This window comes from Roseateles sp., from assembly GCF_019237615.1.
Classification (GTDB): domain Bacteria; phylum Pseudomonadota; class Gammaproteobacteria; order Burkholderiales; family Burkholderiaceae_C; genus Pelomonas.
On the sequence record NZ_JAFAGT010000092.1, the window covers coordinates 1 to 87,590 of the forward strand.

Annotated in this window: 80 protein-coding genes and 2 pseudogenes; 39 read left to right on the forward strand and 43 right to left on the reverse strand. The window is 69.9% G+C overall.

What is annotated here, in order from left to right; all coding sequences use genetic code 11:
• Positions 1–388: 388 nt before the first annotated feature.
• Complete coding sequence (locus JOY88_RS19020; RefSeq protein ID WP_293504210.1) at positions 389–820, reverse strand: type II toxin-antitoxin system VapC family toxin; 432 nt, start codon at positions 818–820, stop codon at positions 389–391.
• Positions 807–1,043 (reverse strand): FitA-like ribbon-helix-helix domain-containing protein, encoded by a 237-nt coding sequence (locus JOY88_RS19025; protein ID WP_293504211.1) that lies wholly within the window; start codon positions 1,041–1,043, stop codon positions 807–809. The genes JOY88_RS19020 and JOY88_RS19025 overlap by 14 nt, the downstream gene beginning before the upstream one ends.
• A 195-nt stretch (positions 1,044–1,238) precedes the next feature.
• Here JOY88_RS19025 and JOY88_RS19030 point away from each other — a divergent pair, with 195 nt between their 5' ends.
• Positions 1,239–1,865: a type IV toxin-antitoxin system AbiEi family antitoxin gene (locus JOY88_RS19030; protein WP_293504212.1), complete on the forward strand. Its 627-nt coding sequence runs from the start codon at positions 1,239–1,241 to the stop codon at positions 1,863–1,865.
• Between the two features lie 378 nt (positions 1,866–2,243).
• Here JOY88_RS19030 and JOY88_RS19035 read toward each other — a convergent pair whose 3' ends face one another.
• The 4 genes from JOY88_RS19035 to JOY88_RS19050 form a co-directional block, all read right to left on the reverse strand.
• A complete protein-coding gene (locus JOY88_RS19035) occupies positions 2,244–3,182 on the reverse strand; it encodes a hypothetical protein (RefSeq protein ID WP_293504213.1) in 939 nt (312 codons plus the stop codon).
• 73 nt (positions 3,183–3,255) lie between these two features.
• Positions 3,256–6,165 (reverse strand): phage tail tape measure protein, encoded by a 2,910-nt coding sequence (locus JOY88_RS19040; protein WP_293504214.1) that lies wholly within the window; start codon positions 6,163–6,165, stop codon positions 3,256–3,258.
• Positions 6,166–6,177: 12 nt separating this feature from the next.
• A complete protein-coding gene (locus JOY88_RS19045; protein WP_293504215.1) occupies positions 6,178–8,262 on the reverse strand; it encodes an LGFP repeat-containing protein in 2,085 nt (694 codons plus the stop codon).
• 697 nt (positions 8,263–8,959) lie between these two features.
• A complete protein-coding gene (locus JOY88_RS19050; protein WP_293504216.1) occupies positions 8,960–9,541 on the reverse strand; it encodes a carboxymuconolactone decarboxylase family protein in 582 nt (193 codons plus the stop codon).
• Between the two features lie 533 nt (positions 9,542–10,074).
• Here JOY88_RS19050 and JOY88_RS19055 point away from each other — a divergent pair.
• From JOY88_RS19055 to JOY88_RS19075, 5 genes are read left to right on the forward strand one after another with little or no spacing between them, the layout of a single operon-like run.
• Positions 10,075–11,313 carry a SpoIIE family protein phosphatase gene (locus JOY88_RS19055; protein WP_293504217.1) on the forward strand — a complete coding sequence of 413 codons (1,239 nt, stop codon included), beginning with the start codon at positions 10,075–10,077 and terminating at the stop codon, positions 11,311–11,313.
• A 5-nt stretch (positions 11,314–11,318) separates the two neighbouring features.
• Positions 11,319–11,888 carry a SiaB family protein kinase gene (locus JOY88_RS19060; protein ID WP_293504218.1) on the forward strand — a complete coding sequence of 190 codons (570 nt, stop codon included), beginning with the start codon at positions 11,319–11,321 and terminating at the stop codon, positions 11,886–11,888.
• A 25-nt stretch (positions 11,889–11,913) separates the two neighbouring features.
• Positions 11,914–12,303 carry a DUF1987 domain-containing protein gene (locus JOY88_RS19065; protein WP_293504219.1) on the forward strand — a complete coding sequence of 130 codons (390 nt, stop codon included), beginning with the start codon at positions 11,914–11,916 and terminating at the stop codon, positions 12,301–12,303.
• On the forward strand, positions 12,296–13,033 hold the full coding sequence (locus JOY88_RS19070) for a GGDEF domain-containing protein (protein WP_293504220.1): 738 nt from the start codon (positions 12,296–12,298) through the stop codon (positions 13,031–13,033). Before JOY88_RS19065 ends, JOY88_RS19070 begins: the two co-directional genes overlap by 8 nt.
• Positions 13,034–13,089: 56 nt before the next feature.
• Complete coding sequence (locus tag JOY88_RS19075; protein WP_293504221.1) at positions 13,090–14,724, forward strand: bifunctional diguanylate cyclase/phosphodiesterase; 1,635 nt, start codon at positions 13,090–13,092, stop codon at positions 14,722–14,724.
• Between the two features lie 49 nt (positions 14,725–14,773).
• Here the strand turns inward: JOY88_RS19075 and JOY88_RS19080 are convergent, their stop codons facing one another.
• From JOY88_RS19080 to rsgA, 4 genes are all read right to left on the reverse strand, one after another.
• Positions 14,774–15,310 carry a hypothetical protein gene (locus JOY88_RS19080; RefSeq protein WP_293504222.1) on the reverse strand — a complete coding sequence of 179 codons (537 nt, stop codon included), beginning with the start codon at positions 15,308–15,310 and terminating at the stop codon, positions 14,774–14,776.
• A 12-nt stretch (positions 15,311–15,322) separates the two neighbouring features.
• Complete coding sequence (locus JOY88_RS19085; RefSeq protein ID WP_293504223.1) at positions 15,323–15,859, reverse strand: hypothetical protein; 537 nt, start codon at positions 15,857–15,859, stop codon at positions 15,323–15,325.
• Between the two features lie 11 nt (positions 15,860–15,870).
• On the reverse strand, positions 15,871–16,821 hold the full coding sequence (locus tag JOY88_RS19090; RefSeq protein WP_293504224.1) for a YjiK family protein: 951 nt from the start codon (positions 16,819–16,821) through the stop codon (positions 15,871–15,873).
• A gap of 147 nt (positions 16,822–16,968) precedes the next feature.
• Positions 16,969–18,033, reverse strand: a complete 1,065-nt coding sequence (gene rsgA, locus JOY88_RS19095; RefSeq protein ID WP_293504225.1) for a ribosome small subunit-dependent GTPase A — start codon at positions 18,031–18,033, stop codon at positions 16,969–16,971.
• Between the two features lie 679 nt (positions 18,034–18,712).
• Between rsgA and JOY88_RS19100 the strand changes: the two genes are divergently transcribed.
• Positions 18,713–19,108, forward strand: coding sequence for an ArsR/SmtB family transcription factor (locus JOY88_RS19100; protein WP_367269823.1), 396 nt, complete (start codon positions 18,713–18,715; stop codon positions 19,106–19,108).
• On the forward strand, positions 19,101–19,625 hold the full coding sequence (locus JOY88_RS19105; RefSeq protein WP_293504226.1) for an SRPBCC family protein: 525 nt from the start codon (positions 19,101–19,103) through the stop codon (positions 19,623–19,625). The genes JOY88_RS19100 and JOY88_RS19105 overlap by 8 nt, the downstream gene beginning before the upstream one ends.
• Before the next feature lie 87 nt (positions 19,626–19,712).
• Here JOY88_RS19105 and JOY88_RS19110 read toward each other — a convergent pair whose 3' ends face one another.
• Positions 19,713–20,255, reverse strand: coding sequence for a DUF924 family protein (locus JOY88_RS19110; protein WP_293504227.1), 543 nt, complete (start codon positions 20,253–20,255; stop codon positions 19,713–19,715).
• A gap of 150 nt (positions 20,256–20,405) precedes the next feature.
• Positions 20,406–21,275 (reverse strand): lipase family protein, encoded by an 870-nt coding sequence (locus JOY88_RS19115; protein WP_293504228.1) that lies wholly within the window; start codon positions 21,273–21,275, stop codon positions 20,406–20,408.
• A 185-nt stretch (positions 21,276–21,460) separates the two neighbouring features.
• On the opposite strand from JOY88_RS19115, the gene JOY88_RS19120 reads away from it, so the two are divergent.
• The 9 genes from JOY88_RS19120 (at position 21,461) to JOY88_RS19160 (ending at position 27,131) form a co-directional block, all read left to right on the forward strand.
• Positions 21,461–21,706 carry a heavy-metal-associated domain-containing protein gene (locus JOY88_RS19120; RefSeq protein WP_293504229.1) on the forward strand — a complete coding sequence of 82 codons (246 nt, stop codon included), beginning with the start codon at positions 21,461–21,463 and terminating at the stop codon, positions 21,704–21,706.
• A 2-nt stretch (positions 21,707–21,708) separates the two neighbouring features.
• Positions 21,709–22,125: a hypothetical protein gene (locus JOY88_RS19125; protein WP_293504230.1), complete on the forward strand. Its 417-nt coding sequence runs from the start codon at positions 21,709–21,711 to the stop codon at positions 22,123–22,125.
• Positions 22,126–22,237: 112 nt separating this feature from the next.
• Positions 22,238–22,558 (forward strand): hypothetical protein, encoded by a 321-nt coding sequence (locus tag JOY88_RS19130; RefSeq protein ID WP_293504231.1) that lies wholly within the window; start codon positions 22,238–22,240, stop codon positions 22,556–22,558.
• A gap of 9 nt (positions 22,559–22,567) precedes the next feature.
• Complete coding sequence (locus tag JOY88_RS19135) at positions 22,568–23,977, forward strand: TolC family protein (RefSeq protein WP_293504232.1); 1,410 nt, start codon at positions 22,568–22,570, stop codon at positions 23,975–23,977.
• 14 nt (positions 23,978–23,991) lie between these two features.
• Positions 23,992–25,401: a copper oxidase gene (locus JOY88_RS19140; protein WP_293504233.1), complete on the forward strand. Its 1,410-nt coding sequence runs from the start codon at positions 23,992–23,994 to the stop codon at positions 25,399–25,401.
• 21 nt (positions 25,402–25,422) lie between these two features.
• Entirely contained in the window at positions 25,423–25,917 is a 495-nt protein-coding gene (locus JOY88_RS19145; protein WP_293504234.1) for a cupredoxin domain-containing protein, read from the forward strand.
• Complete coding sequence (locus tag JOY88_RS19150) at positions 25,898–26,392, forward strand: DUF411 domain-containing protein (protein WP_293504235.1); 495 nt, start codon at positions 25,898–25,900, stop codon at positions 26,390–26,392. The genes JOY88_RS19145 and JOY88_RS19150 overlap by 20 nt, the downstream gene beginning before the upstream one ends.
• A gap of 11 nt (positions 26,393–26,403) precedes the next feature.
• A complete protein-coding gene (locus tag JOY88_RS19155) occupies positions 26,404–26,748 on the forward strand; it encodes a copper-binding protein (RefSeq protein WP_293504236.1) in 345 nt (114 codons plus the stop codon).
• A gap of 134 nt (positions 26,749–26,882) precedes the next feature.
• On the forward strand, positions 26,883–27,131 hold the full coding sequence (locus JOY88_RS19160) for a DUF2789 domain-containing protein (RefSeq protein ID WP_293504237.1): 249 nt from the start codon (positions 26,883–26,885) through the stop codon (positions 27,129–27,131).
• On the opposite strand, the gene JOY88_RS19165 is transcribed toward JOY88_RS19160, so the two are convergent.
• Positions 27,116–28,555: an aldehyde dehydrogenase family protein gene (locus tag JOY88_RS19165; protein WP_293504238.1), complete on the reverse strand. Its 1,440-nt coding sequence runs from the start codon at positions 28,553–28,555 to the stop codon at positions 27,116–27,118. The genes JOY88_RS19160 and JOY88_RS19165 overlap by 16 nt on opposite strands.
• 195 nt (positions 28,556–28,750) lie before the next feature.
• Here JOY88_RS19165 and JOY88_RS19170 point away from each other — a divergent pair, with 195 nt between their 5' ends.
• Positions 28,751–30,043 carry a GDSL-type esterase/lipase family protein gene (locus JOY88_RS19170; RefSeq protein WP_293504239.1) on the forward strand — a complete coding sequence of 431 codons (1,293 nt, stop codon included), beginning with the start codon at positions 28,751–28,753 and terminating at the stop codon, positions 30,041–30,043.
• Here JOY88_RS19170 and JOY88_RS19175 read toward each other — a convergent pair.
• The 3 genes from JOY88_RS19175 to JOY88_RS19185 are packed head-to-tail and all read right to left on the reverse strand — an operon-like array spanning position 30,030 to position 33,897.
• Positions 30,030–30,740, reverse strand: a complete 711-nt coding sequence (locus JOY88_RS19175; protein ID WP_293504240.1) for a ribonuclease activity regulator RraA — start codon at positions 30,738–30,740, stop codon at positions 30,030–30,032. The genes JOY88_RS19170 and JOY88_RS19175 overlap by 14 nt on opposite strands.
• A 5-nt stretch (positions 30,741–30,745) precedes the next feature.
• Positions 30,746–32,476, reverse strand: coding sequence for an L-arabinonate dehydratase (gene araD, locus JOY88_RS19180; RefSeq protein ID WP_293504241.1), 1,731 nt, complete (start codon positions 32,474–32,476; stop codon positions 30,746–30,748).
• A complete protein-coding gene (locus tag JOY88_RS19185) occupies positions 32,473–33,897 on the reverse strand; it encodes an aldehyde dehydrogenase (NADP(+)) (protein WP_524539237.1) in 1,425 nt (474 codons plus the stop codon). Before JOY88_RS19185 ends, araD begins: the two co-directional genes overlap by 4 nt.
• 490 nt (positions 33,898–34,387) lie before the next feature.
• Here JOY88_RS19185 and JOY88_RS19190 point away from each other — a divergent pair, with 490 nt between their 5' ends.
• Positions 34,388–34,705, forward strand: a complete 318-nt coding sequence (locus JOY88_RS19190) for a DUF4982 domain-containing protein (protein WP_293504242.1) — start codon at positions 34,388–34,390, stop codon at positions 34,703–34,705.
• The gene (locus tag JOY88_RS19195) at positions 34,684–35,112 is read left to right on the forward strand and encodes an Ig-like domain-containing protein (protein ID WP_524539239.1); all 429 of its coding nucleotides are present in this window, start codon (positions 34,684–34,686) and stop codon (positions 35,110–35,112) included. Before JOY88_RS19190 ends, JOY88_RS19195 begins: the two co-directional genes overlap by 22 nt.
• Here the strand turns inward: JOY88_RS19195 and JOY88_RS19200 are convergent.
• Positions 35,109–36,119 carry an aldose epimerase family protein gene (locus JOY88_RS19200; RefSeq protein WP_293504244.1) on the reverse strand — a complete coding sequence of 337 codons (1,011 nt, stop codon included), beginning with the start codon at positions 36,117–36,119 and terminating at the stop codon, positions 35,109–35,111. The two genes, JOY88_RS19195 and JOY88_RS19200, sit on opposite strands and share 4 nt — an antisense overlap.
• Complete coding sequence (locus JOY88_RS19205) at positions 36,116–37,723, reverse strand: glycoside hydrolase family 43 protein (protein WP_293504245.1); 1,608 nt, start codon at positions 37,721–37,723, stop codon at positions 36,116–36,118. The genes JOY88_RS19200 and JOY88_RS19205 overlap by 4 nt, the downstream gene beginning before the upstream one ends.
• Positions 37,724–37,965: 242 nt before the next feature.
• Here JOY88_RS19205 and JOY88_RS19210 point away from each other — a divergent pair, with 242 nt between their 5' ends.
• Genes JOY88_RS19210 through JOY88_RS19220 form a run of 3 tightly spaced genes read left to right on the forward strand, consistent with a single transcriptional unit; the run spans position 37,966 to position 44,072 of the window.
• On the forward strand, positions 37,966–41,709 hold the full coding sequence (locus JOY88_RS19210; protein ID WP_293504246.1) for a glycosyl hydrolase family 8: 3,744 nt from the start codon (positions 37,966–37,968) through the stop codon (positions 41,707–41,709).
• A gap of 52 nt (positions 41,710–41,761) precedes the next feature.
• Entirely contained in the window at positions 41,762–43,417 is a 1,656-nt protein-coding gene (locus tag JOY88_RS19215; RefSeq protein ID WP_293504247.1) for an ExeA family protein, read from the forward strand.
• A gap of 16 nt (positions 43,418–43,433) precedes the next feature.
• Complete coding sequence (locus JOY88_RS19220; RefSeq protein ID WP_293504248.1) at positions 43,434–44,072, forward strand: general secretion pathway protein GspB; 639 nt, start codon at positions 43,434–43,436, stop codon at positions 44,070–44,072.
• Positions 44,073–44,099: 27 nt separating this feature from the next.
• Here the strand turns inward: JOY88_RS19220 and JOY88_RS19225 are convergent, their stop codons facing one another.
• The 7 genes from JOY88_RS19225 to JOY88_RS19255 all read right to left on the reverse strand — a co-directional run bounded on the left by JOY88_RS19225 (position 44,100) and on the right by JOY88_RS19255 (position 52,671).
• Positions 44,100–44,705: an NUDIX hydrolase gene (locus JOY88_RS19225; protein ID WP_293504249.1), complete on the reverse strand. Its 606-nt coding sequence runs from the start codon at positions 44,703–44,705 to the stop codon at positions 44,100–44,102.
• 27 nt (positions 44,706–44,732) lie between these two features.
• Positions 44,733–46,196: a xylulokinase gene (xylB, locus tag JOY88_RS19230; RefSeq protein WP_293504250.1), complete on the reverse strand. Its 1,464-nt coding sequence runs from the start codon at positions 46,194–46,196 to the stop codon at positions 44,733–44,735.
• 140 nt (positions 46,197–46,336) lie between these two features.
• A complete protein-coding gene (xylA, locus tag JOY88_RS19235) occupies positions 46,337–47,653 on the reverse strand; it encodes a xylose isomerase (RefSeq protein ID WP_293504251.1) in 1,317 nt (438 codons plus the stop codon).
• Between the two features lie 38 nt (positions 47,654–47,691).
• Positions 47,692–49,248, reverse strand: coding sequence for an MFS transporter (locus tag JOY88_RS19240; RefSeq protein ID WP_293504252.1), 1,557 nt, complete (start codon positions 49,246–49,248; stop codon positions 47,692–47,694).
• A gap of 36 nt (positions 49,249–49,284) precedes the next feature.
• Positions 49,285–50,919, reverse strand: coding sequence for a glycoside hydrolase family 43 protein (locus JOY88_RS19245; protein ID WP_293504253.1), 1,635 nt, complete (start codon positions 50,917–50,919; stop codon positions 49,285–49,287).
• 17 nt (positions 50,920–50,936) lie between these two features.
• Positions 50,937–51,149 carry a hypothetical protein gene (locus JOY88_RS19250; RefSeq protein WP_293504254.1) on the reverse strand — a complete coding sequence of 71 codons (213 nt, stop codon included), beginning with the start codon at positions 51,147–51,149 and terminating at the stop codon, positions 50,937–50,939.
• Position 51,150: 1 nt separating this feature from the next.
• On the reverse strand, positions 51,151–52,671 hold the full coding sequence (locus JOY88_RS19255) for an MFS transporter (RefSeq protein WP_293504255.1): 1,521 nt from the start codon (positions 52,669–52,671) through the stop codon (positions 51,151–51,153).
• A gap of 229 nt (positions 52,672–52,900) precedes the next feature.
• Between JOY88_RS19255 and JOY88_RS19260 the strand changes: the two genes are divergently transcribed.
• The 4 genes from JOY88_RS19260 to JOY88_RS19275 are packed head-to-tail and all read left to right on the forward strand — an operon-like array spanning position 52,901 to position 57,985.
• Positions 52,901–55,030, forward strand: coding sequence for an alpha-glucuronidase family glycosyl hydrolase (locus JOY88_RS19260; RefSeq protein WP_293504256.1), 2,130 nt, complete (start codon positions 52,901–52,903; stop codon positions 55,028–55,030).
• A 54-nt stretch (positions 55,031–55,084) separates the two neighbouring features.
• A complete protein-coding gene (locus JOY88_RS19265; RefSeq protein ID WP_293504257.1) occupies positions 55,085–56,173 on the forward strand; it encodes a LacI family DNA-binding transcriptional regulator in 1,089 nt (362 codons plus the stop codon).
• A 25-nt stretch (positions 56,174–56,198) separates the two neighbouring features.
• Positions 56,199–57,026 carry an NAD-dependent epimerase/dehydratase family protein gene (locus JOY88_RS19270; RefSeq protein ID WP_293504258.1) on the forward strand — a complete coding sequence of 276 codons (828 nt, stop codon included), beginning with the start codon at positions 56,199–56,201 and terminating at the stop codon, positions 57,024–57,026.
• Entirely contained in the window at positions 57,023–57,985 is a 963-nt protein-coding gene (locus JOY88_RS19275) for an SMP-30/gluconolactonase/LRE family protein (protein ID WP_293504259.1), read from the forward strand. The genes JOY88_RS19270 and JOY88_RS19275 overlap by 4 nt, the downstream gene beginning before the upstream one ends.
• Positions 57,986–57,999: 14 nt before the next feature.
• Here the strand turns inward: JOY88_RS19275 and JOY88_RS19280 are convergent, their stop codons facing one another.
• Both JOY88_RS19280 and JOY88_RS19285 read right to left on the reverse strand, forming a co-directional pair.
• Positions 58,000–58,374, reverse strand: coding sequence for a GFA family protein (locus JOY88_RS19280; protein ID WP_293504260.1), 375 nt, complete (start codon positions 58,372–58,374; stop codon positions 58,000–58,002).
• A 90-nt stretch (positions 58,375–58,464) separates the two neighbouring features.
• On the reverse strand, positions 58,465–58,800 hold the full coding sequence (locus tag JOY88_RS19285; RefSeq protein WP_293504261.1) for a hypothetical protein: 336 nt from the start codon (positions 58,798–58,800) through the stop codon (positions 58,465–58,467).
• A 58-nt stretch (positions 58,801–58,858) separates the two neighbouring features.
• On the opposite strand from JOY88_RS19285, the gene JOY88_RS19290 reads away from it, so the two are divergent.
• Entirely contained in the window at positions 58,859–59,113 is a 255-nt protein-coding gene (locus JOY88_RS19290; protein WP_293504262.1) for a hypothetical protein, read from the forward strand.
• Positions 59,114–59,200: 87 nt separating this feature from the next.
• Here the strand turns inward: JOY88_RS19290 and JOY88_RS23135 are convergent.
• Positions 59,201–59,692: pseudogene (locus JOY88_RS23135) on the reverse strand (DUF4440 domain-containing protein); the annotation flags it as partial.
• Positions 59,693–60,200: 508 nt separating this feature from the next.
• Here JOY88_RS23135 and JOY88_RS19295 point away from each other — a divergent pair.
• Positions 60,201–63,350 (forward strand): TonB-dependent receptor, encoded by a 3,150-nt coding sequence (locus JOY88_RS19295; RefSeq protein WP_293504263.1) that lies wholly within the window; start codon positions 60,201–60,203, stop codon positions 63,348–63,350.
• Positions 63,351–63,436: 86 nt separating this feature from the next.
• Here JOY88_RS19295 and JOY88_RS19300 read toward each other — a convergent pair whose 3' ends face one another.
• Complete coding sequence (locus tag JOY88_RS19300) at positions 63,437–64,678, reverse strand: MFS transporter (protein ID WP_293504264.1); 1,242 nt, start codon at positions 64,676–64,678, stop codon at positions 63,437–63,439.
• Between the two features lie 153 nt (positions 64,679–64,831).
• Here JOY88_RS19300 and JOY88_RS19305 point away from each other — a divergent pair, with 153 nt between their 5' ends.
• Positions 64,832–65,305: a hypothetical protein gene (locus JOY88_RS19305; RefSeq protein ID WP_293504265.1), complete on the forward strand. Its 474-nt coding sequence runs from the start codon at positions 64,832–64,834 to the stop codon at positions 65,303–65,305.
• A gap of 16 nt (positions 65,306–65,321) precedes the next feature.
• Here the strand turns inward: JOY88_RS19305 and JOY88_RS19310 are convergent, their stop codons facing one another.
• Both JOY88_RS19310 and JOY88_RS19315 read right to left on the reverse strand, forming a co-directional pair.
• Positions 65,322–65,483: a DUF1328 family protein gene (locus JOY88_RS19310; protein WP_293504266.1), complete on the reverse strand. Its 162-nt coding sequence runs from the start codon at positions 65,481–65,483 to the stop codon at positions 65,322–65,324.
• A gap of 33 nt (positions 65,484–65,516) precedes the next feature.
• Positions 65,517–67,442 (reverse strand): AsmA family protein, encoded by a 1,926-nt coding sequence (locus JOY88_RS19315; protein ID WP_293504267.1) that lies wholly within the window; start codon positions 67,440–67,442, stop codon positions 65,517–65,519.
• A gap of 157 nt (positions 67,443–67,599) precedes the next feature.
• Between JOY88_RS19315 and JOY88_RS19320 the strand changes: the two genes are divergently transcribed.
• Genes JOY88_RS19320 through JOY88_RS19335 form a run of 4 tightly spaced genes read left to right on the forward strand, consistent with a single transcriptional unit; the run spans position 67,600 to position 71,654 of the window.
• Positions 67,600–68,637, forward strand: a complete 1,038-nt coding sequence (locus JOY88_RS19320; RefSeq protein ID WP_293504268.1) for a branched-chain amino acid ABC transporter permease — start codon at positions 67,600–67,602, stop codon at positions 68,635–68,637.
• 1 nt (position 68,638) lies between these two features.
• Positions 68,639–70,414, forward strand: a complete 1,776-nt coding sequence (locus tag JOY88_RS19325; protein ID WP_293504269.1) for a branched-chain amino acid ABC transporter ATP-binding protein/permease — start codon at positions 68,639–68,641, stop codon at positions 70,412–70,414.
• Complete coding sequence (locus tag JOY88_RS19330; RefSeq protein WP_293504270.1) at positions 70,411–71,142, forward strand: ABC transporter ATP-binding protein; 732 nt, start codon at positions 70,411–70,413, stop codon at positions 71,140–71,142. Before JOY88_RS19325 ends, JOY88_RS19330 begins: the two co-directional genes overlap by 4 nt.
• Before the next feature lie 2 nt (positions 71,143–71,144).
• Complete coding sequence (locus JOY88_RS19335) at positions 71,145–71,654, forward strand: O-acetyl-ADP-ribose deacetylase (protein WP_293504271.1); 510 nt, start codon at positions 71,145–71,147, stop codon at positions 71,652–71,654.
• 13 nt (positions 71,655–71,667) lie between these two features.
• Here JOY88_RS19335 and JOY88_RS19340 read toward each other — a convergent pair whose 3' ends face one another.
• Genes JOY88_RS19340 through JOY88_RS19350 form a run of 3 tightly spaced genes read right to left on the reverse strand, consistent with a single transcriptional unit; the run spans position 71,668 to position 73,823 of the window.
• A complete protein-coding gene (locus JOY88_RS19340) occupies positions 71,668–72,279 on the reverse strand; it encodes a DUF938 domain-containing protein (RefSeq protein ID WP_293504272.1) in 612 nt (203 codons plus the stop codon).
• Entirely contained in the window at positions 72,276–73,145 is an 870-nt protein-coding gene (locus JOY88_RS19345; RefSeq protein WP_293504273.1) for a pirin family protein, read from the reverse strand. Before JOY88_RS19345 ends, JOY88_RS19340 begins: the two co-directional genes overlap by 4 nt.
• Positions 73,146–73,154: 9 nt before the next feature.
• On the reverse strand, positions 73,155–73,823 hold the full coding sequence (locus tag JOY88_RS19350; RefSeq protein ID WP_524539238.1) for an FMN-dependent NADH-azoreductase: 669 nt from the start codon (positions 73,821–73,823) through the stop codon (positions 73,155–73,157).
• Positions 73,824–73,882: 59 nt separating this feature from the next.
• Between JOY88_RS19350 and JOY88_RS19355 the strand changes: the two genes are divergently transcribed.
• On the forward strand, positions 73,883–74,797 hold the full coding sequence (locus JOY88_RS19355) for a LysR family transcriptional regulator (RefSeq protein WP_293504275.1): 915 nt from the start codon (positions 73,883–73,885) through the stop codon (positions 74,795–74,797).
• Between the two features lie 15 nt (positions 74,798–74,812).
• Here the strand turns inward: JOY88_RS19355 and JOY88_RS19360 are convergent, their stop codons facing one another.
• Both JOY88_RS19360 and JOY88_RS19365 read right to left on the reverse strand, forming a co-directional pair.
• Positions 74,813–75,532 (reverse strand): energy transducer TonB, encoded by a 720-nt coding sequence (locus JOY88_RS19360; protein WP_293504276.1) that lies wholly within the window; start codon positions 75,530–75,532, stop codon positions 74,813–74,815.
• Between the two features lie 139 nt (positions 75,533–75,671).
• Positions 75,672–76,079, reverse strand: coding sequence for a MerR family transcriptional regulator (locus tag JOY88_RS19365; protein WP_293504277.1), 408 nt, complete (start codon positions 76,077–76,079; stop codon positions 75,672–75,674).
• 50 nt (positions 76,080–76,129) lie between these two features.
• Here JOY88_RS19365 and JOY88_RS19370 point away from each other — a divergent pair, with 50 nt between their 5' ends.
• On the forward strand, positions 76,130–77,188 hold the full coding sequence (locus tag JOY88_RS19370; RefSeq protein WP_293504278.1) for an MBL fold metallo-hydrolase: 1,059 nt from the start codon (positions 76,130–76,132) through the stop codon (positions 77,186–77,188).
• A gap of 193 nt (positions 77,189–77,381) precedes the next feature.
• On the opposite strand, the gene JOY88_RS19375 is transcribed toward JOY88_RS19370, so the two are convergent.
• From JOY88_RS19375 to JOY88_RS19405, 7 genes are read right to left on the reverse strand one after another with little or no spacing between them, the layout of a single operon-like run.
• The gene (locus JOY88_RS19375) at positions 77,382–78,191 is read right to left on the reverse strand and encodes a M48 family metallopeptidase (RefSeq protein WP_293504279.1); all 810 of its coding nucleotides are present in this window, start codon (positions 78,189–78,191) and stop codon (positions 77,382–77,384) included.
• A 5-nt stretch (positions 78,192–78,196) separates the two neighbouring features.
• The gene (locus tag JOY88_RS19380; RefSeq protein WP_293504280.1) at positions 78,197–78,991 is read right to left on the reverse strand and encodes a lysophospholipid acyltransferase family protein; all 795 of its coding nucleotides are present in this window, start codon (positions 78,989–78,991) and stop codon (positions 78,197–78,199) included.
• The gene (gene gmhB / locus JOY88_RS19385; RefSeq protein WP_293504281.1) at positions 78,991–79,635 is read right to left on the reverse strand and encodes a D-glycero-beta-D-manno-heptose 1,7-bisphosphate 7-phosphatase; all 645 of its coding nucleotides are present in this window, start codon (positions 79,633–79,635) and stop codon (positions 78,991–78,993) included. Before gmhB ends, JOY88_RS19380 begins: the two co-directional genes overlap by 1 nt.
• Before the next feature lie 7 nt (positions 79,636–79,642).
• Positions 79,643–81,775, reverse strand: a complete 2,133-nt coding sequence (gene glyS, locus JOY88_RS19390) for a glycine--tRNA ligase subunit beta (protein WP_293504282.1) — start codon at positions 81,773–81,775, stop codon at positions 79,643–79,645.
• Positions 81,775–82,704 carry a glycine--tRNA ligase subunit alpha gene (gene glyQ, locus JOY88_RS19395; RefSeq protein WP_293504283.1) on the reverse strand — a complete coding sequence of 310 codons (930 nt, stop codon included), beginning with the start codon at positions 82,702–82,704 and terminating at the stop codon, positions 81,775–81,777. Before glyQ ends, glyS begins: the two co-directional genes overlap by 1 nt.
• A gap of 29 nt (positions 82,705–82,733) precedes the next feature.
• Positions 82,734–84,176 carry an apolipoprotein N-acyltransferase gene (gene lnt / locus JOY88_RS19400; RefSeq protein WP_293504284.1) on the reverse strand — a complete coding sequence of 481 codons (1,443 nt, stop codon included), beginning with the start codon at positions 84,174–84,176 and terminating at the stop codon, positions 82,734–82,736.
• The gene (locus tag JOY88_RS19405; RefSeq protein ID WP_293504285.1) at positions 84,173–85,054 is read right to left on the reverse strand and encodes a CorC family transporter; all 882 of its coding nucleotides are present in this window, start codon (positions 85,052–85,054) and stop codon (positions 84,173–84,175) included. The genes lnt and JOY88_RS19405 overlap by 4 nt, the downstream gene beginning before the upstream one ends.
• A gap of 115 nt (positions 85,055–85,169) precedes the next feature.
• On the opposite strand from JOY88_RS19405, the gene JOY88_RS19410 reads away from it, so the two are divergent.
• The 3 genes and pseudogenes from JOY88_RS19410 to JOY88_RS19420 all read left to right on the forward strand — a co-directional run.
• Positions 85,170–86,225 (forward strand): CobW family GTP-binding protein, encoded by a 1,056-nt coding sequence (locus tag JOY88_RS19410; protein ID WP_293504286.1) that lies wholly within the window; start codon positions 85,170–85,172, stop codon positions 86,223–86,225.
• Between the two features lie 154 nt (positions 86,226–86,379).
• Positions 86,380–87,027, forward strand: coding sequence for an RNA polymerase-binding protein DksA (dksA, locus tag JOY88_RS19415; RefSeq protein WP_293504287.1), 648 nt, complete (start codon positions 86,380–86,382; stop codon positions 87,025–87,027).
• A gap of 165 nt (positions 87,028–87,192) precedes the next feature.
• Positions 87,193–87,590, forward strand: a pseudogene (locus tag JOY88_RS19420) (hypothetical protein); the annotation flags it as partial.

Genomic DNA, 87,590 nt, shown 5'->3' on the forward strand with positions numbered 1-87,590 from the left:
GTCAGGCTCCACGCGGGACTGGTCCCCCATCGGGTCCGTCACGCTCAACCCGGAACGCGACTCGGTCGTCACCGCGGCCTCGCGCTCCCGAAATACTCAGCCATTGGCTGCGTGAACGAGGCGACAAGTAGCTTGACGCGCGCCGGACCCTTGGTGTGGGCATCGCCTCTCCCGGCCAAAAAGCCGGGCAGCCTATGCCTCGTTGGGTCACTCAGGACACCCTCGCGGTGTCCGCCATCAGTTTGGAATGCCGTCCGCCATCAGCGTGGAACGGTGTCCGGGATCGCGCGGAATACGCAAGCGGTAAACGCGTGAACGGCCGCTGGCCGTTCGACAACATTCGATACAGATTGGCATTCTGTCCCGTGGTTTTCGAGATCAACAGCGCTCAAGAGGGTGCTTGATCGCGAAATGGGTTCAACAGCTTGACGCCGCTGGCTCGGAAGTGCCGAACGTTTCGCGTAACCACTGTCAAGTCGTGCACGAGCGCAATGGCGGCGATCTGCTTGTCGAGTTCGTGCTCCGGATGCGGTACGCGCAAACGCCCCCACACCTGAGCCGCGTCTGCGTCGAAGGCGAGGATCTGATCCTCGTATTCGCTGAGGACGGTATGCATCCAGTGCTCAAGCAGCACCGCTTGCGGCTCATCACCGCGATGGCGGATAAGCTCAATGCCTCTGCGCAGTTCGCCGACGGTGACGACCGACAAGTACAACGCCTCATCCTGAGTGGCCGCTGTGCGAAAGAAGGCCAAGACGCCCTGATCAGCGCGTTCGCGTTTGCGCGCCTCGCTGATCACGCTCGTGTCAATCAAATACATCCGGGGTCTCCCCAGATGTGTCAATACGCTCGAAATCGCTGTCTTGACCGACGTCGGGAATAGCCGCCAGCACTGCAGCAAAGGGACGCTTCCGAGGCCGTCGCAGTGCTGCTGCCAAGATCTCGCGATGTTCCGCCTCGGCACTGCGGCCATGGGCGACAGCCCGCTCCTTGAGCGCTGTGACAAGCGCTTCGTCGATTCCACGCACTAGGAGGTTCGCCATATCCGTCGGCCTTTGGTTGATATCAATGATATCGTTTTATGGGCGCATTGAGAGATGCCGTCACCCTGGGGTGACCTCGGAGCCCTTTCAATCGCCGATCGCCAGACGACAGGCGTGCGGGAGTGCGTCATCGCTTCGTGCTCATTCGACAGGCTGGCGCTGCTGCGTTCGGCGGAATGCGGCAGCCGTTGTTGAATGTCAGCATCTGGCCGACTGGCGCCGTCCGCTGGGACGCTAGCCTATCCGAAGCTGGCCGACCTGGCTCAGGCGTCGTTCGTCAGCCTCGGGCACGTCAGCAATGTCCGAAACAGCCCGCTTGATCGGGGGCGGGCGGAGGTGTCCGATCACGGACTGATCCTGTCGAACCCGGACGGTCTTCTGGACGCCTGGCGCGAGGAGTACGTGCCGCTGGCGGGCGAGCGCCGCGCCGTCTACACCACGCTGCACGACAGCGCCTTCGAGGCAGCATTGCGTGACGTTGGCACCGCCCTGACATCGGATGGCCTGGCAATCCTTTGCTCGTTCTCTGCGGCCAACTGGCTGGCACCTTATGCGCGCACCGGTACCCACCATTTCTACGCGGATCAGGCGGGTGTCGACCGGATGCGCAGGCTTCTGAAGCTCACAACACCAACGCACGGCGAGAACGTCGTGGTCATTGAGCCCGACGACATCGCGCTCTTCCAGGACGCCATCGAACCGACGAATGGCATCCACTGCACGAGCCCCGTGCAAACCTATCTCGACCTGTATGTCTCCGGAGAGCGAGGGTGCGAGGCCGCGGACCACCTTCGGCAAGAGAGGCTGCAGTGGCAGAAATGACGCCAAATGAATCGCAGCAGGATGCGTTCGGCCAGGTCGACGCCTGGTTGCGTGCGCTGGGGCTGCGAGCCTAGGAGGGGGGAGAGCCCACTACGATGCTCCCGATTCTGCTGAGGCCTTGGTGACCATCGTGCAGATCGACCATGGAATGCTGCGGCGCGTGGCCGGATCCGAGCGCACCCCGTCTGTCTGGCCTCGACGGTCCTTGTTCATGGGTGACTTCGCGGAAAGCGCCTCTGGTTCAAACTCCGCCGGTCCTTGCTCGGGTGCGTTGGGGCAACGAAATCAACAACCTGCGAGACCGATCTCCGACGGCCCGCATCTGTTGAAGTCACCATCCCCGGATCGCATTGGTGGAGGACCTCCCCTCGGCTCGCGTCACGCCGTGGTGCCGGCCGGGACAAGCACCGCATCAGGCGGGGGGGCGAAGACGCCGAGTCCGCGGGCGAGGGCATGCGGCGCAGCCATTGCGCTCAGGCCGGGGTCGCCGATCACCATATAGCCCGCCCCGTGCAGCAAGACCATCGTCGCGCGGACTGCTTCGAGCAGGCAAGGAAGCGCCCGGTGGCCTTGCGCCAGCGCCTCGATCAGTGCCTGCGCGAGCCGGCGGTTGTCGGCGTGCAGCGGTTTGCCCAGCGGTGCCAGTACGGCGCCGGCCACCCCTGCGGCGACCAGCGCATCAGCCATGCCATCGGGGCCCGCGCCGCCGCAGCCGAGCGAGAAGAAGAGCGCTGTGGTTTCGTCCGGCGGCCAGGGTTCGGCCCGGCCGGCAAAGTCGCCGCTGCCAAGCCCGCCATAGGCGAGCCATCCGCTGCGGTCGCCGTGGCCAAGGTAGAGCGCCGCCGCTGCGCCCAGTCGCAGCGCGTTCAACAGCGCCGGCTTGCGGATGCGCTCGGCGCTCCAGCGCAGCGTTCTGCACGCGCCGGCCTGGGCCGCGCAGGCTTCGATGGTGTCGAGCGCTGCCTGGTAACGCGACTCGCGCGGGCCGAGCAGGACGAGCGGGGCCGGGGGGGCGGCGGTGCGTCGCAGCAGGGCGACCGCACGCCCGGCATAGGTGACGAGCGCGGCCGCGTCCATGCGCAACCAGCCGGACAGGGCGGCCCGCCCGCCCATGCCCAGGGTGTCCGCAAAGCGTGCACGCAGGCTGGGCAGGGCCGGGTCTTCAAGCACCAGCAGCAGCGGAGCGTCGTCGCCACCGGCGTTTCTCGGCAGTCCGGGCCGCGCACGGAGCAGCCGGTCGACCAGTCGGCCCAGGTCTTCGTCGGGCGCGACCCCATGGACATGGACCAAGGCACCGCGCTGCCGCCACTCGTCCATGAGCGGGGCCAGCGCGTCGATCAGGGCCGCCGGCCCGGCGACCCACCGATGCCGCGCCTCGCGTGAGCCAGTCTCAGCTGAAGACGGCATTCGCGTAGGGCTGCCAGGCGGCGGGATCGTGGTTGGCCGCGTCCCCCTTGCGGGCGTGGAAGTGCATGATGATCTGCGCCTGCTGCTCCGGGTTGAAGCTCGAGAGCTGGCCTCCGCCTGCGGCGAGTGCCGCCTCCGCCCCGGTGCCCCACAGCTTGCCGTCGGCGTCGTCGTGGTAGCCGTAGTTGTAGCCCGCGCCTATGAGTTGCGCCTCCAGAGCCTCAACCATGTAGACGGGCCCTTGTTGCAGCCCCTGCCACACGTGCATCAGTTCGTGGATGACCTTGTGGATGGTGACATCGGCCCAGGACGCGAAGTTCAGCAGGTACATGGTGGTGAAGGCCCTGGTGCCGTTGAGCTCCTCCACCAGGTCCACCGGCAGCGACTTGACCGCCAGCTTGACCTTGTCGAGATTGATCGAGTTGCCGAACACGCCCTGGGCCTCGGCGCGCTCGAGCGCGGTCAGGGAGCGGTAGCTGCCAGGGAACCATTCCAGAACAATCGCCACCAGCAGCGCGATCTGGCTGAGCGGCAGCTCGATGGCCGCTCTGAGGATCTCGACGGCGCTCTTGCCGATGTCGCGCAGCGCCTCCAATGCACGGCGGGCCGTGTCTTCGGCGGGCTGCAGCAGCGCGACCTGCACCAGCTCGGTCAGCGTCTGGCCCAGTTCGGACAGCGCCTGCATCAGGTCCCGCAGCGCGTTGCCGGGGTGCACCGCCATGTCGGCCACCAGCGTGGCGAGCGTGACGCCGAAGGCCAGCAACTCGCTCGCCACGCTCTTGATGACCTGCACGCCGCGGTTCGCCATCCAGGCCACGAAATCGGCCACCGCGGCGCCCGCGTTCAGCATGCCGTTGACGATGGCATGCCACTTGTCGACCGCGGTGTGACCCACCCAGAGCAGGATCGCATCGACCGAGCTCCCGGCCTTGACCAGCACTTCGCCCACAATGGCGAGCGCCTTGTCGCCGGCGCGGACCGCCCAGTCGATGACGCGGCTCACCACCATGCCGGCGTCCTCGATGGCGGTCACCACCGTACGCAGCATCGCGTCGGAGCGCGACTGCGCAAAGGCGAGAAGCTCGTCGACGGCGCGGCCGAGCAGCTGCATGCTTTCAACCAGCGCGCGCCAGGCCAGCGCCGACACGTCAGCCGCCTGCGCGAGGATCCAGTCGACCACGGCGCCGACGGGGCCGAGGTTCTGCAGCAGCGCGTGCAGCACCCGGCGCAGGATCGTGAAGCCCTGCTGAAGCGCCGTTCCGAGCAGCGTCGCGACGGCGACGCCAGCGTCGAGCGCTGCCTTGACGACACGGCGCGCGAGGTCGAAGCCCGCGGCCATCGTGGCGCGAAGCAATTCGGCGGCGCTCTTGCCGAGCGCGAAGAGGGCTTTCACGGTGGCCGTCAGCATCGTCCCCGCCAGCGTGCCCAGGCCGCGCAGGATCTGCACCAGCGACTGGCCGAGCGCGATGGCCGCCTCCACCAGCTTGCGAACGAGGTCGACGCTGTCGCGTGCGATGGCGGCGATCAAGTCGCCCAGCGTGCGGCCGATGTCCATCAGGCCGCGCACGACCTCGCGCACGGCGGCGATCGCGGACGATGCGACGAAGGCCGCGAGCTCCACCAGCGCGCCGCCGATGCGGCCGATCGCGGCCACCGTGCGTCGGATGAACTGCAGCCCCTGGTTGGCCACGTCCTGCACGATGCTGGTGATGCTTCGCCCCAGGTCGCGCAGCGAGCGCACCACGGTGTCAAGGAGCTGGTCGGGGTGCAACACCGCCGCGGCCATGATCTGGCCGACCGCGAAGCCGATCGCGACAAGGGCGCGCACGGTCGCCGCGAGCAGCGCCGCACCGAACTGGAAGGCGGCACCGGCGATCTCGGCCAGGCTCTTGCCGATGCTGGTCATGGTCTGCACGAACTTCTGCAACACGTTGTAGGCGGCACTCGCGAGCTGGGCGAACACGTCGGCCAGCGTGCGACCGATCGCGGCCAGGGCCTGCAGCACGTTGCCGATCTGCTCCAGCGTGAAGCTGGCGATGGAGGCGAAGACGGTGGCGAGCGCCTTGCCTGCATCGATGATGCCCTGCATGATCTTCCGGAGGGCGTCGAAGCCCGCTTGAAGGGCGTTGCCGACGATCGAGGCCAGCGTGTGGCCGGCGGCGAGCAGACCGTTGACGAGGTCGCGCACCTTGTCGGCCGCCCAGCTTGCGATCTGCTTCAGGCCCTCGACGATGCCGCCCGCCACCGACGTCACGGCATCGGCCACGGCCTTGGCCGCGTCCACGATGCCCTTGCCGATGTCCTCGATGAGGTCGAGGAGGCCATCGTGCGGTGCATCGGGATCGGGCACCACGATGTTCTTCTCACGGACCATCTTGCCGGCCATGGCGAACCACTCCATCACCACGCCCATCGCCTGCGGGTCGAGTCGGTCGGCGGGCATGAGGAAGGCCTGCATGACAGCGCGTCCGTGGGCCGCCGGCACCAGGCCGACGCCGTGCATGATGGTCATCGAAGCACCCGCGGACTTCTGTGCCGCGATGATGGCGAGGCGGTCCGCGGGAGCCGCCAGCGCGATGCCTTCGTAGAACTGCCCGACCTGGTCGTTGCTCTGCAGCGTGTCGACGAAAGCCACCGCGAAGGCGGCCGCCTGCGCCGGGCCCAGTTTGCCGATCTCGGCATAGTGGCCGGCGAAGTCGCGCACCGCGATGGGCTGCGTGGCGAGCTGCCGCGCGATGGCTGCGCGGTCGCCCGATGCCAGGGTCGACGACAGCGTCGCGGCGTTCGAGACGGCGGCCGGCGTGGCCGGAGTCGTGCGCACCGGGGGGGCGGTCGTGATCGCGCCGATCTGGGCAAGGGCGCGTGCGCCCAGTGGGTTGGAGTTGACGGGCATGGCGCAATCCCTTCAGTTCGGTTGCGTGAGCTGGACGACGGTGGCGGCGGCCACGTTGGCCAGGTCGCCGATGCCGTCCAGCAGATGGAAGTGGCGCGGCTCGACGAACACCACCACCGCGCCGTTGGCGAGCGTCTTCACCGAGAGCACCGCCATTGCCGCGCCGCCGTCGGTGTCGGGCAGCGTCATCACCTCGTAGCTTTGCCACAGCAGTGGATCGAGCCGGCCGCGCAACCCGGCCTCGATCACCGCCGCATAGGACTGGGTGCTGGCCTGCGACATGTCCCAGTCGACCAGGGCCAGCGCGATGCGCCGCTGCGCGGCGTCGAACCAGACTTCGACCTGCAGTTCGATGCCGGCGGTCACCTGCACCATCTGCGGCAGCTGGACGCCCAGCGGCCCGGTGATGGTCCGTTGCTCGACGCCCTGGAGGATCAGCTGCAGGCGGTGCCGCCGGTTGTGCACTTGTGCGCCGTCGTGCGAGTAGGCCGTGGTGCCGATGAAGCTCATCGACAGGAGCTGCGCATTGGCGAACTCCAGGGCGTTCCTGCCCAGTCGAGCGACGGCGAGGGCGGCGATGTCATTGCCCGAGAAGGCGAGCGAGGTGCCGTCGCTGGTGGCCGGCAGCGGTGTGAGCACCGAGGCCGAGGTCGCGCCGCGGTACCAGAAGAGCACGCCGCTTTCGAAGTCGGCGAACCGGTTCACGCTGCGCTGCCCCGGCGTGGATGCCGGACCGGTGAGGATGCCGAGGATTGCTGGGTCGAGCGAGACGTTCAGCGCTGCGCTGGACGCTACGCTGGATGCGACATTCGGCGCGGCCCGGGTGCTGGGCGCAGCGGCGGCCTGCGTGCTGAGCGGGCCAAGCACGCCGACGTCCTGCAGGCGCATCGCGGCGCCAGGAGCAGCGACGCGGGCGGCGGCCGAGGCAGTCGGCGTCAGCGGCGGCGTGTTGACCACGCTTGCCGGGAAGCCCGCCGCGATCGCTGCAGCCGGCAGCTTGACGACTTCCGCGGGCAACGAGGCGATCGGCTTCTTGATGGCCTCCGGCCGCCTGTGGCCCACGCGCGGGTCAGGGATCAGCTCGTCGCCAATGGGGTAGCCAAGCTGCGGGTTGCGCGCCCCTCCCAGTGCGGACCAACGGTCCCGGATCAGGCCGTGCACCTCGTGCGCACCGGTCTCCGCTGTCCAGTAGATGGAGCCGCCCTGGAAGTGGTTGAAGCGGCCGCGGCCGTCAGGCGTGCCCGTCTCGTCGGTGCGCGGATAGCCGAGGATGCTGGCCTCGGCGCCCAGCGCGAGGTACTTCTCGCGGATGGCGCCGTGCAACTCGAAGGCGCCGGCGCTGCTCTGGATGATCGGCCGGTTCAGCGCGACGGCGGACTGCAGGTCGATCTGGGCATGGCCGTTGATAGCGGCGCCCGGATTCACCGCGGCCGCGGTGCCGATGTCACGCCCCAGCGGTCCCGCCGCGGCCGCACCATTCAGCGGTGTCGGGGCGTGCGCCGGTGCGGTTGCAGCACCGACGCCGAGCACGGCCCCCGCGATCGACACCGTGGCCGCAATGCCGCTGAAGTGCGAGGGCGGTGCCCAGTAGATCGACCCACCCTGGAAATGCGCGAAGAAGCCTTCGGCTCGAACGTCTGAGCCGGGCATCACGTCACTGGTCGGAAAGCCCAGGAAGCCGGCCTCACCGCCCAGTTCATGCCACCGCGCGAGGATCGGCCCGTGCAGTGCGTGCGCGCCCGTGCTGGGGTGCCAGTAGATCTCACCGGACTGGAAGGCGCGCGAGAAGCCAGCGTGCGCGGCAGCCGCCGCCGCGCTCAAAGGGCGGCCCAGGGCGCCGTCCGCTCCGCCAGCCTCGGCGAACTTGGCATTGATGGCCCAGGTCGCGACGTCGATGGGCGAGGCGAAGCTGCCGATGATCCCGGCGAGCTCGGGTGCGGCGGCCTGTGCCTGTGGGCTGAGTGCGATGTCGCGGAAGGCTCCGAGCACGTCGACCCCCACGGTGGGCGTACTGCCGGGATCTGGATCAGCGAGAACCCTCATGGCCTCGAGCCCTCGATTCACGAGGATGGATGCGTTGAACTGCGTTGCGGCCATGGCTTTGCTCCAATGCAAGAGCCGCAGCCTAGGGTTTGCGTGCGCCCGAGGCATCCACAAGTCTGAGGTCGCCCCTGGAGACCGGAGTGCATGGCTGCCGTGCGTGAGCCTTCCGAAGCTGCCCGATCGCAGCAAGTGCGCCGTCGGCGCGGCTCTTGAGATCGGCGATCTCCGGCCGGCAATGTTCGCGAATCTCACCCAGGTCGGCCCGAGCACGGTCGGTGAGTCAATCTGGATGCCGAGTCAGCAATACGCCGCGAGCAGTTGCCCCACGGCGGTGCGCATCCCGCACCGATGGCGCTAGCAATTCGATCCATCCGTCCCTTGGCCATCGTCGCCCATACCGTCGGCGACGGAGCGTGACAGCCGCGTTGCCGATGACGACCCACGCAGGCCAACTGCGGGGCGACACGCGCCGGGCGCGACATGGCGTGTTTCGCGTGGGCGCGCCAAACCGAGGCGGCATTCGAGAGCAGCGGAGCCGGGGACCGAGATCACGCGCGTCGTGGCTGCTCAGCAAATATGGGTCGAATTGCTAACTTATCTGCAATCCCTTCATTTGCTGCACAGCAAATATGGCCTCAATGCCTAACATTGAGGCCTCCTGATCGCGATGCGGGGCTGCCAGCCTTTCAAGGGGACCGCCCATCCTCCAGTTCAGAGCGGGAGGATTGCTGTGGTCCGCTCTATCGACGTACTAGGCGTCCGCACTTCGCCCGAAATCGATCGCGGCCCGCACGTGCTTTGGCACCAGTTCGACAAGCTCACGATCTGGCTTCACACCCAGCGCATCGTTGACCGTCGAGAAGGCCAGCCGGAACGCCACAAACAACGTGGCCTCAAAGATCTCTCGCTCCGACAGGCCGGAGTCCCGAAGCGACTGGACGTCAGCGGCGGTCGTCGCGTTCGGATCCCTCACGACCTTTCGAGCCCATGATGTCAGCGCCTGATCTCGCTCGCCCAACTCCAGCGACGGAAGATCGCTGATGACGGCTGCGGCCACGTCTTCGCTGGTGCTTTGAGCCAGCGTTCGACCCCAGGCCAAGGCGCAGTAGGCGTCGCCTAGCTCCGATGCCGTGGCACACACAAGAAGGGTCAGCTCGCGCTTGCTGAGGGTCGACTGGCTGGTCAACTCGCTGCGCAGGGCTGCAAAGCCGTCGAACACGTCCGGACGCCACGCCCAGGCCTTGGTGAGGTTCATCACAAAGCCCTGCGAATCTGCGCTGGACTTGTACACCTTCTCAGTTGCCGGAGTGCTCTCGGGTTGCGCAATGAACATCGTTGAGTCCTGACTCTGTCGGAGTGATCGGTTCGAATGCCTGGCGTCCGACATGAGGAGCGCGAACCGACGGGCCGGGCTGACCGGCGTACGGAACCTGCAGCACTCATGCGGTGAGTCTCGGGGCGATGGTATCGATGTTGTTCCAGTCGCGACAGACGGCTGCGGGTGTCGGTATCCCGAGGCGCCATGCGGCCGACGCTCGGTGCAGAACTGCCGTCAGACTTCGATCGGAACCTTGGCCTCGGCCGGCTCGCGACAACCACTCCCGGTTCGGGGGCTCGTCGCGCGGCTTGCCCCGTTGAAGCTCCCGGTCAGGCTGGCGCAGTGCGTCGCTGCTCGGTTGCCCGGACCGCTCGTATATGGCGTATCGGCAGTTGCATGCCCTCGGGCATCCCAACGCCACGATGACCGGGATCCACGCTATGGAAGGCAAGGGATGGATGCCGTCGATTTCAATTTTTCACAAACGTTGCACAAGGCATCCCTAGTCTGACGGCCCGTGCGCATCCCGTCGCGCATGGAGCAGTGCCTTGACCTTCACCGACACCCTGGCCGCAACGACATCGCGGCCCACAGTTCGCTTTGCCCAGCCGGTGGCGGGGGATCTGGCCGTGGCCTGTGTATCGGTCTCGCCCGAGCACACCAATGCGCAGGTCTACGAGATCTTTGGCCGTCATCGTGATCTGAGCTGCCTGCCGATACTGGAGGACGGCCGGCCCATCGGCCTGATCAATCGCACCCTGTTCCTGTCGCAGATCTCCAAGCCCTTCCACAAGGAGCTGTTCGAGAAGAAGAGCTGCATCGCCTTCATGGACAAGGATCCCCTGGTCGTCGAGGCCGCAACGACGATAGAGCAGCTCGCGCTGCTGACGGTGGAGTCGGGCGAGAAGGCGCTGGCCGACGGCTTCCTCGTCACCGAGCGGGGGCAGTTCAAGGGCCTGGGCTACGGCCTGGACCTGATGCGCGTCATCGCCGAGCAGCAGGCCGAGCGCAACCGCCACATCATGCAGAGCATCGACTACGCCAGCGTGATCCAGCGCTCGATGCTGAACGTGTCCGCGACGGCGCTGGCGCGATGCCTGAGTGACGCCTGCCTGATCTGGGAACCGCGCGACACCGTGGGAGGCGACTTCTACCAGTTCTGCGAGTTCCCCGACGGCTGGTTCGCCGCGGTCGCGGACTGCACCGGTCACGGCGTGCCGGGTGCCTTTCTCACCCTGATTGCCTACTCGGAACTGAAGCAGGCCCTGGACAAGCTGGGGCCGCGCGATCCGGCGCGGCTGATGTCCGAGGTGAGCCTGGGCATCAAGTCCGCGCTGGGCCAGATGGAAGGGGCGGGCTCGGCGTCGAACGATGGCCTGGATGCCGCCTTCCTCTGGTTCGACGCCCCGGCGCGCCGCCTTCACTATGCGGGTGCGCGCACGCCCTTGCTGCTGCTGGAGCCGGGCCAGGCCGGTGTCGAGATCATCGATGCCGACCGCCTCGGCCTGGGTTATGCCGACACGCCCGGGGACGCATGCTGGACGGCCAAGCAGATCGAGCTGCGCCCCGGTGCGCTGCTGCTGACGTGCACCGACGGCCTGATCGACCAGGTCGGCGGCCCCAAGAGCATCGCGTTCGGCAAGCGCCGCCTGCGCGACGTGCTGGTACGGCACCGGGACTTGCCCATGCCCGAGCTGGGCGCGACGCTGATGCGCGAACTGTCGGACTACCAGGGGAGCCAGTTGCGTCGCGACGACCTCACCCTTTTCGGATTTCGATTGAACTGACCGTCATGGATTCACGCTACGGCTACGACCAATACCGCGAGTTCTGCGAGCTTGCGCGCAAGAAGAACGTCATCTTCTACTACGTCGGCTACTTCTCGCAGAACATCGTCACGGCCATGGCCGAGGCGGTGAAGCTGCGGCTGGAGCAGTCCGGCACCGCGGGGCCCGTCCGCCGTCGCCTGTTCTCGTCCTTCGTCGAGATGGCCCAGAACATCATCCACTACTCCGCCGATTCGCTGACGCCCCCCGAGCAGGACCAGCACGAGCTGCGGCATGGCTCGGTCTGCATCGGCGTGGATGCCGAGGGCCGCCACTTCCTGCTGTGCGCGAATCCGATCGCGATCGATCAGGCCGAGGCGCTGGAGGTACGCCTGGCGACGCTGCGCGCGATGACCATGGACGAGATCAAGGCCAGCTACCGCGAGTCGCTGCGCAGCGAGGTACCGGACGACAGCAAGGGGGCCGGCCTGGGCTTCCTGACCGTGGCGCGCGACGCCAGCGAGCCGCTCGAGTTCGAGTTCCAGGGCACGGAGGACGCGGGCACGGCCATGTTCTTCCTCAAGACCACCATCTAATCCGAACAACAAGAGGGCGCTTGCCATGACCCCCCTGCATATTCCCGCCACCGGTAGTTCTCCGGAGATCGAGTTCCGCTTCGACGACCATGAGCTGTCGCTGCGCGGCGAGTCCTTTCCCGAGAACGCCGCGGCCTTCTACGGCCCGGTGATCGCCGCGCTGCGCGACTTCCTGGACCAGCCGGGCCGGGATCAGGCCCTGAAGGTCAGCGTCTCGCTGACCTACTTCAACAGCTCAAGCACCAAGATGCTGTTCACGCTGTTCGACCTGCTGGACCAGGCCGCGGCATCCGGGCGCAGCGTGCAGTTGCACTGGTGGCATGACGTCGAGGACGACACGATCCGGGAGTTCGGCGAGGAGTTGATGGTCGATTTCCAGAACATGGACATCCAGCTCTGCGTCATCGATGCCTGAACAGGGTTCCCCGGCCGCGCCCGACCTCTTCGAGCAGGAGGCGACGGCGCTTGAGCGTGCGCTGAGCACAAGGGACGACCCGACGCTGTCGGCCGAGCAGTACCGCCATGCGCTGTCGGACCTCGTCGTTCACTTCGAGCGCCTGATGCGGGAGAGTCGGCGCATGATCCGGCGCAGCGACCGCGAGGAGCGCGAGCTCAACGTGCTCAACGAGGAACTGCACAGGCTCGCCGCCCAGCTCGAATACAAGGCCCGGCACGATTCGCTGACCGGCGCGCTGAACCGCGGCGCGATCTTCGAATGCGCCGGACGCCTGCTGGAGCAGGGGGCCCTCGCGCTGGTCGTCCTCGACATCGACTTCTTCAAGAGCATCAACGATGCCTACGGCCATCCCGCGGGAGACGCGGTGATCTGCGAGGTCGTGAACCGGCTGGGCCGTGCCGTGTCCGGCGAAGCGGCGATCGGCCGGGTCGGCGGCGAGGAGTTCTCCATCCTGCTGCCCGAGACCGCCTTCGATGCCGCGCTGCAGCGGGCCGAGGCAATGCGGCATGCGATCGCCAGCCAGCCCTTCGACTGCCTGCCCGACCGCATCGTGACCGCGAGCTTCGGCGTCAGCTGGACGGCCAGGCGGGGCGCCTTCGGCGACGCCTATGCCCGCGCCGACGAAGCCCTGTTCGACGCCAAGCGTGGTGGGCGCAACCAGGTGCGTGCCGGCAAAGCCGTCGACTGATGAACCGCCTGGTTAGGCCTCTGTCGAAACTGCGTCTTGCGACCCGTCTCTGGGCCATGTTCGGCCTGCTGCTCACGCTGCCCCTGCTGCTCGTCGGGCTGGCGGCGCAACGGCTCGTCGTCGAGGCGCACACGTTGCTGCCGGTGGAGCGGCTGCGTGAACAGATCCAGTTCGACTGGGTTCTGATCCTGTCCCTGTGCGGTGCGGCCGCCGTCGGCGGCGTCGGGCTCGCCGTGCTGGTGGTGTACAGCTTGCTGCCTCCGTCGAGGCGGGCCATCGCGGGCGGAGATGGTTCGCATCGCATCGAGGTGCACGGCCGTGCCGAGTTGAAGCAGCTCTCGGCATCGGTGAACGAGCTGGCCGTGGCGGTGAATGACTGGCAGTGCCAGCTCATGGAGCGGGCCGGTCTCGACGCGATGACGGGCGTTGCGCTGCGCAGCCGCTTCTCCTCGGCCGCGGATCTCCGGCTCCATCAACTCGCCGGCGCTCGCGCGCTCATGCTGTGCCTGGACGTGGACAGGCTCAAGCGGGTCAACAACGTTCTGGGATTCGAGGCCGGAGATTCGCTGATCCTGGGCGTCGCCCAACGCCTGCTGCAGCTGCAGGCCGATGGCGCGCTCTGCGGCCGACTGGCCGGCGGCACCTTCGTCGCGCTGCTGCCGCTGGCCGCCGATGCCGGCTGGCAGCAGGCCGTGGCGGGCCTGCATGCGACGCTGAACCGCAAGCACCAATGGCGGGGCCAGGCGCTGGACCTCACGGTTTCCATCGGTGCGGCCCTGTGCCCGGAGCATGGCCACAGGGCGGAAGTCCTGGTGCAGCGGGCCGAACAGGCGATGTTCGAGGCCAAGCGCCTGAGAACGGATGCCGCGCTGTACAGCCCCAAGCCAGAGGCCGACCGCCTGTCCCATCTCAGCCTGTTGTCCGAGCTGGAGCAGGCCATCGTCCAGGGCCAGCTGCGCCAGGTGCTGCAGCCCAAGGTGCGACTGCGCGACCGCCGGATCACCGGCGCCGAGGCCCTGGTGCGTTGGCATCACCCGCAGCGCGGCTGGCTGCCGCCGAGCGAGTTCGTGCCGTTCGCCGAGGAGACCGGTCGCATCCGGCAGATCACGCATTGGATGCTGGAGCAGGCGGTCATGACCCTTGGGGCCTGGTGCGCGCAAGGGCGCGAACTGGTGATCGCCGTCAACATATCCACGCTCGACCTGCAGGACGGGCGGCTGCCGGGGCGCATCGAGAGCATGCTGGCGCGCGCCGGCGTGCCGCCGCACCTGCTCCAGCTCGAGCTCACCGAGACCGGGCTGATGGCCAGCAGCCAGGACCCCATCCACGTGATGCATTCGCTATGCAGCGTGGGCGTGCGCCTGTCGATCGACGACTTCGGCACGGGGCAGTCTTCGCTGGCCTATCTGCAGCGTTTGCCGGTGCACGAGCTGAAGGTCGAGCGGGGCTTTGTCGATGGCGTCGACAAGGATGTGAAGCGCCAGGAGCTGTTGAATTCCATCATCATGCTGGGCCACGGGCTTGGCCTCGCGGTGACCGCCGAGGGCGTCGAGACCTCGGCGGAGCTGGAGGTCCTGCAGCGACTGGGCTGCGATCTCGTGCAGGGCTTCTTCATCGCCAAGCCGATGGAGGCGGCGCGCTTCGACGCCCTGTACCAGGCTCCGCAGGGCGAGCACGCCCGCATCGGTTGACGGCAGCCGCCGCACGGCGGGCCGTCGGATCTCGACGGCCCCCTGGCGGCTAGGGCGCGCGATACAGCACGTCCGGCTCGGGGGCGCCCGGCGCCTTGCCTCGCCGCAGGACGACCACGCGCCGCTGCGAGGCCGGGGCCGTGCCGGGAGCTGCGCTGGGGGCCGCGGTGTCGTCGGTGCGCACGAGGACGAGTTGCCCCGCGGCTCCGACCCGCTGGGCCAGACGCTCCGCCGGCACGGCGGGGCTCGCGGGTGCGGCATTGGCCGGCTGCAGCACCATCATGCCGGCGGCGAGCCGGCTGCCGGCCAGGCCGGGCCTGGCGGTCGGCGCGCTGGCCGCAGCCGTGGGCATGCCGGGCATGGCCAGCGCCATGTCGGTCCGCTCCAGCATCATGCCGCCCTGAGGCAGTTGGACCGGGCGTACCGGTGCTGCCGGCGATCGCGGCGCGGCCTGCGTGCCGAGGCCGCCCGGTGACGGCGCCATCACCTGTGCCCATGCGCTGCCGCAGGCCAGGGCGCCCGCCAGGCAGGCCGCCCGGGCGCCCCAGGCGGGCGGCGGGCGCTGCGGGGAACTTCTCGCGTCCATGCCGGTGCCGCCTCAGGGAGTGATCGTGTGGCCGGTGATCGTGCCCAGGCAGGAGGCGCCCGCGCTCGCAGCCGTGTGGAACACGTTCAGGAAGATGCCGTTCCCGCCGCTGCCACCGGAGGCGAAGGGGTCCCAGTCGCTGTAGGCCTTCAGATGTGTCGCCGAGTAGTAGGCGTTCCCGCCGAACACCGCCGGACCGCTGTACTGGAGCGGGGCCAGTGGCACCGAGGCGCCGCTCGTCGTCGTGGGCGAGATGATCTTGCGCACGCCCAGGTAGACCTGCGGAAAGCTGTCGCTGGCCGCCGTGCTGGTGCAGGCGATCGAGACGAACTCGATCACGTAGCGCTTGTTGGGCGGCGTGGGGAAGAGCGCGAAACCGTTCGCGAACGGCGGGTCCAGCGTGAAGGACACGCTCTCCTGGTACGGCGCCCGGTCCGGGTTGTCGACGTCGCGCATCGGCGTCGAGTACTGGGCCGCCGCCGGGCCGGCACCGATGGCGAACAGCAGCACGAGCAATGGCCGGGCTGCGAAACCTTGGCTGATCTGCATGGCAATCCTCTTCAGGTGGAGTTCCTGCGCCGGCCGGGCCGGGCGAGGAAGCAGGCGAGTCCCAGGGCGAGCAAGGCCAGGGCCAATGTCGGGGACTCGGGCAGGGACTGCGGCGGGTCACTCCCCGGAACAATCGCCAGGCCCGCGTTGACGAAGCCCTGGCCGAACGGGGCGCCGAGCGCCGCGAGATCCGCGCCGGCGCCGCCGGCCGTGAACGCATACAGCGCCGAATTGCCGAAGGCATCGTTGCCTATCGTGTAGAACAGGTCGGCCATGTCGTCGTAGGCGAGGCCGCCGTTGAAGCCCAGGCTGCCGTCGCCCAGCGAGAACAGCAGCGAGGCCGTGACGGTGGCAGGGTCGATGGCATAGACGCTGCGCTGAACGCCCAGCGCATCGCCGGCGATGGCGTAGAGCGTGTCGCCGGCCCAGGCCGGGCCGCCGAAGTAGCCGTTGCCGATGGCCCCGAGCGCCGTCGCGGCACCCGCCGAGGAGATGGCATACAGCGTGGCGCCGCCGAACATGTCGTCGGCCACCGCATAGAGATGTCCCGTCGACGGGTCCTGGGCCAGCCCGCCGTAGAAGCCCTGGCCCAGCCCGCTCCCCAGCGCGGTCAGCGCAGCTCCGGCGACAGTGAAGCTGTAGAGCTGGGAGTTGCCGAACGAGTCGTTGGCGATCCCGAACAGGCGGGAGCTCGCGGCATCGAAGACCAGGCCGCCATTGAAGGCCAGCGAGCCATTGCCGAGGGTGGCCATGGGCACCGGCGAAGACAGCGACGTCAGGCTGCGGGGCACGAAGCCGGCGTCGGGCCCGATCGACACCAGGGTGGCGAGGGCGGGCAGCGGCAGCAGCATCGCGGCGCCCGCAACGATCCCGCCCGCCAGGCGCCGGCGTCCGTGCCATAACGCGTCCGCGACGCGCCGGATGCCGGTCGCGATCAGCCGGCCCAGATTCCATGTCGTCATCCGTACACCTCCCGGACTTGCCAACGATGCTGAATCGGCGCGCAGTATCGTGCGGCGGGTGGTGGCGCACGTCCTCAAGACTATCGATGAGGCCCCGACATGCGGGGGGCAAGCGGGAGAGGCTCGGCGCCCATTGGATGACGGCGCTCAGGCCCGCTTGTCGCGCGAGCGCTGGCTGCCCGCCTTGCCGATCGTCTTCCACTTGCTTCGCAGCTCCACGCGCTCCAGCGCCGTCAGTTCGCCGCGCCGGGCGTCGCGCATCAGCTTCTTGTAGTTGTCGAGCCGGTCCGCATCGACATGGGTGCGCACCGCGCATCCGGGCTCGCTCTCGTGACGGCAATTGCGGAACCGGCACTGCTGTGCGAGCGACTTCACGTCCTCGAAGGACGCCGCCAGCACCCGGGCGTCAGCGTCGGGTCGAAACGTGCGCAGGCCCGGCGTGTCGATGATGCAGCTGCCCTGCGTGCAGCGATGCAACGAGCGCGCCGTCGTCGTGTGGCAGCCGCGGCCATCACTCCTGCGCACGCTGCCTGTCGACTGGCCGGCGTTGGCCAGCGTGTTGATGAGTGTCGACTTGCCGGCACCCGAGGAGCCGAGCAGCACGAGTGTCCGGCCTGCATGCAGCCACGGGCCAATCTCGGTGCAGGCCTGCCGCGACAGGGCGTTGACCGACAGCACGGGCACCGTCGCGGACAGGCGGCCATGCATCTCGGCGATGCGCTCCCGCGCCTGCGGTGCAATGTCGAGCTTGGTGAGCACGACGACCGGCGCCACGTCGCAGGCGCGCACCATCGCGATGGTGCGCTCCATGCGGCGCGCATTGAAGTCCGCGTCCAGTCCCATCACGAGCAGTGCCGCATCCACGTTGCTGGCGAGCGGCTGGCGGCGCCCGTCGTTGGCGCGTCGTGCGATCTGCGTGACGGGGTCGATCCTGCCTGTGATCCAGGCCTGGCCATGCCCGTCGACATGCAGGCAGACCCAGTCACCGATGGTCAGCGGCTGATCCATGGCCTGCAACTGCTGCATCAGACCGGGCTGCGCGCGTGCCTGCTGCTCGGCGCGGCCATCGTGCAGCGTGAAGCAGTCACGCTGCGACTCGATCACGCGCGCCAGGCGCAGGCCGGGTTCGGGCGCGGCGAGCCGTGCGGCGCGATTCGTGATGGCGTGCGTGAGCCCGAAGGCTTGCAGCGCCTCGAAATCGATTTCGATCATGGGAATCCATTGAATGTTGGCTTCGTCCGCGGATGCGCGGACCCCTGCGCACGCAGTGGCGCGCGAAGCAAGGAAGTGGGAAGCCGGCCGCGGCTGGCGCGGCGATCAATGGACCCGCGGCGAATGCGGGGTCAGGGGCGCTTGGCGCTCCAGCGGCCGGACACGAGGAGGTCGACGCGATCGGCTTGTTCCATGGTGTTCTCCTTGTCGGCGGGGTTGATGAAGGCTGCAAGTCTGCCAGCGGCGTGAGCCGCGCGTCAATCGTCAGCCAGCGGCCTGCGCGCACCGTGCTCGTATCCGGTGCCGCATCGGGCGCCTTGGCGCTCGAGCCTGCGGGGCAATGCGGTGTAGGGCGATCAGGTACGCCCGCAGCACGCCGTCCGTTGACGGCACCGGGCAGGCGCAGTCATGCGCAGGCAGGGCTCAAGCCGTCCGGCAGCCGGCATCTCGCTGCGCGCGCATGGCGATTCGCGTTCCCGCAAGTGGCTGCCAACTGCATATCCAATCTGACGCGCAGGAGGGAGAGGAAGGGCGCGCAAGGAGTCTTTCTGCTCGCGACGGGATTGTTCCAGGCACCTTGTGGGCCGGCAGTGGCCGTCGCCCCCGGTAGGTTCACAAGCAGGAATTCGCGCGCTAAACTGGGTAACCATTTGGTTAAATAACAGTTCGAAAACCCATCGTGGACGCCCTCAGCACCACCTTCGCCGCCTTGGCCGATCCCACGCGCCGCGCCATCCTGGCTCGGCTGGCGCAGGGCGAGGCATCGGTGGGCGACCTGGCTAGCCCCTTTGACATGAGCCGGCCTGCAATCAGCAAGCACCTCCGGGTGCTCGCGCGCGCCGGGTTGATTTCGCAGGGGCGGGACCGCCAGTTCCGCCCCTGCCAGATCGAACCCGCGCCGCTCAAGCAGGCAGCCGACTGGGCGCTGCAGTACCGTGCACTGTGGGAACAGCGCCTGGACCGGCTAGACGTCTACCTGCAGCAGCTGCAGCGAGAAGAGCCCGCCGCGCCGACCGCGAAGAAGGTTTCTCGTTCCATCGCCAAGCAACCCAAGAAGGATCGCCGCCATGGCTGACAAGCTTTCCGCCCCCTTTGTGCTTGAACGCCGCTTCGCCGCACCACGCGAGCTTGTTTACGCCGCCCTGACAGAAGCCGAGCATCTGGCCCACTGGATGACGCCTCCGGGCATGGAGATGACCCACTGCAGCGTCGATGCACGCGCCGGTGGTGTCTTCCACTACGCGATGAAGCCGCGTGGCGTGGCGGATGCCCCGTCCATGTGGGGGAAGTGGACCTTCCGCGAGCTGCGTGTGCCGGAGCGAATCGTTGTCGTCGTGCAGTTCAGCGACGCCGAAGGGGGCGTGACGCGCCACCCCATGGCCGCGCAATGGCCGCTCTACACACTGTCCACCACCACGCTCACCGAGGTGGCCGGAGACACCCTGATGCGCCTTGAATGGCACGCCCTCGATGCCAGCGAGGCCGAGGAAGCCATCTTCAATGCCTCGCACGCCAGCATGGCTCAGGGTTGGGGTGGCTCCATGGAGCTGCTTGACCGGTATCTTGCGCAGCTGCTGGGCGGTCAAGGCTGAGTCTTTCCACGGAACTGCTCGCAACGGACCTGGCCCCGCGGCCATGGTCCGGCTTGCCAGTACCTGTTCACGCTGCGGCTGCAGTCCCTAGAAGCGCGAACCCGGCTGGGCCAGGAAGGCCTCTTCCTCGGGCGTCGACACGCGCCCCAGGATCGCATTGCGGTGCGGGTAACGGCCGAAGCGCTCAATGATGGCTCGGTGCTGCAGCTCCGAGTCGTGGCTGCCCTTGGGAGCCCGCTCGCGCAGCAACGGCTCGCCGACTGCATGGATGGCCGCCGACTCGCTGTGCGTGTAGGGCAGGTAGAAGAAGGCACGGCGCTCGGCTGGCAGCGCCAGGTCGGCGCCTGCGGCCACGGCCTCCTGCGCGAGCGCGAGGGCCAGCGGGTCGGCCGCGAAGGCCCGCGGCCTGCCGCGGTGCAGATTGCGCGAGAACTGGTCGAGCACGATGACCTCGGCCAGCCGGCCCGCGGGCATGGCACGCCAGCCGAACAATTCGGCACGGCAGGCCTGTTCATGCAGCGCACCGAAGCGGGTGCGGATCAACTCGTCGAAGGCCGGATCGACCTGCCACCACTGCGCGGGGCGGCTGTCTTCAAACCAGAAGCGCAGGACGGCGTCGGGCGAGCTCACAGCTTCCTCCTGCCAGGCACCCGCAGCATGAAGCCAGCCATGCAGAGGTTGGCAGTGCCGGTGATGATCATGGTGAAGTCCATGGCACGCGGGGAGGTTGTTCACGCCATGGCAGTGGTCGCGAAAGTCCGCGCGCAGCGTGAACAGGGCCTAGATCGCTGCACCCTTGATGACCTCCCAGAGCACCGACGTCGTATCGATCGCGTGGTCCCTGATCACCTGCTTGACGCCGCCCGTGGCGAGTTGCTGGCCAAGCCGGAAATTGCGTTCCAGGCGCAGGAAGGGTGAGTCGGGGACGAGGTTGCCCTGCCAGTCGACGAAGGAAAGCACCCCTGCATGGGCGTAGCTGAAATCGTCCGTCAGCGCGACCACATGCTCGAAGCCCGGCAGTCCGCGTAGCAGGGCGCGGCCGGCGACGCTTGGCGGCAGATGAGGCACCACATCGTCCTGGTACTCAAAGCGGGTCGCATCCGGTACCAGGCGGGCATACGAGGAGGCGAAGTCGTCATTGCCCGGCATCGCGCCCTCGAAGGTGCGCACGCAGATGCTGTTGCCCGAGATGGTGCTGGTCATCGCAAATCTCGCAGCGGCAAGGTGGGCCATCGATCCACCCTTGCTGTGTCCGGTGACGAAGAGCTTCTTGACCTGCGCCGCTTGAAGCTGCCCCGAGACCTCCGGCGCGAGGTCTGGCCAGAGGCTGTCGAGCGCTCCGAGGAAGCCGTGATGCACCAAGCCGGGAAGCTTGGCTCCCGCATCGAGCTCGCACTCGAGATCCTGCACCCAGTCGCGAATGGTCTGCAGCGGATCAGGGTTGGTGTTGGGCGGCAGGGTGCCGCGGAATGCGACGACCACGCCGAAATCCGCAGTGCCGACCAGGGCGCTGTTGATGCGGTCGATGCCGCGCGTGAAGGTCTTGCAGCCCTGAAGCTGGGCGATGGCCGCATAAGGGCTTGTCGAGACCGGCCCGCCGGTTTCGTAAGCCAGGTTCGATGCCGCGAGCAGACGTAGGACGATGGGCATGCGCATTCCCTCCCTGTGGCATTGAAGCACCGCTGGCGCCGGGGCCCATCATCATGGCTGATGAGAAGGGCCGGGCGGCTCGCCGCGTTGTCGCCGACATCGGCGGCCTGAAAAAGTGCTTGACCCTCCCACGGTGTCAAGGATGACAGTGGAGTCCCGATCAACGACGGCAGTGGAGATTCAGGATGATTGCCTTTGAAGTGAACGACATGAGCTGTGGCCATTGCGTCAGCACCATCGCCAAGGCCTTGAAGGCGGTCGATGCGGGCGCTCGCGTGCACATCGACCTCGCATCGCATCGCGTCCAGATCGAGCCGACTGAGGCCGACGCCGACGAGCTGGCGGATGCGATCAGGGAGGCGGGCTATACGCCAGCGGTGACGGCTTGCGCGCCCGGTCCTTCCGCCGCCGGCCCGACCCTTACACTTTGAACATGAGCAGGTTCTGGCGGATCGCATTGACATGGCTGCTGGCCGTGGCGCTGCCCATTCAGGGCTACGCCGCCCAGACCATGTTGCTCTGCGGCCCCGCCGGCCATCAAGGCGGTGTGATGGAGGAGCGCGCGGCGCATGGTCACGACCATGCCCGCATGATCGGCGGCGAAGCCCATGTCATGGGCGACGCGGGCGTCGCTGTCCATGATGCCGACGAGGCGCAGCCCGCCCACGCCAAGCATGCGGGCAAGTGCAGCCTGTGCTCCGCCTGCTGCAACGCCGTCGCGATCATGGCCAGCGCCGTGAGCATCGCCGTCGCACCGCCTGACCTGCCCGAAGTCCCGACCGTCCAGGTCGCCCGCGACCGCGTCATGGTCGGCGGGCTGGACCGCCCCCCTCGAAGCTCTCGCGCCTGACGGACCGGGGCCGCGCGCGCTGAGCCGCGCCTGCCCTGTCTCTGGCCTGCACCGGGCATGTCGTGACGACGTGGCCCCGGCCGCAGCCGTTCAGTTCATCTGCGAGACAAGCATGAAATCCATCGCATCCTGCGTGGCGCTGGCAATGGCGGCCGCGACCCTGGGGCTGGCGCCTGCCGCGTCGGCCCAATCGGCACGGCCCGATCCCCTGAATCCCCAGGCCCAGGTGCCGGCCCAGGTCTACCGATCCGAGTTCCAGGGCTACCGCCCGAACGTCGAGGCGGGCGTGGGGTCCTGGACCGACGCCAACAAGGCGGTGCACCAGGCCGGCGGCTGGCGCGCCTATGCCAGGGAAGCCAGGCAGTCCGATCCGGCCGCGGCGCCGGCGCCGGCGGCATCGGCGCCGAGACCCAAGGGCCATGAGCATCACTGAGGCACGGACATGAAGACTTCCCTTCCCACGCCGCGGCGCCTGGCGCTGCTCGCGGCGCCCCTGCTGCTGGCCGGCTGCGCCAGCCTCAGCGGCAACGGCGGCATCGCGCCCGTCCAGGATGCTGCCAGGACCTATCTCGGTGCGACCCTGCTGCCCGCCGCGTCCGAGCAGGACCTGGACACCATAGATGGACGTGTGGCCGAACTGCTCGGCAAGCCGCTGGATGCCGATTCGGTGGTGCAGATCGCCTTGCTGAACAACCGGGGCCTGCAGGCCAGCCTGCAGGAGCTGGGCATCGCCGAGGCCGAGATGGTGCAGGCCAGCCGCCTGCCCAACCCCGGTTTCAGCTTCGCCAGGCTGCGCCGCGCAGACGAGCGCGAGATCGAGCGCGGCTTCTCCTTCGACCTGGCCCACCTGGTGGCCTTGCCATTGACGCGCCAGGTCGAGGGCCGTCGCTTTGCCGCCGTGCAGCGCAGCGTGGCCATGGAGATGCTGTCGCTCGCCGCCGAGACCCGCAAGGCCTTCTACGCCGCCGTGGCGGCGGAGCAGACGGCGAGCTATATGCGTGACGTCCGGGCCACGGCCGATGCCGGCGCCGAGCTGGCCAAGCGACTGGCCGAGGCCGGCAACTGGACCCGGCTGCAGCAGGCCCGCGAGCACGGCTTCTTCTCCGAGGCCGTGCTGAACGTCGCGCGCGCCGACGCCGCCCGCGTCGCGACCCGCGAACGCCTGACCCGGCTGCTGGGCCTGTGGGGGCCGCAGACGGCGTTCTCGCTGCCGGCACGCCTGCCGGACCTGCCGGCCGAGCCGCAGGACCGGCCGGACATCGAGCGGGCCGCGATGGCCTCGCGCCTGGACGTGCAGGCGGCCAAGGCCCAGGTGGAGGCCACCGCCGGCAACCTGGGCCTGAGCAAGGCGACGCGCTTCGTCAACGTGCTCGAGCTGGGCTACCAGCGCAACGGCTCCAACGAGGCGCCGCGCAAGACCGGCTACGAGATCGGCTTCGAGATCCCGCTGTTCGACTGGGGTGACGCGCGCATCGCGCGGGCCGAAGGGCTCTACATGCAGCGCGTGCACCGGGCGGCCAAGACGGCGGTCGATGCCCGCTCCGAGGTGCGCGAGGCCTACCAGGGCTACCGCTCGGCCTACGACATCGCCCGGCACTACCGCGACGACATCGTGCCCACGGCCAAGCGCATCTCCGACGAGAACGTGCTTCGCTACAACGGCATGTTCATCAGCGTGTTCGAGCTGTTGGCCGACGCCCGCGCGCAGATCGCCGCCGTCAACGCCTCCATCGAAGCACTGCGCGACTTCTGGGTCGCCCGTGCGGATCTCGACATGGCCCTGGTCGGCAAGCCCGTCCTGGGCGGCGGCGCGGCGGCGGCCGTGGCCGGTGCCGCCGCCGTGGCCCATTGATTCAGGAGTTCACGATGTTTTCCAGACGCAATTTCTTCCGCGGCGCCGGTGCGCTGACCGCGGCCGTGTCCGCCGGCGCCGTCAGCCGCGTGGCGATGGCGACCCTGCCGGAGCCCGTGCTGCAGACCCGGCCGGACACCATGCCGCCGCTCGTGCCCGAGACCGGGCGGCCCTACAACCCCGTCGTCACGCTGAACGGCTGGACGCTGCCCTGGCGCATGAACCAGGGTGTCAAGGAGTTCCACCTCGTGGCCGAGCCGGTCGTGCGCGAGCTGGCGCCGGGCATGAAGGCGCACCTGTGGGGCTACAACGGCCAGTCGCCGGGGCCGACGATAGAGGTGGTGGAGGGCGACCGCGTGCGCATCTTCGTCACCAACCGGCTGCCCGAGCACACCAGCATCCACTGGCATGGCCAGCGCCTGCCCAACGGCATGGACGGCGTGTCGGGGTTGACGCAGAAGGCCATACAGCCCGGCCGGACCTATGTCTACGAGTTCGTCGCGCGCCGGCCTGGCACCTTCATGTACCACCCGCATGCCGACGAGATGACGCAGATGGCCATGGGCATGATGGGCTTCTGGGTCACGCATCCCAAGGTGAAGAACCCGTTGATCGACGCGGTGGACCGCGACTTCTGCTTCCTGCTGAACGCCTTCGACATCGATCCCGGCGCGGCGACGCCCAAGGTCATGACGATGACGGACTTCAACCTCTGGTGCTGGAACAGCCGTGTCTTCCCGGGCATAGACACGTTGAACGTGCGCAAGAACGACAAGGTGCGCATCCGCGTCGGCAACCTGACGATGACCAACCATCCCATCCATGTGCATGGCCATGAGTTCACGGTCACCGGCACGGATGGCGGCCCCACGCCCAGGGCCGGCCGCTGGCCCGAGGTGACGACCGACGTCGCCGTCGGCCAGATGCGCCAGATCGAGTTCGTCGCCGACGAGGAGGGCGACTGGGCTTTCCACTGCCACAAGAGCCATCACACGATGAACGCGATGGGGCACGACGTGCCGACCCTGATCGGCGTCGACCACCGTGGCCTGGCCAGCCAGATCAGCAAGCTGGTGCCCGACTACATGGTGATGGGCGAGCGCGGCATGGCCGACATGGGCGAGATGGAGATGCCGCTGCCCGCCAACACCTTGCCCATGATGACGGGGCAGGGGCCTTTCGGCGGCGTCGAGATGGGCGGCATGTTCTCGGTGCTCAAGGTCCGCAAGGACCAGAAGCGCGGCGACTACGGCGACCCGGGCTGGTACCGCCATCCTCCCGGCGAGGTGGCCTTCGAGTGGACCGGCGCTCTGCCCGAGCCGGCGCGCTTCGCCGCCGAGGGCGGCCAGTCCATGCCACGCGAGACGCCCGCGCCGCCGTCGGAGGTCAACGTCCGCAAGCCGACCGGCCATTCCGGCCACTGACACCCCATCGAGGAAGCACCCATGACATTGAAGTCCATTCCCACCCTCGCTGCCCTGGTGCTGGCCGCCGGCGCGAGCCTTGCCGGCGGCCAGCACGCCGACGGCCACGACGACGGCGCCATCGGCCGGCCCGGCATCGCCGCCCAGGCCACGCGCACCGTGCGCATCGACATGAGCGACGCGATGCGCTTCACGCCGTCCAGCGTCGCCGTCAAGCAGGGCGAGACCGTGCGCTTCGTCGTGAAGAACTCGGGCAGGCTCAAGCACGAGATGGTGCTGGGCACCGAGAAGGAGCTCAAGGCGCACGACGAGCTCATGAAGAAGAACCCCGAGATGGAGCATGCCGACGACAACATGGTCAGCGTCGCGCCGGGCCGGACCGGCGAGATCGTGTGGCGGTTCACCCGGGCGGGCAAGATCACCTTCGCCTGCCTGCAGCCCGGTCACTACGACGCCGGCATGAAGGGCACCGTCCAGGTCGCGGGCAAGGACGGCCATGCCGACCACGAGTACTGACGGCGGGCCGGCGCCGGCGCGGCGCGACCTGCTGGCCGGCGTCGCCGCCTGGGTGCTGGCCGCCGCGGCCGTGGCGCGGCCCTCGCCGGCGACCGCAGGCGCGGTCCAGGTCTGGAAGGACCCGAGCTGCGGCTGCTGCAAGGACTGGATCCGGCACCTGCAGGCCAACGGCTTCCAGGTCGCCATCCACGATGTCGGCAACAACGGCGCGCGCAAGCGCCTGGGGCTCGACCTCAAGTACGGCTCCTGCCACACGGCCCTGGTGGACGGCTACGCCATCGAAGGCCATGTGCCGGCGCGCGAGGTCCGGCGCCTGCTGCGCGAGCGGCCTCGGGCGCTGGGGCTGGCCGTGCCGGGCATGCCGGTCGGGTCACCCGGCATGGACGGCCCGGCCTATGGCGGCCGCAAGGACCCCTGCGACGTGCTGCTGCTTGGCAAGGACGGCAGCGCCAGCGTCTATCAAACCTATCGTTGAAGGAACATGCCATGAAGGCAATCAAGCACCTGACCCTGGCCGCGCTGGCGGTCGCTTCCCTTGCCGTCCCGGCGCTGGCGCAGGCCATGGACCCGGGCAAGACGCAGGGCGCGGGCGCGTCCGCCGCCGCGGACCTGACCGAAGGCGAGATCAGGAAGGTCGACAAGGACGGCAAGAAGCTCACCATCAAGCATGGCGACATCCAGAACCTGGACATGCCCGGCATGACCATGGTGTTCCGGGTCAGGGACCCGGCCCTGCTCGAACAGGTCAAGGTGGGCGACAGGATCCGCTTCAAGGCCGAGAAGGCGGCCGACGGTTTCGTCGTGACGGAGCTGCGGCCAGCCGGCCAGTGAGGTCATCCAAAGCTGCCGCGTTTCGCCCTGATCGCCACGCGGGCGCAGGGTCCGGGCTTGCCGCCGCGGGCCGCTGCGCCTCATGATGGGGGCGACCGCCCGGTGCATGCCGGGGCCCTCATGGAGCGACGACGATGGAGCAACCGTTTCATGGCTTCGCCGAGCTGTTCAAGCAGCTGGGCCTGCCCGCCGGCGACGCGGAGATCGCGCAGTTCCTGCGCCAGCATGCGCCGCTGCAGGCCTCTGTCGCGCTGGCCGAGGCGCCGTTCTGGACCGAGGCGCAGGCCGGCCTGCTGAGGGATGCGCTGGCCGGGGACGCCGACTGGGCCGAGATCGTCGACCAGCTCGACGCCGCGCTGCGCCGGCCTCAGGCCAGGGTGTAGGCCGTCTTGATGCTGGTGTAGAACTCGGCGGCGTGGCGGCCCTGCTCGCGCGGGCCGTAGCTGCTGCCCTTGCGGCCGCCGAAGGGCACGTGGTAGTCCACGCCGGCCGTCGGCAGGTTGACCATGACCATGCCGGCCTGTGCGTGGCGCTTGAAGTGGGTGGCGTGCTTCAGCGAGGTCGTCGCGATGCCGGCCGACAGCCCGAACGGCGAGTCGTTGGCCAGCGCGAGGGCCTCGTCGTAGTCGCGGGCGCGGATGACGCTGACGACGGGGCCGAAGACCTCCTCGCGATTGATGCGCATGGCGGCCGTCGTGTCGGTGATGAGGGCCGGCGTCAGGTAGAAGCCCGGCGCGCCGTCGGCGTTGTGCGGCATGCGCTCGCCGCCCTGCGCCAGCCGGCCGCCCTCGCGGCTGGCGATGCCGATGTAGTCCAGGTCCTGGCCCAGCTGGCTGGCGTCCACGACGGGGCCGATGTCGGTGCCGGCCTTGCGGGCGTCGCCGATCTTCAGCGCCTTCATCTTCTCGACCATGGCCGCGACGAAGCGGTCGTGGATACCCTCGGTGACGATGAGCCGGCTCGACGCGGTGCAGCGCTGGCCGGTGGAGAAGAAGCCGCTGTTGACGGCGGCGTTCACGGCCACGTCCAGGTCCGCGTCGTCCAGCACCACCATGGGGTTCTTGCCGCCCATCTCCAGCTGGAACTTGGCCATGCGCGCCACGCAGGCGGCGGCCACCTTCTGGCCGGTGGCCACCGAGCCGGTGAAGCTGATGGCCGCCACGCGCGGGTCGTTCAGCAGCGCCTCGCCGACGACCGAGCCGCGGCCCATGACCAGGTTGAAGACGCCGGCCGGCAGGCCCGAGCGCGACAGGATCTCGGCCAGCGCCCAGGCCGAGCCGGGCACCAGGTCGGCCGGCTTGAAGACGACGCAGCAGCCATGCGCCAGCGCCGGCGCGATCTTCCAGGCGGGGATGGCGATGGGGAAGTTCCATGGCGTGATCAGGCCCACGACGCCTATGGGCTCGCGCGTAACCTCCACGCCGACGCCGGGGCGCACCGAGGGCAGGGACTCGCCGCCGGGGCGCAGCGCCTCGCCGGCGAAGAACTTGAAGATGTTGCCGGCGCGGACCACCTCGCCCACGGCCTCGGGCAAGGTCTTGCCTTCCTCGCGGGCCAGCAGGTCGCCCAGCTCCTGGCGCCGCGCGAGGATTTCCGTGCCGACGGCGTCGAGGATGTCGAAGCGCTGCTGCGGCGTGGACAGGCTCCAGGCCGGGAAGGCTGCTGCTGCAGCGGCGATGGCCTCCCGCGCCTGCGCGCCGTCGGCCTGCGCGTACTCGCCGACGAGGTCGCGGGTGTCCGAGGGGTTGATGTTGCGCGAGAGGGCGCTGCCTTCCAGCCAGGCGCCCGCGATGTAGTTCTTGAACATGTTTTGACTTCCGAAGGCCGTGAGAGCCGTTGCCTCCCATGCGCGGCGCGGGAGGGGCCTCAAGGATAGGCGCTGCCGGGAGCGGGGCGGATGCGCCGGCATTGCCGCGGCCCGTGGCGCATGGTTTCCCGCACTCTCCGGGTAAATTGGTTGCGCTATCATTTTGCCATTCGCCACTGACGAGATCGCATCCCGATGAGCGCATCCACGACGAAGACCGGCCGTGCCGCCTGGCTGGCGGCCGCAGCCCTGTTGCTCGCGGCTTGCGGCTCGGCGCCGCCGGCTCCGAGGGCGGACTGGGTGGCGGCCTGGGGCAGCGCCATGCTGGCCCAGCCGGCGCCGAGCGCCGATGCCAGGCCGGTGCCCTGGCGGCAGCCGATGCGCGACGTCAGCCTGCGCCAGGTCGCGCGCGTCGCCGTCGCGGGCCAGGCCTTGCGGGTGCGCGTCAGCAACCTCTTCGGCGACGAGCCGCTGGTCGTCGACGCCGCCAGTGTCGCGCGCGTCGCGGCCCTGGATCCGCAGCCGGTGCTCGACGCGGCGACGCTGCTGCCGCTGCGCTTTGCCGGCCGGCGCGAGGTGACGGTACCGGCCCGTGCCGAGGTCTGGAGCGACCCCGTCGAGCTGGCGCTGCCGGCGCTGGCCGACGTGGCGGTGCAATGGCATGTGCAGACCGGCCCGGCCCAGGCCAGCGTGCATCCGGGCTCGCGCATGCGCAGTTGGGCCGTGGCGGGCAATCGTGCCGACGTGGCGGACTGGGCGCAAGCCGTGGCCCAGGAGGGCTGGTGGCATCTGGAGGCGGTCGATGTGCGCGCCGCCGGGCCCTTGCCCGTGCTGGTGGCCACGGGTGACTCCATCACCGACGGCTATGGCGTGCCCTCGGGCAGCTACCAGCGCTGGACCGATGCGCTGTCGCGCCGCCTCGTGGCCGAGAAGCGCGAGGCTGCCGTCGTCAACACCGGCATTGGCGGCGGCCGCCTGCTGCGCGAAGGCCTGGGGCCCAGCCTGGTGTCGCGCTTCGATCGCGACGTGCTGGCGCGTACCGGCGCGACCCATGCCGTCGTGCTGATCGGCGTCAACGACCTGGGCGTCAGCCACCGCGGCAAGCCGACGACGGCCGAGTCGCGCGCGGCGCTGCTGGCCGAGCTGAAGGCTGGCTTCACCGACATCGCCACGCGCGCCCGCGCCCGCGGCGTCTGCCTGATCGTCTCGACGGTGCTGCCGTACTCGGGCAGCGGCTACTACGCGCCGCAGGCCGAGAACGAGGCCGACCGCCAGGCGCTGAACGCCTGGCTGCGCGAGCCGGGGCGCTTCGACGCGCTGCTGGACTTCGACGCGCGGCTGCGCGACCCGGCCCGGCCGAGCCACCTGCGCGCCGACGTCGACAACGACGGCCTGCATCCGTCGCTGGCCGGCTATCGCCTGATGGCCGAGGCCTTCCCGGTCGAAGTGCTCGACCGGAAATGCGAGAAGAAGCTCAGCGCCCCTTGAGCTGGCGCCAGGCCGCGAAGTCCGCGGCCACGTCCGCATCGGTGGGCGGGTACAGGCCCAGCACGCTGCGGCCGCCCATCACCTGCTCCTGCACATAGTCCTCGAAGACCGTCATCTCGACGGCCTCGCTGGCGATCTCGTCGGCCAGGTGGGCCGGGATGACGATGACGCCCTCGGCATCGCCGACGACGATGTCGCCGGGGAAGACCGGCGCGTCGCCGCAGCCGATGGGCTCGTTGATCGCGATCGCCTGGTGCAGCGTCAGGTTGGTCGGCGCGCTGGGCCGCGAGTGGTAGGCCGGGAAGGCGTACTTGGCGATGTCGGGGCTGTCGCGGAAGCCGCCGTCGGTGACGACGCCGGCCACGCCGCGCACCATCAGCCGCGCGACGAGGATGCCGCCGGCCGAGGCCGCACGTGCGTCCTTGCGGCTGTCGATGACCAGCACCGCGCCCTCGGGGCATTCCTCCACGGCCTTGCGCTGCGGATGGGCGCGGTCCTTGAACACGCCGATGTCGTTCAGGTCCTCGCGAGCGGGCATGTAGCGCAGCGTGTAGGCGGGGCCCACCATGTTGGGCAGGCCGGCGTTCAGCGGCCTGACGTCCTGGATGAACTGGTTGCGCAGGCCGCGCTTGAACAGCGCGGTGCAGAGCGTGGCGGTGCTGACGCCCATCAGCTTCTTGCGGGTATCGGGATTCATGGCGATCAGTAGATGACGGGTTCGGGCACCGGCGCGCCGAACTGGGTTTCGAGGAAGTCGAAGTCGCAGCCCTCGTGGGCCTGGAGGATGTGGCGGCCGAACATCCAGCCGTAGCCGCGCTCGTAGCGCGCAGGCGGCGGCGTCCACGCGGCGCGACGGGTGGCCAGCTCCGCGTCGCTGACCTCGAGATGGATGGTTCGTGCCGGCACGTCGACGCTGACGCGGTCGCCCGTCTTGACCAGCGCCAGCGGGCCGCCGACGAAGGCCTCGGGGCTGCAGTGCAGCAGGCAGCCGCCGTAGCTGGTGCCGCTCATGCGCGCGTCGGACAGGCGCAGCATGTCGGTCACGCCCTGTTTGAGCAGCTTGGTCGGGATGGGCAGCATGCCCCACTCGGGCATGCCGGCGCCCTTGGGGCCGGCGTTGCGCAGGACCAGGATGTCGTCGCCCGTCACGTCCAGGTCCGGGTCGTCCACCGCGGCCTTGAGGCTGGGGTAGTCGTCGAACACCAAGGCCCGGCCGGTGTGCCGCAGCAGGTGCGGTGCCACGGCGCTGGGCTTGATGACGACACCGTCCGGCGCCAGGTTGCCGCGCAGCACGGCCAGCGCGCCTTCGGCGTAGATGGGGTTGTCGAGCGGCCGGATGACGTCGTCGTTGAAGACCTCGGCGCCGGCGATGTTGTCGGCCACGGTGCGGCCGTTGACGGTCATCGCGGCCAGGTCGAGCGTGGCCGCCATCACGTTCATCATGGCCGGCAGGCCGCCGGCGTAGAAGAAGTCCTCCATCAGGTAGCGGTCGCCGCTGGGCCGGATGTTGGCGATGACGCCGACATGGCGGCTGGCCGCGTCGAAGTCGTCCAGCGTGACCGGCAACCCCGCGCGGCGGCTGATGGCCACCAGGTGGATGATGGCGTTGGTGCTGCAGCCCATGGCCATCGCGACGGCGATGCCGTTGGCAAAGCTGCCCTGGCTGAGCATCTTCGCGGGCGTCAGATCCTCCCACACCATCTGCACGATGCGGCGGCCGCATTCGGCGGACATGCGCGCATGGTTGGCGTCGGGCGCCGGGATGCTGCTGGCGCCGGGCAGCGTGAAACCTATCGCCTCGGCAATGCCCATCATGGTCGCCGCCGTGCCCATGGTCATGCAGGTGCCATGGCTGCGCGCGATGCCGGCCTCCATCTCGGCCCAGGCCTGGTCGCTCAGGCGGCCGGCGCGGCGCTCGTCCCAGTACTTGAAGGCGTCGCTGCCCGAGCCCAGCACCTGGCCGCGCCAGTTGCCGCGCAGCATGGGGCCGGCGGGCAGGTAGATGCAGGGCAGGCCCATGCTGATGGCGCCCATCAAGAGGCCTGGCGTGGTCTTGTCGCAGCCGCCCATCAGCACGGCGCCATCCACCGGGTGGCTGCGCAGCAGCTCCTCGGTCTCCATCGCGAGGAAGTTGCGATACAGCATGGAGGTGGGCTTGACCATGCTCTCGCTGAGCGAGATGGCGGGCAGCTCCAGCGGCCAGCCACCGGCTTGCAGGATGCCGCGCTTGACGTCCTCCACCCGCTGCTTGAAGTGGGTGTGGCACTGGTTGGCGTCGCTCCAGGTGTTGACGATGGCGATGACCGGCCTGCCAATGAAGTCCTCGGCGGCATAACCCATCTGCAGCACCCGGCTGCGATGGCCGAAGCTGCGGAAATCGTCCTTGGCGAACCAGCGCGCGCTGCGCAGCTCTTCGACCTTCTTGACGCTCATGCCTGGCCTCGCGCGTCGATGAGCCAGCCCGGCGCGTCCTGCAGCGCGACGGGGCGCAGGAAGCGCTCCATCGCGGCATGGCCGACGCTGGTCGTGAAGGGCTGGGTGGACGAGGGCCAGGGCCCGCCATGCTGCTGCGCGGCCGTCACGGCGACGCCCGTGGGCACACCGCCGAACAGCACGCGGCCGGCGATGCGCTGGGCGGCGGCTGCGAGGCGGCGGTTGTCCGCGGTGCCCGCGTCCGCGCCCCACAACGTCACGGTCAGGCTGCCCTGCACGGCGGCCAGCACGGCCAAGGTCTCGTCGAGGTCCTTCACGGTGACGACGAGGCAGGCGGGGCCGAAGACCTCCTCGCGCAAGGCCTCGTCGGCGATGAAGCTGGCGGCATCGGTCGCGAACAGATGGGCGCCCGGCGTGTCGCCGCCGGCCGGCGCGGCCAGCAGCGTCTTCACGGCCGCATGGCCATGCAGCCGCGCCACGCCGGCATTGAAGCCGGCGCGGATGCCGGCATGCAGCATCGCGTGCGGCGTGGCCGCGGCCAGGCCCTCGGCCAGCTGGCGCACGAAGTCCTGGCCCGGTTCGTCGTCGCGCACGATGACGACGCCGGGGCTGGTGCAGAACTGGCCGCAGCCCAGCGTGATGCTGGCCGCCAGCGTCGCTGCCAGAGTCGGGCCGTCGGCCTGCAGCGCCGCGGGCAGGGCGACGACGGGGTTGACGGAGCCCAGCTCGCCATAGAACGGGATGGGCCGCGGCCGCGCGTTCGCCTCGCGCCACAGCGCCTGACCGCCGCGCAGGCTGCCGGTGAAGGCGACGGCCTCGATGTCGGGGTCGCGCACCAGCGCCACGCCCACGTCGATGCCCGCGCCCTGCACCAGCTGCAGCACGCCCTCGGGCAGCATCAGCTCGGCCAGGCAGGCTGCGGCGAGATCGAAGACCGCGCGCGACAGCCCGGGGTGGCCGGGGTGGGCCTTGACGACGACGGGGCATCCGGCCGCCAGTGCCGAGGCGGTGTCGCCGCCCAGCACGCTGAAGGCGAAGGGGAAGTTGCTGGCCGCGAACATCGCCACCGGTCCGACGGGCATGGCGATGCGCGTCAGCCGCGGCCGGCCCTGCGGCGGCGTGCCGGCGACGGCGGGCTCGTCCAGCAGCGGCTGTGCTGCACCGGCCTCGATCTGGATCGCGAAGCCGCGCAGCTGGAAGACGGTGCGGTCCAGCTCGCCGTTGAGGCGCGCCGTGCCGAGGTGGGTCTCGCGGTCGGCCAGCGGCACCAGGGCCGCGCGCGCGGCCAGCAGCGCGTCGGCCAGCGCGCGCAGCAGCGCCGCGCGTTGCGAAACCGGGAGATGGGCGTAGACCGGGGCCGCCGTGGCGGCCGCGGCGCAGGCGGCCCGGACCTGGGCCGCCGTGCTGTCGGTGAGCATCATGGGTGGAATCCCGTGGGGGCGGGGTTGATGTGAGCGCTATCATAGGCGCGTGACGGACCCTGGTGGTCAGCGTTTACACCAGAACGAAGCACGCCGCACCTGCCCTGCCCATGAGCCTCCGCCTCCGCCGCCGCTTCGGCGCCGCCCTGCTTGTGGGCCTGCTCTGCCTGCCGGCCGCGGCCAAGCGCCTGCTGCCCGACAGCCTGACGGAAGACCTCGCTGCGCGCGAGCGGATCGCGCTGGACACGGGCAGGCGCTTCCGGCGTGGCGACCCGGATGTCGCGGCGGGTCGAGGATGGTGGCGGGGCCGTGCTCAAGCCCCGGATGCTGCCCAGTGCCAACGCCTTCATCCGCGAGCCTTCGCACCGCCATGTCCGTCCGGCCGGCGACCTGCCCGTCATGCAGGCGGGCTTCGACGACAGCGGCCGGCGCGCCGTCACGCTGCCGCACGACTGGGCCATCGAAGGCCTCTTCCTCGAGACCGGGCCTTATGGCGGCATGGACCGGCTTCGACTATCTCGGCGAGCCCACGCCCTACTACGAGTCGCGCTCGTCCTACTCGGGCATCGTGGACCTGGCCGGCTTTCCCAAGGACCGCTGCTGGCTCTGCCGGTCGCGCTGGCGGCCGGACCTGCCCATGGCCCACGTCTTGCCGCACTGGACCTGGTCCGAGCACATCGGCCGGGTCACGCCGGTGCATGTGTCCACCAGCGGCGACGAGGGCGAACTCTTCGTCAACGGCCGCTCGCAGGGGCGGGGCGGCAAGGGCGCCTGCGAGTGCCGGCTGTGCTGGGACGAGGTGGTCTAAGAGCCGGGCGAGCTCAGGGTGCTGACCTGGCGTGGCGGCCGGCCCTGGGCCAGCGAGACGGTGCAGACGGTGGGCGACGCGCAGCGTTGGCGCTGGAGGCGGATCGCCCGGTGAGACGGGCCGACGGCGACGACCTCGCCTTCGTCACCGCGCGTGTCGTCGATGCGCAAGGCCGCGCCGTGCCGCGCGCGCCGCAGGCGCTGCGCTTCAGCCTCGAAGGCGAGGGCGACATCGTCGCCACCGACAACGGCGACGCGACCAGCTTCCAGTGCGTCTCGTCCTCCCGCCGCAAGGCCTTCGGCGGCCAGGCGCTGGTCGTCGTGCGCGATCGTGGCAGCGAGATGAAGCTGCGTGCCGAGGCCGACGGCCCGCAGGCGGGCGAGCTGCTGCTGCGGGCCCGACCCTAGCGCGCGTCGAACTCCAGCCGCATCCAGCGCGCCAGCCGCTGGCCCGGCCTCAGCACGCAGCCCTGCTCGCGCCAGGCGGGGTGGTTGGGGGCGTCGGGGAAGAACTGCGGCTCCAGCGCGATGCCGGCGTGGCGCTCGAAGGGCTGGCCATCGCGGCCGCGCGAGTGCTGCACGAAGTTGCCGCTGCAGACCTGCAGGCCGGGGTAATCGGTGAAGAGGCGCATGGCCAGGCGGCCGTCCGTGGACGTCAGTTCGGCCGCGGCCCGTTCGCCGCGTGCGGCGTCCTCGTCGAGCACGAAGCAATGGTCGTAGCCGCTGCCGCGCTGCTGCTGTTCGCCCCGGCCCAGGCCGTCGCCGATGCGGTGCGATCGCCGCAGGTCGAACGGCGTGTCGTCCACCGGCGCGAGCTCACCGCTGGGGATCATGTCGGCCCGCACCGGCAGCATGTGGCCGGCGGCGACCTGCAGGCGATGGCCCAGCACCGGCGCCGTGCCGCCGTCAAGGTTGAAGTAGGGGTGGCTGGTCAGGCTGACGGGGCAGGGCGCCGTCGTGCGCGCGCCGAAGCGCAGCGTGAGGGCCGCGCGCACCGGGTCGACGCGGTACTCGACCTCGGCATCGAGCGCGCCTGGGTAGCCCTGGTCTCCCTCCGGCGAATGCAGGGCTAGGCGCAGATGCAGCGGCCCGTGGTCGACGACCGTCCAGGCCCGGCGGTCAAAGCCGTCGGGGCCGCCGTGCAGCTGGTTGGCACCTTCGTTCGCGACCAGCCGGTGCTCGCGTCCGTCCAGCGTGAAGGCCGCGCCGGCCAGGCGGTTGGCATAGCGGCCGACGACGGCGCCGAAGAATCCGGGCTCGGTCCGGTGGTCCGCCGGCGTCGCATGGCCCAGGATGGCCTCGCGGCGGCTGCCGTCCGGCATGGGTACCAGGCAGGACAGCCAGCGCGCCCCGTAGTTGCTGACCTCCAGCTGCAGGCCGCCGGTCGCGCCGAGTCGGTAGACCTCCGCCTTCATCGCGGCTCGTAGTCGAAGTGCGTGAAGTCCGCCATGCGCGCGCCGCCGCTGGTGTCGAAGGCCAGCATGCCGACGAAGGCGCCGGTGAAGGAGCCATGCTCGCCGCGGCCGCCCTCGTCGGAGATGACGCTGGCGTCCAGCGGCGGGCCCACGGGCTGCCAGCCCTGGCCCCAGTCGGCCAGGAACTGCAGCGCCGCGCCGTCGACGTCCGCGGCCAAGCGCACCGGCCCCTGGTCCGGCAGCTTCACGGGCTCGGCCAGCGGGAATTCCAGTCGGTTGTCGGGCCAGTCGCCGGGGCAGGAGAGGATGCTGAGGACGCGGCCCAGATCCTCCTGCCAGGTCACGACCAGGGCGTGGAACTTGTGGCGGTTGTAGTAGTGCGTGAGGCCGGCGGCCTGCTGGTAGCTGTCGGGCGCGAAGCCCGCCAGCGTGGTCTCCGCGCGGAAGCTCGCATCCTCCTGGCGGCGCGCGACCAGGCTCTGCTCGAACCAGCTGCCCACCGACTCGCGGCCCGTCAGGCGCAGGGCCGTGCCGGTCAGCGTGAACAGGCGCCCGGGCTCGGGCGTGCGCAGCCACTGGAACTCCGGCGGCAGCGCGGGGCAGTCGACAAAGCTGCGGCGCACTGCCTGGCGCGGTTTGGGCTCCACACCGGCGACCGGCGCCGGCACGTCCACGGCCGGCACCATGCCGCCATGCTCGAGATACAGCCAGTCGTCCTCGCCCCAGACGCAGCGCTGGATGGCCGTCTCGCGGCCGCGCGGCGAGCGCAGCGTGCCGGGCAGCGGCCGGCCGCAGAGGTGGGCGAGGTAGGTGCTGCCGTCGGCCAGCTCGACGACCTGGCCGTGGCCGGCGCGCTGCAGCGGCGCGTCGGGCGCGTCCTTGCTGCTGATGACGTGTTGCTGCGGATGCGTCTCGTAGGGGCCCGGCAGCGAGCGCGAGCGCGCCAGCGTCACCGCATGGCTGTAGCCCGTGCCGCCCTCGGCCGTGGTCAGGTAGTACCAGCCCTTGCGCCTGAAGAGGTGGGGGCCCTCGACCAGGCCTCGCGGGGTGCCGCGGTAGATGTTGGTGACGGGGCCGACGAGCCGGCCGCGCTCGGCATCCCATTCCTGCAGCAGGATGCCGCCGAAGGCCGGCGCCTCGGGCCGGCCGCCTGCTGAGCCGGTGCGGTGGTTCCAGACCATGTTGAGGAACCACTTGCGGCCGTCCTCGTCGTGGAAGAGCGAGGGGTCGAAGCCCGAGGAGTTCACATACACCGGGTCGCTCCACGGCCCATCGATGGACGGCGCCGTGACGATGTAGTTGTGCGCATCCTTGAAGTTGCCCTCGAAGCGCTTGACGTCGGTGTAGACCAGCCAGAACCGGCTGTCGGCCCAGGACAGACAAGGCGCCCAGACGCCGCAGGAGTCGGGGTTGCCGCGCAGGTCCAGCTGGCTCTTGCGGTTCAGCGGGCGCCCCACCAGCGTCCAGTTGACGAGGTTGCGCGAGTGGTGGATCTGCACGCCCGGATACCACTCGAAGGTCGAGGTCGCGATGTAGAAGTCGTCGCCGACACGGCAGATGGAGGGGTCCGGGTTGAAGCCGGGCAGCACGGGGTTGCGGATCATGACTTCGGGGTTCGATGGGTGGCAGCGCTGGCGCCCTGCAAAAGGTTACGCTACCATGAATCGACCGACGCGAAGGCTGAAGAGGATAGATCCGCTGGAGGCTCTACGGCAGAAGACGTCGGAACAACAGGGAGAATCCCGATCGGACAGGGTGGACTTGACAGTGTCACCTTTTTGATTGCGTAACCATCAATGGCGAAGAGCGTCCGGCACAGGGCGTCCATGCCTGGAGACAAGCGGTGATGCGTTTCTTGAAGTCGATGGCCGGGCTGCTGGCCCTGGCCAGCCTCGCCGGGCCGGGGCTGGCCTGCGATACGCCGGTGTCCGTCTGCGCGCGCGACCCGGGCCGCGGGCTGGCGCTGGTGAGGGCCGGCCTGCCGGCGGCCGTCTATGTGGATGCCGGCGCCGACGCGGCCCTGCAGCATGCGGGCCGCAACTTCGCGGCCGACCTGGAGCGCGTGGCCGGCAAGCCGTCGGCGCTGCTGAACCGCATCGCCGACGCGCGCGGCGAGGTCGTCGTCATCGCCGAGCTGGGCCGCAGTGCCGTGCTGGACGACCTGGTCGCACGCCGCAAGCTCAAGATCGATGGCCTCAAGAGCCAATGGGAGGGCTATGAGCAGGCCGTCGTCGACCAGCCCTGGCCGGGCATCGCGCGCGCCCTGGTCATCGTCGGCGCGGACCGGCGCGGCGCCGTCTTCGGCACCTACGACCTGTCCGCCCGCATCGGCGTCAGCCCCTGGGCCTGGTGGGCCGACGTGCCGGTGCGCAAGCAGGCCAACGTCTACCTCGCCGCTGGCTCGCGGCGCGACCAGCCGGAGGTGAAGTACCGCGGCATCTTCATCAACGACGAGGCGCCGGCGCTCAGCACCTGGGCGCAGACACGGTTCGGCGGCACCAACTCGGCCTTCTACGCCCATGTCTTCGAGCTGATCCTGCGCCTGCGCGGCAACTACCTGTGGCCGGCCATGTGGCAGCCGCGCGCCTTCGGCGCCGACGACCCGAAGAACATGGCGCTGGCCGACGCGATGGGTGTCGTCATGGGGACCTCCCACCACGAGCCCATGATGCGCGCCCACGACGAATGGACGCGCGCCAAGGGCGGCGCCTGGGACTACGCGAAGAACGGCGCGAAGCTGCGCGAGTTCTGGCGCGGCGGCGTGCAGCGCATGATGGGCCGGCCCGACGGCGGCGCCTTCGACAGCCTCGTCACCATCGGCATGCGCGGCGACGGCGACGAGCCCATGAGCGAAGGCACCGCCATCGGCCTGCTGGAAGGCATCGTCAAGGACCAGCGCAGGATCCTGGCCGACGTGACCCGCCGGCCGGCCGCCGACACGCCGCAGATGTGGGCCCTCTACAAGGAGGTGCAGGACTACTACGACAAGGGCATGCAGGTGCCCGACGACGTGCTGCTGCTGTTCTGCGACGACAACTGGGGCCAGGTGCGCCGCCTGCCGACGCAGGACCTCAAGCGCAAGGGGGGCTACGGCGTCTACTACCACTTCGACTATGTTGGCGGGCCGCGCAACTACAAGTGGCTCAACACCAACCAGATCGAGAAGACCTGGCAGCAGATGGGCCTCGCGCACCAGCGCGGCGCCGATGCGCTGTGGATCGTCAACGTGGGCGACATCAAGCCCATGGAGTTCCCCATCCACTTCTTCCTCGACATGGCCTGGTCGCCCAAGGCCATGACGCCGGCGGCGCTGGCGGCCTACCCGAAGGACTGGGCGGCGCAGACCTTCGGGCCGGCCCAGGCGGCGGAGATCGGCGAACTGGTCACGCGCTACAGCCAGTACGCGGCGCGGCGCAAGCCCGAGCTGATCGACCCGACCAGCTTCCCCCTCGGCGGCGCATCCGCCGACGCGCTGGACGGCGGCGATTTCGGCCGTCGCGTGGCCGAGTGGGAGGCGCTGGAGGCGCGCGTCGCCCAGGTCAAGCAGGCCCTCGGCCCCGACCAGCTCGACGCCTACTTCCAGCTCGTCGAGCACCCCGTGCTGGCCATGGCCAACCTCTACCGCCTGCACTATGCGGCGGCCTGGAACCACCGGCTGGCCAAGCTGGGCGACGCGCGCGCCAACGTCTTCGCCGACCGCGTCGAGGCTGCGTTTGCGCGCGACCAGGCCATCGCCGACCAGTACCACGCGCTGAACGGTGGCAAATGGGCCGGCATGATGCTGCAGACCCACATCGGCTACACGAGCTGGCAGCAGCCTGAGAAGAACATCATGCCGGCGGTGCAGCGCGTGGCCGCGACGTCCGGCGCGGCCGATGCCGCCGAGGTGCAGCGCCAGCTGGCGCGCGGCCGGCCTGCTGCCTCCGACGCGATCACCCTCGAGGCCCCGCGCTTCAGCCGCGCCGTCAACGGCAAGGGGCTGGCCTGGACCGTCATCCCCAACCTCGGTCCCGGCCTGGGTGCCGTGACGGCGCTGCCGCAGGGGCGCGGGCCCACGACGCTGGCCGACGGCGTGCGGCTGGAGTACGACATCGACATCCGGCAAGGCGGCGACCTGCTGCTGAGCCTGCACATGGTGCCCACGCTGGACACGCGCAACGCCGGCGGCATACGGTTGGCCGTTGCCATCGACGAGCAGCCGGCGCGGGAGCTCAGGCTCAACCTGGTGCCCACGGCCGGCCCGGAGCTGAGCCGCGAGGAGAGGGACTGGGCGCGGGCCGTCAAGGACAACGACTTCGTGCTGCGCGCCGGCTTCAAGGACGTGAGGCCCGGCCGCCACGTCATCCGCGTCTGGCGGCTGGACGACAACGCCGTGCTGCACAGGCTCGTGCTGGCACCGCAGCCCGCCGCCACGGCCGCGCCGCGCGGCGCGGCGGTCACGGGCCAGTACCGCAACCTGCTGCGCGAGATCCGCCCGGACATCGCCGAGGCCGACATCGACGCCAAGCTGGCCGGCTACTGGACCTCCCTGTTCGAGGGTGGTGCCGAACAGCGCGTCGTCTATCCCGCAGCCGCCACGCCCGACGGCCCCGCCGCCTATGTGCTGGACGTGGGCAACGCCGACGTGCGCAGCGAGGGCATGTCCTACGGGATGATGATCGCCGTGCAGATGGGCCGCAAGGCCGAGTTCGACGCGCTGTGGAACTGGGCAGCCACCCACATGCGCTACCGCACGGGGCCGCGCGCCGGCTATTTCCGCTGGCAATGCCAGCCCAAGGGCTGCGACAAGGACGCCGTGCCCGCGTCCGACGGCGAGGAGTACTTCGCGACGGCGCTGCTGATGGCCGCCTCCCGCTGGGGCAACGGCCGGGGCCTGTACGACTACGACGCCCAGGCGCAGGCGCTGCTGCGCACCATGCTGCACAAGGAGCAGATGAACGGTGGCATCGTCGACGGCGTGCGCTCCCTGTTCTCGCCGGTGCGCCGCCAGGTGGTGTTCGTGCCCGTGGGCGAGGCGGCCGACTTCAGCGACCCGTCCTACCACCTGCCGGCCTTCTACGAGATCTGGGCGCGCCGCGCCGACTCGCCCGAGGACCGCAGGGCTTGGGCCGAGATCGCCGACATCAGCCGGGCCTATTTCTCCGTTGCCGCCCACCCCAGGACCGGCCTGACGCCCGACTACGCCGAGTTCGACGGCCGCCCGCGCGTGCACGAGGGCCACGAGGACTTCCGCTACGACGCCTTCCGCACCGCGGTGAACTGGAGCGTGGACCAGGCCTGGTGGGACAGCAACCCCGACGCCGCGGGCCTGAGCCGCCGGCTGCTGGGCTTCTTCGCGGCCCAGGGCCAGGGCGGCAAGCCCTACCCGCATCTCTACACGCTGGACGGCAGTCCGCTGAACGACGAGCCCTCCAAGGGCCTGGTCGCCAGCAATGCCGTCGCGGCCCTGCTCGTCGACAAGGCCCTGGCCACGCGCTTCGTCAACGACCTCTGGGCGCTGGAGCCGCCCAGCGGCCAATGGCGCTACTACGACGGCCTGCTGCAGTTCATGGCCATGCTGCATGTGACGGGGCGGTTCAAGGCCTGGTGAGGGAGGCGGCCGGCGCGCGACCGCTCCGGGAGGACTCGTTATCCTGCCGCCCATGTACGCGACCTTCTTCGGCTTGAAACAAGCGCCGTTCTCGATCGCGCCGGACCCGCACTACCTGTTCATGAGCGAGCGCCACCGCGAGGCGCTGGCCCACCTGCTGTACGGGCTGGACGGCGGCGGCGGCTTCGTGCTGCTGACCGGCGAGATCGGCGCCGGCAAGACCACCGTCTGCCGCTGCTTCCTGGAGCAGATCCCGGCGCATTGCAACGTCGCCTACATCTTCAACCCCAAGCTCACCGTCACCGAGCTGCTGCAGGCCATCTGCGACGAGTTCCACGTGCCCGTGCGGCCGGGCGCGCAGACGGTGAAGGACTATGTGGACCCGCTGAACGCCTTCCTGCTGGCGCAGCATGCGGCGGGCCGCAACAACGTCCTCATCATCGACGAGGCGCAGAACCTCTCGGCCGACGTGCTGGAGCAGCTGCGCCTGCTGACCAACCTGGAGACGGCCGAGCGCAAGCTGCTGCAGGTGGTGCTGATCGGCCAGCCCGAGCTGCGCGGCATGCTGGCCCGGCCGGAGCTGGAGCAGCTGGCGCAGCGCGTCATCGCGCGCTTCCACCTGGGCGCGCTGTCGGAGGCCGAGACGGCGCAGTACATCCGCCACCGCCTCAACGTGGCCGGCCTCAGCGGCGCGCTGCCTTTCGACGCCGCGTCGCTGCGCCTCATCCACCAGCTCGCCCGCGGCGTGCCGCGCCGCATCAACCTGCTGTGCGACCGCGCGCTGCTGGGCGGCTATGCCGGCGGCCAGGCGCAGGTCACGCGAGGCATCGTGCGCCAGGCCGCGGCCGAGGTGTTCGATGCCCAGCACGCGGCGCCGGCGACCAGGCGCGTGTCGGCCCCGGTCGTCATGGGCCTGGCGGTGTTGGCCGCGGCCGTGGCCGGCGCGGGCCTGACCTGGGGGCTGCAGCGGCCGTCGCGGGCCGGCACCGCGGCGGTGGCCGTGGCCGCCCCTGCCGCGTCATCCCCCGCCAGCGCGGCCTCGGCCGCGGCGCCCGCCGCGAGTGCCTCGAGTGCCGCGAGTGCCGCCAGCAGCGCTGCGCCGGCTCCTGAACCGCTTCGCCTGGCCGACTGGACGCCACGCGACGGCGATGCCTGGGCCGCGCTGGCCCAGCGCTGGGGGCTGCCGCTGAGCTCCGGGGCCGACCCCTGCACCGCCGCTGCCCAGCGCGGCCTGCAGTGCTATCGCAGCGGCAACGGCAGCCTGTCGCTGATCCGCCTGATGGACCGTCCGGTGCTGCTGACGCTGCAACGCCCTGGCCAGCCGTCGGCGCTGGCCGCGCTGGTAGGGCTGGACGGACAGCAGGCCACGCTGCTGGTGGACGGCGCGCCGCGCCGGGTCGCGCTGCCCGAGCTGGCGGGCGCCTGGCGCGGCGAGTTCACCACCTTCTGGCGCGTGCCGCCGGACTATGCCCACCGGGCCGAAAACGGCGCTGCGCTGCGCGACTGGCTGGCTGCCCAGCTGGCCGGCGTGCCCGGCATCGCCGCGGCGGCCTCTGCCCCGCCGGGCGCAGCCGAGCTGAACCGGCAGGTCCAGGCCTTCCAGGCCAGCCAGGGCCTGCAGCCCGACGGCCGCGTGGGCCCCATCACGCTGATGCAGATCAACCGGGCCACCGGCGTGGCCGAGCCGCGCCTGGACGTGGCGCGCTGAGAATCGACCCACCGCCATGTCCTACATCCTCGATGCCCTGCGCCGGGCCGAAGCCGACCGCGAACGCGAGCGCGGCCAGGTGCCGGGCCTGCACACACCGCCGTCCGGCCGCGAGGCCGCGTCGGACGCTGGCCCGCGCCGCTGGTGGCCATGGGCCGGCGGCGGCCTGCTGCTGCTCGCCGGCATTGCCGCCGGCAGCTGGTGGGCGGGCGGTGGTCCCGACGCGGCCAAGCCGCTGCCGCCGCAGACGCAGCCCGCGCCAGCGGCCACCGCGGTACTGCCCAGCGCACCACCCGCGCAGCAGGCCGTCGCCCTGCCGCCCCCGCAGCAGCCCGCGGCGTCGGGCTCGCCCTATCTGCCGCCCGCGCCACCGCCCGCCGCACCGGCGCCGCAATCCGCCGGCGCCGCCGTACCGGCGCCCGAAGCCCGCATTCCGCGACTGGCCGATTTGCCCGAGAGCCTGCGCCGCGAGCTGCCAAAGCTGGCGATCAGCGGCTCGGTCTACTCGGAAGACCCGGCCAGCCGCTTCGTGATCGTCAACGGCGAGGTGCTGCGCGAAGGCGCCAAGGTGGGTTCCGACCTGGTGCTGGAGCAGATCCGCACGCACGAGCTGGTGCTGCGCTTCAAGGGCCAGCGCTACCGGCAGCCGGTCTAGGGGCGGCGGTCGTCGCGCAAACCGGCCTCAGGCCCGGAGCTGCCCGGAAAGCCGTGCATCCAGCTTGTGCCAGAGCCGTGCGAAGCGGTGCTCGGGCAGGCGGCCGAACTCGTCCCGGGGCATCCAGCGGACATCGTCGACCTCGGACCACTGCGGCCTGACCTGCACCGGGGCGCTCAGGCGATACAGGTAGATGAAGTCATGGTGAACATGCTCACCTTCATGCTTGCGGGGGTTGCGCGGGATGGGGTGGGTGTCTATGTCGAGCGGCGCCTCGCAGCCCGGTGCGCAGGGCCAGGGCGACAGGTCGACCACACCGGTTTCCTCCGCCACCTCGCGGGCGGCCGAAACGGCAAGTGCTTGCAGGCCCTCATGGTGGCCGCCGGGCTGCAGCCAGCGAGCCAGGCCCTTGTGGTGGATCATCAAGATGGCATCGGCCCTATCGTCGTAGACCAGTGCGCTGGTGGTGATATGTCCACGCATGTTGCCGCGATCAAAGATGTTGTCGGCGTCATCCGCCAGCTGGTCGACGAGGCCCTGCAAGCCTGAGGCTTCGGCTGTGTAGATCCGGAGATAGTTGCCCAGCTGATGGCGTGCCTCGGCGATCGGGTCGGCGTGGGGCGCTGCATTCATGAGGCGATTATGGGCAGCGCAGCCGGCCTAGCCGAACTCGGCGCGCAAGGCGCCGTAGAGCCTCTGGAAGCGCTCGTGGCGCGGACGCAGTTCGGCGGCCAGCGCGGCGTCGGGTTCGGCCACGCTGGCGATGTCGGGCGTGCGGCAGACCACGTCGACGTGGCCGCCGCAGGCCAGCCAGGCCAGGCGGGCCGCGCCCAGCGCGCCGCCGGCCTCGGCACCCACACCGTTGACGAGGCGCGTGTCCAGCAGCGAGGCGAGCAGCCCGGCCCACCATGTGCTGCGCGCGCCGCCGCCGACCAGCCACAGCGACTCGGCCGCGCCGCCGCCGGCCCGCAAGGCCCGCCAGCCGTCCAGCAGGCCGAAGCCCACGCCTTCCAGCACCGCATAGCCCAGGGCCGCGGCGCCGTGCTCATGCGTGAGGCCGAAGAACACGCCCTGCGCGTTGGCGTTGTTGTGCGGCGTGCGCTCGCCGCTCAGGTAGGGGAGGAAGAGGGGCGCCCGTTCGCGCTGGGCCGGCGTCAGCGCCTCGACCCTGGCGATCAGCTGCGCCTCGCCGGGCTCGCCCAGCAGCTGCGTGACCCAGCGCAGCGCGCTGGCGGCGCTGAGCATGACGCTCATCTGGTGCCAGGCGTTCGGCAGCGCGTGGCAGAAGGCATGCACGGCGCGCGCCGGGTTGGGGCTGAAGCGTTCGTTGCACAGGAAGATGACGCCCGAGGTGCCGAGGGACAGGAAGCCCTGGCCCGGCTGCACGACGCCCATGCCGACGGCGCTGGCGGCGTTGTCGCTGCCGCCGCCCGCGATGGGGATGCCGACAGGCAGGCCCCAGCGCGTGGCCAGATCGGGCTTGAGCCCGGCGCTGGCGTCGCTGCCCTCGACGAGGCGCGGCATATGGCTTTCGCTGAGCCCGGTCAGCGCCAGCGCCTCGGGCGACCAGCGGCGCCGGGCCACGTCCAGCCACAGCGTGCCGGCGGCGTCGCTCATCTCGCTGACGAACTCGCCGCTGAGCTGCAGGCGCAGCCAGTCCTTGGGCAGCAACACCTTGGCGACGCGGGCGAACAGCTCGGGCTCATGCTGGCGCATCCACGCCAGCTTGGGGGCCGTGAAGCCCGGCATCGCCAGGTTGCCGGTGATGGCCGGCAGCTCGGGGCAGGCGGCCATCATCTCGGCGCATTGCGCGGAGCTGCGACCATCGTTCCACAGGATGGCCGGCCGCAACACGCGGCCGGCCGCGTCCAGCGTGACGGCGCCATGCATCTGCCCCGAGAGCCCGATACCGCGTACCTGCGCCAGCGCCGCGCCATGGGCCTGCCTGAGGCTGGCCATGCCTTCGTCGAGCGCGGCCCACCAGGCGGCCGGGTCCTGCTCGCTCCAAAGCGGCCGGGGCCGCTGCACGGTAAGCGCGACGCCGGTGGTCGCGATGATGTGGTGCCGCTCGTCGAGCAGCAGCAGCTTCAGCTCGGAGGTGCCGAGGTCGATGCCTAGAAACATGGTGTGGTTGGTTGTCAGCGGTGCGTTGCCTTCGGGCCGGGCGCGGGGCCGATTTCAGGGCGGCCCGGGCTGGCGATGTGCCTGCCGGTCGATCCGGCAAGCACGTCGCCGTCCCCTCGTTGGACGAGGGGCACGCGTCCTTAGACGAAGTTGTTGACGATGTTCTCCAGGCGCTCCTGGCGGCCGGAACGCGGTGCGGGCGAAATGCCCTGGGCGTGCACGAGGGCCGCGAGCTCATCGAGGCTGGCGCCGCCGTGGATCTTCCGGCCCAGCTCGCCGTTCCAGCCGGCATAGCGCTCGCTGACCGTCTTCTCCAGCTGACCGCTCTCGTGCAGCGCGGCGGCGGCCAGGAAGGCGCGGGCCATGGTGTCCATGCCGCCGATATGGCCCTCGAGCTGGTCGATGGGGTCGATGGACTGGCGGCGCACCTTGGCGTCGAAGTTGGTGCCGCCGGTGGTGTAGCCGCCGTGGCGGATCATCTCCAGCATGGCCGGCACCAGAGCCGCGTGGTTGTTGGGGAACTGGTCGGTGTCCCAGCCCAGCTGCTCGTCGCCGCGGTTGGCGTCGAGAGACCCGAAGATGCCCAGCGCGCAGGCGGTGGCCACCTCATGCTCGAAGCTGTGGCCGGCCAGCGTCGCGTGGTTGACCTCGATGTTGACCTTGACCTCCTTCTCCAGGCCATAGGTCTTCAGGAAACCGTAGACCGTGGCGCTGTCGTAGTCGTACTGGTGCTTGGTGGGCTCCTGCGGCTTGGGCTCGATGAGGATGCTGCCCTGGAAGCCGATCTTGTGCTTGTGCTCGACGACGGACGCGAGGAAGCGGCCGTACTGGGCCAGTTCGCGCTTGAGGTCGGTGTTCAGCAAAGTCTCGTAGCCCTCGCGGCCGCCCCACAGCACGTAGTTGGCGCCGCCCAGGCGTTGGGTCCACTCCAGCACATGCTTGACCTGCGCGGCGGCGTAGGCATAGACCTCGGGGTCGGGGTTGGTGGCGGCGCCGCTCATGAAGCGGCCGTTGGAGAACAGGTTGGCCGTGCCCCACAGCAGGCCCACCTTGCCGTCCTGCATCTTCTTCGCCGCGGCTTCGAGCAGGCCGTCGAGGATGCGGTTGGACTCGGCGAGCGTGGCGCCTTCGGGGGCCACGTCGCGGTCATGGAAGCACCAGTAGGGCAGGCCCAGCTTGCCGAAGAAGTCGAAGGCGGCGTCCAGCTTCAGGTGGGCGGCCTTGATGGGGTCGGCCTCGTTGAACCAGGGGCGCTGGAACACGGTGTTGCCGAGGCCGAAGACGTCCTCGCCCTTCCAGCAGAAGTTGTGCCAGTAGCAGACGGCCGGGCGCAGGTGCTCGGCCAGCGTCTTGCCGAGGACCACGCGCTTCGCGTCGTACCAGCGGTAGGCCAGCGGGTTGGTGGAGGAGGGGCCTTCGTACTGGACGACGGGGAGATCGGAATAGACGGTGCTCATGGCGGGAGTCCTTACTGCGGGATCAGGGTGGGTGGGAATCAGGCGGTGGCCGGCACGGCGTTGGCCGCACCGGCGTCGTCATCGGAGCCGGCGCCGGCCTGGCGGCGGCGCTGGGCGAGTTCGTCGGCCATGCGCAGCGTGGTCTGCTTGTCCAGCTTGTTGGCCAGCAGGCACAGCGTGCAGGCGGCGAACAGGCCGCCGACGACGAAGCTGGACGCGACGCGGTAGCCGGCGATGGCGTCGGGCGCGGCGGGCTGCTGGGTGTCGTAGCCGAAGAAGCCGGCCAGCAGCCACAGGAAGCTGGCCGAACCCAGGGCCAGGCCGGCCTTCAGCGAGAAGCCGATGGTCGCGAACACCATGCCGGTGAAGCGCCGGCCGGTCTGCCATTCGGAGTAGTCGGCGGCGTCGGCATACATGGACCACATGACGGCCACGGTGGGTGCGTAGACGACGGCGCTGAGCATGTGCAGGCCCAGCATGGCCCAGACGGCGTCGGACGGCAGCAGGTACATCGCGCAGGCCGTCAGCGTGCACAGGCCGAAGCAGACGACGCCAATGGCGCGGCGGCCATAGCGCGCCGACAGGCCCATGGACAGCATGATGACGACGATGGTGGTCGCCGTGCCGGCCATGTTGATGATGCTGTTGAAGACGTCGGCGACGTTGGAGCTGGCGAGCTGCTCGCGCGTGCCGTGCACGATGTAGCCCAGCGCATCGGCCAGGCTGCCGGTGCCGGCCGCGTCGGGCGTCGTCAGGCCAAGGGTTGCGACGACGTCGAACATCGCGGCCTTGTCGGCGTAGTGGTGGTAGTAGTTGTAGTGGGCGCCGCCGCGCAGGGCCAGCATGCCGAACTGGAAGACGGTATAGGCCACCAGCGCGATCCAGGGGCCGTTCTTCAGCAGGTCGGCGAAGTCCTGGCGGGGCGAACTTCTGGTCTCGACGATGGGCTTGATGCGTTCCTTGGTCGTGAAGAAGGTGACGAGGAAGAGCACCAGGCAGGCTGCGGCCCAGATCGTCATCGTGACCTGCCAGCCATGGGCGCGGTCCGCGCCCTGCGCGAACTTGGCCACCAGCGGCAGCGTGAGGCCGCCCACCGCGAACTGCGCGACGTTGACCGACACGAAGCGGTAGGAGTTGAGCTTGGTGCGCTCGTTGAGGTCGCCGGTCATGACGCCGCTCATGGCCGAGTAGGGCATGTTGTTCATGCTGTACAGCGTCATCAGGAGCGTGTTGGTGATGCCGGCATAGGCCACCACCATGCCGGTGCTCCAGCCCCAGGCCGGGTCGGGTGCGGTGTAGGCCAGCACCATGACGACGGCCCAGGGCACCGAGGTCCACAGCACCCAGGGGCGGAACTTGCCCCAGCGCGTGCTGGTGCGGTCGGCCAGAACACCCATGACGGGGTCGAAGACGGCGTCCCACAGCCGCGGCCACAGCAGGATGGCCGCGGCCGTGTTGGCGGACAGGCCGAACACGTCCGTGTAGAAGTTCAGCTGGAACAGGATCATGGACATGAAGACCAGGTTGGCCGCGGCGTCGCCGCAGCTGTAACCGGCCTTCTCCATGAAGGACAGGGGCTGGTGGATGGTGGCCATGGGTTTGTCTCGTCTGTTGTTATGGATGAGTCAGGCTCAGGGCCTGGCTTCATAGCTGAAGTGATCGAAGTCCGCGGCCAGGCGCTGGCCCGACAGGTCCTGGCAGGCCAGGCCGATGAAGTTGCCGGTGAAGCCGAAGCTGCGCGCGAAGCCGTCGACGAAGCGGGTCGCGAACTCGTCGCTGAGCATGGCCGCATCCAGCGCCGGACCGATGGCCGTCCAGGGCTTGCCGGCCTGCGCATAGTGGAACTGGTAGCGGTCGTGGCTGAACTCGACGGCCAGGTCCACGGCGCCGGCCGCCAGTTCGACGGCCTGGGCCGGTTCGCTCAGGGCCGCATCGCGGTTGACGGTCAGGCGCAGCACGCGCTTGCCCGAGTCGACGTCGCGGCTGACGTGCAGATAGGCGTGGTTGCTGGTGTTGTAGTAGGCGACCAGGCCGGCCATCTGCTGGAACAGCTCGGGCTCGAACTCCAGCCGCGTCTCGACGCGGCAGTTGAAATGCTGCTGGCGGCGCGCGACCAGGCTCTGCTCGAACAGGCTCATCAGCGACTCGCGGCCCTTCAGCCGCAGCCAGCCAGGGCGCTCGGTCAGCGAGAGCCAGCTCTCGGCCACGGCCACGCGCAGCGAGTTCAGGTGATGGTTGAGCGCCTTGCCGTCGAAGTCGTCGCGCACAGGCTCTGCCGGGAAGACATGCTCGGGCAGGCCCGGCTCGGCGACCTGCAGCCGTGGCGCATTGCCGCCGCCCTCGATCTCGGGCCAGTCGTCGTCGCGCCAGCTGATGCGCTGGATGGCGGTCTCGCGACCCAGCGGGCAGTGCAGCTTGTCGTAGACGCCGTTCTGCCGGCCGGCATGCGGGCCGCTCCATTCCAGGGGCCGGCCGCAGAGATGGGCCAGGTACCAGTCGCCGTTCTGCGTCTCGACGAGGCTGGCATGGCCCGAGCGCTGCAGGCCGTCGGTGGGCTGCCGCCAGGCCGTCAGCAGCGGGTTGCCGGGCAGGGTCTCGTAGGGGCCGTCGATGGCGCGCGAGCGAGCCAGCGTGACGGCATGCTCGTAGAAGGTGCCGCCCTCGGCCGTCAGCAGGTAGTACCAGCCGTTGCGGCGGTAGAGGTGGGGGCCTTCGACGACCTGCAGTTCGGTGCCGGCATAGATGTTCTTAACCGGGCCGACGAGATGCCTCGCCTCGGGGTCGTACTCCTGCAGCAGGATGCCGTTGAAGTTGTGCTTGCCGGGCTGGTGTATCCACTGCTGGTTCAGCAGCCAGTGGCGGCCGTCCGCGTCGTGGAACAGGCTGGGGTCGAAGCCCGAGCTGTTCAGATAGACGGGCTCGCTCCAGGGGCCGTCGATGCTGGGTGCGGTGACGAGGTAGTTGTGCGTGTCCTTGAAGGCGCCGGTGGTGGAGCGCACGTCGGTGTAGATCAGCCAGAACTGGCCGCCGGCATGGCTCAGGCAGGGCGCCCATACGCCGGCCGAGTCGGGGTGGCCGACGAGGTCCAGCTGGCTCTGGCGCGTGACGGCATAGCTGTGGTGGCGCCAGTGCTTCAGGTCGCGCGAGTGGTGGATGCGTACGCCGGGCCACCACTCGAAGGTGGAGGTGGCGATGTAGTAGTCGTCGCCGACGCGGCAGATCGAGGGGTCGGCGTGGAAGCCCGGCAGGATGGGGTTGGTGATCATGGATGGGGAGCAGGGATTCAGGCGGCCGCGGCCGTGCGGCCGGCGGCGATCAGGGGGCGGGTGAGTCGGTCGGCGGCCGGCGCCTTCACGGGGGCGCCGACGGCGGGCCCGGTCAGCCGCAGCGCCTTGGCCGGCGCCGCGCGCGACTGCCCCGGACAGGCGCTTGGATGCCGCACGATGGCCATGCGGCCGAGGCCCTTGAGCGGGTGCTGGTCGGCGATGAACTGCATGTCAGGCCGCCAGCAGCACGGCGCCGGCGCGCGGGCGGCCGGCGTGCAGCAGGGCCAGGCCGATCAGCACCAGGCCGGCGGCGGCGGTCAGCGCCTGGGCCGCGCCGGCGAACCTGGCCGCGGCGACGCAGGCCTCCCAGTGCGCGGCAATCATCCAGGCCAGCAGCGCACCGACGCTCGCCAGCAGCCCGCCCGCCGTCAGCAGGCCGCGGTGGGCCTGGCGCATGTCGACGCCGGCGTCCAGGTCCACGGCCTCGAAGCGGCCGCGGAACCACAGCCAGAACAGGCCCAGGCTGGTCAGGTGCATCAGGCCGGCGAACACGAACACCCATTGCTGCGTGCCCGTCCATTGCACGGCCAGCGCCGCCAGCAGCGCGATGAACATGCCGCCTATGCCGCCGGCCGTCGCGCCCAGGCCGATGACGGCGCCGGAGACGCGGGTGGGGAAGAGGTCGGTCGCCGAGGTCAGCAGGTTGGCCGACCAGGCCTGGTGGCAGGCCGTGGCCAGCGTGATCAGGCCCACGCAGAGCGCGAAGCTGTCGCTGTAGTAGGCCAGGATGGCGCCCGGCATGCAGGCCGCGGCCAGGCCCATGGCCGTCATGCGGGCGCGGCCGACGGGCCAGCCGCGCTTGACCAGGGCGCTCGACAGCCAGCCGCCGGCGATGGAGCCGACGCTGGAGCCCAGGTAGATCAGCGCGACGAGGCCGGCGCTCTTCAGCGGGTTCTGGCCGCGCTCGCGCTCCAGGTAGGACGGCAGCCAGAACAGGAAGAACCACCAGACGGGGTCGGTCAGCAGCTTGCCGATGAGGAAGGGCCAGATGGCCTTGAAGCGCAGCAGCGCCGTCCACGGCAGCTTGACGGCGACCTCCTGCACCGGCCGGCCGGCCCGGATATGGGCCAACTCCCCGGTCGACACCTTGGCATGCCGCTCCGGCGCATGGAAGCCGCGCTCCCAGAACACCAGCCAGACCAGGCCCGCGCCGCCGATGGCGATGAAGGCGAACTGCCAGCCGAAGGTGACGGCCAGCCACACGGTGATGGGCGACGCGATGATGCCCAGCGCCGTGCCCGAGTTGAAGATGCCGGTGGCCAGCGCCCGCTCCTGCTGCGGGAACCACATGGCCACAGCCTTGATGGCGGCCGGGAAATGGGCCGCCTCGGCCATGCCCAGCAGGAAGCGCACGACGACCAGACCGATCACGGTGCCCACCAGGCCATGCGCCGCCGCCGCCGCCGACCACAGCAGCAGTGCCGCGGCCAGGCTGCGCTTGACGCCGAAGCGGTCGATGGCGATGCCGATCAGCGGCGGGAAGGCGGCGTAGGCGGCCGTGAAGGCGAAGGTGATCCAGCCGTAGTCGGCATCCGTCAGCGCGAGGCCGCCGGCGGCAAAAGGCTGCTGCAGGCTGGTTTTGAGCACAGACAGCGCATTGCGGTCGATGTAATTGATGGTCGTCGCGACAAACAGCAGCGCGCAGATGACCCAGCGCTGCCGGCCCGGCGTCGTGGCGGTGGCACCGGTCATCAGGCCACCCCGGGCACGCGGGCGAGGAGGGGGGAGGGCGGCGTGGCGTGATCGGGGGGGCAACATGGGTCTCCAGGGTGCGGCGCTCGGCGGCGCCTTCTTCTCGCGAGGCTTGCTATGGGTTTAAATGTAGCGCTACCATTTTGCTTTGTGCAAGCGTGAAACCTCTAACATTCCAGCGCTTCCAGGGTTGCGATGCCTTGGCTTGGGCCCGACAACAGGAGACCGAATGAAGACATGGACCCAAGCGCTGGCCGGCCTGTTGCTGGCGGCCTTGCTGCAGCCCGCCTGGAGCGCGCCGGTGGAGGATGGCTACGACCTGTGGCTGCGCTACCGCGCGCTGCCGGCGGCGGGCCAGGCCCGGGTGATGGCGCAGGCGCGTGGCATCGTGCATGCACAGCCGGCATCGCCGACGCTGCAGGCCGCCGTGGCCGAGTTGAAGCGCGGCGTGGCCGGGCTGGCGGGGCGGGAGCCGGCGGCCCTGGCCCGGCCGGCGGACGGGACGCTGCTGCTGGTCACGCCGGCCAGCGCGCCGGCCGGTGTCGACCTGCCCTGGGAGGCGCTGGGCCGTGAGGGCTATGCGCTACGCAGCCTGAGGCTGGACGGCCGGGCCGTGACGCTGATCGCGGCCAACACCGACATGGGCCTGCTCTACGGCAGCTTCGCCTGGCTGCGCGCGGCGCAGACGGGCGCCGACCTGTCCCGGCTGGAGCAGCGCTCCGCGCCCCGGGTCGGACTGCGCCTGCTCAACCATTGGGACAACCTGGACCGCACGGTGGAGCGGGGCTATGCCGGCGCGTCGATCTGGGACTGGTGGAAGCTGCCCGACATCCGCGACGCGCGCTATGTCGACTACGCGCGCGCCAACGCGTCGCTGGGGTTGAACGGCACGGTGCTGAACAACGTCAACGCCAAGGCCGAGTCGCTGACGCGGCCATGGCTGGCCAAGGCGGCGGCACTGGCCGAGGTGCTCCGGCCCTATGGCATCAAGGTCTGGCTGTCGGCGCGCTTCTCGGCGCCGGTGGAACTGGGCGGGCTGAAGACGGCCGACCCGCTGGACCCGGCCGTGCGCGCCTGGTGGAAGGCCAAGGCGGACGAGATCTACACGCTGATCCCGGACTTCGGTGGCTTGCTCGTCAAGGCCAATTCCGAGGGCCAGCCGGGGCCCCAGGACTATGGCCGCGACCATGCCGACGGCGCCAACATGCTGGCCGAGGCGCTCAAGCCGCATGGCGGCCTCGTCATGTGGCGGGCCTTCGTCTACTCGCCGGATGCGAGCGACCGGGCGGCCCAGGGCCATGCCGAGTTCCAGCCGCTGGACGGCCGATTCGCGGACAACGTCATCGTGCAGGTCAAGAACGGGGCCATCGACTTCCAGCCCCGCGAGCCCTTCCACCCGCTGTTCGGCGCGATGCCCCGGACGCCGCTGGCGCTGGAGCTGCAGATCACCAAGGAGTACCTGGGCTTCTCCACCCACCTTGTCTACCTGGGCCCGCTGTTCGAGGAGGTGCTGCGCGCCGACACGCGCGCGAAGCCCGAGGGCGCGACGGTGGCGGCGCGGGTGGTGGCGATGGCCGGCGTCGCCAACATCGGCAGTGACCGCAACTGGTGCGGCTCGCACTTCGACTGCGCCAACTGGTACGCCTTCGGCCGCATGGCCTGGGACCCGGGCCTGGCGTCAGGCGACGTGGCCCGCGAATGGGCGCGGCAGACCTTCAGCAGCGCGCCGCGCGCCGTAGACACCATCGCCACGATGATGACGGCGTCGCGCGAGATGGTGGTCGACTACATGACGCCGCTGGGCCTGCACCACCTGATGGGCACCGGCCACCACCACGGCCCCGCACCCTGGGTGGACAACCTGGAGCGGGCCGACTGGAACCCGGTCTACTTCCATCGCGCCGGCCGTGACGGCATAGGCTTCGACCGCTCGCCGCGCGGCAGCAACGCCGTGGCGCAGTACACGCCCGACTGGGCGGCGCGCCTGGCCCGGCCGCAGACCACGCCCGAGGCCTGGCTGCTGTGGTTCCACCATCTGCCGTGGGACCATGGGATGGCCTCGGGCCGAACGCTGTGGGCCGAGCTGGTTGCCCACTACGACCGCGGTGTCGCCGGCGTGGGCGCCCTGCGCGCGCAATGGGCCGGCCTGCGCGGCGACATCGACGCCCGGCGCCACGCAGAGGTGGCGGCCTACCTGGCCGTGCAGGAGCAGGAGGCGCTGTGGTGGCGCGATGCCTGCATCGCCTACTTCCAGTCCGTGTCGGGCCTGTCGCTGCCGGCGGGCGTGCGGCCCCCGGCGCAGCCACTGGAGGCCTACAAGGCGCTGCGTTTCAATTTCGCCCCGGGACGTGGCGGTTGAGGTGTCTACAAATATGATTGCGCAAACAACCACACCACCACCAGAGGGACCCCTTTGAAGCCAACCGCACGTGCTGGACGCAGCACCAAGGTCGCCACCATTGCCGATGTGGCCAAGCTGGCCGGGGTGTCGCCCATGACGGTGTCGCGGGTCATCAACGGTGAGCAGAACGTGCGCCCGGGCACGCGCGAGAAGGTGCAGGCCGCCGTCGCCGAGCTGAACTACATGCCCAACCAGGCGGCGCGCCACCTTGCCGGCTCCGAGCCCATACGCATCGGCATGCTCTACATCGACCCGAGCGCCGGCTATCTGAACGAGTTCCTCATCGGCCTCCTGAACAAGGCCAGCCTGCGCCATGTGCAGTTGGTCGTGCAGCGCTGCGACGCCCCGCGCGACGGCGAAGAGAAGCCCGTGGCCGAGATGATCGCCAACGGCATCGACGGACTGATCCTGCCGCCGCCGTTCTGCGATTCGCAGCCGCTGCTCAAGCTCATCGCCGAGACCGACACGCCGGCCGTCGTCGTGTCCAGCGGCGTGCCGCCCGCAAGCCTCTGCGCCGTCGGCATCGACGACTACCAGGCCGCCTACGAGATGACGCGTCACCTGCTGAACCTGGGCCACCATCGCCTGGGCTTCATCATCGGCGACCCCTACCAGAGCAGCAGCGCGCGCCGACTCGCCGGCTTCCACGCGGCGATGGCCGATGCGGGCCTGAACATCGAGGAGGAGGAGGTCGTCGCCCAGGGCATGTTCACCTACCGCTCCGGCCTGGACGCGGCCGAGGTCCTGCTGTCGCAGGAGCGTCGCCCGACGGCCATCTTCGCGAGCAATGACGACATGGCCGCGGCCACCGTCGCCATCGCCCACCGCCTGGGCCTGGACGTGCCCAGCGACCTGACCGTCGTCGGCTTCGACGATGCGCCGCTGGCGACGACGATCTGGCCCGAACTGACCACCGTGCGCCAGCCCATCATGGAGATGGCCGGCGCCGCGGTGGACCTGCTGGTGCGCCACATCCGCGCGCGCCGCACCGGAGAGCCTCTGCCCTGCGAGCATGAGCTCAAGGACTTCGAACTGGTCCGACGCCAGTCCGACGCCGCACCACGCCTGCGCCCCCCCTCGCGCATCGGCGGCGCAGCCTGACCGCGGCCCGTCGAGGGCCTTTTTCATGACGCCACTCTCTGCCCCCCGCTTCAAGCGCCTCCTCCTCACCGGCGCCGCCGGCAACCTGGGCCGCGTGCTGCGGCCGCGCATGAAGCGCTACTGCGACGTGCTGCGCCTGTCCGACATCGCCCCCATGGACCCGGCCGGCGCCGGCGAGGAGGTGGTGCAGGCGCCGCTGCAAGACCTGGCCGCGATGCAGGCACTGCTGAAGGATGTGGACGGCGTGCTGCACTTCGGCGGCGTCTCCGTCGAGAAGCCCTTTGACGTCGTGCTGCCCGCCAACATCGTCGGTGCCTACAACGTCTACGAGGCGGCGCGCCAGCGTGGTGTCAAGCGCATCGTCTTCGCCAGCTCCCACCACGTGATCGGCTTCTACAGCCAGGGCGAGACGCTGACGCCGCAGTCCGCGCCGCGACCGGACAGCTATTACGGCCTGTCCAAGGCCTTCGGCGAGAACCTGGCGCAGTTCTATTTCGACCGCTACGGCATGGAGACGGTGTCGCTGCGCATAGGCTCCAGCTGGCCCATGCCGGCGGACCGCCGCATGCTGTCGAGCTGGCTCAGCTACGACGACCTGGAGCGCCTCGTCGTCGCCGCCTTGAGCGCGCCGATCGTCGGCCACAGCGTCATCTACGGCGTGAGCGACAACCGCTCGACCTGGTGGGACAACAGCATGTCCAGGCACATCGGCTTCCGGCCCGAGGACAGCTCCGAGCGCTGGCGCGCCGAGCTCGAAGCCGTCCAGCCCTACGTGGACCCCAGCCGCCCCGAGCTGCGCTGCCAGGGCGGCCAGTTCGTCACGCAGGGCCCCTTCGAGAAAGCCCCCGAATGAAGATCGCCTTCACGCCCAACGCGCGTCGCCCCGACCCGGCCATCGAGGTGCTGGACGAGGCCTTCCTGCCGCTGCGCCTGTTCGCCGCCGGCGTCGAGCAGCTCGCCACCGACCTGGCCTGGGCCGAGGGGCCGGTGTGGTTCGGCGACGGCCGCTATCTGCTGGTCTCCGACATCCCCAACAACCGCATCCTGCGCTGGGACGAGACGACGGGCGCCGTCAGCGAGTTCCGCAAGCCGAGCAACAACGCCAACGGCCATGTGCGCGATGCCTCTGGCCGCCTCGTCAGCTGCGAGCACCTGACGCGGCGCATCACGCGCACCGAGTACGACGGTCGCGTCACCGTGCTGGCAGACCGTCATGAGGGCCGGCGCCTGAACTCTCCCAACGACATCACCTGCGCCGCCGATGGCAGCCTGTGGTTCAGCGATCCGCTGTTCGGCATCGCCAGCGACTTCGAGGGCGAGAAGGCCGAGTCGGAGCTGGCCCAGGGCGTCTACCGCATCGATGGCGCGACGGGCGCGCTGACGCTGCAGCTCGACGACCTGCAAGGCCCCAACGGCCTGGCCTTCAGCCCGGACGGCCGCGTGCTCTACGTCATCGAAAGCCGCGCGCGGCCGCATCGGCTGATCTGGGCCTACGACGTGGACGGCGCCCGCCTGGGCAACAAGCGCCTGCTCATCGACGCCGGCGGCCCGGGCGCCTTCGACGGCATGGCCGTGGACGTGCAGGGCAACCTCTGGTGCGGCTTCGGCAGCGACGGCAGCGCGGGCGCCGACCCGTCCCGGCTGGACGGGGTGCGCGTCTACAGCGCCGAGGGCAAGGCCCTGGCCCACATCCACCTGCCCGAGCGCTGCGCCAACCTCTGCTTCGGTGGCGCCAAGGGCAACCGCCTGTTCATGGCGAGCACGCATTCGCTGTACGCGCTGTATGTGAACACGCGAGGCGCAGTGGCCTGAGGCCTGCCTGCCGCTCAGGCCGTGAGGTGGTGCCAGGTGGCCTTGTCTTCGAGGAAGTAGTCCTTGGCCGGCGGCTCGACGGCCTCGCCTTCGAAGAGACCGGCGGGGAACCCGCAGGCCTTGGGCATGCGCGCGTCCAGCGTGTAAACATGCGAGCCGCAGGTCCTGCAGAAGGCGCGCTGCAGGTTGGCGGTCGGGTTGAAGCGGGTGAGTCCGTCGGGGTTGTCGATGACGACTTGTTCGTGCGGCGCCGTGATCCAGGTGGTGAAGGCGGCGCCGCTCAGGCGGCGGCATTCTCCGCAGTGGCAGTTGACCGGGCGGCCCAGGGGGCGTGGTGCCGTGACGGATACGGCACCACAGAAGCAGGAACCACGCGCGAGCTGGGTCATGGGCAGGCGGGCATTCGTAGAGGTGGTGCCGGGCACTATGCCCGTTCGACGTTGCGCCAACCGAAAGTCAGACCCCGCAGGGCAGGGCGTCTAGGCCTGCCACACCGCATAGCCCGCCTCGCGCAGACCGATGGCCAGTTCCACCTCCATCTCGCAGGCCGCGGCATAGGGCATGGGGTTGTAGACCTCGTAGAGCTCCGGCAGCAGGCGCACGCCGTACTTCAGCACGAAGCGGTTGGCCTGCACGCCGGCCATGTGGCGGTCGAATCGCAGGTCGGGGTCCAGGCCGGTCATGCCGACGTAGACGCAGGGCTTGACGATGTCGTGCTGCGGGTTGGCCTTGCGGAACGCGGGCTCGTTCCATACGCGCTCCGACAGCAGCACGACATAGACATGGTGGTGGCTGCGGGCGGGACGGCGTGGCATGAGGGCCGGATTGTCGGCCGGGTGTGCAAAGAAACGCGACTGCCCGTCAACCGTGCCGGTGTCGGCCCGTTCTAGGAACACCGGCGGCGAATACCGCCACTTCCACAACGGCAAGACCACCATGACCACGCTGACACTCACCTTCAACGGCCCTCCCAGCCAGGCTCGCCAGGCGCTGGGCGGGCTGCTGCAGCGCTTTCGCTCGGCCTACTTCGTCGAGCGCGGCAACAACGAATACGCGGTGACGGCCGACGACGCGACCGCGGCGGAACTCGCCAAGCAGCCGCTGTGGTCGGCACAGGCGCAGCGCTGAGCGCTGCCGGCCCGCGCGCCGACCCCAGTCGGCCGCCAGCGACAGGGTGCGGGCATCGCGCGCCAGCCGCCGGCGGCCGTCCGCCTGCCGGCGACAGACCATGAGGCGGTGGCCGGCCAGCCGCGTGGGGGCTCCGCCAGCCCGCGGCGTCACGGATAGCGACTCCCGGCAGCGCGTGTACGCCATGTCGCCCAGGACGACGATCTCCTGAGACTCGCTGCGGCAATCGATCAGCCTGTCCCGGCGGGTGCGGCCGAAGGCGTCGATGCAGCCGCCCCGGCCCAGGGCCCCCCGGCCCCGATTGAGAAACACCATGTCGCCCGTCGGCGACGCGAGCAGGCGGGCCGGGTCGCCCGCGTTCACGGCAACTGTTCGGCTGACGTGCGGGTCGCGCAGGGTCCGTGCATCGGATGGCATGGGCGGCTCCGTTCCGTGAACGCGCGTCGTCAGTCGTTGCGTCACGGCGTGTCCACGACGCCGCGACAGGGCAGGCTGGCGCCCGTCGACGGCGGCGCCACCGTCGCGGCGGAGATGCCGCCAGGGCGTCCGGCTCGTCGACGCGCCGCCGCGCCAGTTCATCGTCGCCCGGCGGCGCGTTGCAGCGCCCGGCGTGCAGATCGTGCCTTCCGGCTTCGAGCTTGGCGGCCATCGTCCATGAAGCGCTCCAGGTCAAGCGCGGTCAGGTCGAGATGGCCCGGGCTGTCGAAGCAGTCCTGGGCGCGCAGCCGCCCTATCGCCGGCGCCCCCCCAGCGGCTTCGGTGGCCCGCCGGTGCCACAGGTCAGGGACGGGATGGCGTTGCTGCGCCAGACGTGGCCCGGCTGCGGCCCGGTCGACATCGGCTGGAAGGGAAGTGCTGTGTGCCTGCGTCGTGCGAAAGGCGGGCCGGAAGGGCGCTCGGCCCGTGGGAAATTGTGAGCGTTACCCAGGAGGCCGCCAAGCCGCCGTGCCCTGAACGCGCTTTCGGGCGACATGACGAACGTAACTCAGGGGCTACCCTTGTTGACGCTCCGAGAGTGGCCACGTAAATTCAAATGTGCGCGCTACCATTTTGTAGTGAAGCGTCATAAAACCAAACAGGAGACGAGATGAGCAAGAGCTATTCGCGGCCTAGCGGTCGCACCCGCCTGAACGGACAGCTGGCCCTGGGCACCACGCTGCTGGCGGGCCTGATCGCGCAGGCCTACGCGCAGACGCCGGCGCAGCCGTCCAAGGAGCAGCTGGACACCGTCGTCGTCACCGGCATCCGCGCGTCGCTGGAAAGCTCGGCCAACGCGAAGAAGAACGCGGTGGGCTTCATCGACTCGATCAGTGCCGAGGACATGGGCAAGTTCCCGGACAGCAATATTGCAGAGTCCATCTCGCGCATCCCCGGCGTCACGCTGACGCGCGAAATCACCGGCGAGGGCCTGCAGATCCAGATCCGCGGCCTGGGCACCAACTTCACGCGCATCCTGCTCAATGGTGCGCCCGTGGCCTCTGCCTCGACCGGCCGGGTCGACTCGGGCAGCGCCAACCGTGAAGTCGACATGGACTTCCTGCCCGGCGAACTCTTCAGCCGCGTGACCGTCATCAAGAGCCCCACCGCCTCCATGCTGGAGGGTGGCGCCGCCGGTATCGTCGACATGCGCAGCGCCCGTCCCTTCGACCGAAAGGGCTTCCGCAGCGCCTTCACGCTGACCGGCACCAAGAACCAGCAGGCCGACAAATGGGGCAACCGCGGCTCGGCCCTGGTCAGCAACACCTGGGACAACACCTTCGGCGTGCTGGCCGGCGTGGCCTGGGCGACCAACAAGGTCAAGACCACCGGCTTCGAGTCCATCGGCTGGACCAACGCCAACCTGCTGGCCACGCAGAGCAGCAGCCCCACGCGCAACAACACCGGCGGCGGCAACTGGACCATCCCCACCAGCGTGCCCGCCAACGCCGGCAACGGCCTGACGACCGGCGCCGTCATCGACGAGGCCTTCCTGCTGGCCAAGAACCCCGGCCTGAGCATCACGCAGATCGACAACGCCCTCATCCCGCGCCTGGGCCGTGCCATGGTGGCCGAGGGCAGCCGCGACCGCCAGAACGCCATCCTGTCGGTCGAGGCCCGCCCCAACAGCTCGGTGCAGCTCTACGTCGACGCCATCTACGGCCACAAGAAGAACGAGTTCGAGCGCAGTGACATGAACTGGGTGGGCCGCAACGGCTCGGCCATCCCCATCAACATGCAGGTGGACCGCAGCGACTGCAGCAACGGCTGCGTCGTCACCAAGGGCACCTTCGCCAACTCGCAGTACTTCCTCGAGTACCGGCCCTATGTCGAGGACACCAAGTTCCAGAGCATCAACCCCGGCCTCAAGCTGAAGATCACCGACGCGATCGGCGTCGACGTGCAAGCGAACGCGACGCGCAGCAACTTCCACCGCCAGTCGCCCACGGTGCTGTTCCAGACCGTGCTGGGCTCGGGCATCACGACCGAGTACGACAACACCAGCGGCGTCCCCATCCTGAAGGCCACCAACACCCTCACCGGCGCGACGGACATCCTGAACACGCCCAGCGCCTTCGGCTGGAACGGTGGCCGCGTCAACGTGCAGGAGGAAAAGCGCCAGGTCCGCACCTCGGGCCTGCGCGGCGCCATCGACATCGACGCCGACGTCGTCGACATCAAGTTCGGAGGCGCCTACGACAACGTGTCGCGCCGCATCGAGTCGCTGAACAACGACAACTACTGGTCCAACATCGTCTGCGGCCGCAACCTCAACGTCTTCCTGCCCGGACCCAACACGACCAACAAGAACGGCTGCAATGGCACCGGCACCGCCGGCTCGGCCGCGGCCGACTACCCCGGCTACGGCACCGGCTACACGGCCGGCGCGACGACGCCGCTGCAGTACCTGGGCTCGGCCATCCCGAACTCGGCCGTGCCGGGCTATCTGTCGGCCAACTCGCGCGGCTTCGTCGCGCTGGACTGGGCCCGCTTTGCCAAGGACTCCAACTACGCCGCCGCCCACGAGACCGCCGTGCCCGGCACCGGCGGCACCAACACCGGCGTGAACCCGGGCTTCTTCCAGGAGAAGGTGACGTCGATCTTCACCGAGGTGAACGGCGAGACCAAGCTGCTCGGCAACAACCTGCGCTACAACGCCGGCATGCGTTTCGCCACGACCGAGCAGACCTTCGCGTCGCTCAGCACGCCGGCCGATCCGCGCAACACCACGCTGGCCGACGGCGGCCGCTACCCGACGCCGGTGGTGGAAAGCCTGACGACGACGACCTACAGCAACTTCCTGCCGTCCGGCAGCCTGGCCTACAACATCCGTCCCGACCTGCTGGCCCGGGCCTCTATGTCCAAGACCATCACGCGCGCCGATCCCACGTCGCTGCGCGCGCTGACGGCCAGCTTCACCGACCCGTCGGCGCAGAACGGCACGCTGACCAACCCGGACCTCAAGCCCTACCAGTCCAAGAACACCGACCTGGGCATCGAGTGGTACACGGGCCGTGAGGGCTATGTCGCGCTGGCCTGGTTCAAGAAGAACATCACCGGCTTCACCGCAACCAAGACCTTCAACGTGCCGTTCGGCACCCTGAACCAGTACGGCATCAACTGGACCAACGGCCTGACCCGCGACCAGCGCACCAACCTCTACAAGAGCGCGGGCCTGCCCGTGCCGGCCGACCTGGATTCCCTGCCGTCCGCGGCCGACCTGGCCAAGATCAACGCGCTGCCCATCGTGCTGTCACAGACGCAGAACACGACGGACGCGCTGAACATCAAGGGCCTGGAGTTCACGGTGCAGCAGCCGCTGGACATGCTGACGTCCTACCTGAAGGGCTTCGGCGTCAGTGCCAACTACACCAAGGTCAAGCAGTCCGGCGCCAACGTGGCCATCGGCGTGCCGCCCTACACCTACAACCTGGCGGCCTACTACGAAGGTCGTTTCGGTGGCTTCCGCGTGACGAAGAACTTCACCAAGGGCACGCAGTCCAGCGGTACCGGCCAGAACGGCATCACGGCCGCTGCCTTCTACGGCATGGACTACGCCCAGGTGGACTTCACGTCCCGCCTGAACCTCGGCGAGATCATGGGCGCGGCCATCGGCTGGAAGAAGGACCTGCAGGCCACCTTCGACGTCTTCAACCTGACCCGCGCGTCGCAGCGCACGAACTTCCAGTTCGCCAACGCGCCGTACGCGATCTACGAGCCGGGCCGCACCTACCAGATCGGTCTGCGGGCCAGCTTCTGATCGAGGAAGCCTGTGTCTGCGCCAGTGGTCCGGGTGTGGCCCGCTGGCGGTTTGGTGAGGGTGCCCGCCGGCCGCAGGCGGGGCCCTCACCTCTTTCTTTGTGTCCCCGCCGGTGCGTGCTTGCCGAGCGGCCGGATCAGCAGGCAGACGACCAGCGTCGTGCCGATCAGCACATTGCCCACCCAGGGGAAATGCTCCAGCCGCCCGTCCGGCGCGATCGTCACGATGTGGCCGGATACCAGCGCGGCCAGCCCGCCGGCGAGCTGTTGCAGCGCCGCGTTGATGGCCGTGAAGGCGCCGCGCTGCTCGGGTGCCGGGATGCCTGCGACGATGACCTGCCAGGGCACCATGCGCGAGAAGATGCCGGCAAACATGACGACGTTGATGACGATCAGCAGGATCAGCGGCGACGGTCCCAGCCGCGTGTAGAGGGCCACCATTGCGACGGTGATGGCGCTGCCCGTGTAGAACACCGGCAACGGCCCGAGGCGGTCGGCCAGGCGCCCCACCAGCGGCGCGACGAACAGCGTGCTGATGCCGGTGACGAGGTAGACCGCCGGCAACTGCTCCAGCGCGATGCCGACGTTGTGCACCGAGAAGGCGCTGGCGAAGGGCATGATCATGAAGCCGCCCGTCGTCAGCAGCGCCGTGACGAAGAAGGCGTGCAGGTGGCGGCGCCGGGCGACCGTGTGCCACAGGTGGGCGAAGGCGCCGCGGTCGGTCTGCAGGCTCAAGTGGGCATCCACCGGTTTCATGCGCCAGGCGATCAGCAGGCCGCCGACGGCGCCGAAGGCCGCCAGCGCGAGGAAGGGTGCGTGCCAGTCCCAATGCGTGGCGAGATACAGGCCGAAGGGCAGGCCCAGCACCTGGCTGGCCGCGAAGCCGCCCTGCAGCAGGCCCATGACGCGGCCGCGCAGCGCGGGCTCGAACAGGTCCGCGGCGATGGCCATGACGATGGAGCCGATGACGCCGCCGAACAGGCCCGTGACGATGCGCGCCAGCAGCAGCGACTCGAAGCTCGTCGCCAGGCCGCACCACAGCGTGCCGAGCAGGAAGCCGCCGTAGAAGAACAGCAGCAGCCGCTTGCGGTCGAAGCGGTCGGCGAAGCCGGCCGTCAGGATGCCGGAGACGCCGGCGCTGAAGGCATAGGCCGACACGACGAGGCCGAACTGCTGGGCCGTCATCGACAGGCCCGGCATGATCATCGCGCCCAGCGGCGACATGATCATGAAGTCCAGGATGACGGCGAACTGCAGCAGCGTCAGCAGCCCCGTCGCGAAGCGCTGGTAGGGGGTGAAGGCGGGCGGGGTGAGGGTGGCTTCTGGCATGGGCCGGGAGTGTGCGTCAACGCGCGCCAGGGCGTGGCAGCAGGCCGAAGGCCGCCATGGGGTCTCGTCCTACGCGATGTCGCGTCGCCGGCTCACGAGCACCGTGCCGCAGCGGCGCCAGAGTGGCTCCATCCTCGACTGCGGAGCCCCAACATGACGACCGCGACAGACTGCGGGCCCGGATCGCGGGGCAGGCTCCAGGCGCCGGAGGCCGAGATCCTGATCTGCGTCGTCGGCACGGCCGAGGTGATGCGCTGCGCCGAGGCCGACCTGGAGGAACTGGCCGGCGACCGCCATGTCCACCGGCTGGACTGGCGCCTGGACGACGAATTCGGCGAGCCGCCGGCGGCGGCCGACTGGGCGGACGGCCTCATCGTGCTGAACTCGGATGCCTGGGCTGCACCTACCGGCTGCGCCAAGCTGCAGGCCCTGCTGAAGATGGCCTGGCGTTGTGGCCGCACCGTGGCGTTGTGCGGCGATGCGCTGGGCTCCCTGGGCACGCTGGGCTTCCCGGCCGACGTGCCCGCCGAGGCGGAGGGGCTGTTCCTGTGTCCGCAGGGGCCTTGCGGGGCGATGCTGCGCGAGTTCCTCGACGCCGTGCACGAGCAGCCGCACCGCGGCCGCTGAACTCGCGCGGCGCCCGCTATCGGCGCAACAGGCCCACCACCAGGCTGACGACGGCCAGGACGACGAAGCCGTAGAACAGCAGCTGGGCGATGCCCGCCGCACTGGCGGCGATGCCGCCGAAACCGAACAGGGCGGCCACGAGGGCGATGACGAAGAAGACGATGGCGTAACGCAGCATGGGGTTCTCCTTGGGTTGGGGGGCTTGGCCAATCTAAGGCGCGACCCGGGATGGGTGTGCCGGCTCCGGCCTCGCCGCGGGGTAGGCGGGCGCTGACGCTGCGTCGCAGCTGACCGGGGGCAGGTTCTCGCCGGGGTCGACGAAGGCCAGCAGCGCGGCGGGCGGCGCCAGCGCGCCCAGCGCGACGGCTGCGATGGCCTTGCCGCCCAGTGCGCGGCCTTCAAGGGTCACATGCGGGGCGCCCAGGCGGCCCTGCACGCGCACCGGCGAGCGCAGCGTCAGCGGCGAGAAGCTCTTGGGCCGGGCGACGACGCGCAGGTCCAGCGTCTCGTCGGCCAGGCTGATGCGGCCGTCGATGTCGATGCGGCTGTCGCGGTTGTCGATGACGGCCGAGCGCGGCCGCAGCACACCGGCCCTGAAGCCGCCGTCCAGGCGCGCGCAGTTCAACGGCTGCTTGCGATCGCCGCGCAGCAACACGCCCAGGCCCTGGGCCAGGTCCAGCTCGGCGGCCTCGGTCAGCAGCCGGGAGAGGTTGCCGCCGTCCAGCTGCAGGTGCAGGGGGCCGTCCAGGCTGCCCAGCAACTCGGCCGGGCTGCGGCCTCGGCCCTGCACGTCCATGTCGGCGCGCAGCCGGCCGCTCAGCGGGTCCGGTGCCAGCCGGCGGGTCTGGACCCTGAGCCATTGCTCGACGGCCATGCCGCGCACGCCCAGGGCCATCCGCCACTGGGGCGGGCTGGGGCGGGTGTCCAGCCGCGCCGAACCCGAGGCCTCTCCGCCCGCGATGCCGGCACTGAGGCCCCGCAGGCTCAGCAGGCCGTCCTCCAGCACCAGGCTGGCATTCACGGGCGCCAGTGGCGCCAGGCGTGCGCTGCCCAGGTCCAGCTGGCTCAGGGCCACGGCCACGCGGGCGTCCATCATGCGCAGCGAGGGCAGGTCCCAGGGCCGGTCGGGCAGCACGCGGCCGGGGCGGCTGGGCGGCGTGTCCGTGCCGAAGGCCGGGCCGAGGTCGGCCAGGCGCAGCGGGCCGCCGCGCAGCAGGCCGCTGAGCAGGGGCCGGGACGGGCGGGTGTCGACCGCGAAGTCGCCGCCCAGCTGGCTGCGGCCTATGCGCGCCCGGGCGCCGTCCAGCTGCCAGACACCCGCCGCGTGCCGCAGCCGCCCGCTCAGCACCAGCGGCGGCGTGTTGGGCAGCGTGAGGTTGAAGGGCCGGCCGATGTCGGCCAGCGAGTCGCCGCGCACCTGCAGCTGGCCGTCCAGCGCGCGGGCATCCAGCAGCGAGGCGGCACTGCCGGCAAAGCTCAGGCGGCCGTTGCGCTGGGTCAGCTCGGCACTGAGCTGCACCGGCGGCAGGCCGGCCTCCGCGGGTGCCAGCAGCGCCAGGCCCGCGCCGGCCTCGGCCCTGAGCGCGAGCTGCTGGCCGCGCAGCCTGCCCTGCAGCGTCGCCGTCCAGCGGCCGTCGGCCTGGGTGGCGAAGCGGGCGTCGCCCTGCAGCTGCAGCGGCGCGTCGTCCAGATGGGCCACGCCCTGGCGTATGACGAGGTGGTCGATGCGCGGCAGCTCGGTCGGCTCGTGGCGCTCGCCGCCGGGCTGCAGGGGCCAGGCGGTGCGGCCGGCAGCGTCGCGCTGCCAGTTCAGCAGCAGCTCGTCGGCCTGCACGCGGCGCAGCCGCAGCGGCGCGCCTTGCCGCCAGGCCCAGAGGTCGCGCCACTGCCAGTTCAGCTGCAGGCCCCGGGCGTCGGCCAGCGCCTCGCCCTGGCTGCCGGTGACGCGCAGCCGCGCGGCCTCGAGGCTGGGGGTGAGCAGCAGGTGCAGTCTTGAGTCGCCCGCCATGTCCAGGCCGTGTCCGGCCCTGGCGGCCAGCCAGGGCGCGAGGCCGGGCCAGCCGGCGCCCTCCATGGCGGACCCGGCGGCAAGGACGGCCAGCACGACGGCGCCGACGGTCTTGGCGGCGACTTTCATGCATCCATGCTGGGGGCCACCCGACGCGGCGGGCGTGGGACGGGCGCGCCCGCGCGCGTAGGACTGGGCCTGTGGCGCGCGTCCCGCCCTGGGTGAATTCCCGACCGTTCGGTCGGCAAATCGTCGATACCATGGCAGGCTCACACCAAGCGCCGCCATGGACTTCACGATCGCCGCCATCCTGGGCCTTGACGGCCTGACCAACGGGGCCATCTATGCCCTTGTCGCCCTTGCATTGGTGCTGGTGTTCTCGGTCACCCGCATCATCTTCATCCCGCAGGGCGAGTTCGTCGCCTTCGGCGCGCTGACGCTGGCTTCGCTGCAGATGGGCAAGGTGCCCGGCACGGTCTGGCTGCTGCTGCTGCTGGCCGTGGCCGCGGCCTTGCTGGACCTGGTGCAAGGCCTGCGCGAGCGCCGGGCCGCGGCCAGGATCGCCATGGGCCTGCTGAAGACGCTGGGCTTCCCGGTCGCCGTGGCCTGGCTCATGCCGCTGCTGGTGGCACACCAGCCCGCGCTGTGGCTGCAGGTGCTGCTGACGCTGGCCATCGTCACGGCGATGGGGCCGCTGCTGTACCGGCTGGCCTACCGCGCGTTGTCCAGCGCCAGCGTGCTGACGCTGCTCATCGTCTCGGTCGGCGTGCACTTCGCGCTGACCGGCATCGGCCTCGTGTTCTTTGGCGCCGAGGGCTACCGCACGCCGGCGTTCTGGGAGGCACGCTTCGACGTCGGCCCGCTGAGCCTGACCGGCCAGACGCTGATCATCTTCGGTGCGTCCGTCGCGCTGATCGTCGCGATGTTCGTGTTCTTCGAGCGCACGCTGACCGGCAAGGCGCTGCGCGCCACGTCGGTCAACCGCACCGGTGCGCGGCTGATGGGCATCTCGGGCGACGCGGCCGGCAGCTTGAGCTTCACGCTGGCGGCCTTCATCGGCGCGCTGTCGGGCCTGCTGATCTCGCCGTCGACGACCATCTATTACGACACCGGCTTCCTGATCGGCCTGAAGGGTTTCGTCGCCGCGGTCTTCGGCGGCCTGGCCAGCTTCCCGATGGCGCTCGCCGGCGCCATCGGCGTGGGCCTCATCGAGAGCTTCGGCTCGTTCTACGCGAGCGCGTTCAAGGAGGTCATCGTGTTCACGGTCATCCTCCCCGTGCTGTTGTGGCGGTCCTTCGTCGACCCGCACCACGAGGAGCACTGAGATGACGCGTACCCATCTGACCATCGCGGCCGCGGCCGTGCTGCTCGTCCTGCCCTTCGTGCCGGTGCCGGACTTCTGGATCACGCAGCTCAACTACATCGGCCTGTTCTCCCTCGTCGTCCTGGGCCTGGTGCTGCTGACCGGCGTCGGCGGCCTGACGTCCTTCGGCCAGGCGGCCTTCGCCGGCGTGGGTGCCTATGCCACCGGCTACATGACCGTGGCGATGGGCCTGTCGCCCTGGCTGGGCCTCGTCGTCGGCCTCGGCGTCACGCTGGTGCTGGCGCTGGTCATCGGCCTGCTGACGCTGCGCATGTCGGGCCACTATCTGCCGCTGGCGACCATCTGCTGGTGCCTGGCGCTGTACTACCTCGTCGGCAACCTGGAGCCCCTGGGCAAGTACGACGGCCTGCTGGGCCTGCCGGCTGTCCAGCTGGGCGATTTCAGCTTCCAGAGCGAGCGTCGCATCTACCTGCTGATCTGGGGCGCTGCGCTGCTGGCGGCGATCGGTGTCACGCGGCTGCTGGACTCGCGGCCCGGCCGCATCATGCGCGCGCTCAACACCAACCGCGGCGGCGGCGCGACGATGCCCGAGGCCATGGGCGCATCCACCTTCCGCTACAAGCTGGTGATGTTCGTCGTGGCGGCGCTGCTGGCGTCGGTGTCTGGCTGGCTCTATGCGCACATGCAGCGCAGCGTGAACCCGTCGCCCTTCGGCATCAAGTTCGGCATCGAGTACCTGTTCATGGCCGTGCTCGGTGGCATCGGCACCGTCGGCGGCGCCTTCACCGGCGCGGCGCTGGTGAAGCTGTCCGAGGACCAGCTCAAGGTCTGGCTGCCGATGATCTTCGGCGGCTCGGGCAACTACGAAATCATCGTCTTCGGCGTCGTGCTGGTGCTGGTGCTGCGCTTCGCGCCGGACGGGCTGTGGCCGCTGATCGCCCGCTGGCTGCCGGCGCGTGGCATGCGTCCGGTCGACGAGGGCGCGCCGCGCCTGGGCTCGCGCAGCCACCCTGAGCGCGGCGCGGCGCTGCTGGACGTGCGCAGGATCCGCAAGCAGTTCGGCGGGCTGGTGGCCGTCAACGACATCAGCTTCGCGATCCGCGCCGGCGACATCGTCGGCCTCATCGGCCCCAACGGCGCGGGCAAGAGCACGACCTTCAACCTCGTCTCCGGCGTGCTGCCGCTGACGTCGGGCGAGGTCGAGCTGCTGGGCCAGCGCGTGGACGGGCGCGGCAGCCGCGACATCGCGCGCGCCGGCCTGTCGCGCACCTTCCAGCACGTGAAGCTCGTGCCCGACATGACGGTGCTGCAGAACGTAGCTTTGGGCTGCTACCTGCGCACCAGGAGCGGTACGGTCGCCGCGATGCTGGGTCTGGACCGCGCCGAGGAGGCCTTGGCACGCGCCGAGGCGATGCGCCAGCTGCGTCGCATCGGCCTGGCCGAGCAGGCGCACGAGCTGGCCGGCAACCTGGCGCTCGGCCCGCAGCGCCTGGTCGAGATCGCGCGCGCGCTGGCCAGCGACCCTTCGCTGCTGTTGCTTGACGAGCCCGCCGCCGGCCTGCGCCACAAGGAGAAGGAAGCCCTCGCCGAGGTGCTGAAGCAGTTGAAGGCCGAGGGCCTGTCGCTGCTGCTCGTCGAGCACGACATGGACTTCGTCATGAAGCTGACCGACCGCATCGTCGTCATGGAATTCGGCCGCTACCTGATGGACGGTACGCCCGCCGAGGTGCAGGCGAGCCCCGCCGTGCGCGCGGCCTATTTGGGGGCCGACGAATGAGCGCGCTGCTGGAGGTCAAGGACCTGCATGCCGGCTACGGCCGCGCTGAGGTGCTGCAGGGCCTGAGCTTCTCGGCCGCCGGGAAGACCGTCGTCACCGTCATCGGCCCCAATGGCGCCGGCAAGTCCACGTTGCTGGGCGCGCTGATGGGCCTGCTGCCGTCGCGCAGCGGCACGCTGCGCTTCGCGGGCGAGGACATCGCCCGGCTGACGCTGGAGGAGCGCGTGCTCGCCGGCCTGGCCCTGGTGCCCGAGAAGCGCGAGCTGTTCGGCACCATGACGGTGGAGGACAACCTGCTGCTGGGCGGCTGGCGCCCCAGGAAGCTGGGCGACCGGCTGTGGCGCGACGGCCTGGAGGGCGTCTACGCGCGCTTCCCGCGCCTGAAGGAGCGCCGCATGCAGGCGGCCGGCACGCTGTCCGGCGGCGAGCGCCAGATGCTGGCCCTGGGCCGCGCGTTGATGGGCCAGCCCAAGCTGCTGATGCTGGACGAGCCCAGCCTGGGCCTGGCGCCGCTGATCGTGCGCGAGATCTTCACCATCGTCGAGGACCTGCGCGCCACGGGCGTCAGCATCCTGCTCGTCGAACAGAACGCCCGCGCCGCGCTGCGCGTGGCCGACCACGCCTATGTGCTGGAGACCGGCGAGTTCGGATTGAGCGGACCGGCGGACCAGCTCGCGGCGGACCCGCGCGTCATCGAGACCTACCTCGGCGCAGGGCGCAAGGACTGAGCTTGGCGCCGGTCCTGCAGGCGCGCCGCGCCGACATCACGACGCTGGCGGTCGACGTCGTCGTCAACGCGGCGAATTCGTCGTTGCTGGGCGGCGGTGGCGTCGATGGCGCAATCCACCGTGCGGCCGGGCCGGAGCTGGTGCACGAATGCCGTTTGCTCGGCGGCTGCAGGACCGGCGATGCCAAGATCACGCATGGCTACCGCCTGTCGGCGGCGCACATCATCCACACGGTCGGTCCGGTCTGGCGCGGTGGCGCGCAGGGCGAGGCCGAACTGCTGGCGTCCTGCTATCGGCGCAGCCTGGCGCTGGCCGGCGGGCTGGGCGCGGCGTCGGTCGCGTTCCCGAGCATCAGCACCGGCATCTACGGCTATCCCATCGAGCAGGCCGCGCGCATCGCGGTGGCGACGGTGCAAGAGGCGGCCGCGGCTTGGCCCGGCTTGCGCGAGGTGATCTTCTGTTGCTTCTCGGCGCAAGACCTGCGGGTCTACGAAGCCGTGCTGGCCACCTGATGCGCGGGCGCGGTCAGGCGGCTGCGCGCGTCCATGCCAGCAGCTTGTTGTTGGCCGGCATGTCCAGCCGCTCCCGCAGGCGCAGGCCGGCAGCCGCAGCCTCGGCCGTCACGTCGGCCAGTCGCCGGATGCCCCAGTCCGGGTTGCGCGCGCGCAGGTCGGCGTCGAAGGCGAGGTTGCTCGGCGCGGTGGGTTCGTCGTCGATCAAGTAGGGCCCGTAGGTGATCAGCAGCCCACGCGGCGCCAGATGCCGCGCGGCGCCCCGCATCAGCGCGGCCGTGCAGGCCCAGGGCGCGATGTGGATCATGTTGGCGCAGTAGATCGCGTCGACCTGGGGCGGGGCCTGCGACCAGTCGGCATCGAGCACGTCCAGGAGGACGGGCTGGCGGACGTTGGCGATGCCTTCGCCCCACGCCGCGATCGACGCGAAGGCCGTGGCTTCCATGTCGCTGGGCTGCCATTGCCAGCCGGGCAGGCCGGCGCCCAGGAACGCCGCATGCTGGCCGGTGCCGCTGGCGATCTCCAGCAGCAGGCCGCTGGCCGGCAGCAGGCGCTGCAGGGCCGCCAGGATGGGCGGCCCGTTGCGCTCGGCGGCGGGGCTGTGGCGGCGTTGTTCGCCGTTCAAGCCAGCCGCCCGGCCTGGAAGTCGCGCACCGCCTGCACCAGCTCGGCCTCGGTGTTCATCACGAAGGGGCCGTACTGCGCGATGGGCTCGTTCAGCGGCCGGCCGGCGATGAGCAGCGCGCGCGTGGGGGCGTCGCCCGCCTGCAGGCGCACGCCGTCGCTGCCGGGCGTGTTGGCCAGGATGGCCATGCGGCCCGGCTGCACCGCGCAGCCCGACTCGAACTTCAGCCCGCCCTCGAAGACGTAGACGAAGGCGTTGAAGCCGGGTGGCAGCGGCTGCTCGAAGCGGGCGCCTGGCGCCAGGCTCAGGTCCAGGTAGAGGGGCTCGGTGTGCTCGCGCTGCACCGCGCCGGCCACGCCATGGCTTTCGCCGGCGATGACGCGCACCTTGACGCCGTCCCGCTCGAACTCGGGCACCTCGGCACCCGTGATGTCGCGGTACCAGGGCTCGCGCATCTTGTCCTTGGCCGGCAGGTTGAGCCAGAGCTGGAAGCCGGCCATGCGGCCCTCGTTCTGCTCGGGGGTCTCGCTGTGGATGACGCCGCGGCCGGCGGTCATCCACTGGACGCCGCCGTCGCTGATCAGGCCCTCGTGCCCGGCCGAGTCGCGATGGCGCATGCGGCCGTTGAGCATGTAGGTGATGGTCTCGAAGCCGCGGTGCGGATGGTCGGGGAAGCCGGCGATGTAGTCGTCCGGGTTGTCCGTGCCGAAGTGGTCCAGCATCAGGAAGGGATCCAGCCGGCGCTGCAGGTTGTTGGCCAGCACGCGGTTGAGCTTGACGCCGGCACCGTCGCTGGTCGGCTGACCGGCGACGAGGCGCTCGACCTCGCGCGGTTGATTCAGAAGGGGGGTGGCGACGGTGCTCATGGTGTTTCCTTAGGCTGCGAGCAGTTCGGTGATCTGGGCGCGGGCCGAGCTCAGGCCGCGGCCGGCGATCTCGGGGCCCATGTTCAGGCCCTCAGCGTAGATGAACTCCACGTCGGTCATGCCGAGGAAGGCCAGCACCGTGCGCAGATAGGGCACGACCTGGTCGGTGGGCTGATCGCGGTGGATGCCGCCGCGGGCGCTGACGACGTAGACCTTCTTGCCGGTGACGAGGCCGATGGGCCCCTGCTCGCCGTACTTGAACGTGACGCCGGCGCGGGCGATGGCGTCGATCCAGTTCTTCAGCTGGGCGCTGACGTTGAAGTTGATCATGGGCACGCCGATGACGACGGCGTCGGCAGCGAACAGCTCGGCGATGAGCTGGTCGTTCAGCGCGACGCGGGCGGCCTGCTCGGCGTTGCGCGCCTCGGCCGGCGTGAACAGCGCGCCGAGGGTGGCCTCGTCCAGCGCGGGCAGGGGGCTGACCGCGAAGTCGCGCACGGTGACGGTCGCGGCCGGGTGGGCGGCGCGCAGGCCGGCGGTCAGCTCATTGGCCAGGCGGGTGGACACCGAGCCCTGGTCGTCTTGCAGGCGACGGACGCTGGAGTTGATTTGCAGGATGTTCATACGGGTTCCTGGAGGGAGGGGTTGCGATGGAATGAACTCTAGAGTTGCGTCCATGCGTTCGGAAGCCGTTGGATTGCATAAGATTGTTCCGTCAATGGATCAATGAGGGCGATATGGAATCCGACGCCGACGATTTGCTGCTGTTTGCCCGCGTCATGGAGGCCGGCAGCTTCAGCCGCGCCGCGGAGCGCGTGCACTGGCCCAAGAGCACTGTCTCGCGGCGCATCGCGGCGCTGGAGGCGCGGCTCGGGGAGAAGCTGCTGCAGCGCAGTACGCGCAAGCTGTCGCTGACGGACTTCGGTGCAGGCGTGCTGGAACATGCGCGCGTCGTCGCCGCCGAGGTGGATGGCGCGCTGGCGCTGGCCCTGCACCGCCAGCGCAGGCCCAGCGGGCGGCTGCGCGTCAGCATGCCGGCGGACTTCGCCCAGCAGGTGGCCGCCGGCATGCTGGCCGAATTCGCGCGAAGCTACCCGGAGGTGCAACTGGAGCTGGACCTGACGCCCCGCCGCGTGGACCTGATCGGCGAGGGCTTCGACCTGGTCATCCGCATGGGCCAGCTGGACGAGGACAGCCAGCTCGCCGCGCGGCTGCTGACGACGACGCATTGGGGCCTGTACGCGTCGCCGGCCTACCTCGAGCGAGTCGGCGAGCCGTTGCTGCCGCAGGCACTGGACAGCATGCACGGGCTGATGCTGCTGACCCGCACCGGCGAGCCCGTGCCCTGGCAGCTCCAGCGCGAGGGCGCCGAGCCCTACCTTGTGCGGCCGGCACAGCGCACGCTGGCCAACGCTCCCAGCCTGCTTGCACAGCTGGCAGAGAGCGGCGTCGGCATCGCCGGCATCGACCGCCTCATGGTCCGCGATGCGCTGGCGCTTGGCCGCCTGCAGCGCCTGCTGCCGGACTGGCACCTGCCAGGCTCGAGTTGCTGGGCGGTGTTCCCGGAGCGGCGGCTGATGCCACTGCGCACCCGGGTGTTCCTGGAGGCGATGTCGGCCCTGCTGGCTACCTGCCCGGTGCCACCGGCCTGATGCCGTGGGCCCGGGTCAGTCGCCCTCGTTGCTGAAGGCAATCTCGACGGCGGCCTCGCGGGCCTTGCGCAACGGGGCGAAGCGCCATTGGCGCACGGCTTCCACGGCGGCGGTGCCCAGGCGCGAATGGCTGGCCTTGATGACCGCGGCCTGCCGGACCGAGCCATCGGGCGCGACGGTGAACTGCACCTGGGCGTAGCCGTTGCGGAAGCTGGTCTGCTGCAGCTGGCGCGGCATGGCGGGGTCGACCTTGGACAGCAGCTGCAGCGACTCCTCGGCCTGTTCCGGTGCGGCGGCTGGCGGCTCCATGGCCTGGGCCGCAGCGGCCATGGGCGCCGCGGGGGCGGGCGTCGGTGCGGCGGCGGCGAGCACGACGGGCTCGCGGTCGGGCTCGGGCTCGGGTTCGGGCCGAGCGGCGATGACGGGCGGCGGCGCCGCCGCGGTCGAGGCCGTCGCGGCCGGCGTGGCCACGGCGACCGGCGTGGGCCTGGGGGTGGCGGCCACGGGCGCCGACTTCTTCGGCGCGGGTGCCGGTGCGGGCTGCGGCCGGGGGGCGGGCTTGTCGGCGTGCAGCTTGATCCAGTGGAAGACCGCATCGGCGGCCTTCTGCGCGCGCTCCATGCCCTCGGCCTTGGGGGCGTCTTGCTGGGCGCCGGCGGGCTGGGCCAGCATCAGCAGGGCGCCCGCGATGGCGGGCAGGGCGAGCCCCAGGGCGGGGCGCGGTCCAGGCGTCATGACAGCTCCACAGAGACGGTTCGAGCCGGGGCGGGGGCACCCGGTCGAGCGGCGGACTCTAGTCAGGCTTGCCCAGCGCGTCAGTGGGGTTTGCCCCGCTCAAAGCAGAAATCAGAGCACTCCCGGCAAAGCGTCACGCTCAGGCCAGCAGGGCGCGGCAGCGCTTCTCGTGCTGCTGGATCTCGGCCAGCGTGACCTCGATGTCGTGACGCTGCTGCTCGAGCTGGTCGCGGTGCTGGGCCAGGATGGCCAGGAAGGCGCGCAACTGCGGCGCGGCGCTGGCCTGGCTGTCGTACATGTCGACCAGCTGCTTGATCTCCTGCAGCGCCAGCCCCAGGCGCTTGCCGCGCAGCGTCAGCTTGAGCCGCGTGCGGTCGCGCGGCGTGTAGACGCGGTTGCGGCCCTTGCGGCCGGGCTCCAGCAGGCCCATGTCCTCGTAGAAGCGGATGGCGCGGGGCGTGATGTCGAACTCGGCGGCGAGTTCCGTGATCGTGTACGTGGGCTGTGGGGCTTCGGTCGCGGCGGAGACAGGGCGGCGAGGGGGCATGGCTACACTCGATTGACGTAAACGTCAGTCTAAAACCAGTCGACCCCGCCATGGCCAACGCACGCGAATCCGAACTCCACTATCCCCTGGGCGATACCCTGCCCCAGCCCGGCGAGGCGCTGGACCTCGCACCCGGCGTGCGCTGGGTGCGCATGGGCCTGCCTTTTGCGCTGGACCACATCAACCTGTGGCTGCTGCGCGACCACCAGGATGGCCGCGAGGGCTGGACCATCGTCGACTGCGGCATCGCCAGCGATGACACGCGGGCCAACTGGGAAAAGGTGTTCGCCGAACGCCTGGATGGCCTGCCGGTGCTGCGCGTCATCGCAACGCACTTCCACCCCGATCACCTGGGCCTGGCCCACTGGCTGACGGAGAAATGGGGCTGCCGCCTCTGGATGAGCGCGACGGACTTCAACCTTGCGCGCCTGGCCAGCAGCTCGACGGTGGGCATGGGCGGCGCGTCGGCCGCGGCCTTCTTCGGCAGCCATGGACTGACCGATCCGGAGTCGCTGGACAAGATCCGCGCCCGCGCCGACTACTACCCCAAGATGGTGCCCGTGGTGCCGGCCAGCTTCCGGCGGTTGATGGACGGCACGGAGGTCGAGATTGGCGGGCGCGTCTGGCACTGTATCGCCGGCTACGGCCATGCGCCCGAGCACATCAGCCTGTTCTGCGACGAGGCCCAGCTGCTGATCAGTGGCGACATGGTGCTGCCGCGCATCTCGACGAACGTGTCGGTCGTCGACGTCGAGCCCGAGGCGGACCCTCTGACGCTGTACCTGAACTCGCTGGCCCGCTACCTGGCGCTGCCGGCGGACACGCTGGTGCTGCCGTCGCACGGCAAGCCCTTCACCGGCCTGCACCAGCGCATAGACCAATTGCGCGAGCACCACGACGAGCGCCTGGCCGAGGTGGTGACCGCCTGCGCCGCCGCGCCCACGCATGCGGCCGGCCTGCTGTCCGTGCTGTTCAAGCGCAAGCTGGACCTGCATCAGACCACCTTCGCGATGGGCGAGGCGATCGCCCACCTGAACGCGCTGTGGCTGCAGGGCGACCTGAAGCGCGAACTGGGCGCCGACGGCGTCTACCGCTTCTCGCCCGCCTGAACGCGCCGCCCAAAGTGAAACGCCGCCACCGGCAATCCGGAGGCGGCGTCTCTGCCCGGTACCTTCTCTCCCTTTGACTTGCTCCGGCTGGGCCGGCCCTCGGTACCTGTGGTGACAGCGTCGGCAGGAGTGTTGCTGACCGTGAAGGCGCCGGGGTGACAGCGCGGGGGGAATATTCACCGGCCCGCCAGGCTCACTGCACGACGATGGATTCCTCGCGCAGCGCCTCGCGGGAGCGCTCGAAATCAGGCAGCACGGAGCGCACGGTGTCCCAGAAGGCCGGGCTGTGGTTCATCTCGCGCAGATGGGCCAGTTCATGGGCGACGACGTAGTCGATGATGGCCGGCGCGAAGTGGATGAGGCGCCAGTTCAGCCGGATGCTGCCGTCGGCGCTTGCGCTGCCCCAGCGGGTCTGGGCCGACGACAGGCGCAGCGTCTTCATCGTCACGCCCAGCGCCTCTGCAAAGCGCCGGCAGCGCGGCAGGAAGTCCTCGCGCGCGCGGGCCTGCAGCCAGGACTGGCTGAGGTCGCGGATCTGCTCGGCCGAGGCGCCGGGGGGCAGTGGCAGGCGCAGCTGGCGCGAGCCGTCGTCCCAGACCACCTCGCGTTCGGCGGGGGCCAGCACCAGCGTCAGCGGAGCGCCGAGGTAGGGCAGGCTGCCGCCGTCCAGCCACTCGATGCGCGAGGACTGGATGCGCTGCTGGCGCTCGCGCTGCTCGACGAGCTTGCGCAGGATCCACTCACCCTTGTGGTGCAGCGCGCGTTCGATCTCGGCGATGGGCACCCAGCGTGGCGCACTGACGCGCAGGCCCTGCGGGCCGACGACGAAGCCGATCGAGCGCCGGCGCGCGCGCTTGAGCTCGTAGCCGACGCGGTGCTGGCCCAGCCACAGCTCGCGCCGCGAGCGCGGCGCGCCGGGCTCCGCCGGCGTGATCTCCGGTGCCACGTCGAACAGCGACAGCTGGCTGTCCTGCAGCAGGGGAGCCGGGCGCTTGGGCGGCATGGAGCTCAGTGGGGATGGGCGGCGCCGGCGACGCCGGCGGGCTGAGGGTCGGCGTAGGCCTCGGGATCGAGGCGGCGCATCTCGGCCTCGATCCAGTCCCTGACCTCGCGCATCATCTCGGCCGGCTCGCGGCCCTCGGGGCGGATCTGCTGGCCGATGGAGATGTCGACGACACCGGGCCTGAGCAGGAAGCTCTTGCGCGGCCAGCAGCGCGCTGCGGTGGCTGCGATGGGCACGACGGGCAGGCCGGCCTCGATGGCCAGGCGCGTGCCGCCGCTCTTGTAGTCGCCCGCCTGGCCGCGCGGGATGCGGGTGCCCTCGGGGAACATGATGACCCAGTTGCCCTGCCCCCCCAGGCGCTTGCCCTGGGTCAGCACCTTGTTCCAGGCCTCGGTGCGGCGGCCGCGGTCGATGTGGATCATGTCCATGCGCGCCATGGCCCAGCCGAAGAAGGGCACGTAGAGCAGTTCGCGCTTGAACACATAGGCCAGCGGGTGGCTGAGCAGGGCCGGGTAGGCGAAGGTCTCCCAGGTGCTCTGGTGCTTGGACAGCAGCACGACGCCGGCGCGGCGGTCCTCGGCGGGCGGCAGGTTCTCCATGCCGTGGATGCGCCAGCGCACGCCGCAGATGAAGCGGGCGCTCCAGATGGCGACCTTGAGCCAGCCGGCGCAGGCCCAGTAGACCGGGTCGCCGCGGCGGAAGATGGACAGCACGAGCACGCCCAGCGCCCAGGGGATGACCGTCACGATGAGGACGGCGACGAAGATCAGCGAGCGGATGGCGCTCAGCACGGTGGACATCAGTTCAGGTCTCCGGCCTGGGTGTCGGGGGGCAGGGCCTGGCCGCGCTCTTCGGCGGCGCGGCGGCGGCCCTCCTGGATGATGGCTTCGGCGCAGGCGGCCAGGTCGGCGTGCACGCGCGCGCCGGGCACGCTGGCCAGCACCTCCTGCAACTGGTGCGACTCCAGCACGCCCAACGGGCCGCTGAGCACCAGGTGCGGTATGCAGCCAGCGTTCTGCGCCGTCAGCAGGTCGGTCAGCGAGGCGCCGACCATGTGGACGGCGTCCAGCTCGACGTCGAAGCGCTCGCCGATCTGCTTGATGAGGCCGGGCAGCGGCTTGCGGCAGTCGCAGCCTTCCTCGGGCGTGTGCGGGCAGAAGAAGGCAGCGTCCAGCCGTCCGCCCTTCTCGGCCAGCAGCTGGTTCAGGTGCAGGTGAACGGCGTTCAGCGAGGCCATGTCCAGCAGGCCGCGGCCTATGCCGGCCTGGTTGGTGGCCAGCACGGTGTGCCAGCCGTTGTGGTTCAGGCGGGCCACCGCCTCCAGTGCGCCTGGCAGGGGGTCGAGTTCCTCCGGCGCCTTGACGTGATCGTCGCGGTAGCGGTTGATCGTGCCGTCGCGGCCGAGGATGACGAGCTTCATGCCGTGGGCGTGGTCGGCGCGCATTGCAGTCTTAGGCAAGGCGCGACAGGTCGGCGACCCGGTTCATCGCCGTATGCAGGCGACCCAGCAGCGCGAGGCGGTTGGCGCGCAGCGCCGGGTCTTCGGCATTGACCATCACGTCGTCGAAGAAGGCGTCGACCGGGCCCTTCAAGGCGGCCAGGGCCTTGAGCGAGCCGGTGTAGTCGTGCTGCGCGAACAGCGTGTCGGCCTGCGGCTGCACGCCGGCGATGGCTGTCGCCAGCGCCTGCTCGGCGGCTGCCTGCAGCAGCTCTGCCTTGACCTCGGTGGGCAGCTCGCCGTCGACCTTCTTCAGGATGTTGCCGACGCGCTTGTTTGCGGCAGCCAGCGATGCGGCCTCGGTGAGGGCCGCGAAGGCGCGCACGGCCTCCAGGCGCTTGGGCACGTCGCCCAGGCGCGTGGGGTTCAGAGCCAGCACGGCGTCGACCTCCTGGGCGCTGTAGCCCTGGTCGCGCAGGCTAACGGCCAGGCGGTCGGCGAAGAAGCCCAGCAGCGCGTCACGCGGGTTCGTGATCAGCTCGCCGAAGGGTGGCACGGCGGCGTCGATGAGCGCCGGCAGTTCCAGCGGCAGGTTCTTCTCGACGAGGATGCGGATGACGCCCAGCGCATGGCGGCGCAACGCGAACGGATCCTTGTCGCCGGTGGGAAGCTGGCCGATGCCGAACAGGCCCACCAGCGTCTCCAGCTTGTCGGCCAGTGCGACGACCGTGCCGGTGTGGTTGCGCGGCAGCGCGTCGCCGGCGAAGCGGGGCTTGTAGTGGTCCTCGATGGCGATGGCGACGCCGTCGCGCAGGCCCTCGTGGCGGGCGTAGTAGCCGCCCATGATGCCCTGCAGCTCGGGGAACTCGCCCACCATGTCGGTCAGCAGGTCGCACTTGGCCAGTGTCGCGGCCTGCTTCACCTTGCTGTCCAGCACCTTGAACTCGTCGTCGGCCTCCACCGTGTAGGGCAGCGTCGCCATGCTGAGCTGGTTGACGATGGCATGCGCAATGGCGCGCACGCGCTCGGCGCGCTCGCCCTGCGAGCCCAGCTTGCCGTGGTAGACGACCTTACCCAGGCCGGGCAGCCGTGACTCCAGCGTCTTCTTGCGGTCCTGGTCGAAGAAGAACTTGGCATCGGCCAGGCGCGGGCGCACGACGCGCTCGTTGCCGCCGGTCACGGCGCTGGCGTCGGCCGGCGCGATGTTGCTGACGACCAGGAAGTGGCGGGTCAGCTTGCCCTGCGCGTCCAGCAGCGGGAAGTACTTCTGATTGGCCTTCATCGTCAGGATGAGGCATTCCTGCGGCACGGCCAGGAACTCGGGCTCGAAGGCGCAGGTCAAGACATTGGGGCGCTCGACCAGGGCGGTGACTTCGTCCAGCAGCGCGTCGTCGTCGATCGGCGTCAGGCTCAGCGCATCGGCGGCGCCCTTGAGCTGGCGCGAGATCTCGGCGCGGCGCTCGGCGAAGCCGGCGATGACGGCGCCTTGCTCGAACAGCTGCCGGGCGTAGCTGTCGGCGGATTCGATGCTGACGGTGGGCTGGGCAGCCTCGAAGCGATGGCCCTGCGTGGTGCGGCCGGACGCCAGGCCCAGGGTCTGGACGGGCACGACCTCGCTGCCGTGGAGCGCAATCAGGCCGTGGGCCGGGCGCACGAACTTCACATCGGTCCAGCCGTCGGTCAGCTGGTAGGTCATGACCTTGGGGATGGGCAGCTTGGCCAGCGTCTCATCCAGCGCCTTCTGCAGGCCCTGGGCGAGCGTCGCGCCGGGCTGCACGCTGTCCCAGAACAGCGCCTCGGCCTTGCCGTCGGGCTGGCGCTTGAGCTGCGGCACGACCTCCGGGCCGGCGCCGACGGCGGCGAGCTTCTTCAGCAGCGCCGGCGTGGCCTGGCCGTCGGCGGTCAGCGCGACGGCGACAGGCATCAGCTTCTGCTGCTGGGCCTTGTCGGCGGCCTTGGCGGCGACGCCGGTGACATGCACGCCCAGGCGGCGCGGCGACGCGAAAGGCGTGACGGCCGCATCGGCGGCGGCGAGGCCTTGCGCCTTCAGGCTGTCGGCCAGCACGGTGGCGAAGGACTCGCCCAGCTTCTTCAGCGCCTTGGGCGGCAGCTCTTCGACAAACAGTTCAACGAGCAGGTTCGTCATCACGCGGCCGCCTTCTTGTTCTTCAGTTCGATCTGAGCGACCACTTCGTCAGCCCAGGCCTTGGGGGCCATAGGGAAACCCAGCCGTGCCCGGCTGTCGACATAGCTCTGCGCCACGGCGCGGGCCAGGTTGCGGATGCGGCCGATGTAGGCGGCGCGCTCGGTCACGCTGATCGCGCCGCGCGCGTCCAGCAGGTTGAAGCTGTGGCCGGCCTTCAGCAACTGCTCGTAGGCGGGCAGGGCCAGGGCCTGCTCCATCAGGTGCTTGCTCTGCTTCTCATGCGCGGCGAAGGCGCCGAGCAGGAAGTCCACGTCGCTGTGCTCGAAGTTGTAGGTCGACTGCTCCACCTCGTTCTGGTGGAACACGTCGCCATACGTCAGCCCGTCGGTGAACACCAGGTCGTAGACCGATTCCTTGCCCTGCAGGTACATGGCCAGGCGCTCCAGGCCGTAGGTGATCTCGCCAGTGATGGGCTTGCAGTCGATGCCGCCCACCTGCTGGAAGTAGGTGAACTGCGTCACCTCCATGCCGTTCAGCCACACCTCCCAACCCAGGCCCCAGCAGCCGAGCGTCGGGTTCTCCCAGTCGTCCTCGACGAAGCGCACATCGTTCTTCTTCAGGTCGAAGCCCAGTGCCTCCAGCGAGCCCAGGTACAGCTCCAGGATGTTGGCCGGCGCGGGCTTGAGCACCACCTGGTACTGGTAGTAGTGCTGCAGGCGATTCGGGTTGTCGCCGTAGCGACCGTCCTTGGGGCGGCGGCTGGGCTGCACATAGGCAGCCTTCCAGGGCTCGGGGCCGAGGGCGCGCAGAAAGGTGGCCGTGTGGCTGGTGCCGGCGCCGACCTCCATGTCGTAGGGCTGGAGCAGGGCGCAGCCCTGTTTGGACCAATAGTCCTGAAGCGTCAGGATGATTTGCTGGAAGGTCAGCATGAGATGGGACTGAAAGGGGGTGGCCGATTCTATTGGGCCGCCTTCCTCAGTCCGATCAGGGCCAGCAGCGCAATCACCCACAGCGGCCACAGGCCGGCTGCGGCGAGCCAGCGGGCATAGGGCGTGCTGCCGCTGCGGCCTTCGACGTCGGCCTCCAGCACGCCCCGCGCCAGCGCCGGCAGGCGGGCCGTGACGTGGCCGCGGTGGTCGACGACGGCGGTCGCGCCGGTGTTCGTCGAGCGCACGACCGGGCGCTGGAATTCGAGGGCCCGCATCTGCGAGAACTGCAGGTGCTGGTCCTGGATCATCACGGTGCCGAACCAGGCCAGGTTGCTGACGTTGACGAAGACGGTCGCGGCCAGCGGCCCGACGGCGCTCTGCACGAAGTCCTCGCCGAACAGGTCCTCGTAGCAGATCAGCGGCCGCAGCCGCTGGCCCGCGAGGACCCAGGGTCGCTGGTGGTCGCCCCGGGCCTGGTCGTCCAGCGGGATGTCCATCGCATGCACGAACCAGCCGAAGCCGGGCGGGATGAATTCGCCGAAGGGCAGCAGGTGGCGCTTGCCGTAGTGGTAGTCGGCGCCCAGTGCGACGACGGAGTTCACGAAGCCCTCGTCCGCGTTGCCCAGGAAGCTTCCCAGCAGCACGGGGCGCTCGGGGCGGGCCAGGCGCTCCAGCGTCGCGCGGTCCAGCTCGACCAGCGGTAGCGGCACGACGGATTCGGGCGTGATGACGACCCCGCCCCTGGCCGACTCGACGAGGCGGGCCAGTATCTCCAGGTTGGCGGCGAAGCGGCCGGCATCGAACTTCTGGTCCTGCGGGATGCTGGGCTGCACGAGCGACACGGCCAGGTGGCCGGTCGACGTCGTGAAGCCCTGCGGCAGCAGCGCGCCGGCCAGCGGCAGCAGCAGGGCCGGCACGGCGAACTTCCAGGCCTTCTCGCGCAGCAGGGCGAGACCGGCCGCCAGCAGCGCGCCCATCGCCGTGATGCCGTAGACGCCTATCCACGGCGCCCAGCCGGCCAGCGGACCGACCGTGTGGGCGTAGCCGGAGGCGATCCACGGGAAGCCGCTGAACCAGCTTGCCCGTGCCAGTTCGGCCAGCAGCCAGGCCGGCACGAAGGCCAGCAGCCGCCAGCGGCCGGGCGCGATCCAGCGTGCCGTGAGGCCCAGGGCCAGCGCGTAGTAGCCGCACAAGAAGGCGGCGAGGAGCCCGACGGCCAGCGCGGCGGCCAAAGAGGGGATGCCGCCGAACTGGTGCATGCTGATGTAGAGCCACCACAGGCCAGAAGCCAGCCAGCTCCAGCCGAACAGCGCGCCGCAGGCAGCGGCGACCTTGGGCGTGGCGCGCGCCACCACGCCGAACAGCAGCGCCAGCGCGGCGATCTGCGCCCACCAGGCCTCGGTCGGCGCGAAGGAGGCGGTCTGCAGCAGGCCGGCCGCCAGCGCGGCCGTGGCGGCGACGCCGGCCCTCACGCCTCGGACTCTGGCTCGGGCGCGCGGGTGACCTTGAACCAGCGCACGGCGCCGCCGCGGGTCAGCATCACCGTGAAGCGCAGGCCGGCCACGTCGACGGCCTCGCCCCGGCGAGGCACGCGGCCATGCTCGTGGGCGACGAGGCCGCCAATGGTGTCGAAGTCGTTGTCCGGCAGCGCCAGGTCGAAGGCGCCGTTGACGGCCGCGATGCTGGCGTCGCCGGCCACGCGCTGGCTGCCGTCGGCCAGCGTGTAGATGCCGGTGTCGGAGCTCTGCTCGTCGAACTCGTCCTCGATTTCGCCGACGATCTCCTCCAGCACGTCCTCGATGGTGATGAGGCCTGCCGTGTTGCCGAATTCGTCGATGACGATGGCAAGGTGGTTGCGGTTGGAACGGAAGTCGCGCAGCAGCTCGTTCAGGCCCTTGCTCTCGGGCACGAAGACGGTGGGGCGCAGCAGCGTCCGGATGTTGAGCCCAGGCGCGCGCTGCACCTTCAGCAGGTCCTTGGCGAGCAGGATGCCGATGATGTTGTCGCGGCTGCCATCGAAGACGGGGAAGCGTGAGTGACCGCTGTCGATGACGATGTGCAGCAACTCGTCATAGGGCGCGTCGATGTCCAGCAGGTCCATGCGCGGCGCGGCCACCATGGCGTCGCCGGCCGACAGCTCGGCCATGCGCAGCACGCCCTCCAGCATCTGGCGCGATTCGGGCTCGATCAGCTCGCGATGCTCGGCATCGGCCAGGGTCTCGATCAGTTCGGTCTTGGAGTCGGGGCCGGGGTGCAGGAACTCCAGCATGCGCTCCAGCAGGCTGCGCGCCTCGGCCGGTGGTTTGGCGGCCCCGCGAACTGGGGGCCGGCCTGAATGAGGTTCGCTCAAGGGGAGCTGTCAGGATATTGCGGAAGGGACAGAATAGCCGATTGGTTTGACAAACCCTTGCTTCCCCGCGGCCAGCCCCTATCTTGGCTGCCTTCTTTCCGAAACGGTTCCCGCCATGTCCTCCCCAGCCAACGGCCTCATCCCCGCAACCATCCTCACGGGCTTTCTCGGCTCCGGCAAGACCACGCTGCTCAAGCGCGTGCTGACCGAGGCGCACGGCCAGAAGATCGCAGTCATCGAGAACGAGTTCGGTGAGGAGAACATCGACACCGACATCCTGGTGTCGGACACCAATGAGCAGATCATCCAGATGAGCAACGGCTGCGTCTGCTGCACCATCCGCGAGGACCTGCGTACGACGCTGTCCGACCTGGCCGCCAAGCGCCGCAAGGGCGAGCTGGACTTCGAGCGCGTCGTCATCGAGACCACCGGTCTGGCCGACCCGGGCCCCGTGGCCCAGACTTTCTTCATGGACGACGAGATCGCCGAAAGCTATCTGCTGGACTCCATCCTGACGCTGGTGGACGCCAAGCACGCCGAGGCCCAGCTCGACACCCGCCAGGAAGCGCGCATGCAGGTGGGGTTCGCCGACCAGATCTTCGTCAGCAAGAGCGACCTGGTGGAACCGGCAGCCGTCGATGCCCTGGTGCACCGCATCAAGCACATGAATCCGCGCGCGCCCATCCAGACGGCGCATTTCGGCGAGGTGGCGCTCAGCAAGGTGTTCGACCTGCGCGGCTTCAACCTGAACGCCAAGCTGGAGATTGATCCCGACTTCCTGAAGGCGGACGACCACGACCACCACCATGGCCACGAGCACCACGACCATGAGCATGGCGAGCATTGCGACCACCCGCACCACCACGCCCATGAAGACGACGTGAAGAGCTTCGTCTTCCGCTCGGACAAGCCGTTCAACCCGGCCAAGCTGGAGGACTTCCTCGGCGCCATCGTGCAGGTCTACGGGCCCAAGATGCTCAGGTACAAGGGTGTCCTACACATGAAGGGCACGGACAAGAAGGTCATCTTCCAGGGCGTGCACCAGATGATGGGTTCCGATCTCGGCCCGAAATGGATGCCGGGAGAGAAAAAGCAGAGCAAGATGGTGTTCATCGGCATCGATTTGCCGAAGGATGTGCTGATGCAAGGTTTGGAGGGCTGCCTGGCGTGAATTTTGGCCCTTGGTGGCCATCTTTCCTGGATGCGCAGACGCTTGAATCCTGATGGCTACAATCCGCCGCGCTCAAAATCGGGCCGCCGGCTGGAAAGCAGTGAGATCAAGGTCTGACACCGCGCCGATGCGTGCCCTGAGCGAGGAGAAGACAGTGAGCAAGATCCCGGCCCCCAAAACCGCCGCCGCATCCACCACCAAGGGTGTGAAGAAGACCGATGCCGGCGCCGACGTCGCCACGTTGGAGGCGCCCGCACCGGCGAACCGCTTCGCCGACCGCTTTGCTCCGCCGAAACCGCCCGCGCGGGGTGCGAACCACGCCGACGACGCGCCGCGCGTGGCCGCCAAGGGCGACCCCAAGCTCGCCAACGCCTGGAAGACCAAGCCGGGCGCCGAGCTGAGCGATGCCGAAGTCCTGGCCATGCCGGACGCGGAGTACATGAATGCCAAGCAGATCGAGTTCTTCCGCGCCAAGCTGGAAGGCCTGAAGAACGAGGTGCTGTCCAACGCCGGCGAGACCACCGAGCATCTGCGCGAGGACACCACCATCGTCCCCGACCCGGCCGACCGCGCCACGATCGAGGAAGAGCATGCTCTGGAGCTGCGCACCCGCGACCGCGAGCGCAAGCTGCTGAAGAAGATCGTGCAGTCCATCGCGCGCCTGGACAGCGGCGACTACGGCTACTGCGACGAGACCGGCGAGCCCATCGGCCTCGGCCGCCTGATCGCCCGCCCGACGGCCACGTTGTCGCTCGAGGCGCAGCAGCGCCGCGAGCTCAAGCAGAAGATGTTCGGGGACTGATCAATGTTGCCCCTCGTCCAAGGCTCGCCTTGGCCGGTCCCCCGTGGGGACGGCGATGCTTGCCGGCTTGGCCGGCAAGCAAATCGTCAGGACGGGTCGGCTTGGGAGTGGCCCGGCGCTCGGCCCGCAAACTCTGGTCGGCGCGTCTAAGGGATATTCAGAGATATGTCCGACTCCAAGCCCGCAGACCCCAAGGAAGGCGACAGCTTCTTCCGCAAGGTCGCGCGCTTCGTGGCCAACCCGACGACGGACTGGGCGGAGATCAATTCGCGCCAGGACGACCCCGAGGGCGACCTCGCCAAGGCCGAGTTGCGCGCCATGGTGGAGCGCAAGCGCCGCAACGACTTCGTGCGCAAGCGCGAGTTGGACATGCTGCGCCGCATCCGGCGCGAAGGCCTCACGCCCGAGCAGCTCGCCGCGCTGGGCTCCTCCTCCTCGCGGCTGGACGAGGTCGAGCGCACGAACAGCGAGCTGAACTCGAAGATCGATCCGCGCGTCAAGGACAAGATCGACGCGATCGAGCAGCAGATGGTCGGCGACCGGACCTTCTCCGGCACGCAGTC

Coding starts and splice junctions, on each gene's coding strand:
- JOY88_RS19020 (WP_293504210.1), bottom strand. CDS start 820: ATGTATTTGATTGACACGAGCGTGATCAGCGAGGCGCGCAAACGCGAA.
- JOY88_RS19025 (WP_293504211.1), bottom strand. CDS start 1,043: ATGGCGAACCTCCTAGTGCGTGGAATCGACGAAGCGCTTGTCACAGCG.
- JOY88_RS19030 (WP_293504212.1), top strand. CDS start 1,239: ATGTCAGCATCTGGCCGACTGGCGCCGTCCGCTGGGACGCTAGCCTAT.
- JOY88_RS19035 (WP_293504213.1), bottom strand. CDS start 3,182: ATGGACGAGTGGCGGCAGCGCGGTGCCTTGGTCCATGTCCATGGGGTC.
- JOY88_RS19040 (WP_293504214.1), bottom strand. CDS start 6,165: ATGCCCGTCAACTCCAACCCACTGGGCGCACGCGCCCTTGCCCAGATC.
- JOY88_RS19045 (WP_293504215.1), bottom strand. CDS start 8,262: ATGGCCGCAACGCAGTTCAACGCATCCATCCTCGTGAATCGAGGGCTC.
- JOY88_RS19050 (WP_293504216.1), bottom strand. CDS start 9,541: ATGTTCATTGCGCAACCCGAGAGCACTCCGGCAACTGAGAAGGTGTAC.
- JOY88_RS19060 (WP_293504218.1), top strand. CDS start 11,319: ATGGATTCACGCTACGGCTACGACCAATACCGCGAGTTCTGCGAGCTT.
- JOY88_RS19065 (WP_293504219.1), top strand. CDS start 11,914: ATGACCCCCCTGCATATTCCCGCCACCGGTAGTTCTCCGGAGATCGAG.
- JOY88_RS19070 (WP_293504220.1), top strand. CDS start 12,296: ATGCCTGAACAGGGTTCCCCGGCCGCGCCCGACCTCTTCGAGCAGGAG.
- JOY88_RS19075 (WP_293504221.1), top strand. CDS start 13,090: ATGTTCGGCCTGCTGCTCACGCTGCCCCTGCTGCTCGTCGGGCTGGCG.
- JOY88_RS19080 (WP_293504222.1), bottom strand. CDS start 15,310: ATGGACGCGAGAAGTTCCCCGCAGCGCCCGCCGCCCGCCTGGGGCGCC.
- JOY88_RS19085 (WP_293504223.1), bottom strand. CDS start 15,859: ATGCAGATCAGCCAAGGTTTCGCAGCCCGGCCATTGCTCGTGCTGCTG.
- JOY88_RS19090 (WP_293504224.1), bottom strand. CDS start 16,821: ATGACGACATGGAATCTGGGCCGGCTGATCGCGACCGGCATCCGGCGC.
- rsgA (WP_293504225.1), bottom strand. CDS start 18,033: ATGATCGAAATCGATTTCGAGGCGCTGCAAGCCTTCGGGCTCACGCAC.
- JOY88_RS19105 (WP_293504226.1), top strand. CDS start 19,101: ATGGCTGACAAGCTTTCCGCCCCCTTTGTGCTTGAACGCCGCTTCGCC.
- JOY88_RS19115 (WP_293504228.1), bottom strand. CDS start 21,275: ATGCCCATCGTCCTACGTCTGCTCGCGGCATCGAACCTGGCTTACGAA.
- JOY88_RS19120 (WP_293504229.1), top strand. CDS start 21,461: ATGATTGCCTTTGAAGTGAACGACATGAGCTGTGGCCATTGCGTCAGC.
- JOY88_RS19125 (WP_293504230.1), top strand. CDS start 21,709: ATGAGCAGGTTCTGGCGGATCGCATTGACATGGCTGCTGGCCGTGGCG.
- JOY88_RS19130 (WP_293504231.1), top strand. CDS start 22,238: ATGAAATCCATCGCATCCTGCGTGGCGCTGGCAATGGCGGCCGCGACC.
- JOY88_RS19135 (WP_293504232.1), top strand. CDS start 22,568: ATGAAGACTTCCCTTCCCACGCCGCGGCGCCTGGCGCTGCTCGCGGCG.
- JOY88_RS19140 (WP_293504233.1), top strand. CDS start 23,992: ATGTTTTCCAGACGCAATTTCTTCCGCGGCGCCGGTGCGCTGACCGCG.
- JOY88_RS19145 (WP_293504234.1), top strand. CDS start 25,423: ATGACATTGAAGTCCATTCCCACCCTCGCTGCCCTGGTGCTGGCCGCC.
- JOY88_RS19150 (WP_293504235.1), top strand. CDS start 25,898: ATGCCGACCACGAGTACTGACGGCGGGCCGGCGCCGGCGCGGCGCGAC.
- JOY88_RS19155 (WP_293504236.1), top strand. CDS start 26,404: ATGAAGGCAATCAAGCACCTGACCCTGGCCGCGCTGGCGGTCGCTTCC.
- JOY88_RS19160 (WP_293504237.1), top strand. CDS start 26,883: ATGGAGCAACCGTTTCATGGCTTCGCCGAGCTGTTCAAGCAGCTGGGC.
- JOY88_RS19165 (WP_293504238.1), bottom strand. CDS start 28,555: ATGTTCAAGAACTACATCGCGGGCGCCTGGCTGGAAGGCAGCGCCCTC.
- JOY88_RS19170 (WP_293504239.1), top strand. CDS start 28,751: ATGAGCGCATCCACGACGAAGACCGGCCGTGCCGCCTGGCTGGCGGCC.
- JOY88_RS19175 (WP_293504240.1), bottom strand. CDS start 30,740: ATGAATCCCGATACCCGCAAGAAGCTGATGGGCGTCAGCACCGCCACG.
- araD (WP_293504241.1), bottom strand. CDS start 32,476: ATGAGCGTCAAGAAGGTCGAAGAGCTGCGCAGCGCGCGCTGGTTCGCC.
- JOY88_RS19185 (WP_524539237.1), bottom strand. CDS start 33,897: ATGATGCTCACCGACAGCACGGCGGCCCAGGTCCGGGCCGCCTGCGCC.
- JOY88_RS19190 (WP_293504242.1), top strand. CDS start 34,388: ATGGCGGCATGGACCGGCTTCGACTATCTCGGCGAGCCCACGCCCTAC.
- JOY88_RS19200 (WP_293504244.1), bottom strand. CDS start 36,119: ATGAAGGCGGAGGTCTACCGACTCGGCGCGACCGGCGGCCTGCAGCTG.
- JOY88_RS19205 (WP_293504245.1), bottom strand. CDS start 37,723: ATGATCCGCAACCCCGTGCTGCCCGGCTTCAACCCGGACCCCTCCATC.
- JOY88_RS19210 (WP_293504246.1), top strand. CDS start 37,966: ATGCGTTTCTTGAAGTCGATGGCCGGGCTGCTGGCCCTGGCCAGCCTC.
- JOY88_RS19215 (WP_293504247.1), top strand. CDS start 41,762: ATGTACGCGACCTTCTTCGGCTTGAAACAAGCGCCGTTCTCGATCGCG.
- JOY88_RS19220 (WP_293504248.1), top strand. CDS start 43,434: ATGTCCTACATCCTCGATGCCCTGCGCCGGGCCGAAGCCGACCGCGAA.
- JOY88_RS19225 (WP_293504249.1), bottom strand. CDS start 44,705: ATGAATGCAGCGCCCCACGCCGACCCGATCGCCGAGGCACGCCATCAG.
- xylB (WP_293504250.1), bottom strand. CDS start 46,196: ATGTTTCTAGGCATCGACCTCGGCACCTCCGAGCTGAAGCTGCTGCTG.
- xylA (WP_293504251.1), bottom strand. CDS start 47,653: ATGAGCACCGTCTATTCCGATCTCCCCGTCGTCCAGTACGAAGGCCCC.
- JOY88_RS19240 (WP_293504252.1), bottom strand. CDS start 49,248: ATGGCCACCATCCACCAGCCCCTGTCCTTCATGGAGAAGGCCGGTTAC.
- JOY88_RS19245 (WP_293504253.1), bottom strand. CDS start 50,919: ATGATCACCAACCCCATCCTGCCGGGCTTCCACGCCGACCCCTCGATC.
- JOY88_RS19250 (WP_293504254.1), bottom strand. CDS start 51,149: ATGCAGTTCATCGCCGACCAGCACCCGCTCAAGGGCCTCGGCCGCATG.
- JOY88_RS19255 (WP_293504255.1), bottom strand. CDS start 52,671: ATGACCGGTGCCACCGCCACGACGCCGGGCCGGCAGCGCTGGGTCATC.
- JOY88_RS19260 (WP_293504256.1), top strand. CDS start 52,901: ATGAAGACATGGACCCAAGCGCTGGCCGGCCTGTTGCTGGCGGCCTTG.
- JOY88_RS19270 (WP_293504258.1), top strand. CDS start 56,199: ATGACGCCACTCTCTGCCCCCCGCTTCAAGCGCCTCCTCCTCACCGGC.
- JOY88_RS19275 (WP_293504259.1), top strand. CDS start 57,023: ATGAAGATCGCCTTCACGCCCAACGCGCGTCGCCCCGACCCGGCCATC.
- JOY88_RS19280 (WP_293504260.1), bottom strand. CDS start 58,374: ATGACCCAGCTCGCGCGTGGTTCCTGCTTCTGTGGTGCCGTATCCGTC.
- JOY88_RS19285 (WP_293504261.1), bottom strand. CDS start 58,800: ATGCCACGCCGTCCCGCCCGCAGCCACCACCATGTCTATGTCGTGCTG.
- JOY88_RS19295 (WP_293504263.1), top strand. CDS start 60,201: ATGAGCAAGAGCTATTCGCGGCCTAGCGGTCGCACCCGCCTGAACGGA.
- JOY88_RS19300 (WP_293504264.1), bottom strand. CDS start 64,678: ATGCCAGAAGCCACCCTCACCCCGCCCGCCTTCACCCCCTACCAGCGC.
- JOY88_RS19305 (WP_293504265.1), top strand. CDS start 64,832: ATGACGACCGCGACAGACTGCGGGCCCGGATCGCGGGGCAGGCTCCAG.
- JOY88_RS19310 (WP_293504266.1), bottom strand. CDS start 65,483: ATGCTGCGTTACGCCATCGTCTTCTTCGTCATCGCCCTCGTGGCCGCC.
- JOY88_RS19315 (WP_293504267.1), bottom strand. CDS start 67,442: ATGAAAGTCGCCGCCAAGACCGTCGGCGCCGTCGTGCTGGCCGTCCTT.
- JOY88_RS19320 (WP_293504268.1), top strand. CDS start 67,600: ATGGACTTCACGATCGCCGCCATCCTGGGCCTTGACGGCCTGACCAAC.
- JOY88_RS19325 (WP_293504269.1), top strand. CDS start 68,639: ATGACGCGTACCCATCTGACCATCGCGGCCGCGGCCGTGCTGCTCGTC.
- JOY88_RS19330 (WP_293504270.1), top strand. CDS start 70,411: ATGAGCGCGCTGCTGGAGGTCAAGGACCTGCATGCCGGCTACGGCCGC.
- JOY88_RS19345 (WP_293504273.1), bottom strand. CDS start 73,145: ATGAGCACCGTCGCCACCCCCCTTCTGAATCAACCGCGCGAGGTCGAG.
- JOY88_RS19350 (WP_524539238.1), bottom strand. CDS start 73,823: ATGGACGCAACTCTAGAGTTCATTCCATCGCAACCCCTCCCTCCAGGA.
- JOY88_RS19355 (WP_293504275.1), top strand. CDS start 73,883: ATGGAATCCGACGCCGACGATTTGCTGCTGTTTGCCCGCGTCATGGAG.
- JOY88_RS19360 (WP_293504276.1), bottom strand. CDS start 75,532: ATGACGCCTGGACCGCGCCCCGCCCTGGGGCTCGCCCTGCCCGCCATC.
- JOY88_RS19365 (WP_293504277.1), bottom strand. CDS start 76,079: ATGCCCCCTCGCCGCCCTGTCTCCGCCGCGACCGAAGCCCCACAGCCC.
- JOY88_RS19370 (WP_293504278.1), top strand. CDS start 76,130: ATGGCCAACGCACGCGAATCCGAACTCCACTATCCCCTGGGCGATACC.
- JOY88_RS19375 (WP_293504279.1), bottom strand. CDS start 78,191: ATGCCGCCCAAGCGCCCGGCTCCCCTGCTGCAGGACAGCCAGCTGTCG.
- JOY88_RS19380 (WP_293504280.1), bottom strand. CDS start 78,991: ATGTCCACCGTGCTGAGCGCCATCCGCTCGCTGATCTTCGTCGCCGTC.
- gmhB (WP_293504281.1), bottom strand. CDS start 79,635: ATGCGCGCCGACCACGCCCACGGCATGAAGCTCGTCATCCTCGGCCGC.
- glyS (WP_293504282.1), bottom strand. CDS start 81,775: ATGACGAACCTGCTCGTTGAACTGTTTGTCGAAGAGCTGCCGCCCAAG.
- glyQ (WP_293504283.1), bottom strand. CDS start 82,704: ATGCTGACCTTCCAGCAAATCATCCTGACGCTTCAGGACTATTGGTCC.
- JOY88_RS19410 (WP_293504286.1), top strand. CDS start 85,170: ATGTCCTCCCCAGCCAACGGCCTCATCCCCGCAACCATCCTCACGGGC.